Here is a 114,440-nt window from a genome sequence, read left to right as displayed (position 1 = left end):
GGGCTGCCGGTCGAAGTAGGGCAGCGGCAGCCGGTTGAGCTTCTCCTCCACCTCGGCGCGCAGCCGCAACACGGTGGCCTGCACCACCCCGTTGAGCAGCCAGCCCTGCCACCACATGAGCAGGCTGGCGGCCACGTACAGGCCGAGCGCGAACAGCAGCGCCCGGCTCAGGGCGTCGAAGTCGATGCCGACGCCGGGCACCACGTCCATCCGGGCCAACATGTCGGCGAAGTTGTCGTTGCCGGCGGCCCGCATCCCGGCCACCGCCTGGTCGACGGTGGTGCCGGGCGGAAGCTGCCGGCCGATCACCCCGGCGAAGATGATGTCGGTGGCGTGGCCGAGGATCTTCGGGCCGACCACGGTGGCCCCCACGCTCGTCAGCGCCAGGGCGATGATGCCGGTCAGCGGCGCCCGGTGCGGTCGCAGCCGGCCGAGCAGCCGGCGGGCCGACGGCCCGAAGTTCATCGACTTCTCCGCCGGCATGGCGGCGTTCATCCACGGCGGCCCACCACTGCGCCGCCCGGCCGCGGGCAGCCGCTCCGGCGTGGTCGCCTCCGGGGCCTTCTTCTGCTCGGGTACGGCGGTCATGCCGGCACCCCCGCCGTCTGCTGGGACGCCACGATCTCGGCGTACGTCGGACAGTCGTCGAGTAGTTCGTCGTGTCGGCCCATCCCGACCACGCCCCCGTCCTCCAACACGATGATCTGGTCGGCGTCGATGATCGTGGAGACCCGTTGGGCCACGATCACCACTGCGGCGTCGGCGGTGACCGGGCGCAGCGCGGCCCGCAACCGGGCGTCGGTGCCCAGGTCGAGTGCCGAGAACGAGTCGTCGAACAGGTAGATCTCCGGCTTGCGGACCAGCGCCCGCGCGATGGCCAGGCGCTGCCGCTGCCCGCCGGAGACGTTCGTCCCGCCCTGCGTGATCGGGGCGTCCAGGCCGCCGGACATCTGGACCACGAAGTCGCGGGCCTGGGCGATCTCCAACGCCGTCCACAGCTCGTCGTCGGTGGCGTCCGGGTTGCCGTACCGCAGGTTGCTCGCCACCGTGCCGGTGAACAGGTACGGCTTCTGCGGCACCAGGCCGATCCGTCGCCACAACTCCTCCGGGGCCAGCTCCCGGACGTCGACCCCGTCGACCAGCACCGCGCCCGCGGTCGCGTCGACCAGGCGGGGGATCAGGGTCAGCAGGGTCGTCTTGCCGGCGCCGGTGGACCCGATCACGGCGGTGGTGCGGCCGGGTGCGGCCCGGAACGAGATGTCGTGCAGCACCGGTGCGCTGGCCCCCGGGTACTGGAAGGAGACGCCACGTAGTTCCAGCTCGCCGTGCCCGTCGACGTGGGTCACCGGCGTGGCCGACGGGACCACCGAGGACTCGGTGTCCAGCACCTCGGTGACGCGTTCGGCGCAGACCGCCGCGCGGGGCACCAGCATCAGCATGAAGGTGGCCATCATGACGGCCATCAGGATCTGCATCAGGTACGCCAGGAAGGCGGTCAGCGCGCCGATCTGGATCTGCCCGGCGTCGATCCGCTGGGCGCCGAACCAGAGCACGGCGACGCTGGAGACGTTGAGCACCAGCATCACCAGCGGGAAGATCAGCGCCATCAGCCGGCCGACCCGCAGGGCGGTGGCGGTGAGGTCGGCGTTGGCCACCCCGAACCGCTGCGTCTCGTACGGTTCCCGGACGAACGCCCGGACCACCCGGATGCCGGTGATCTGTTCGCGGAGCACCCGGTTGACGGTGTCGATCCGGGTCTGCATGAGCCGGAAGCCGGGCACCATCCGGCGGATGACCAGCCCGAGCGCGACGGCGAGCACCGGCACGCTGACCAGCATCAGCCAGGACAGGCCGAGGTCCTCCCGCAGTGCCATCACCACCCCGCCGACGCTCATGATCGGCGCCGCGACCAGCATGGTGCAGCTCGTCAGGACGAGCATCTGCACCTGTTGCACGTCGTTGGTGTTGCGGGTGATCAACGAGGGTGCGCCGAAGTGGGCGACCTCGCGGGCGGAGAAGCGGTTGACCTGCCCGAAGATCGCCGAGCGGAGGTCCCGGCCGAAGGCCATCGCGGTGCGGGCGCCGAAGTAGACGGCGGCCACCGAGCAGGCGATCTGCACCAGGCTGACCAGCAGCATCCAGCCGCCGGTACGGATGATGTAGTCGGTGTCGCCGCGGGCCACGCCCTGGTCGATGATGTCGGCGTTGAGGCTCGGCAGGTAGAGCGAGGCCATCGTGCCGACGAACTGGAGCAGCACCACCAGGGCCAGTGGCCGGTGGTAGGGGCGCAGGTAGCGGCGCAGCAGGCTGATCAGCACGGACGGCTCCCGGGCCTCGGGTGGTCGGTCGATTTCTGGTGTTGTGTGCTCAACCTGTTGTCCTCCCCGTCGGACATGGTCGTGATGACTTCGATCAGGAAGTCCCGGATCACCGCGCGGTTCGCCGGGTCGGCGTCGACGGAGGTGAGCGGGGTGTCGGTGTGGATCCGGTCGAACAGGGCCCGGGTGTGCTCGCGTCCCTTGTCGGTCAGGGCGAGGCGTACGGTGCGCCGGTCGGCGTCGTCGCGGCGGCGTTCGACGAAGCCGTCCCGTTCGAGGGTGTCGACGATCCCGGTGAGGGTGGCGGGCCGGACGAAGCAGCGGTCGGCGACGTCCCGGTGGGTGGCGTCGTCGAGGTGGGTCAGGGTGAACAGCACCCGCATCCCGGCCGGGGTCAGGCCGTGGTGTTCGGCGAGATAGCGGCCCCAGTGCTGGTCGACGAGGTGGCCGGCGACCGACAGTAGCCGCCCGAGCGGCGCGCCGCGGAGCGCGTCGGGAAAGACGACCAGTGGTTCCATGGGCACGGTGCGTATGTTAGCCCCCAAACGGTCAGGTGCCAAACGAAATGGTCAGGGCCGCTCCGACGAACACGATCTGGAGCACCGTACGCGGGCCGAGCGGGGTGACCGGTCGGCCGGCCAGGGTCAGGCCGCGCCGGGCCGCCGAGACGTTCGCCGGGAACATCGCCACCATCAGTAGCGCCAGGCCGGCGGCGACCGGTCGGGCGGTGGCCGGGATCAGCAGCCCCACCGCGCCGGCCAGCTCCAGCACCCCGGTGGCGGTGACCAGCATGCCGGGGTGCGGCAGCCGTGGCGGGACCATGGCGATCAGGCCCTCCCGGCGGGGTGAGGTGAAGTGGGCGAACCCGGTCAGCGTGAACAGCAGTGCCAGCCCGACGCGGAGCGCGGGATGCCAGCCGTCCAGCGCGTCCACACCGGCCAACCCGACCAGACGCGCGACGGTGGCCCCGGCGATCAGGGCGATCAACGGAATCATGGGGACCTCCTCGGTGGCAAATCTTTATGCTGACAAGATTGCGTCGCCGATGGCGGTCTTGTCAATGCAAAGTTATGCTGACGTCGTGACCGTCACACGCGCATACCACCACGGTGACCTGCCCCGCGCCCTGCTCCAGGCGGCGGTGACGGCGATCGAGGAGTCCGGTCCGGCGGCGTTCAGCCTGCGTGACCTCGCCCGCCGCGCGGGCGTCTCACACGCCGCCCCGACCCATCACTTCGGCGACAAGGCCGGCCTGCTGACCGCGCTCGCCGTCGAGGGGTTCGACCTGCTGACCGCCACGCTGGACGCGGCCGGTGACGACCTGCTCGACGTGGGGGTGGCGTACGTGGACTTCGCCGTACGCCACCGGGCGCACTTCGAGGTGATGTTCCGACCCGACCTCTACCGGGCCGACGCCCCGCAGGTGCGGGCGGCCCGGGAGCGGGCGGGCGCGGCGCTGCACACCGGCGTGGCGGCCCTCCCGGCGGACCGGCCCGGCCCGGGTGACCTGCGGACGGATGCGCTGGCCGCCTGGTCGATCGTGCACGGCTTCGCCACGCTCTGGCTCTCCGGCGCCCTGCCCCCCGACATCGAAGCGGACCCCCGAACCGCCGCCCGCACCGTGATCCGCCACCTCCTCCCCCCACCCCCTGACCCCACCCCCACCCCCCAGCACTCTCCCGTTGATCAAGAGGTTTGCGTCATCCCGCCCGACGCTGATGACGCAAACCTCTTGATCACCTAACCCGAACGACGCGGCAGGGGGCTGAGCCATCGCGTTTGGTGGGGGTGGGCGGGGGAGGGGGTTACCAGCTGGTGGGGAGGGGCATGCCTTCGGTGTAGCCGGCGGTGCTCTGGAGGCCGATCAGGGCGCGCTCGTGGAACTCGTCCAGGCTGCGGGCGCCGGCGTAGGTGCAGGCGCTGCGTACCCCGGAGATGATCTCGTCGATCAGGTCCTCCACACCGGGTCGGGCCGGGTCCAGGTACATCCGCGCGGTGGAGATGCCCTCCTCGAAGATCGCCTTCCGGGCCCGGTCGAAGGCGCTGTCCTCGGCGGTCCGCGCACTGACTGCCCGGGACGAGGCCATCCCGAAGCTCTCCTTGTAGCGTCGGCCGTCCGGCTCGGTGAAGAGGTCACCCGGGGACTCGTAGGTACCGGCGAACCAGGAGCCCACCATCACGTTGGAGGCCCCGGCCGCCAGCGCCAGCGCCACGTCCCGGGGGTGTCGGACACCGCCGTCAGCCCAGACGTGCCGGCCCAGGGCGCGAGCCGCCGCGGCGCAGTCCAGCACCGCCGAGAACTGGGGTCGGCCGACCCCGGTCATCATCCGGGTGGTACACATCGCGCCCGGCCCGACCCCGACCTTGACGATGTCCGCGCCCGCCTCGACCAGGTCGCGTACCCCGTCGGCGGTGACCACGTTGCCGGCCGCCACCGGCACCGGCGGGTCCAGCTTGCGGACCGCCCGCAGCGCGGCGACCATCCGTGCCTGGTGCCCGTGCGCGGTGTCCACCACCAGGGTGTCCACCCCCGCCGCGAGCAGCGCCTCGGCCTTGCCGGTGACGTCACCGTTGATGCCCACCGCCGCCGCGATCCGCAGCCGCCCCCGGTCGTCGACCGCCGGCTTGTAGAGGGTGGCCCGCAGTGCGCCCTGCCGGGTGAGCACCCCGACCAGCCGACCGTCGGCGTCCACCACCGGGGCCAGCCGACGCCGGCCCGCGTTGAGCAGCTCGAAGCCGGTACGTGGGTCGGCGTCGGCCGGCACGGTGTGCAGTTCGGTCGACATCACGTGCTGGAGCTGGGCGAACCGGTCCACCTCGTGGGTGTCCGCCTCGGTGACCACGCCCATCGGCCGACCGGCCTCGTCGACCACCACCACCGCGCCGTGTGACTTCTTGGGCAGCAGGTGGATGGCGTCGCCGACGGTGTCGGTCGGGCCGAGGGTGATCGGGGTGTCGTGCACCAGGTGCCGCTGCTTGACCCAGTCGACCACGGTGGCCACCACCTCGATCGGGATGTCCTGCGGGATCACCGCGATCGCGCCCCGGCGGGCCACCGTCTCGGCCATCCTCCGACCGGCCACCGCAGTCATGTTCGCCACCACCAGCGGAATGGTGGTGCCGGTGCCGTCGCCGGTGGACAGGTCGACGTCGAGCCGCGAACCCACCTCGGATCGGGCCGGCGCCATGAAGACGTCGTTGTAGGTCAGGTCGTGCGCGGGGACCGCGCCATGAAGGAACCTCACCCGGCCATCATTCCCGCTCGATCACCCTCCTGCGCCCGGTGGTAGCGGAAAACACCCCTACCCGCCCACCCGCTCAGTACGAGGAAGGACGCCGTACCCGTACTCAGGCGATGGTGCAGATCGCCGCGCCGGCGGTGAGTACCGCCCCGACCTCGGCGGAGAGCCCGCCCACCGTGCCGGCCTTGTGGGCGTGCAGGGGCTGTTCCATCTTCATCGCCTCCAGGACGACGACCAGGTCCCCCTCGGCGACGGTGTCCCCGTTCGCGACGGCGATCTTGACGATGGTGCCCTGCATGGGGGAGGTGAGCGCGTCGCCGCTGACCGCCGCGCCGGCGTTGACACCGCCGCCCCGACGGGCCGGCTTCCGCGCGGCCGGCCCGGCGGTGGTCGTACCCCCGGCGAGGCCGGCGGGCAGGGTCACCTCCAGCCGCTTGCCGCCCACCTCGACCACGACGGTCTCGCGCTGCGCCGCCGAATCGGCGGGGCCGGCGGTGGCGGCGAACGCCGGGACGGTGTTGTCGAACTCGGTCTCGATCCACCGGGTGTGCACGGTGAACGGCTCGGCGGTGAACGCCGGATCCCGCACGACGAGACGGTGGAACGGCAGCGCGGTGGCCATCCCCTCGACGACCATCTCGTCGAGCACCCGGCGGGCCCGCTCGATCGCCTCGGCGCGGGTCTCGCCGGTGACGATCACCTTGGCCAGCAGGGAGTCGAAGTTGCCGCCGATCACGTCACCGGCGGAGACACCGGTGTCCACCCGTACGCCCGGCCCGGTGGGCAGTCGCAGCGCGGTGATGGTGCCCGGGGCGGGCAGGAAGTTGCGGCCCGGGTCCTCGCCGTTGATCCGGAACTCGATGGCGTGCCCGCGCGGGGTCGGGTCCTCGGTGAACCGCAGCTTCTCGCCGTCGGCGATCCGGAACTGCTCGCGGACCAGGTCGACGCCGGCGGTCTCCTCGGTGACCGGGTGCTCCACCTGGAGCCGGGTGTTCACCTCCAGGAACGAGATGGTCCCGTCGACGCCCACCAGGTACTCGACCGTGCCGGCACCGTGGTAGCCGGCCTCCCGGCAGATCGCCTTGGCGCTGTCGTGGATCTGGGTACGTTGGGCGGCGGTGAGGAACGGCGCGGGGGCCTCCTCGACCAGCTTCTGGTGCCGGCGCTGCAGTGAGCAGTCCCGGGTGCCGACCACGATCACGTTGCCGTGCCGGTCGGCCAGGACCTGCGCCTCGACGTGCCGGGGCTGGTCCAGGTAGCGCTCGACGAAGCACTCGCCCCGGCCGAACGCGGCGACCGCCTCCCGGGTGGCCGACTCGAACAGGTGCGGGATCTCCTCCAGGGTGCGGGCCACCTTGAGGCCGCGCCCGCCGCCGCCGAAGGCGGCCTTGATGGCGACCGGCAGGCCGTGCGCGACGGCGAAGGCGATCACCTCGTCGGCGTCGGCGACCGGGTCGGGGGTGCCCGGGACCAGGGGTGCGCCGGCCCGCTGGGCGATGTGCCGGGCGGTGACCTTGTCGCCGAGGTCGCGGATCGCCTGCGGGGTGGGGCCGATCCAGGTCAGCCGGGCGTCGATGACGGCCTGGGCGAAGTCGGCGTTCTCGGAGAGGAAGCCGTACCCGGGGTGCACGGCGTCCGCGCCGGCCCGGCGGGCCACGTCGATCAGCTTGTCGATGCGCAGGTAGCTGTCGGCGGCGGTCTCGCCGCCCAGGGCGTACGCCTCGTCGGCGAGGGTGGTGTGCAGGGCGTCCCGGTCGGAGTCCGCGTAGACGGCGACGCTGCCCAGACCGGCGTCGCGGCAGGCACGGATGACGCGGACGGCGATCTCGCCACGGTTGGCGATGAGTACCTTGCGCACCTGGTGCTCCTCCCGGGGGTGGTTGCCCCGGGAGTGTATCGGCCACCCAGAACCGCCCCTAACGATCGCTCAGTGTGGGATGCCGCACTGTCGGCCCGGAGCCTAGTCAAACTTGTCTATTACGCTTGTGCGGTGTCTGCGACTCGGATGATGATCCTGGGGCTGGTCCGGTGGATGCAGCCCGTGCACGGCTACGACGTGCGCCGTGAGCTGCTGAGCTGGAGCGCCGACAAGTGGGCGAACGTGCAGCCCGGCTCGATCTACCACGCGCTGCGCAAGCTGGCCGAGGAGGGGCTGTTGCGGGCGGTCGCCACCGAGCAGGTCGGGGCCCGGCCGGCGCGCACCACGTATGAGGTGACGCAGAAGGGGGACGACGAGTTCGAGACGCTGTTGCGGGCGCAGTGGTGGCAGCTGCACGAGGTGCCCGACCCGTTCGTGGCGGCCTTCTCGTTCCTGCCGGCGATGCCCCGGGAGGAGGCGGCGGCGGCGCTGCGCAACCGGGCGAACCTGCTGCGCGCCGGGGTCGAGTCGATGCGTGCCTCGTTGGACTCGGACTGGGTGCGCAACAGCAAGCCGGTGCACGTGAGCTGGATGTTCGAGCTGTGGCTGGCCCGAGCCGAGGCGGAGGTGGCGTGGTGCGGGCGGATCGCCGAGCTCATCGAGTCGGGAGTGTCGTACCTGCCTGCTGGGGTGGCCGAGGCGGAGGGTTGGTCGGGCTGGACCGACGGTGGCCCGCCACCCGGGCAGGAAGAAAAATAATCAACGTTGACCAAAAAAGTTATATCGCGTTAGCCTGCTTCCGGCCCGATGGTGGGGAGCGCGCCGGATGGCGTCCCGGGGGCAGACGGTGGCCGGCACGATCCGGCCCGGACGACCAGGAGCAGAGATGATCGAGACCAGGGGGCTGCGGAAGTCGTTCCGCTCCCGGCAGGGTCGGGAGACGAAAACGGTCGACGCCGTACGGGGGGTGAACCTCCAGGTTTCGGCCGGGGAGATCTTCGGCTTCCTCGGCCCCAACGGCGCGGGCAAGACCACCACCCTGCGGATGCTCGCCACGTTGATCGAGCCCGACGGTGGCGAGGCCACCATCGCCGGTGCCGACCTGCGCAAGGACCCGGCCGAGGTGCGTCGCCGGATCGGCTACGTCGCCCAGGGCGGCAGCACCTGGGACGAGTGCAGCGCCCGCGAGGAACTCGTCCTGCACGCCCGGATGTACGGCATCGGCAAGGCCGACGCGCACCGCCGCGCGGTCCGCGCCCTGGAGGCCTTCCAGCTCACCGAGTACGCCGACCGCAAGTGCAAGACCTACTCGGGGGGCCAGCGGCGGCGGGTGGAGATCGCCCTCGGCATCATCCACGAACCGAAGATCGTCTTCCTGGACGAGCCGACCACCGGCCTCGACCCGCAGAGCCGCGCGCACATGTGGGACGAGATCCGCCGGCTGCGTACCGAGGGGATGACCGTCTTCATCACCACCCACTACCTCGACGAGGCCGACGCGCTCTGCGACCGGATCGCGATCATGGACCACGGCGAGGTGGTCGCCGAGGGCACCCCGGCCGCGCTGAAGCGGGAGATCTCCGGCGACGTGGTGCTCGTCGGCCTGGACGTGGCGAGCACCCCGGAGGCCGCCCAACTCCTCGACGGCGCGGAGTACCTCAACAAGCTGGAGACCGCCGAGGAGGGTGGGCTGCGCCTCTACGTCGACGAGGGCACCACCGCCATCCCGCAGATCCTGCGCCGGCTCGACCACGCCGGGCTGGCGATGACCTCGATCGAGCTGCACCGACCCAGCCTCGACGACGTCTTCCTCACCAAGACCGGCCGCTCGCTGCGCGAGTCCTGAGAACCCGGAGACCACGCATGAAACTCGCCCGCGACACCTGGCTGATCTTCCAACGCCAACTCCAACTGCTGCTGCGCAACCCGGTCTGGGTCTTCGTCGGCGTCTTCCAGCCGGTGATGTACCTGCTGCTCTTCGCCCCCCTGCTCAAGCCGGCCCTGAACGCGCCCACCCAGGCCGCCGCCTACAAGATCTTCGTACCCGGTCTGCTGGTGCTGCTCGCCATCTTCGGCGGGCTGTTCCAGGGCTTCGGGCTGATCGCCGAACTGCGCGCCGGGGTCATCGAGCGGTCCCGGGTCACCCCGATCAGTCGGCTCGCCCTGCTGCTCGGCCGCTCCCTGCGCGACGTCGTCTCGCTGCTCGTGCAGGCGGTCATCATCACCCTGTTGGCGCTCCTGTTCGACCTACGGGTCTTCATCGGTGACCTGCTGCTGGCGTACCTGCTGCTGGCCCTGATCGCGCTGATGACCTCGTCCGTCTCGTACGGCGTCGCGCTCAAGGTCAAGAGCGAGGACGCGCTCGCCCCGTTGATGAACACGGTGGCCCAGCCGGTGCTGCTGCTCTCCGGCATCCTGCTGCCGCTGACCTTCGCCCCCGGTTGGCTTCAGGGCGTGGCCGAGTGGAACCCGTTCTCCTGGGCGGTCGACGGCACCCGGGCGCTGTTCGCCGGTGACCTCGGCAACGACAAGGTGTGGCAGGGGCTGGCCATCATCGCGGTGCTCGCCGCCGCCGGGGTCTTCTGGGCGGCCCGGCAGTTCGCCCGCAGCGTCCGCTGACGAGACCCACCTCTCACCTGGGGCGGGGCCCCGGTCGCACGCTTGTAGCGTAAGGCCGGTGCCCCGCCTCACCCGTGACAGCATCACCTGGCTGACCTACGCCCAACTGGGACTGTGGGGCTTCTTCCTCTACGGGTTCGGCCCGGTCGTACCGCTGCTCCGCGACGAACAGGGCACCAGTGCCGCCGTCGCCGGCCTGCACAGCACCGCCATCGCGGTCGGCGCGCTGCTCGGCGGTGCGGCCTTCGCGCCGCTCGCCCGCCGGGTGGGGCGGGGCACGGCCAGCTGGGTCGGGCTGGTCGGGGTAGCCGTCGGGGTCACCGCGTTCGGCACGCTCCGACCGCTGCCGGCCACCCTCGCCTCGGTCGTCGTGATCGCCACCGCCGGCATGCTGGTGATCAGCGGCGTCTCGGTGGTGCTCACCGCCCGGCACGGCGAGGCCGCGCCGGCCGCGCTCACCGAGGCCAACGCCGCCTGCGCCGGCATGGGCATCCTCGCCCCGCTGGTGATCGGCGCCAGCGTCGCGGCGGGGCTGGGCTGGCGTCCGGTGCTGGCCGTCGAGGTCGCCCTGATCGCGTCGGTCGCCCTCGCCGCCCGCCTCTTCCGGGTACGCCTCCCGCAGCTTCCTGTGACGCCGGGGCCCGCGGTGGCGGGTGCGGTGGCGTCCGGGCGGCTGCCTCGGGCGTACTGGATCGCCTGGGTGCTGATGGCCGTCACCGGGTCGATCGAGGTCTGTCTGTCGCTGTGGACCGCAGACGTGCTCCGCTCACATGCCGGCATGTCCTCCGGTGGGGCGTCCGGTGCCGTCGCCGCGATCGTGTGCGGCATGTTCCTCGGCCGACTGGCCGGTGGCCGGTTCGCGCTCCAGTGGCCGCCCGCATCGCTGCTGCTCGCCGCGCTGGCCGTGTCACTGGGCGGGTTCACCGTGTTCTGGCTGGCCCCGGTCGGTTGGCTCGCGGTGACCGGGCTGGTCGTACTGGGGCTGGGCAACGCGCTGCACTATCCGCTGGCGATCTCGATCGCCCTGGCCGTCGCCGGTCCCGCCGCTGCGGACAAGGCGGCGGGCTGGGCGTCGTACTCGATGGGGGTGGGCTTCGGGATCGCGCCGGTGGCGCTGGGCGCGGTGGCCGACGGGGTCGGACCTCACCTGGCCTTCCTGCTGCTGCCCGGCTTCATCGCGGCGGCGGCGTTGCTCACCGTACGGCTGGGCCGGGCGCTGCGCACGCCTACCTCCGCGCCTGCCCCCGCCTCCGCCCGGTGCGCTTGATCTTCAGATCATCTTGATCGACTCAAGATCGCCGGAACAGTGGTGTCGGAACGCATCGGAGACCGCTGCTTCGGCGCATCGGAGACCGCCGTTTCGGCGACCTGAGTCGATCTTGCGCCCACGGCGGGTAGACGTCGGTGCGCGGGTGGAGAACCGGCCCGCGCCCCGGACACGCCGGGTTGTTCCTGCCGCCCGCCGACCGGTCAGTGGACCCGGGCGAGGGTGACGCCGTCGGCGAGGGGCAGCATCACCGCGTCGACGCGGACATCGGCCAGCACCTCGTCGTTGAAGGCGGCGACTGCCCGGTCGGCAGCGTCACGCGGGGCGAGCACCCGGCCGCCACGCAGGGTGTTGTCGACCGCGATGACCGCGCCGGGCCGCATCCGGGGCACCAGCTCCGCCCAGTACACCGGATAGCTGATCTTGTCAGCGTCGATGAACGCGAAGTCCAGGTGACGCTCGTGGGGCAACTCCCGCAGGGTCTCGGCGGCCGGGCCGATGCGCAGCTCGATCCGGTCGGCCACCCCCGCGCGCTGCCAGTATGACCGGGCGATGCCGGTGAACTCCTCCGAGATGTCGAAGCAGGTCAGCCGGCCGTCCTCGGGCAGCCCACGGGCGATCGCCAGCGAGGACAGGCCGGTGAACGTTCCCACCTCGACGGCCTGCCGCGCCCCCAGCAACCGGGTCAGGAAGGTGAGGAAGGCGGCCTGCTCCGGCGCCACCTGCATCTCGGCGTGCGCAGGCAGTACGGCCAGGGTCTCCTTCGCCAGGTCACGGATGATCTCGTCGGGCGGCGAACCGTGGGCGACGAGGTAGGCGTGCAGTTCCGGTGTCAGCGGCAACGACTTCGAGGTCATGACCGGACGCTAGCCCAGATGCTCGACTTCCTGGGCTCCCGGCGCGACCTTGGTCCACAGGTCCGTGATGCTCAACTCAAGATCGCGCAGGAGCCGACGCAGCAGCGGCAACGACAACCCGACCACCGTTCCCGGGTCACCTTCGATCCCGGCGAGGAACGCCCCGCCCAGCCCGTCGATGGTGAACGCCCCGGCCACCGCCAACGGCTCACCCGTGGCGACGTACGCCGCGATCTCCTCGTCGGTGACGTCGGCGAAGTGCACGACGGTCGAGGCCACCGCCTCGGCGCGGGACTCGTGCACCAGGTCGACCAGACAGTGCCCGGTGTGCAACACCCCGCTGCGCCCGCGCATCCGCCCCCACCGCCGGGTCGCGTCGGCGGCGTCCGCCGGCTTGCCCAGGATCTCACCGTCGAACGCGAGCACCGAGTCGCAACCCAGTACCAGCGTCCGCTCGTCCGGAGTGGAGCGCAGCCGGTCAGACACCGCCTGCGCTTTCAACCGGGCCAAATCCAGGCACAGATCCTCGGCCCGTTCCGCGATCACCTGGGACTCGTCCACCCCGCTCACCAGCACATCAGGTTCGATTCCGGCGGCTTGGAGCAACTTGCGGCGGGCGGGACTCTGCGAGGCGAGCACGAGGCGGAGCGGCAAGGAGTTCGACACAGGGCCGACGCTACCGGCTGATCCTCGGTGGCGGGTCGTCGGCACGTCGGCGTCGACGCCACACCAGAAATCCGCACCCGGCCGCCACGATCACCCCCAACGTGGCCCACCCTCTCGCGGTGGCACCGCTGTCGCCGTCGCCACCGGCCGGCTGCGCGGCTGCGCTCGTCACGGCGGCACTCGGCGGGACGGCTGTCGCGCTTTCGAAGCCGAGGGGCGGGACGTCGGCGGTGAGCGCGGCTACCAGATCGATGACGCCATAGCCGTACTCGTCGTCACGGCCGGGAGGACCCTTGTCGACAGCGGTGGCCGTGAGCCGGTGTACGACTTCGGCAGCGGGGAGGTAGGGGTACTTGGAGCGGACCAGCGCAGCCGCCCCGGCAACAATGGCGGTGGCATCGGACGTACCGGTGCCCTTGCGGTACTTGCCATCGATACTGGTGCTGTAGATGTCAACCGCCGGAGCAACAACATCGATCTCGGGACCTGTCACGGAGATAGGCGCGCGCCTCCCCTGCCTGTCCACTCCACCTACAGCGACAACTCCGCCAACAGAGGCGGGGTAGCCCACTCTTGTATCGTCGGGGAAGTTGCCGGCGGCGGCTACAACTACAATATTTGAGGCAAGGGCGCGGGTGATCATCTGCTCCAGATAGGGGCTCTTTCCGCCAACACTAGAAATATTAATTATATTCGCATCGTGGGCGATTGCAAACTTGATTCCTTCCGCAAGGGCGTCTGGGTCTCCATCCCCCTCCGGCGGAGAATTAAAGACCGGCAGGATCTTTGCCTCTGGTGCGATCCCAAGTGCTCCCGTGTCGCTTCGTTGGCCATGTGCCGCGACTATTCCTGCCATCCCGGTACCGTGGCTATCGCGGTCACTGCGGCCATCCCCGGACCCTCCGGGGATGGTGTCGATTCCGGCAAGCAGGTTATTCCGCAGATCTGGATGGGGTGCGACGCCGGTATCTAGTACAGCGACTAGTGAGCCTTTTCCCTGGTTGATGCGATGCGCCTCGTTGGCTTTCAAGAATGCCAGGTGCCATTGGTCATCCCGGATCAGTTCTTGGTTCTTTGATGCGATGAACATGGGTGCTGCTGCTGTCAACAAGCCGATTATTTGCGTCATCGCCAGCAAGCGCAGGAAAGCGGTGAAGTTGCCGATATTCACCGGCTAAATCCGATGGCTGGACCTGGGTCGATGGGCCCTTCCTCTTCAGGTGGCTGAACTACCGGCGGTACGCCTTCATCGGTCGTCCAGGGATGGTCGGGGTCCCATCGGCGGGACGAATTTCTGTCTGTTTGATCTTGCTTTGTCGATGGATCGGGAAAGCCGCCCGTTCTGGGTCCTCCGGCGACAGGTGGGAATCCTCCCAGCCCGCCGAGTTGGCCCCCCCTTCCGCCTCCAGGTCTAGTTCCGGCGCCTCCAGTAGGGGCAAGCCCGGCGCCACCACCGCCGATGACACCGCCGACTGGATTAACGCGTCGTGGGGTGCCGTTACTAATTGGCTGGCCGGTTCCTATCCCGTGTGTCCCGCCAATTACGCCAGTGGGGGGCGTGGATCGCGGTAGATTGCTGGGGTGAGAGGTGGTGTCTTTGAAGGGGGTGCGTTGTCCCCGGAGGGGCCTATCCCCGTTGCTGGGCTCCGTCAGCCCTGACGCTGGCAATGCTGGCGGTATTCCGGGACCTGACTGGGGGTTGACCGTCCCTAATTGCGTTCCAGGGATTGTCCCCTGAGTGGGTGCCGGTAGAACTGAGTTGACGACGCCCCCGAGCGTTGGGCCGCCTTTCGGTACTTGTCCTGAGGGTGTCGGTTTTGCGATTTTTGACCGTTTGACTCCCGAGGTTTTTGTCGCCGGTAATGCAATCGGAACGGGAGTAACTGGAGGGATTATTGGTATTGATCCTGAACTACCATAGATATCCGCAGTTCCGGTGTCGCGAGGTGGGCGTACGGGCGGGGGTTTTTGGAGCATTACTTGGGCTTGTTGGAGTTCGCCGCTGAGACCGAACATGATCCCGCGCGCCTGCGCGTTGAGCTGCTCCAGGTCCGCATCGGTGACCGGCGGGTCCACCACCCGGCTGCCCGCCGCCGCCTTGGGGTCGGCGAGCGTCGCTTCGTACCCTCGTTTCTGTGCGAGCTTTCTGGCGTAGTCGTCGTACAGCCGCTTGAGTTCCGGTCTGGTGCTGTCGATGGCGCGGGCGGCAGCGGCGAGGGCGTCGTGGTTGGCGGCGGCTGTGTCGTGGGTGTGTTGCACCTTGCTGATCAGTTCGTCCAACTCGGCGAGGTACGTCCTGGCGGCGGCATTCGCCGCGGGCGGCCACGCCTCGGCGAGGCCGCTGCGGTACTGCTGGAGTCGCCGCAGGTGGGTCTGGGCGAGGTCGCAGACCTTGCGCCACCCGGCGACGTGCTTCCAGTGCCCCTGTGTCTCCTGGTCCTGAAGGCAGGCCCACATGCTGAGCACGTCCATCAGCTGCCAGTCGGTGAGGCCGGACGTACGGCCGCTGCCCCGTTCGATCATGGCAGCACCACCGGGCCCGGATTTTCCGGGCTGTTGGGCTCGGGGGCTGTCCACGAGGAGCGGCCGGCGAGGGTGGACGCGGTGACCTGCGGATTGTGCAGCGCGCGTTCGACATCTGTCACCCGGGCGTTGGCGAAGGCATCGGTGCCCTGGTAGTCGGCGGCGATCCGGTTGGCGGCGGCGGCGAGCCGGCCGGTGGCGCCGGCCAGGCCGTGTACCAGGTCGGAGGTGGCCTGCTGGGTCTCCCAGTGTGCTTGGAGGAAGTGCACCAACTCGATGAACGCATCGCACGGGTTGGGCACGGCGGCGGTCATGTCGTCGGCGATGTAGCGCAGGTGTGGTGTGTAGTTCCGGTCGACCTCGGTCTGGAGCTGGTCGGCGAACTCCCGCATCTGTCGGATGTCGGCCTCGATGCCGCTGTAGTCACCCAGCCAGGAAGCTGGGCGGCCCTCCTCAGGGATCACTGGTCCTCCCGACTGTCACGAAGCCGTCTCTCAGAGTGAGGTTAGTGGTTGTGCGGCGATCCCGGCAGTCCCGGCCGTCAGCGGGGCAGGCCGGAGGTGCGCCAGGCGCCGCGCCCGGTCACCAGGGCGGCGCCGGCCGGCCGGGTGCTGCGGGCCCACTCGGATCTGGCCTGCGGTGTGGGTGTGCCGGTCGGCCGGGAGCGGAGCGCGATCGCGCCCACCAACGCAGCCAGTTCCTCGGCGGTCGGGGTCCCCCGGACGACCCGGAACAGCGGCTCTTCGGCAGACATGACGCCAGGGTACGCGTCGACAAGTTGACCCATGTCGCACAGTGGCGTGCCGGCGGTGTGCGCATTGGCGCGGCCGGGTACCGTCTCACCGATGTCTGATGTGCCTTCCCAACTCGTCGCTGACCGATACCGGCTGCTCTCGCCGCTCGGTCAGGGTGGCATGGGCCGGGTCTGGAAGGCGCGCGACGAGGTCCTGCACCGGGACGTGGCCATCAAGGAACTCGTTCCGCCGCCCAGCCTGACCGACGACGAGCGCCGCGAGATGCGCGAGCGGTCGCTGCGCGAGGCCCGAGCGATCGCCCGGCTCAACCACGTCAACGTGGTCCGCATCTTCGACGTGCTGCGCACCGACGGCGACCCGTGGATCGTCATGGAGTACGTGGCGTCGAGGTCGTTGCAGGACACCCTCGCCGAGGACGGGCCGGTGCCACCGGCCCAGGCGGTGGAGATCGGCCTGGGCGTGCTGGGCGCGTTGAAGGCCGCCCACAAGGCCGGCGTCATGCACCGGGACATCAAGCCGGGCAACGTGCTGCTCGGCACCGACGGTCGGGTGGTGCTGACCGATTTCGGACTGGCCACCATCCCCGGCGACCCGAACGTCACCCGGACGGGCATGGTGCTCGGTTCGCCCGCGTACATCGCGCCGGAGCGGGCCAAGGACGGCACCGCCGGGCCGGAGGCGGACCTCTGGTCGCTGGGCGCGACGCTCTACGCCGCGGTGGAGGGCAAGTCCCCGTACGCCCGGCCGTCGGCGATCGGCACCCTGGCCGCGCTGGCGACCGAACCGTTGCCACCGGCCAAGAACGCCGGCCCGTTGAAGCCGGTCCTGAACGGCCTGCTCCGCAAGGACCCGGCCGAGCGGATCACCGCCGAGGTCGCGGAGCGCATGCTGCGTCGGGCCGCAGGCAGGCGCGCGAGGGGAATCTCACTGCTCGACGGCGTACGCCGGCCCGGACCGAACGGTCCGCGCGAGCCGCGCGTACCGGTGGTGCCGGCACCCCGACCAGCGGCGGGTGAGACCGGGGCGAAGACCTCGCCGTCCCGGGCAGCCGCGGCGGGAGCCAGTGCCGCCGCCGCGGCGGGAGCCAGCGCCGCCGCCGCGAAGGCCGCGGCGAGCGGTGCTGCCGCTACGGTCGGCACGGCGGCTGAGGCGACGGCCGTCACCGGGTCGTCGACGGCCGCGCCGACCGCAGGCGAGGACGCCACCGCGAAGGTGCCGGCCGGGGTGGACGCCGAGCCCACCACGAAGGTCACCCCGCCGACCGCTGCCGCTGCCGCGCCGACCAGCGCGGCCGGGTCGTCGGCCGATGCCGATGCCGCGCCGACCAGCAAGGTCGACTCGCCGGCCCGCGCCGGCCGGGTCGACCCGCCCCCGCCGGGCAACCCCACCGCCGTGCTGGCCGCGCCGGTGAGCCCGTCCGCCGGGTCCGCCGGGCGTGCGCCCGTTCCGGTGTACGACGGGACGAAGCCGGACCACAAGCGGCGCAACCTGCTGATCGGTGCGCTGGTCGTGGTGCTGCTGGTGGGGCTGGCCCTGATCGTGCCGTTGTTGACCAGCTCGGACGATCCGGAGGGCGGCGACACCCCGCAGGCCGGCCCGACGAGCGCCGCGGCCTCCGCCGCTCCGACATCGGCCCCGGCCGCGCCGCCGACCAGCGCCGCGCCGAGCCCGACCCCGTCGGCCACCCCGTCCACCGACCCGAACGCGCTGCCGGAGGGTTGGGAGATGTACAGCGGGCCGACCTTCAAGGTGCCGGTGCCGAAGGGCTGGCGACGCAGCGTCCGCTCCGACTCGGTGACCATCACCGAGCCGGGTGGGGTACGGGAACTGTTGATCCAGTGGACCCCCAGCCCGAAGAAGGACGCGGTCGCCGACTGGAGGGGGCAGGAGCCCAACCGGCGCAACTACGTCAACAACTACCAGTACCTCGACATCAAGGCGTGCGGCGGCTACCGCACCTGCGCCGACTGGGACTGGTTGGAGACCCGGGACAACACCCGGATCCACGTGCGCAACCGGGGTTTCGTCACCGCCACCAACCGGGGCTTCGCGATCCGCTGGGAGGTGGCGGCGAAGGACTGGGACGCCAACCTCGACAACTTCGCCCTCATCACCAGCCGGTTCGTGCCGGACCGGAGGAACTGATCCGGGGGATTCCCGCCCGGGGTGACATCAGTTCGCATGACCTTCCGTCGTACGGGGTATCTGTCCTGGGACGACGGAAGGAGGTAGCGAGATGGGTTACCGACGCAGGGACGCCCGGCCCCGACTGGCACTGTGGATGCTCGTCGCCCTCGGCGATGTCGTCCTGTTGCTGCTGAGCGCCGGCGTGGCCGCGCTGGTCACGCTGGTCGTCGTCGTGACGCTCGCGGCCGCCGGGGTCGCCGCCTGGCGGTTGAGCCGCCGGGCCGCGGTGACCGGCACGGACGCCGTGACCGTACCGCTGACCAGCCGTAGGAACGCCTGAACCGGCAGCACCACCATCGACACGACGGCGGCAGCCGGATCGGTCATCGACCGTACGGTGATGACCGATCCCGCTGCCGCCGACCGGTGTGCGGGTCCGATCAGGTGTTGTTGGCCAGCGCGATCAGCCGGGAGCGGTCGCCGTTCCAGTAGTTGCGGTCGACGTTGCCGCTGATCCCGGAGACGCTGCCGGTGCTGGTGTACTGCCAGAAGCTCCAGACCGACGCGCCGGCGGGCAGGGTGCCCGGCGCGCTCGCCCAGCGGGCCAGCCAGAGCGGGTGGTTGGCCCACGGGCCGGTCCAGCTGCCGGTGCACTGGTTCCACCAGCTGGTGGTGGTGTAGATGACCGCGTACCGGCCGGTGCGGGAGCGGTAGGTGTTGAGGAAGTCCTGGATCCAGTTGCGCATGCTGGTGGTGGACAGCCCGTAGCAGGTGCCGCCGCTGTACGGGTTGGCCTCGATGTCCAGCGCGGCGGGCAGGGTACGGCTGTCCGCCGACCAGGCTCCGCCGTTGCTGACGAGATAGCCGGCCTGGGTGGCGCCGGAGGAGGCGTTCGGCAGGGCGAAGTGGTACGCCCCGCGGATCACCCCGGCGTTGTAGGCGTTGACGTAGTTGCTGTTGAAGTTCGGGTCCTTGTAGGTCGTACCCTCGGTGGCCTTGATGAAGGCTAACTCGATACCGGCGTTGCGGACGCTGGTCCAGTTGATCGTGCCCTGGTAGCGGGAGACGTCGACGCCGGGGGTGGTGGCGGCGGCCGCGGGTCCGGCCGTGGCGACGAGGGCCGTGGCCGCGGTGGCGGCCACGGTGAGACCGGCGGCGAGCAGCCGGCGCAACGAGAATCTGGTACGGGTCATGGATTCCTCCAGGGACGCCAATCGATTGACGCCAATCCTTGGAGATTCCTGACCATGATCGCAAGAGGGCTCAAGGAAACTTTCATCGACGGCGGTCGACGTCCATCGCGATCTCATCCGAATCGGCCGGGACGGGCTGATCCGAACCGGCCAGAACGACCGGAGGTGGGGTCGGTCAGCGCAGCGTGGCGGGGTCGAGTTGCCAGCGGAACGGCTCGGCCAGCGTCAGCGCCTCGCCGGCCTTCGCCACCTGGTCCTCCACGTAGTGCGCGCCGTCGAGCCGGTACAGCCGCAGCGAGTGCGCGTCGCCGTCCTGCTCGACCAGCAGGTACCACGGGATGCGGGCGATCGCGTAGAGCTGCATCTTGACCAGGCGGTCGGCGGCGGCGTTGCCCGGCGAGACGATCTCGCAGACCAGGGCGACCTCGCCGGCCTCGACCACCGTGCCCTCGTCGTCGGTGTCGGCGACCACCACGTCGGGAATGACGATCCGATCCACCCCGAGCCGCACGTTCACCGCCTCGAACACCAGCAGGCCGAGGGGCCGTGCGGCGGGCCGCAGACTGTCGACGAGGCTCCACGACACCAACTGGTGCCGCTTGCTCGGGGCAGGGCTCACGATCAGGCTCCCGTCGAGCAGTTCGATCCGGTCCGGGGTGTCGCCCATGGCGAGATAGTCGGCCTCGGTCCAGAGGCCGACGTGGTGTTCCAGGGGCGCCGCGCTCACCGGCCCTCACCTCCCGCTCCGCTCACCGTCCGGTCAGTCTCACACGATACGGGGCGACGACCGTCGAGCGACACGATGCGGCCGGGTAGGCTCCCCGCCCATGGTGTCGATCGACGGGCTGGGCGACCTCTGGGACCGGCTGTTCAGCGCCCAACCCGACCCACCGCCCCTGCTCGTGCTGCTCACCGCCGTGGCCGCGCTGGTGGTCGTCTCGGTCCGGTCGTCGTGGCGGGTCGCCCGCAACGCGGTGACCATCGCCCACGAGGGCGGCCACGCCCTGGCGGCGCTGCTCACCGGGCGGCGGTTGCACGGCATCCGGCTGCACTCGGACACCTCCGGGCTCACCCTCAGCGCCGGCCGCCCCACCGGCCCCGGCATGATCCTCACCCTGCTCACCGGCTACGTCGCGCCGTCGCTGGTCGGCCTGGGCGGTGCCTGGCTGCTCGGCGGCAACCGGATCACCCTGCTGCTCTGGCTGGCGGTGGCCCTGCTGCTCGCCATGCTGCTGCTGGTCCGCAACGTCTTCGGGGTGCTCTCCCTGCTGGTCACCGGCGGCGTGGTGCTCGTCGTCTCCTGGTACGCCACCCCGCAGGTGCAGGCGGTGTTCGCCTGGACCTCGGTCTGGTTCCTGCTGCTCGGCGGCGTCCGGCCGGTCTTCGAACTGCAACGGCTGCGCAGCCGGGGCCGGATGCCCGAGTCCGACGCCGACCAGTTGGCCCGGCTGACGCCCTTCCCGGCCCTGTTCTGGGTGGCCGTCTTCGGGCTGGTCAACCTGCTCGCCCTCGCCGTCGGCGCGGCCCTGCTCGCCGGCCCGCTGCTCACCGGGGCCGGCATTCCCCGCTGAGCAGCCGGGGCGAGGGCCCCACCCGCGCGGCGACAGCGGCACCGGCGGAGGGCGGTGGGTCCGCACGGGGTCGCCGGCCCGACCGGGTGCGGGCAGAATCGGGCGGATGCGATACGTCATCATCGGAGCGGGCGCGGTCGGCGGCACCATCGGCGTGCTGCTGGCGGAGGCCGGCCGCGACGTGACGCTGGTGGCGCGCGGGGCGCACCTGGACGCGATCCGACGCCAGGGGCTCACCCTGCGCACCCCCGACCGGACGGTGAACTGGCGCGGCCCGGCCACCGACGGGCCGGGGGCGGAGCCGCTGCCGGCCGACACCGCCCTGGTGCTGACCGTCAAGTCGCAGCACACCTGGGCCGCCCTGGACGCCTGGGCGGACGCCCCGGTCGCCGGCGGCGGTACGGCCGGGCAGCGGCTGCCCCTGTTCACCGCGCAGAACGGGGTGGCGAACGAGCGGACCGCGCTGCGTCTCTTCGCCCATGTCCATCCGGTCTGCGTCTGGTTGCCGGCCACCCATCTCGACCCCGGCGTGGTCATCGCCAGCGGTCACCCGTACCCGGGGATGTTGCACCTCGGCCGCTACCCGGGCGGTGCCGACGAGGTCGACGCGGCGGTGTCGGCGGACCTGACCGCCGCCGGGTTCGTCGCCCCGGTCCGGGACGACGTGATGCGGTGGAAGTACGGCAAGCTGCTGGCCAACCTCGGCAACGGGGTGCAGGCCCTGCTCGGTGCCGACCTGCCCACCTGGCTGCTCGACCGGGTCCGGGCCGAGGGCGTCGCCGTGCTCGCCGCCGCGGGCATCGCGCACACCAGCCCCGACGAGGAGCGGGCCGAACGGGGCGACCGGGTCGGCACCCGGCCGGTCGACGGGCAGCCGCGCGGCGGCAGTTCGACCTGGCAGAGCCTGACCCGGGCGAGCGGCTCCACCGAGGCCGACCACCTCAACGGGGAGATCGTGCTGCTCGGCCGGCGACACGGGGTGCCCACGCCGGCCAACACCGCCGTGCAGGTCGCGGTCCGGCGGCTGGCGCGGGAACGACTTCCCGCGGGCGCTTTCCCGCTGGCCGAGCTGACCGAGCTGGTCGACGGACCAGAATGATCGGCTGAGCACGCAACCCACCGGGGTGCGGCGCGCGTGTCACCTGCGACCGCCACGGGGGAGGTAACGAGGGTGCCGGACGTCGACGGGTTCGACGATTTCTACCGGGGCAGCCGACAACGGCTGCTCGGCTTCGTCTACGCGCTCACCGGCAACCTGGCCGAGGCGCAGGACGCCGTGCAGGAGGCGTACATCCGGGCCTGGCAGCGCTGGTCGACGGTGAGCGGGTACGACGATCCGGAGGCCTGGGTGCGGGTGGTGGCCTCGAGGATCGCGGTGAGCCGCTGGCGCAGCCTGCGCAGCCGCGCCCGCGCCTACCTGCGGCACGGGGCGACCGAGAACGTGCCAGGCCCCGGCACCGACACGCTCGAGGTGGTCGCCGCCCTGCGCCAACTGCCCGAGGAGCAACGCACCGCGCTCGCCCTGTACTACCTGCTCGGCATGCCCGTCGCCGAGGTGGCCCGGGAGACCGCCGCCCCGGTGGGCACGGTGAAGGCCCGGCTCTCCCGGGGGCGTGCCGCGCTCGCCGGACTGCTTGCCGTCGCTGACCTGGAGGAGGTCTGATGGGTGAGGATCTGACCTTTGTCGACCGGTTGCACCGGGACCTGCGCGAGGTCCGCTGGCCCGAGCCGGTGGAGATCCGCGCCCGCGCCCGCCGCCGCAGCCGCCGTGCGGCGATGCTGTCGGCGGTGGTGGTGTTCGCCGTGGTGGCCGGCTCCGCCGTGGCGGTGACCGGGCGGCCCACGCTACCGCCGCCGACGCCCACCGCCCCGGTCGCGGTGTCGGCCTCGGCTCCGGTCGCGGTCGCGGCTCGGGCGGAGATTCCCGTCGAGGCCCTGCTGACCCCCGCCGACCTGCCCACCGGAGCCGGGGCACGGCTCGGCGGGACGGGGCTGGCCGAGACCGTCCGGGTCGACCCCCTGCTCGAATCGTGTGGGCGGGAGCGCGAGGTCGCCGCGCAACTGCCGGTGTCCCGGGCCTCCCGGTCGCAGACCCTGCTCCGCCCGGCGACCAGAGCCGACGTTCCGGCCTCGGCGGTGCTGAGCCAGGACGTGTACCGCGTCGACCTGACCCGGGGACGGTGGCTCTTCGGTGAGATCGACCGGCTGCTCAACGCCTGTGCGGAGTGGAGCCTCGGCGCGTCCACCCTGACGGCCGATCAGGAGCCGGTCCGCACGGAGCAGGAGCACCGCTGGGAACTGGAGGGGCGGGACTTCGCCGGTGACCAGTCGATGCTGCTGCGGCATGTGGCGTCGCCACCCCGCGCGCAGGCCGACGGGGAGCCGGCCGGCGCGGTGCCACCCGTCGAGACCACTCTGGTGGTCCGGGTCGGCGACCTGGTGACCGTGGTCGCCCCCGCCCCGGACACGGTCGCCGACCCGATCGACGGCAGCGGCCCGGGGCTGAACCGGGCCGACCTCACGGCGTTGGGGGGGACCGCCGCGAAGCGCCTCTGCCCGGCCGCCGACTCGCCCTGCTGACGGGCCGGCTACAGCGGGATGTTGCCGTGCTTCTTCGGCGGGAGGGTCTCCCGCTTGGTCCGCAGCACCCGCAGCCCCCGGACGATCTGGGCACGGGTCTCGTGCGGCGGGATCACCGCGTCGACGTACCCGCGCTCGGCGGCGATGTACGGGTTGGCCAGGGTGTCCTCGTACTCGGCGATCTTCTCGGCCCGGACGGCGGCCGGATCGGCGGCGTTGGCCAACTCCTGCCGGTAGAGGATGTTCACCGCACCCTGCGCGCCCATCACCGCGATCTGCGCCGTCGGCCAGGCGAAGTTCAGGTCCGCCCCGAGGTGCTTGGAGCCCATCACGTCGTACGCCCCGCCGTACGCCTTGCGGGTGATCACGGTGACCTTCGGGACGGTCGCCTCGGCGTACGCGTAGATGAGCTTCGCGCCCCGGCGGATGATGCCGTCCCACTCCTGGCCGGTGCCGGGCAGGAAGCCGGGGACGTCCACGAAGGTCAGCACCGGGATGTTGAACGCGTCGCAGGTACGCACGAACCGGGCCGCCTTCTCCGACGCGGCGATGTCCAGGGTGCCGGCGAAGTGCATCGGCTGGTTGGCGACCACGCCCACCGGGCGGCCCTCGACCCGTCCGTAGCCGACCACCAGGTTCTGCGCGTAGAGCGGCTGCACCTCCAGGAACTCGCCGTCGTCGAGGACGTGCGCGATCACCCGGTGCATGTCGTACGGCTGGTTGGCCGAGTCGGGGATCAGACTGTCCAGCTCCCGGTCCTCGTCGGTGACCGAGAGGTCGGCCGGAGCCTCGAAGACCACCGGCTCGTCGAGGTTGTTCGACGGCAGGTACGACAGCAACGCCTTGACGTAGTCGATCGCGTCGTCCTCGTCGGCGGCCAGGTAGTGGGCGTTGCCGCTGCGCGCGTTGTGCGTGCGTGCCCCACCCAGCTCCTCCATCGCCACGTCCTCGCCGGTGACGGTCTTGATGACGTCCGGGCCGGTGATGAACATGTGCGAGGTCTGGTCGACCATCACGGTGAAGTCGGTGACCGCCGGGGAGTAGACCGCACCACCCGCGCACGGGCCCATGATCAGGGAGATCTGCGGGATGACCCCGCTGGCCCGCACGTTGCGGAAGAAGATCTCACCGTAGAGGCCGAGCGAGGCGACGCCCTCCTGGATGCGCGCGCCGCCGGAGTCGTTGATCCCGACCACCGGACAGCCGATCTTCATGGCCAGGTCCATCACCTTGACGATCTTGGAGCCGAAGACCTCGCCGAGGGAACCACCGAAGACCGTGAAGTCCTGCGCGAAGACGCAGACCTGCCGGCCGTCGACGGTGCCGTAGCCGGTGATCACCCCGTCGCCGTACGGGCGGTTCCGGTCCAGCCCGAAGTTGGTGGACCGGTGCCGGGCGAACTCGTCCAGCTCGACGAAGGAGCCCTCGTCGAGCAGCAGCTCGATCCGCTCCCGAGCGGTCTTCTTGCCCCGCGCGTGCTGCTTCGCCACGCCGCGCGCCCCCGCGTGCACCGCCTCGTCGACCCGTCGCTCCAGGTCCGCCAGCTTGCCCGCGGTGCTGTGGATGTTGATCCCGGTCTCGGTAGTCACCCAGGGAATATAACGATGGTTCAGGCCCGTGCCGCTGTGCAGTACGCCTCAGTAGCTTGCGCCGGAACTGCCGTCGACCTGCCGGTGGTTGCCGGCCCGGGGGCGGCGGCCGTGGTCGGGGACCGGTCCGCCGGAGGCTGGCCGGGCGACCGCCGACCCGGCCCGTAGGCTTGCGGGATGCCGGGTTCGCCGTACACCGATCTGGACCGACCGCCGCTGTCGGCGGCGCGGCTGACCCGGGCGTTGACCGCGCCACTGGGTCCATGGCGTCGGCTGGACCTGCGGGCCGAGACCGGCTCGACCAACGCCGACGCGGCCGACGCGGCGCGGGCCGGCGAGCCGGCGGGCCTGGTGGTGGTCGCCGAGCGGCAGACCGCCGGCCGGGGCCGGCGCGGGCGTGTCTGGCAGTCGCCGCCCCGGGCCGGCATCGCGACCAGCGTGCTGCTCCGGCCCGGCGAGACCGTCACCGAGCGCGACTGGCCGCCGGCCCCCCCGACCGGGTACGGCTGGCTGCCGCTGCTCGCCGGCGTCGCCCTGGTCGAGGCGGTCTCCCGGCTGGCCGAGCTGGACGCCGGCCTGAAGTGGCCCAACGACCTGCTGCTCGGCGACGCCAAGTGCGCCGGCATCCTGGCCGAGGCGGTGCCGGCCGCCGTCGGAGCGGAGCCGCCCGCGATCGTGCTCGGCATCGGGCTGAACGTGACGCTGCGCGCCGACGAGCTGCCGGAGAATCCGACCGGGCTGCCGGCCACCTCGCTACAGCTCGCCGGTGCCACGGCCACCGACCGTGATCCGCTGTTGCGGGCCCTGCTGCGGGCCCTCGCCGACTGGTACGACCGGTGGCGGGTCGCGGGCGGTGACGCCGACGCGTGCGGCCTGCGCGAGGCGTACCTGGCCTCCTGCGCCACGGTGGGCCGGCAGGTACGGGTGCTGCTGCCCGACGGCTCCGCGCTGACCGGGCTCGCCACCGGTGTGGACACCGACGGGCAGCTGTTGGTCGACACCGCCGCCGGGGAACGCCGGTTGGCTGCCGGGGACGTCCTGCACCTGCGCTGAGTCGCGTTGCCTCCGGTCGGTTCGTGCGTGGGGTGCACGGCGGTCCGCCCGGCTGATCCGGTGGGTCGCGTCGACCGTTACGGTCAGCGCGTCCGGTTGTCGGCTAGGAGGTTCCCGTGGCGTTCCCCGAAGACGTGCTCACCGAGGACGAGCACGTCGTCCTGCACCTGCACCCGCACTGGAAGGCGCTGCTGCGGCCGATCCTGGTGCTGGTCCTCGGCGTCGCGGCGGTGGTGGCGGGCTGGCTCCTGCTGCCCGCCGGCGACGGCGGCACGATCGCGCTCTACGTCATCGCCGGGCTGTTCCTGATCGGGGCGCTCTGGCTGGGGCTGTGGCCGTTCCTGGTCTGGCGGACCACCCACTACCTGTTCACCAACGAGCGGGTGCTGCTCCAGGAGGGTGTCTTCTCCCGGCACCGGCGGGACCTGCCGCTGGCCCGGATCAACGACCATTCGATGACCCAGCGCTTCATCGAGCGGCTGCTCGGCTGCGGCACGCTCACCATCGAGTCGGCCGGCGAGCGCGGCCAGTCGGTGCTCGCCGACGTGCCCCGGGTCGACCGGGTGCAGACCACTCTCTACGAGCTGGTGGAGGCGCAGCACGACAAGCACACGCTGGGCGACGGCGAGATGCGCGAGATCCTGGCCGACATGCGTGACGGCAAGCCGCTGCGCGACGCCACCGGCTGATCCCCCGGGAACGCGTCACGGCCCCGGGACTCCCCGGGGCCGTGACGGTGGGGCTGGGGCCGGCGGGTCGGTCAGGAGCGCGGCGCGCGGCGGGTGCCGGCGTGCAGCTCGGCGGCCAGCTCCATGTCCAGGTCGCCGCCGGTGGCCGCCCGACCGAGGCCGGCGCTGCCGCCCTGGGCCTGCTTGAACACCGCTTCGGTGGCCGGGGCGGGCTTGAGCGTCGGTTCGGTGGCCGGGGCGGGACGCTGCTCCGGCTGGGCCTGGGCCTCTTCCAACTCGCTGACCGATTCGGCCAGCTCGGCCACCGGGTCCAGCTCGGCCATGGTGTCCCACTCGTCCCGTTTGATGGAGTGCCAGGTCTCCTCGGCGTGCTGGGGGACCGGCTGGAAGACGAACGTCCGGTAGGACCAGAACCGGAACAGGGTGGCGAGCAGCACGCCGCCGGTCTTCGCCACGTTGAGCGCGAGCAGGCTGTTGAACCCCAGGCCGTACTTGGCCGCGGCGAGGACGCCCAGTTCGATGATCAGGCCGGCACCGTTGAACAGGAAGAACAGGGCGTATTCCCGCTGTAGGGCCGCTTTGGGTCGATCCCGGTACGTCCAGTGACGATTCATCAGATATGACGTGATGGTCGCCACGATGGTGGCGATGACCGTCGCCTTCAGTTGACCGTCGACAAAGACCGTGAGTGCCAGGGCATTGAACACCGCGTAATTGATGACGGTGTTGACGCCCCCGACGACGCCGAATTTGAGCGCCTCGCGGATGAACTTCTGCCAGCGCTCGGGCAGCAGACGGACAAGACGCATGCGCAACACCTTAGGGCAGAGGACGATGCCGGAGTCTCCGGCTGGGCGGGTGGGCGACTGTCACGCCCCGGGCGACGGGTCGCTGGTCGCCTCCGGAACCGGGGGAGTTCCCGGTTCCACGAAGACGAACCGTCGGTACGACCAGAACCGGAACAGCGTGCCGAGCGCGGTGCCGACCAGGTAGCTGGCGATGTTGTCGGCCAGCGGGGTACGGAAGACGTCGGGCCAGATGCTGCCCAGCCCGTAGCGGCTGCCCGCCAGACAGGCCACCGCGATGCCCAGGCCGACCGCGTTGAAGAAGAAGAACAGCGCGTACTCGCGGGCCGGGTTGGAGCGGGCCCGGTGCCGCCAGGTCCAGAACCGGTTGCCGACGAAGGCGACGGTCGCCGCGATCACCGTGGAGATGACCCGGGCGGTCACCGGCTCCATGCCCCGGCCCAGCGTCAGGTAGTTGAAGAGCGCGAAGTCGACCAGGAAGGCCACGCCGCCCACGGTGGCGAACTTGCTCAGCTCGCGGATGAGGTGACCGAACCGGTCCAGTAACGAACGGACCAGACCCGGGCGGGTCTGCGGGGTTCCCGGCTGGTCCCCGGTCATCGTCGCGGCCACCTCGCGAGCGTACCGGTTACCGGCACCTCGGACGGGGTGCCACCGGCGACCCGCCGTCGTGCCCCGGAGCGATCCACCCGACCGGCCCGGTTCCTCCGTTTCTCGTCGTCCGTTCTCGCGGCCGTCGACAGTTCGCCGGAGGATTTGCGTGAAACTGCGCGCGAAAGCGGGTATCAGCTCGTGTTGCCGCAGCCGGTCCGTACCTTGTGCAGTTGTTCACAACCAGTCCCACTGACTCGCGGGTCCGCCCGGTTTACGCTGGGGTCAATCCCAGGTTTCCACGAAGGCGACGCGGCCCGCGTCCGCCGAGACTCGTGCATCCCATAAATCGGTCAGCGTCGACCACAAGGAGATGAGTCATGGTTGCTCCGGCTACTGTGCGGGGGATCGATCAGGCCCCCACGACCCACCCCGAGCTGCTCGCCTGGGTCCGGGAGATCGCGGAACTGACCACCCCCGACCGGGTGGTCTGGGTGGACGGAACCGATGAGGAGTGGCGGCGTCTCACCGACGAACTCGTCGACAACGGCACCCTGATCCGGCTGAACCCGGAAAAGAAGCCGAATTCCTTCTACGCCCGCACCGACCCCACGGACGTCGCCCGGGTCGAGGAGCGCACGTTCATCTGTTCTGTGGACGAGGCGGACGCCGGCCCCACCAACAACTGGATGGCGCCGGCCGAGATGAAGCGGACGATGACCGGCCTGTACCGCGGTGCGATGCGCGGCCGGACGATGTACGTCATTCCCTTCTGCATGGGGCCGGTCGAGGCCGAGAACCCGATGTTCGGCGTCGAGATCACCGACAGCCCGTATGTCGTCGCCTCGATGCGGATCATGACCCGGATGGGTGCCACCGTGCTCGACGCGATGGGCGACGACGCCGACTTCGTGCACGCGCTGCACTCCATCGGCGCCCCGCTCGCCCCCGGCCAGCAGGACATCTCCTGGCCGTGCAACGAGACGAAGTACATCTCGCACTTCCCGGAGACCCGGGAGATCTGGTCCTACGGCTCCGGCTACGGCGGCAACTCGCTGCTCGGCAAGAAGTGCTACTCGTTGCGGATCGCCAGCGTGATGGGGCGGGACGAGGGCTGGCTCGCCGAGCACATGCTGATCCTGAAGATCACCTCGCCGGAGGGGAAGGTCTACCACGTGGCGGGCGCGTTCCCGTCCGCCTGCGGCAAGACCAACCTGGCCATGCTGGAGCCGACCATCCCGGGCTGGAAGGTCGAGACCATCGGCGACGACATCGCCTGGATGCGGTTCGGCTCCGACGGACGCCTCTACGCGGTGAACCCGGAGTACGGCCTCTTCGGCGTCGCCCCGGGCACCGACTGGAAGACCAACGCCAACGCGATGCGGACGCTGGACCGGGGCAACTCCGTCTTCACCAACGTCGCCCTCACCGACGACGGCGACATCTGGTGGGAGGGCATGGGTGAGCCGCCGGCCCACCTGATCGACTGGAAGGGCAACGACTGGACGCCGGAGAGCGAGAACCTCTCCTCCCACGCGAACAGCCGGTTCTGCACCCCGATCACGCAGTGCCCGATCCTGGCCGACGACTACTTCGACCCGAACGGCGTGCCGATCGACGCGATCCTGTTCGGCGGTCGTCGCCGGGACACCATCCCGCTGGTCACCGAGGCCCGGGACTGGGTGCACGGGGTGTACCTGGGCGCGACGCTCTCCTCGGAGACCACCGCCGCCGCGTCCGGCGCGGTCGGCGTGGTCCGCCGCGACCCGATGGCCATGCTGCCGTTCATCGGATACCACGCCGGTGACTACTTCAACCACTGGATCGAGATGGGCAAGGGCGTCGACGGCGACGCCGCCAAGCTGCCCAAGATCTACTACGTGAACTGGTTCCGCAAGGACGCCGAGGGTAACTTCCTCTGGCCCGGCTTCGGCGAGAACTCGCGGGTGCTGAAGTGGGTCGTCGAGCGGATCGAGGGCACCGCCGACGCGGTCGAGACCCCGGTCGGCATGGTGCCGACCGCCGACGCGCTGGACGTCGAGGGGCTCGACATGACCCCGGAGGACGTCCGGATCGCCCTGAAGGTCGACCCGGAGGAGTGGCGCAACGAACTGCCGCTGGTCACCGAGTGGTTCGAGAAGTTCGGTGACAAGCTCCCCGCCGTCCTCTGGTCGGAGCTGGACGCGCTGCGTGCCCGGCTCGACGCGGAGCCGTCGCGGAAGTAGACAGGTGTGCCGGTCGCCCGTACCGGGCACCATCGGACCCATGAGGACGGCCGCCGTGACCCCGCAGGTCCGGCGGCCGTCCGCCGTCCGGGCACTCACCACCCTGCTCGCGCTGACCGCCGCGGCCACCGTCGTGGTCGAGCTGCTCAACTGGTGGTACGCCCCGGAGCAGGAGTTCGGGCTGGCGGTACGCACCGGCTGGGCGATGCTCCGCTCGCTGGGCTTCCTGGTGCTGATCGGGCACGTCGACCGGGGACGTACCGGGGCGAAGCCGTTCGGGCTGATCCTCGCCGTGACCACCGTCTTCGCGGTCGGCCGGCTGGTGGTGCCCCGGCAGGGTGTCCCACCGCTGCCCGGTCTGCTCGGCTTCGCCGTCCTCACCGCGCTCTGCGTGGCAGTGGTCTTGCTGCTCTACCGCTCCGAGGCGGTCGCCGGGCACCTGGTCCGGCACCGTAGGGGCCTGGTGGTCGAGGGCGGGACGATCACCTGGCGGGAGGTGGCCCCGAAACGCCCCCAGGTCACCGGCTGGCTGCTCACCAGCCGGGTGGCCGCCTTCACGTACAGCCCGTTGATGCTGGTGCCCGCCCTGGTGGCCGGCGGCGCGGTGCTGGACGGCCGACTCGCCGCCGTACCGGTGGTGCTGCTCTGGTTCGGCACCGGCATCGTGGTCAGCTATCTGGTGCTGTTCTGCACGGCGTTCCTGATGCGCGGCCGGCGATGGGCACGCCGGCTGCTGGTCGTGATCACCCTCGGCGTACTCGCGGTGGACCTACCCCTCTGCTGGTGGCTGCTCGGCGTGGACGGCCTGATCCGCGACGGCGCCCCCCTCCTGGCAGCGTCCCTCCTGACCCTCTACGCCCTCCACCGCGCCACCCCCGAGGGTTGAGCCACGGTGATCAAGAGGTTTCGGTCATCGCGCTGCCGGCGAACGACGTATTTCTCTTGATCACGGGGCAGGTGCGGCGTCCGAGGCACTGATGTTCGGGGTGGGTCGCTACGCTGCAAGGTGATGACTCTGCGGAAACTTCTCTACTCCGTCTACGAGCGCCGGCTGACGGCCAGGCTCGCGGGTCGGCCGGTGCCCCGGCACGTCGGCGTGATGTGCGACGGTAATCGCAGGTGGGCGCGGGAAATGGGCCTGGTCGACCCGAACGACGGGCACCGGATGGGTGCCGAGCGGATCAAGGAGTTGCTGCGCTGGTGCGACGCCGCCGGCGTCGGCCACGTCACGCTCTGGCTGCTCTCCACCGACAACCTGTCCCGGCCGGCGGAGGAACTGGATCCACTGCTCCAGATCATCGAGGATCTGACCACGGAGCTGGCCGAGGAGGGCAATCCCTGGCGGCTGCGGATGGTCGGTGCGCTCGACGTGCTGCCGACGCAGCACGCCCAGGCGCTCAAGGCCGCCGAGGAACGCACCCGGGAACGTACCGGCGGCGCGCAGGTCAACATCGCCGTCGGGTACGGCGGGCGGCGCGAGATCGCCGACGCGGTCCGTTCGCTGCTGGTGGAGCATGCCGCCAAGGGCGGCACCATCGAGGAACTGGCCGGTTCGCTGGACGTGGACCACATCTCCGAGCACCTCTACACCCGGGGGCTGCCCGACCCGGATCTGATCATCCGGACCAGCGGTGAGCAGCGCCTGTCCGGCTTCATGCTCTGGCAGTCGGCGCACTCGGAGTTCTACTTCTGCGAACTCAACTGGCCCGACTTCCGCCGGGTCGACTTCCTCCGCGCCCTGCGCTCCTACGGCACCCGCCAACGCCGCTACGGCGCCTGACCCGCGGCGCCGGGCGCAAACGCGCCGTGACGCCCCCGGGAGTGCCGGGGCGGGCGGTCAGGTGAGGTGGTGCAGGGCGCGGGTCAGGAAGTCACCCAGCGCGGCGGGCGAGTCGATGGTGAGGTCGGCGGCCTCGGCGACCTCGTGGCCGGTCTCCGGGTTGGCCACCGCCACGCAGACGCCGAGGAACGCCGGGTCGGCGGCGGACCGGGCGCGCAGCGCCGCGAACGCCTTGATGTCGGAGACGTCGTCGCCGAAGTACCAGGCGCCACCGGCGTCCCGGACCACCTCGCCGATGACCAGGCCCTTGTCCCGGTCGACGGGCGGCTTGAGCTCCAGCACCATCCGGCCGGCCTGCACCCTGAGCCCGAGCCGTTCGGCCTGCGCCCGGCCCCACTGTTCGACCGCCGGGCCGAGCTGCTGCGCGGTACGCCAGTGCAGCGCCACGCTCAGCCGCTTGAACTCCACCAGGGCCCCGGCGGGCAGTTCGGCGCGGGCCAGGTCGGCCAGGTCGGCCATGGTGGGCACCCAGGGCAGCGCGGCGGGCTCGGTGACGGTCGCGCCGCCCGAGTAGCTGTGCTCCAGGCCGTACAGGCCGTACAGGTCGATCCCGGTGAGGCCGCCGAGGTGGTCACGGAGGAAGTCGACGGGGCGGGCGGAGACGATCGCCACCCGCTGCATCACCGGGGCGAGGGCCTCCAGGGCGGCGAGCACCTTCGGTGCGGGGCGTACCGCGGTGGGGTCGTCGTCGACCGGCGCGAGCGTGCCATCGAAGTCGAAGAACAGGACGGTGTCGGCGGCCCGCTCGGCGGTGGTACGCCAGGCGTGCTCAGCATCCAGCGGGGTCTGTGGCTGCTGGTTCCCCAGATTCAACGGCGGCACGCGCGAAAGCGTACCCCGGGGTCGGTGGCTGATTCGTGGCTTCGGAATGGCTTCTTGACACCGCCGGGGTAGGTCGACCGTGAGTGGTCCTCAGCGTTCGGCGGCTCCCCGACCGCGCCGCCCCAGCGGCACCACCGTGGCCTCCCGACCCTGGTTGAGCAGGTAACCCTCGACGAAGCCGGTGTTCCGGTCGCCGGTGCGGGTCTCGATCTCGTCGAGCCGCGCCACCAGGAACTCGGTGAGCGCGCTGACCCGGTCGTCGAGTCGGGCGTGCAGTTCGGCGACCACCGCCAGGACGACGGCGGTGCCGGCGATGGTGAGGGCGAAGAGGTTGACGACCAGGGGAATCTGCTCGTCGGCCCGTCCGCCGACCACCAGGTTCGCGGTCACGCACGCGGTCAGGGACACCGCCGCGACCACGACTGCCCACCACTTCAGGGTCATGGACAGACCCCTCCTTCTGTCCCGCAGGGCTGAGTTCGGCCTTGTCCCGTCCCCCCGCCGACGACGAGCCCAAGCAGTACGAATACGGACGCTAGCGTGCCCGTTGCGCCCCCGGATCGAAACGATCGGGTCTGCTCAGGCGTTCTTTCGCCATCTGAGGAACTACCCGGCCTGCTCTCCTCCATTTCGGACATCCAACGGGAGAGTGGGGCGATATGCGAGGTAACGAATGGTTTCTCGGATGTGGAACTTCTCCGCATCCGAGACGGCCGGGTCGACCAGCCGACGCAGCAGCGCCTCGACGTCCGGGTCCATCGGGGGAGGGTTCGCGGCACCTCGGGGGGTGGCGGCCCGGTCCCAGCCGAGGGCGGCGAAGGCGGCGGCGGGGTTGAGGCCCAGACCTTCACAGAACGCCACCACCCGTTCCGCCTCCGGGTCACTGGCCCAGTCGCCACGGACCCAGCGATTGATTGTCTGTCGGGAGACGCCGGTGCGGCGGGAGACCTCGGTGCCGGTCCAGGCCCGCATCGCCCGGGCATCGTCGAGCGCCCGGCGAATGAAGGTGGCAAATGCGATCTTCCGGGCGGGGGCGGTCTCGGTCACCCCGTGACGGTACGACCGCAGCGCTCATCCGGGCTTCCCGGGGCGGATCTTTGTCACGCACATGAGACGCACTCACTGCGCTGTCCGTCAACGGTCGATGGGCCGCACTGGGGGTGCTCACCTGGGCATAATAGCCGCATCTGGGGTCGAAGGGAACCGGACAGAAAGCTGATACTGTCACGCTCATGGGACAATCTACGGTGTGTCACGTGCTTGAGACGATCAGTGCTCACATGCGTCACGCTTCCGGTGCGAGGGGGGTGTGGTGACCGAACTCGCGACCCGCGCCCAGGCCTTCGGACTGATCGCGGAGGGGGTTGCCGCGGGACTGAGCGCGCCCTGGCGGCTCTACCTCGCCCGGGGTTGCCGCTACCTGTCACTGAGCGTCGGCGACCGGGAGGAGTGGAACGCCTGGCGGACCCACCTCGGCTGCCCGGAGATGAGCGTCCGGGTCTACGACGCCGGCGGCGAGATCCGGCGTTCCTCGATGGCCGAGGTGGTGCTCGACGGCTGCCGGATCAGCGTCGAGCTGGTCGAGGAGGTCAGCACCGAGGACCTGGAGCGGTTGCTGGTCGTCGATCCGAGCCCGGCCGAGCCGGAGGACCGGTGACCCGGCCGACGCGGCGTGCCGGAGCCGCCCGATGAGCCCCTTCCTCGCGCTGTTCCTCGTGCTCGTCCTGGGCGCGACCAGCTATGCGGCCGGTCGGCTGCACGGCCAGCTCAGCTACCGGATCGGGTACCGGTTCGGCTACCGGCAGGGCTACTTCGACGGTGACCGGGGCGCCTGGAACCGGCGTCGACGCGACGCCCAGGCCGTGCTCGCCTCGGCGCTCGCCGCCCCGGCCGTGCCGTCCTCCGCCGGGACGACGGCCGGGGTGACCGCCGGGCCGACGGCCACCCGGGTCGGGGTGGCTGCCGCACCGGTCGGTGCGGGGTTGCCGCCCCACCGGCCCCAGCCGTCCCACCCGGCCGACGCCGCCGGACCTTCCGCGCCGACGTCCCGCCAGGGCACCACGTACACCGGCTCCTCGTTCGCCGCCACGCCGGGCCCGATCGCCGGTCGGCACCCGACCGGCACCCTGGTGCGCCGGCCGGGCTGAGCCGAGCGAGCCGACAATCGTCGGTACGTCGTCCGCGGCGGACGCGTACCGCCGGGGCCGCGTCGGACCGTTGACGCGGTTCCACCGGCCGGGATGCGCGCAGGGGGCATGCATCCCGGCCGGTCCGCCGCCCACCGTCGGTGACGTGCCCGGCGGGGGAGATCCCTGGCTACCCCCTAGCCGAGGCGGCCCGGCGCGGCTAGCGTCTAGGCATGGCACGGGGTTCTCCCGGGTCAGCCGGCCCGCCCGGATCTGCGACCTCGCGCACGGGGTTCCGCATCCGACCCCGTGTCCCCGGGCACCGGAGGAGGCGGAACGCGGATGGCGGATGCCCGTCCGTCGGAGCAGGCCTGTGACGACTCGCCGTACGCCCGCCGGTGTCGACCAGATCCCGGCCGCGACTGCCACGACCCGCCGATCCACCCGGAGCCGCCGTACGACGGCCGCTGCTCCGCCCGGCCCCGAGGAGCCCGGACCAGCCGGCCAGGTGTTCGTCCTGGACACGTCCGTACTGCTCTCCGACCCGGCGGCCTTCCACCGCTTCGCCGAGCACGAGGTGGTCCTGCCCCTCGTGGTGATCTCGGAGTTGGAGGGGAAGCGGCACCACCCGGAGCTGGGCTGGTTCGCCCGCCAGTCCCTGCGGATGCTCGACGAGCTGCGGGTCCGGCACGGTCGGCTGGACCATCCGGTGCCCGCCAACGAGTCCGGCGGCACGCTGAAGGTGGAGCTGAACCACTCGGACGACGGCGTCCTCCCACCGGGGTTCCGCAACGAGTCCAACGACGCCCGGATCCTGTCGGTGGCGCTGAACCTGGCCGCTGAGGGGCGGGAGGTGACCCTGGTCAGCAAGGACATGCCACTGCGGGTCAAGGCCGCCTCGGTGGGCCTGCGGGCCGACGAGTACCGGCACGGTCAGGCCAGCGATCCGACCTGGACGGGGATGGCCGAGCTGGAGTTGGGTGCGGAGGAGATCGGCCGGCTCTACGCCGGGGACAGCCTCGACCTGGACGCCGCCGCCGGTCTGTCCTGCCACACCGGCCTGGTGCTGCACTCCGCCAGCGGCTCGGCCCTGGGCCGGGTGCTGCCCGACAAGACGGTCCGGCTGGTCCGGGGCGACCGGGAGGCGTTCGGCGTGCACGGCCGGTCGGCCGAGCAGCGGATCGCGCTGGATCTGCTGCTGGACGAGTCGATCGGGATCGTGTCGCTGGGCGGCCGGGCCGGCACCGGGAAGTCCGCGCTGGCGCTCTGCGCCGGGCTGGAGGCGGTGATGGAACGTCGCCGGCACAAGAAGGTGGTGGTCTTCCGCCCGCTCTACGCCGTCGGCGGCCAGGAGCTGGGCTACCTGCCCGGCTCGGAGTCGGAGAAGATGTCGCCCTGGGCGCAGGCCGTCTTCGACACCCTCGGCGCGGTGGTGCACGAGAACGTGCTGGAGGAGGTCACCTCGCGGGGCATCCTGGAGGTCCTCCCGCTGACCCACATCCGGGGCCGGAGCCTGCACGACGCCTTCGTCATCGTCGACGAGGCGCAGTCGTTGGAGCGGGGCGTGCTGCTCACCGTGCTGTCCCGGATCGGGCAGGGCTCGCGGGTGGTGCTCACCCACGACGTCGCCCAGCGGGACAACCTGCGGGTGGGCCGGCACGACGGGGTGACGGCGGTGATCGAGGCGTTGAAGGGGCACCCACTCTTCGCGCACGTCACGTTGAACCGGTCCGAGCGCTCCCCGATCGCGGCCATGGTGACGGATCTGTTGGAGGACATCCCGATCTGATCTCTGCCCGGGGGAGTTCCGTCCCTCAGCGTCCACATTCACTTTGTGGCACAGGTCACAAATGAGGTGGTTGGTTTCCCATCCGCCTCACTGTGCGCAATGGTGTCCAACGAGCGCCCACGCCCCGGCGGGATCGTTGGTGATCGTTCGTCCCACCCCCGGACGGGCATCCCCGCTGGTGCGTCGGTGGCGACCGGCTGAGGTCGGGGCGCTTGCGGCACGACTGCGCCCGTTCGAGGCCGGTCCGCGCCGCGTCCTTGCCCCCGACGAAGGGACACTTCGTGAGTCGGCTGTGGAGCCGGTTCGGTGCCCGTACGGCCGCTGTCGCACTGCTCTCCGTGGGCGTTGCGGGCGGCTTCTATCTGGGCGAAGACCGCGAAATCCAGCAACAGGGCCTGACCGCGCAGGTCGGCCTCGAGGTCGACCAGGCCGAGTACGACTACCAGCGCGATCGGCAGGCCGACCACCGGCGGGAGTCCGCGAAGCATCGGGCCGCCGAGTACCAGGCGAAACTGCGGGCCGCCGCGGCGGCCAAGGAGGCCGCCCAGCGGGCCAAGGAGGCCGAGGCCGCGGCGGCGTCGCGCAAGAAGGGGCGTGAGGCGGAGGCCAAGGCCAAGGAGGCGGAGGCGAAGAGCAGCTCGTTCGCCGGCCCGATCCCCGCCTCGTGCGGCGAGTACAGCGGCAACCGGAAGATCGGCTGCGCGCTGCTGCTCCAGGAGGGCTTCAAGATCGACCAGATGCCCTGCCTGGACAAGCTCTGGACCAAGGAGAGCGGCTGGAACCCCAAGGCCAGCAACTCGTCGTCCGGGGCGTACGGCATTCCGCAGGCGGTGCCGGGCAACAAGATGAGTTCGGTCGCCAGTGACTGGAAGACCAACCCGGCCACCCAGATCAAGTGGGGCCTCGGCTACATCGAGGGCCGGTACGACAACCCGTGCGGCGCCTGGGCGAAGAGCCAGAGCGAGGGCTGGTACTGATCGACGGCCATGACGGCGGGGCGGGTGGGCGACCACCCGCCCCGCCGTCGTCGTACCGGGGCGCGGAGTGGAACCGAGGTAGCGGTTCTCGCCGAATGCTGATAGCCATGGTGGGGTGACCCTGCACCCGATGGGCGGCGACCCCGACCGGTTCGGCACCGAGGCGTTCTACGCGTCCCTCGGCCGGGCCTTCGTCGCCATGTGCGCGGTGGTGCCGTTCCTCTTCCTCATCGAGGCCCTCGACCAGGGGCTCGGCTTCGGGCTCGACCTGGCGGTCGGCATCATCCCGCACCGCATCCAGGGGCTCGACGGGGTGTTCTTCTCGCCGTTCCTGCACCACGGCTTCGAACACCTCTACAGCAACAGCATCCCGCTGATCCTGCTCGGCACCTTCGTGCTGGCCGCCGGGGTCCGCCGGTTCCTCTGGTCCACACTGGTCATCATCCTGATCAGTGGGCTCGGCGTCTGGTTCACCGGCTCGCCCAACTCGGTGGTCGTCGGGGCCAGCGGAGTCATCTTCGGCTACCTCGGCCTGCTGCTCACCCGGGGCATCGTCGAACGGAGCTGGTGGAACTTCGCGGTGGTGCTGCTGGTCGGCCTTCTCTACGGCTGGCAACTGCTCGGCATCCTCCCCACCGACGAGCGGATCTCCTGGCAGGGCCACCTGTTCGGGCTGCTCGGCGGGGTGGTCGCGGCGATCCTGTTCCGGCGTCGTCGACCGTACGACCCGTACGGGCCGTACCGGGTGGAGTCCACGCTGCCGTCCTGACGGGCGACCCGCCCGGCATGCGGCGGGGCTGGGACATGCTTGCCCGAGCGGGTCGGCACGCCTAACGTCGGCATCAGCACGCGTTGATCGCCAGCGGAAAGCGACGGTACGCCCATGCGCGAGGTCGATGTCGCCGTGATCGGAGCCGGCCCGGTGGGGCTGTTCGCCGCGTACTACGCGGGCTTCCGGGGCCTGTCGGTGGCGGTGGTCGACGCGCTGCCCGAGCCGGGCGGGCAGATCACCGCCATGTACCCGGAGAAGCTGATCCTCGACGTCGCCGGCTTCCCCGCCGTCAAGGGGCGGGACCTGGTGGCCAACCTGGTCGCCCAGGCCGCGCCCTACCATCCGGAGTACCTGCTCGGCACCCGGGCCGAGAAGCTCGCCCACACCGACGGTCGGCCGGTGCTGGGCCTCGAGGGTGGCGAGCAGGTGCGCTGCGGCGCGGTGGTGGTCACCGGCGGGCTGGGCAGCTTCGCCCCGCGTCCGCTGCCGGTCGCGGAGAGCTTCCTCGGCGGCGGGATCGTCTACTTCGTACCGGAGCCGGCCGTGCTGGCCGACCGGGACGTGCTGATCGTGGGTGGCGGTGACTCCGCGTTCGACTGGGCGGCGACACTCCAACCGTTGGCCCGCTCGGTGACCCTGGTGCACCGTCGGGAGCGCTTCCGGGCGCACGCCGGGACGGTGGCCCGGGTGCTGTCCCTGCCGGTGCGGGTCGTCGTCAACGCCGAGGTGACCCGACTGTACGGCGACGACACGGTGACCGCCGCCGAGATCACCGTACGGGGTGGGGCGGCGGAGACCCTGCCGGTCGACACGGTGGTCGCGGCGCTCGGCTTCACCGCCGACCTGGGGCCGTTGGCCGAGTGGGGCTTGCAGCTGGACCGGCGGCACATCGTGGTGGACAGCGCGATGGCGACCAACCTGCCCCGGGTCTTCGCCGCCGGTGACATCACCGAGTACCCGGGCAAGGTGCGGCTGATCGCCACCGGTTTCGGCGAGGCCGCCACCGCCGTCAACAACGCCGCCGTCGCCATCGACCCGGCAGCCCACCTCTTCCCCGGTCACTCCTCCGACGCCGGCTGACCCGCCGCGCGAGCTGGCTCAGGGCAGGCCGATGAGGTCGGCCATCAGGGCGATCTGGTGGTCGAAGTAGGCGTCCCGATGGGCCACCGCGTTGTTGAGGCGGCCGAAGAGTTCGAAGCTGATCAACCCGAACAGTTGGGTCCAGCCGGCCATGCCCCGGGCCAGCAGGGGCTCGGGCACGCCGGAGAAGAAGCCGGCGGCGAGGTCGGCGAGGTCGGCGCGGACCGGCTCGGGCAGGTTGTCGTCGGGCGGGCGGAGCCGGCCGTCGGCCAGTCCGTCGCGGAGGATGCCGATCAGGGTCAGTGGGGGGCGCTGCGCGGGCAGCACGGTGTCCTCGGGGGCGGCGTAGCCGGGCACCGGACTGCCGTAGAGCAGGGCGTACTCGGCGGGATGGGCGAGCGCCCAGACGCGGGCGGCCCGGCAGGCGGCGTGCCAGCGTCCGCGCAGGTCGGCCCGGTCGGCGGCGGCGTCGGCTTCCTCCACCGTGTCGCCGAGTGCGTGGTAGGCCTCCAGGATCAGCGCGGTGAGCAGGTCGTCGCGGCTCGGGAAGTAGCGGTAGATCGCGGACGAGACCATGCCCATGTCCCGGGCGACCGCTCGGAGCGAGAGGTTCGCGCCGTCGGTGGCGAGGTGGCGGCGGGCCACCGCCTTGATCTCGTCGATCATCTCGGCGCGAACCCGAGCGCGGATCGAGGAAGCCGGCATGGCTCCACTCTGCCACGAATCGGATCGGCAATCAAAAGCGAGAGCACTGCTCTTGACGGCGAGGTCGGTGATCGGTCATGCTGGGCGCAGCTTGATGAGAGCAGTGCTCTCTATTCGGTCCCCTGATTCGAAAGGTGTTCCCATGTCGCTGCACGTGATCGTCGGTGCCGGTCCGGTCGGCACCGCCACCGCCCGCCACCTCGCCGAACAGGGCGAACAGGTTCGGCTGGTCACCCGCCGGGGCACCGGCCCCACCGATCCGGCGGTGGAACTGGTCGCCACCGACGCCACAGACGCCGAGCGGTTGACCGCCCTCGCCGACGGGGCCGTCGCCCTCTACAACTGCGCCAACCCTGCGTACCACCGGTGGGCCACGGACTGGCCGCCGCTGTCCGCCGCGCTGCTCACCGCCGCCGAGCGCACCGGCGCGGTGCTCGCCACCGTCGGCTGCCTCTACGGCTACGGTCCGGTCGACGCGCCGATGACCGAGGACAACCCGCTCGCCGCCACCGGCACCAAGGGCCGGGTACGCAACCGGATGTGGACCGAGGCGCTCGCCGCCCACCGCGCCGGCCGGGCCCGGATCACCGAGGTGCGCGGCTCGGACTACCTCGGCGCCGGGGGCACCTCCCTGCCGATGCTGGTGCTGCCGAGGGTGCTCGCCGGGCAGCGGGTCTTCCTGCCGGTGAACTGGGACGCCCCGCACACCTGGACGTACATCGGGGACGTCGCTCGTACCCTGGTCGCCGCCGCAACCGACGAGCGGGCCTGGGGCCGGGCCTGGCACGTGCCCAGCAACCCGGCCGTCGGCATGCGCGAGCTGGCCGTCCGGGCGGCGGAGCTGGTCGGCGCCCCGACGCCGAGGCTGACCCGGATGCCCTACCCGCTGCTCTGGCTCGGTGGTCTGACCGACCCGTTCGCCCGCGAGCTGCGGGAGACCGCGCACCAGTTCGCCCGCCCGTACCTGATGGACTCGACCCGGGCCACCACGACCCTGGGCATCACGCCGACCCCACTGGACGAGGTGCTGGCCACGACCGTGGCGACGCTCGCCACGGCGGCCCGCACCCCGGTCACGTCGGGCGCAGGTGCCGACCGCTGACGGTCGGCCGCCGGCCCCGCCGGGACGGTCGCGGCCGGGCGGGTCGCGGGTCAGCGCCGGGGGGCCGGGCCGAGCGCCGCGATCAGCACCGCGACCAGGGTGAGCGTCGCGCCCGCCAGGGTGGCCGGTCCCGGGTGCGACGCCGCCGTCGGCAGCACCACGTCCAGTACGACGGCCCCGACGACCTGACCGGCGATGGTGGCGAGACCCAGCAGCAGCACCCCGGTGAAGCGGACGATCGCCGCCGCGACCGTGATGAACAGAATGCCGATCGGGCCACCCAGATAGAGCCACGGTTCGGTCGGCAGCGCGCCGCCGGGGACGCCCCGGACGGCCACCTCCACGACGAAGGCGACCAACAGGGCGGCCGTGCCGACGGCGAAGTTGACCAGGGTGGCGGTGAGCGCGCTACCCGACGCCGCACGGACCAGGCCGTTGACCGCCTGCTGCCAGGCGAGGCCCAACCCGGCCAGCAACGGCAGCAGGGCAAGCACCAGGGTGCCCGGGTCGCCGAGCCGGTCACCGACCGCCAACAGCACGGCCAGGACGGTCAGCACCGCGCCGGCCAGCCGGGGGAGGGTCACCGGCTGCGGCCCGCCCGGACCGATGCCGGCCCGGTCCACGACCAGGCTGCTGGCCGACTGCCCGGCGACCACGGCGACGGTGAAGACCGCCACGCCGAGCACGCCGATGGTGAGCCCCTGGGTGGCGACCAGGAACGCCCCGCACACCCCGCCCAACAACTGCCAGGGGCGCAGCGCGCCGGAGCGCAGCGCCGCGCGCAGGTCGGCCAGTCCGTGTCGCCCGCCGGGCAGGGCGGGGACCAGCACCAGCAGCACCAGCAGCCCGAGGCCGAAGGAGACCACCGCCGCAGCGATCCCGTCGGCCAGGCGTACGCCCAGCTCGCCGTTGATCCGGGACTGGACGGCCACCCCGAGGCCCCCGGCGGTCGCCAGCCCGATCCCGGCGATCCGCCGGTAGGTGGGAAGGACGGGTGGGGACGCCGTCGGAGTCCCGGTCACTCCTGCTCTGCCAGGGGCCTGCCGTCGAAGTCCACCGCCGAGTAGAGGGCCAGCTTCTCCAACCGGTGGTACGAGTCGATCACCCGGATCGTGCCGCTCTTGGACCGCATCACGATCGACTGGGTGTACGCCCCGCCGGCCCGGTACCGCACCCCCCGCAGCAGGTCGCCGGAGGTCACCCCGGTGGCCACGAAGAAGCAGTTGTCCCCGGTGACCAGGTCGTCGGTGCCGAGCACCCGGTCCAGGTCGTGCCCGGCGGCGAGCGCCTTCTCCCGCTCCTGCGCGTCGCGCGGCCAGAGCTTGGCCTGCATCGCCCCGCCCATGCACTTGAGCGCGCAGGCGGAGATGATCCCCTCGGGGGTGCCGCCGATGCCCATCAGCACGTCGACGCCCGACTCGCCCCGGGCGGCGGCGATGGAGCCGGCGATGTCCCCGTCGGAGATGAACCGGATGCCCGCCCCGGTTCGCCGGATCTGCCCGACCAGGTCGTCGTGCCGGGAACGGTCCAGCACACAGACGGTGACCTCGGCGACGTCGGTGCCTTTGACCTTGGCGATCCGCCGGATGTTCTCGGCCGGCCCGGCGTCGATGTCCACCACGTCGGCGTACGCCGGACCGACGGCGAGCTTCTCCATGTAGAAGACGGCACTCGGATCGAACATCGCGCCCCGCTCGGAGACGGCCAGCACCGCGAGCGCGTTGGGCATGCCCTTGCTCATCAGCGTGGTGCCGTCGACCGGGTCCACCGCCACGTCCACCTCGGGCCCGCTGCCGTCCCCCACCTCCTCGCCGTTGAACAGCATCGGCGCGTTGTCCTTCTCGCCCTCGCCGATCACCACGATGCCGCGCATCTGGATCGAGTTGATCAGCTTGCGCATGGCGTCGACGGCTGCCCCGTCGCCACCCTCCTTGTCACCCCGGCCGACCCACCGGCCGGCGGCCATCGCCGCGGCCTCGGTGACCCGGACCAGGTCGAGGGCGAGGTTGCGGTCGAGATCCTGCGGGATCCGCGTCCTGGTGTTCGTCATGCCGGCTTCCTCCTCGCGACGGTGCGGGGTGGACCGACAGGGGCTGCGGTCGCCACTGCCAGTTTTGTCGCTGATCCTCACACGATGCCAGGTCCGGCGGCGGGGCGGGGCGATGGTGGGCGGGATCGCCGTACCGGGCGGCTGCGAGAATGGGCCGGTGGAGCCCGCACAGCCTGCTGACCGCGTACCCGCCGATCCGACCCCGCCGGACGGCCAGCCGCCGGTGCCCCCCGCCGCCGGGCCGGCAGCCGATGCCGTGCCCGCCACCGACGCGGGCCGCCCGGCCGACGACGGCCCCGAGCCGGCGGTGGTCGAGCCGGCGGTGGTCGCGTCGGCGGGCGACCCGCCGGGTGGACGGGCGACGGCGGCCCGCGCCGGGCGGGCGGAGAAGCCCCGCTCCGAGCGTTCGCCGAAGGACATGGCCCTGTCGTTGCTGGTGCTGTTGGTCCCGATCGCCCTGCTGCTCGCCTTCTACCGGGGTTTCCTCGGCGGCGAGCAGCCGACCACCGTCGACGCCGCCCCCGCCTACGAGCAAGCCCGCGCCGCGAACGTCTTCCCGGTCACCGAGCCGTCCGGGCTCGGCTCCGGCTGGCGTACGGTGAGCGCCAGTTTCCGTACCGTCGACGACGGCGCGAACCTGCGGGTGGGCTATCTCACTCCGGAGGGGCGGGGCGCCCAACTGGTGCAGAGCAACGTGCCGCCGGAGCGGCTGCTCCCCGCCGAACTGACCGCCGAGGGGCAGCCGCAGGGGCCGGCCGAGCTGGGCGGGGCGAACTGGCAGCGGTACACCGGGCGGGGCAACGAGCAGGCCCTGGTGCTGCTCGAACCGAACCGTACGGTGATCGTCGTCGGGGACGCCCGGGACAACGAGCTGCGTGAGCTGGCCGGCGCACTGCGCTGACCAGGGGATGCGCGGTGGTTCCCGGCGGAGTGGATTGCGGAAGGCGACGTCCGGGAACAGAAGGGACGCGACCCCGCGTCCGGCATGATCGGCCCGGGGACCGCGCGCCGCGCGAACAGCGTCACGCCCGCGGCGCCACGCCCCCGGCACCCGCCGGGGCCCGGACGACCCGACTGGAGAGCCTGACGTGACCATTCGACGTTTCAGCGCGGCGGTCTTCGCCGCGACGCTGCTCACCCCCGGCCTGGCCGCCTGCAACAACTCCGGAAGCGGCGAGGCGGGGGCCTCCGCATCCCCCGGCAGCGTCGCCCCGGGCAGCGCCTCGCCCGGCACCTCCGAGGCCAAGCAGGCCCTGCTGAACTCCACCAACGAGATCCGCAACGGGAACTTCCGGTTCACCATGACCGGCGTCGGCTCTACCGCCGAGGGGCAGGTGCACGAGCCCAGCCAGAGCGCCCAGATCAAGGTGAGCATCGGTGACGCGTCCTCGGACCTGATGATGAACCTGGACGTGGTCCACGCCAAGCCGGACAGTTGGGTGAAGCTCGACCTCGGTGGTAGGTCCGCCAGCAGCATCCCCGGCGCGCAGAAGCTCAACCTCGGCAAGTACCAGCACCTCGACCAGACCCGGATCAAGGGCAACAAGTCGCTCGGCTTCGACTTCGACAAGGTCGACCCGGCCGGCAGCGCCGTGCTGACCCAGGGCATCATCGAGGTCCGGCAGACCGGCGAGGGCAGCTACGCCGGCACCCTGGACGTGTCGAAGGCCGCCGAGGCCGGTTCGGTCGACCCGACGGTGATCACCGCGCTGGGTGCCCAGGCACAGTCGGTGCCGTTCACCGCGAAGCTGGATGCTCAGGGTCGGCTCAGCGAGATGGTGGTCCAGATCCCGGCCGCCGGCCAGAGCGCCGCCCAGGACATCAAGATCACCTACTCCGACTACGGCAACGCCGCCGCCGCCCAGAAGCCCACTGCCGACCAGGTGGTCGAGGCACCGCAGGAGTTCTACAACCTGTTCAACTGAGCCGGTCGCCGGCGGCGGGGCGGCCTCGACCGCCCCGCCGCCGGCACGCCCGGGAGCCCGTCGCCATCGAGGACCTCGACGTGCGGACCGACGGTCGCCCCCACGTCGTCGCCATCGGGCAGGTCGGGCGGCTCCAGGCGGTCAAGGCGGAGAGCAAGGGCAAGCGAACCGTCGGGTACGCCCGGCTGAGTGCCCCGGCCACCCCCGCGTGCGGTCAGGCTTGCGCGGTGGGCCGGGCGGCGTCGATCCGGGCCCGCGCGCCGTCGAGTGCGCGTTGGCAGTCCGCGGCGAGCTTCTCGCCGCGCTCCCACAGCGCCAGCGACTCCTCCAACGACGTGCCGCCGGTCTCCAGCCGCTCCACCACCTGGGCCAGCTCGGCGCGGGCCTGCTCGTAGCTGAGCTGCTCGTCGGGTTTCCGGTCGCTCATCTCGTCCTCCTCGTTTCCGCCACGGCCGCGGTCAGCTCGCCCTCGGCGAGGCGTACCCGCAGTGGATCGCCCTCGGCCACCTCGCCGGCGGCCCGGACCACGTGCCCGTCGGCCCGCTGCACGATGGCGTAGCCCCGGTCCAGGGTGGCGGCGGGGGAGAGCGCACGCAGCCGGGCCAGGGTGTGCCGCAGGTCGTCGGTGGCCGCGCCGAGCCGGTGGGTCAGGCTGCGGCCCGCCCGGTCGCGCAGCGCGGTCACCTCGGCGGCCCGCTGGTCGACCATCACCTGCGGGCGGGCCAGCACCGGCCGGGACCGGAGCAGGGTCAGCCGGTGCGACTCCCGGTCGACCAGGTTGCGGACCGCCCGCTCCAGCCGGGACCGGGCCTGGCCGATCAGCCGGACCTCGTCGGCCAGGTCGGGGACGACCCGCTTGGCCGCGTCGGTCGGGGTGGACGCGCGGACGTCGGCGACGTAGTCGACCAGCGGGGCGTCCGTCTCGTGGCCGATCGCGCTGACCACCGGGGTACGGCAGGCGAAGACCGCCCGACACAGCGCCTCGTCGGAGAAGGGCAGCAGGTCCTCGATCCCGCCGCCGCCCCGGGCCAGGATGATCACGTCGATGCCGTCGTCGGCGTCGAGGACCCGCAGCGCGTCGACGATCTGCGACACCGCGCCCGGCCCCTGCACCGCCACGTTGACCGTGCGGAACTCCACCGCCGGCCAGCGCCGCCGGGCGTTGGTCAACACGTCCCGCTCGGCCGCCGACGCCCGACCGGTGATCAGGCCGATCCGCTGCGGCAGGAACGGCAGCCGACGCTTGCGGGCCCGGTCGAACAACCCCTCGGCGGCGAGCAGTTTCTTGAGTTTCTCCAGCCGGGCCAGCAGCTCACCGAGCCCGACCTGGCGGATCTCGTCGGCGCGCAGGCTCAGCGTGCCCCGGGCCGCGTAGAACTCCGGCTTGGCGTGCAGCACCACCCGGGCGCCCTCGCGCAACTCCGGCGCACCGGCGTCGAGGACGTCCCGGTTGGTGGTGACGGTGAGGCTGAGATCGGCCGACGGGTCGCGCAGGGTGAGGAACACCGTGCCCGCCCCCGGCCGGCGGCTGATCTGGGCCACCTGCCCGTCGACCCAGACCCAGCCGAGCTTGGCGATCCAGGCGCCGACCTTCTGGCTGACCACCCGGACCGGCCAGGGCTCCTCGGGGGTGCTGCGCGGGGCGTCGGTCACCCGTCCACCCTACGGTCCGGCCCCGACGACCTCGGGCAGCCCCGACGGCATGCGCCGCCGGCCCGGTCGCGTCCCCGTCCGACCGGCCTCCGTGCCCCCGCTGTGGTACGGGTCGCAGCCACTGCCGTCGGAGATGCCGGCACGTACGATGGGCGGGTGACCGAGGCTGAGGCGACCCCCAAGACCGGCAAGCGCGTGCTCCTGGCCAAGCCCCGCGGCTACTGCGCGGGGGTGGACCGGGCGGTGCAGACCGTCGAGGAGGCGCTCCGGCTCTACGGCGCTCCGATCTACGTCCGCAAGCAGATCGTGCACAACAAGCACGTGGTGCAGACCCTGGAGGGCCAGGGCGCGATCTTCGTGGAGGAGAACGAGGAGGTGCCCGAGGGCGCCACCGTCATCTTCTCCGCGCACGGCGTCGCCCCCGAGGTCTACGAGCAGGCGAAGGCGCGCTCGCTCAAGGCGATCGACGCGACCTGCCCGCTGGTGACCAAGGTGCACCAGGAGGCCAAGCGGTTCGCCGCCGAGGACTACGACATCCTGCTGATCGGCCACGAGGGGCACGAGGAGGTCATCGGCACCGCCGGTGAGGCTCCCGCCCATATCCAGCTGGTCGACGGCCCCGACGACGCCGACAAGATCACCGTGCGTGATCCGAGCAAGGTCGTCTGGCTCTCCCAGACCACCCTGTCGGTGGACGAGACGCTGGAGACGGTGGCCCGGCTCAAGACCCGGCTGCCACTGCTCCAGTCGCCCCCCAGCGACGACATCTGCTACGCCACCTCCAACCGGCAGCACGTGGTCAAGGAGATCGCCCCCGACTGCGACGTGGTGATCGTGGTCGGCTCCCGCAACTCCTCCAACTCGGTACGCCTGGTCGAGGTGGCCCTGGACGCCGGGGCCCGCGCCGGGCACCTGGTCGACTTCGCCCACGAGATCGACGACGCCTGGCTGGCCGGGGCCGGCACGGTCGGTCTGACCTCCGGCGCGAGCGTGCCGGACGAGTTGGTCCAGGAGGTGCTGGCGTACCTGGCCGAGCGGGGCTTCACCGACGTCGACGAGGTGGTCACCGCCAACGAGCGGCTGACCTTCTCGCTGCCCCAGGAACTCAAGCGCGACATGAAGGCCGCCGCCCGCGGCTGACCTGCCGCCGTGGCCGGCGCGTCGATGGGCACTCGTAGATCGATGCCGGCCGCACGGAACGGATCACGGGTGGGGGTGCGTCCCAGTGGTTATGAGAACTCCTCGGATGGCGTTCGTCGTGTTGGCCGCCGGTGTGGCGCTCGCCGGCTGTGGCGGCGGGGACGGTGCCGACGTCACCGGCCCCCCGGCCACGCCGACCAGCTCCCCGACGGCCTCGGCCACCCCACCGGCCACCGTGCCGTCGGCCACCGTGGCCCCGTCCGCGCCACCCGCCGGTTCGGTGCCGCCCAGCGGGCCGAAGCTGCCGGCCGGCGGGCCGAAGGTACCGCCCGGTGCGGGTGCGACCGAGTTGACCGGCACGGTCGAGTCGGGTGTCGAGCCGGGTTGCCTGCTGCTCGACGGTCACCAACTGGTCGGCGGCCCCAAGGACGTGCTCGTCGCGGGAGCCAGGGTCAGCGTCACCGGTCGGGCCCAGCCCGACCTGATGAGCACCTGCCAGCAGGGCGTCCCGTTCGTGGTGGAGTCCGCCCGTCGCTCCTGACCTGCCCGCCTCGCGCACCGACGTCCACGTCCGCGCGATCGACTCGATGTCGCCGACATGGCGGTATCCGGCCGCTCCGACACCGCCGTGGGGCGATATGGCGAGCCGGGCCCGGCCGACGAACGCGCGGGGCAGGTGGAGCGCGCGGCGGTGGGCTAGGGACGCTCGTCGCTGGGTAGCAGTTCGGGGGCCTGGGGTTGGCGGGGGGCCAGCTCGACCTGGGCGGGCGCGGTCAGCTCCTGGTCGGAGACGCCCAGCTCGGCCAGCTTGCGCGCACTGACCAGCACCCGCGCCTCCAACGAACCGACCGCCCGGTTGTACGCCGTCACCGCGCTGCCGAGCGAGGTGCCGAGCTTGCCGACGTGATCGCCCAGGGTGGACAGTCGGCCGTACAGCTCACGGGCCAGCGAGTGCACCGCCACCGCGTTGCGGGCCAGCGCCTCCTGCCGCCACGAGTACGCCACCGTACGCAGCAGCGCGACCAGGGTGGCCGGGGTGGCCAGCACCACGTTGCGGGCGAACGCGTGCTCCAGCAGCGTCGGGTCGCGCTGCAACGCCACGTCCAGGAACGGATCGGCCGGCACGAACAGCACCACGAAATCCGGGCTGTCGTCGAACGCCGCCCAGTAGGTCTTCGCGGCCAACGCGTCGACGTGCCCCCGCAGGTGCTTGGCGTGCAGGTCGAGGTTGCTGTTGCGGCCCCGCTCGTCGCGCGCCTCCATCGCCGTCAGGTAGGCGTCGAAGGGCGCTTTGGCGTCCACCACCACCGTCCGCCCGCCGTGCAGCCGGACCACCAGGTCGGGCCGGACCCCCTGGTGGTCGGTGGCGGCGGTGACCTGCTCATTGAAGTCGCAGTGCTCCAGCAGGCCGGCCGCCTCGACGATCCGGCGGAGCTGGTGCTCGCCCCAGCGCCCGCGTACCTGCGGGGCGCGTAGCGCGGCGACCAGCTGTTTGGTCTCGGTTCGCAGCTCACTGGAGACGGCACCCATCGAGCGGACCTGTTCGCGCAGCTCGGCGTAGGCGTCGACCCGGTCCCGTTCCAGCTCGCCCACCCGCACCTCGTACCGGCGCAGGGTGTCGTGCAGCGGGGCGACCGCGCGGGCCACCGCCTCCTGGGACTGGGCGGTCGCCTCGTAGCTCAGGGCGCGCATCGACTGCTCCAACCGGCCTTCGCCCTCCCGGGTGGCGGCCAGCGTGGCCTCCAACCGGGCGATCTCGGTGGCCGACCGGGACCGGGCGGTGTACCAACCCACCGCCCCGCCGGCGGCGAGGCAGACCACCACCACGGCCAGCGTCGAGAAGTCCATCACCAGAGCTTGCCAAACGGGTACGACTCGACGCCCCCGGGTACGTTCGTAGGATGGACTTTCTGCTCGTGGCGATCCTGGTCGCTCTGTTGGCCGGTGGGTTCGTCTGGTGGCGGCAGGAGAAGGCGGCCCGGGAGGCGCGCAGCCTCGCCGACGTCCGCGCCGACGCCCAACGCTGGTACGAACGCCTCGGCGGTCAGGTGATGAACCTGCACGGCGACGCGCCGGCGGTACGCCAGGCCCTGGTCGACGCCGGGGAGCGGTACAACGCGGCGGGCAGCCAGCTGGAGCAGGCCCGTACCGTCCACCAGTTCCGGCTGGCCCGGGAGACCGCCCTGGAGGGGCTCGCCTACGCGCGGGCCGCCCGGGTGGCGCTCGGCCTGGACCCGGGGCCGGAGCTGCCCCCGCTGGCCGCCGCGCAGGGCACCGGGGAGATCACCCGGGAACGCCAGGTGGACGTGCAGGGGCAGACCTTCAGGGCCGGTCCGCAGCCCGGTCGGGACACGCCGTACTACTACCCGGGCGGGCGCTACCAGGGGCGGCCGGTGCCGTCCGGTTGGTACTCGACGCCCTGGTGGAAGACCGCGCTGGGGGCCGGGGTCGGCGTGGTCGGCGGCATGCTGATCGCCGACGCGCTCTTCTCGCTGGCCTTCGCCGACCCCGGTTACGACGCCGGCTACCAGGAGGGCTTCGGCGACGGCACCGACTTCGGCGGCGACTTCGGTACTGCCGGTGACTTCGGCAGCGCGGGTGACTTCGGCAGCGCCGGCGATTTCGGTGCCGCCGGTGATTTCGGCGGCGGTGGCTTCGGTGGTGGCGACTTCGGCGGCGGGGACTTCTGACGTCGGGGCTGCCCCGTCGGGTGGTGAGCGGACGCGGAAGGGGCCCCTGCCGCGTACGGAACGCGTCGGCAGGGGCCCCTTCCGGGCAATCTCAGCCGGTGTTGCGCATCCCGGCGGCGATGCCGTTGACCGTGGTGAGCAGGGCGCGCTCCAGGGCCGTACCGTCGCTGGGAGCGCGCCGGCCACCCGGTGCGGTGGCCACCGCCCGGCCGGCGGCGCCGGAGTCGCGGTACTGCCGCAGCAACGCCACCTGGAGGTGGTGCAGCGGCTCCAGGTAGGTGTCCCGCACCGCGAGGGTGCGCTGCAGCACCGGCGAGTTCTCCAGCAGGGCCGGCGACGAGGTGACCGCCAGCACCTCCTGCTTGGTCAGCTCGTACTCCTGCTCGATCTTGTCGAAGATCGGGTGCAGCTGCTCCGGGACCAGCGTCTCCACGTACCGGCGGGCGATGCTGAGGTCGGTCTTGGTCAGCATCATCTCGACGTTCGACAGGAACGTGCGGAAGAAGTGCCAGTTGCGGTTCATCTCGGCCAGCACGTCCTCCAGACCGGCCGCACGGGCGGCGGCGAGGCCGGAGCCGACACCGAACCAGCCGGGCACGATCTGCCGGGTCTGCGTCCAGCCGAACACCCACGGGATGGCCCGCAGTCCGCCCAGGCCGGCCCCGGTGTTCGGCCGCTTCGCGGGCCGGGAGCCGATGTTCAGCGCGCCCAGCAGCTCGGTCGGCGTGGACGCCCAGAAGTACGCCGGCAGGTCCGGGTCCTCCACCAGCCCCCGGTACGAGCGGAAGGCCGACTCGGAGACCACGTCCATCGTCGCGTCCCAGCGTTCCAGCTGCTCGGCGGGCTGCCGGGGCGCGGTGTGCAGCAGCGTGGCCTGGAGCACCGCGGCCACGGTCAGCTCCAGGTTCTCCCGGGCCAGCGCGGGCAGGGTGTACTTGTCGGAGATGACCTCACCCTGCTCGGTCACCTTGATCGCACCGTCCAGGGTGCCGTACGGCTGGGCCAGGATGGCCTCGTGGGTGGGGCCGCCGCCGCGCCCGACCGTGCCGCCCCGGCCGTGGAACAGCCGCAGGTGCACACCGTGCCGGGCGGCCACGTCGCGCAGCGCCCGCTGGGCCCGGTGGATGGACCACTGGCTGGTGGTGATGCCGGCCTCCTTGTTGGAGTCGGAGTAGCCCAGCATCACCTCCTGCACGTCGCCCCGGGCCGCCACCAGCGCCCGGTAGGCCGGCAGGGACAGCAGCTCGTCGAGGAGTTCACCGCCGGAGTTCAGCTCGGCCGGGGTCTCCAGCAGCGGTACGAAGCCGATCCGGGCCCGCCCGGTGTGCACGTCGACCAGACCGGCCTCCCGGGCCAGCACCACCGCCGCGAGGACGTCGTCCACGCCGAGCGTCATCGAGATGATGTACGACTCGATGACCTCGCCACCGAACCGGTCCTGCGCCTCGCGGATGGTCCCGAAGACGTCGAACGTCTTGCGCGCCCCCTCGGTCAACGGGGTGTCCAGGGCGGACAGCGGCCGGCGGCCGGTCAACTCGTCGGCGAGCAGCTTGGTGCGCTCCAGGCGGGTCAGCGCCGGGTAGTCCGACACCTCGCCGACCGCCGCGTAGAGCTGGGTGAGCACCTCGTGGTGCTTCTCGGCGTGCTCCCGGACGTCCATGGTGGCCAGGTGCAGGCCGAACGCGGAGACGGTCCGGATGGTCGAGGCCAGCCGGCCGACGGCGGTGAGTTGCCCGGAGTTGCGGGCCAGTGAGGCGCGCAGCAGGTCCAGGTCGGCGACCAGCTCGGCGGAGCCCTGGTAGTCCCGGCCCGGCACGTGCGGGGTGCCGGCGCGCAGCCGCTCCCGGGTGTTGGCCAGCTTCGCCTTCACGCAGCGGGCCTTGAGCCGGTAGGGCTCCTCGGCGTTGACCCGACGGAACCGGGGGGCCACCTCGGGCAGCGCGTCCAGGTCGGCGGCGAGGCTGGCCGACAGGTCCAGCGACACGGCGCGCAGCCGGCGGGAGACGGAGACCTCGTTGACCAGGTGCTCCATCGCCGCCTCGGTGGCCGCGATGCCGTGTTCGTGCTGGATCCGCAGCACCTCCCGGGTGACGACGGGGGTGACGAACGGGTTGCCGTCCCGGTCGCCGCCGATCCAGGTGCCGAAGGTCAGCGGGCGGGACGTCGGCGAGGTCTCCACGCCGAGGGTGCGCAGCGTGTCGGCCAGGTCGTCGAGGACCTGCGGGGCGGCCTCGGCGTACAGGTCGCGCAGGTAGTAGATGGCGTTGCGGGCCTCGTCGGTCGGGTCGGGCCGGTCCAGGCGCAGCTCGTCGGTCTGCCACATCAGGTCGAGCAGTTCGGCGAGGCGGCGGTTGGCCGGGCCCTCGTCGCTCGCGCCGTAGAGGATGGCGTTGGCGGTCTCGGCGTCCAGCTCGTCGGCGATGGCGCGCAGCTTGGACAGGATCGACCGGCGGGCCGCCTCGGTGGGGTGGGCGGTGAAGACGGGGCGTACCGCGAGGCGGCGGGCGGCGGCGGCGATCTCCTCGGCCGGCACCCCGCGCTCGGCGATCATCTTGGCCGCCTGGTCCAGCCAGCCGCCCTGGATCGCCCGGCGGCGGCGCAGGTCCCGGGCCCGGTGCACCTGCTCGGTGATGTTGGCCAGGTGGAAGTAGGTGGAGAAGGCGCGGGCCAGCTTGGTGCCGGTGGTCACGTCGAGCCCACCGAGGCGCTGCGCGGCGGCCGGGGCGTCGGAGCGTACCTGGGCGCGGATCTCCTCGACCAGGTCGAGCAGCGGCCGACCCTCCTGGCGGGCCAGGGTCTGGCCGAGCAGGGTGCCGAGCCGGCGGATGTCGGCCCGCAGGGCGGCGTCGGGCCCGTCGTGATCATGCTGGTCGGTCACCGTGCGCTCCTTACCCGAGTACGAAGGACAGCGCTGTCCGACTCCCTGGATGGTATCCGCGCGGCCCGGTCCGAAAGGAAGGGGTTCGGTGTGTCACCTTCCCCACGCCCGGTATGCCACTCGCCACGCCCTGCCGGGTTCGGCCCTGCCGGGTGCGGCCCGCCGCCCCCGGACCAGGGCGGCGGTGAGCAGGCCGAGCACCCCGAGGGCAGCCCAGACCAGCAGCCCGGCCAGGGGCCAGCGGGCGGAACGCCAGTCGAAGTTATCCTTGCCGGCTAACCGGACCCCCTCTTGATCGTCTAGGCGTGGGCGACTCGACACGCCGTCAGCTCTGCCGCTGAGGCGTAGACGATCATGAGCGCCCGGTGGGTGCCGGTAGCGTCGAGGCATGCCGCCGAGCTACCCGCCCAAGCCGCGACCGGGCGACCGGGTCGCGGTGGTCTCCCCCTCCGCCGGCCTGCCGGGTCTCTTCCCGCACGTGTACGAGCTGGGCCTGCGCCGGCTCCGCGAGGAGTTCGGCCTGGAACCGGTGGAGTACCCGACCACCCGGCAGACCCGGGCCGACCCCCGGGACCGGGCGGGTGACCTGACCGCCGCCTTCGCCGACCCGACGATCACCGCCGTGCTCGCCACCGTCGGCGGGGACGACCTGATCACCGTCACCCCGTACCTGGACGACGCGGTGCTGCGGGCCAACCCGAAGCCGTACTTCGGTTATTCGGACAACACCAACATCCTCAATCACCTGTACCGGCTGGGGATGGTGGCCTACCACGGCGGCTCGGTGCTGGTGCACCTCGGCCGACCCGGCGCACCGCACCCGCTGACCTTCGACTCGCTGCGCGCCGCCCTGTTCACCTCTGACTGGTACGAGCTGACGCCCGCGCCGGAGTGGGGCGACGAACCGGGCGACTGGCGCGATCCCGCCGCGCTGGCCCGGGAACCGGTGATGTTCCCCGGCACCGGCTGGCGCTGGCAGGGCCCGTCGACCGTGGTGCGGGGGCGCACCTGGGGCGGCTGCCTGGAGATCCTGCACTGGCTGATGGCCACCGACCGGGTTCCGTCGGCCGCCGAACTGGCCGGCTCGGTGCTGGTCGTCGAGACCTCCAACGAACTCCCCGACGCCCGGGAGGTCTTCCGGATGATGCGCAACCTGGGGGAGCGGGGACTGCTCGGCGGGTTCCCGGCGATCGTGGTCGGCCGCCCGAAGGCGTGGGACTTCGCCCGCCCGCTGCCGGTGGCCGACCGGCTCGCCTGGGCTGCCGCCCAGCGGGCTGCCGTCACCCGGGCGCTGGCCGCCTACCACCCGAATCCGGTGGTGGTCTTCGACGTCGACCTGGGCCACACCGACCCACAGCTGATCGTGCCGCACGGCGGGGAGATCGTGGTCGACGCGATCGAACGCCGAATCATGGTGCGCTACTGACGGCCCCCGTCCCGGACGTAGACGCCCTCGCCCTGCTTTCCCTCGATCAGCCCTTCGGCCTTGAGGATGAGCAGGGCGGTTCGGACCGAGCCGTAGGAGACCCCGTACGTCTCGATGAGGCCCTTGGTCGTGGGTAACTGGTCACCCGGTCTCAGTTTTCCGGCGTGGATCTGATCGCGGATGGCTGATGCCACCTGTTCGTATTTGGGTGTGTTCATGGTGTCTCCCTGGCTCGCAGGGCCAAGTAGATCACCGCAAGTTGACAGCGTCTATAACGTCGACAGTGTCGACAATGTCGACGTTCGGCTATAGGCTGGGTTCGCTCACTTGGCTCGCAACCGGTTGAGCATCACCAACAGGGCGGCCCGGGGTGGAGCTGGCACTCCGCTCCCCGGGCCTTGACCAGGAAAGGACCCCGGCCCATGAGCAACCTACCGAACCCCGTTCATCCGCCCTGGTGTCTGCCCGGCCCCGCCTGCGCCGGGCCGAACGATCTGCACCTGTCCCGGCTCATCGGCACGGCCGTCCGGGGCGACGAGATCATCCAGGTCAGGATCGGCCTGTGGCGGATGGACGTCGGTCCGACCCCGCCGTCCGGCCTGTTGCTGGAACTCTCCGCCGGCTCCGACGTCGAACGCTGGCCGATCGACCTGGCGCAGTCACGTGCGCTGACCCACCTGTCCCAGCGGCTGGTGAACCGGCTCGGCCTCGGCTCGGCCCGAGCCGCCTGAGCACCCGCCCGACCTGCCCGAGGGGGTGTCGACCCGCCTGAACGCGCCCGCCGACCCGTCTGAGCGCCTGCCGAGCGGCCATGATCGACGCCGGATCGGCGAGCAGGCGGCTGTTCAGCCGTCGATCGTGGCGAAGGCGCGGACCGGGAAGGTGCCCATGCCGGCCACCCGGGGCGGGGCGGCGGTGAACCGGAAGCCGGCCGGCGGTAGCGCGTCCAGGCCGGTCAGGTGCTCCACGATCGGGATGCCGGCGGCGAGCAGGGCGCTGTGTGCGGGGCGCTCACCGGCGGCGGCCGGGGTCATGTCGTCGATGTTGATCGAGTCGATGCCGACCAGGGCGGCACCCGCCGCGACCAGCGCCTCGGCGCCCTCGCCGGTCAGATAGGGCGCGTCGGGCGTGGCGTACCGGTCGGTGCCGAAGTGGGCGTCCCAGCCGGTGTGCAGCAGCACCGCCCGCCCGGCGACCTCGTACGGGGCCAGCAGCAACGGGTCCACCGCGCGGGTGCCGGCCGGCACCCTGACCAGCACCCCGGGCAGGTCGGCGAGGCGGTCCACCGGGACGCCGGCCAGGTCGGCCCCGTCGGCCCAGCGGTGCGCGGGGGTGTCCAGGTAGGTGCCGGTGTTGGCGATCATGTCGATCCGGGCCACCTGGAATTCGACGCCGGGGGCGTAGTGCGCCCGGGACGCCTCCAGGGTCAGCCAGTCGGTGATCCGGGGGACCGGCCAACCGGGCAGCGTGGTCATCCCGTCGGTGATCAGGTGGCTCAACTCGACCAGCCGCCGCCGACCGGGGGCAGCGGCGGCCACGCCCCGGCCACCCTTGTGCGCCTCCTCGATGATCGTCTTTTCGCTGATCCGTACCCCGGCCACCATGAGCAGCCCGAGGTGCCGGACCAGGAGCGTGGCCAGGGCGTCATCCGTGATGTCCGGGGCCGGGACGTCCAGCCGGAAGCCCTCGGTCCGCAACCCGCCACCGTTGGCGAAGGTGATCTCCGCGTCGAACTGTGCCCGGTGCTGCCTCGTCATGACCTCACCGCACCACGCCCGGCGTACCCGGTCAAGATCCCGTCCGACGGCCCCGGCACGACCGAGAAGGGCGAAGGTGCCGTGCAGGGGGCTGCACGGCACCTTCGGGGTTGCCGCGAGGTGGGCCACCCGGGGCCCGGCAGGGGGTGTCGGGCCCCCCCGAACGGGCCCGCGTGCCCCCCCGTCCGGCCGCCTCTCCGGCGACCGTTCCGGGCTGACGCGATCAATCCTCGCCTTCGGGGTGGCATCCATTCTTGTAAAAATGTGCTCGGATTCGCGGTCAGTCGGCGGCCGGCTGGTTCGGGACGAGCAGCTTGCGCAGCCGGGCCGGCGGATGGCCGACCTGCTCCCGGACCACCCGGGTCAGGTGCGCCTGGTCGGTGAAGCCGTAGTCGCTGGCCACCCGGCCCAGCGGGGGACCGTCCGGCTCGGCGAGGGTGTCCAGCACCGCCCGGACCCGCAGTCGGTTCCGGTAGGCGGTGAGGCTGCTGCCGGTGACCCGCTGGAAGACCCGGCTGAGGTGGTGCGGCGAGGCACCCACCGCACGGGCGACCTCGGCGAGACCCAGGGTGAAGTCCGAGGTGGCCAGCACCTCGCGGGCCCGGTCGGTGAGGCGTCGGTGGGCGGCCATCGTCGCCGGTCGCCGCCGTACCGCGCGGTCGATCTCGGCCCCGGCGTCGTCCCCGGCCAGGGCGCTGTGCTGGAGCAACCGGCCGAGGAACCGGTGCAGCCGCTCGGCCATCTCGAACCGGTCCAGCCCACGCAGGGACTCCGCCACCAGCAACCGGTGCGCCAGGTCCAGGGAGGCGTCCGAGTGGCCGTCCCAGCCGGACCGGTCGAGCCAGCGGGCCCCGTCCGGCCGGTCCGCCAGCACCTCCCGGTCGATCTCCAGGCAGGTGTACGAGTCGCCGCAGCCGTACGGGTGCGCTGCCGCCTGCTCGTCACCGGGACGGGTGATCATTACCGAGGTGGGGTCGACGAGCACCGGACGGCCGTTGATCCGGTGGTGGGACGCGCCGGAGCGGCCCAGCACCACCTTGTACCTGTCGTCGGCGACGGTCTGCGTCCAGCCGTGGTTCTCGACGATGCACCGGACCTGGTAGACGAGGATCCCGTCCGGGTGGCCGAGCACCCGCCAGCGGGCGGGCGTGGTCTTGCGGCGCGGATCGCTGCCGGTTCCCTCGGGCATTCGGTTCTCCCAGGTGCTCGCCGACCAGCCTGGCGGCCGATCTTTCCCCCGAAGAGATAGTGTCGAATCCGTAGACCCCCCGTCCAGACCGGGCGAGGGGTGATCGTCGTGTGCCATCCGCGGGAAGAGATCACGCATGCTCACCGGACTGTTCACCGCCGCCCTGACCGATCCCGGGCTGGCCCGAGCCCGTGACCTGGCGCGCTCCGGTGCCGCCCAGGTCGACGGGCTCGACCTGACCGCCCCGGCCGCACTGCGCCCGTTCGCCGTCGCCGCCGTCGCGGTCGACGAGGCCGGCGGTGGTGCGGGGCGTCCGGTCCTCGCGGTGACCGCCACCAGCCGGGAGGCCGACGACCTCGCCTCCGCGCTGGGCAGCCTGCTCCCACCGGAGCAGGTCGCGGTCTTCCCGTCCTGGGAGACGCTGCCGCACGAGCGGCTCTCGCCCCGCTCCGACACGGTCGGCCGGCGGCTGGCCGTGCTGCGCCGGCTCGCGCATCCGGAGTCCTCCGACGCGCACGGCCGCACCGGCCCGCTGCGGGTCGTGGTGGCGCCCGTCCGGTCACTGCTCCAGCCGCAGCTCAAGGGGCTGGGCGACCTGGAGCCGGTACGGCTCGCCGCCGGGGAGGAGGCGGACCTGGAGGAGACCGCCCGGCAGCTCACCGACATGGCGTACGCCCGGGTGGACCTGGTCACCAAGCGCGGCGAGTTCGCCGTCCGCGGCGGCATCCTGGACGTCTTCCCGCCCACCGACGAGCACCCGTCGCGCGTCGAGTTCTGGGGCGACGAGGTGGAGGAGATCCGTACCTTCGCCGTCGCCGACCAGCGGACGATCGAGGGCGTGCCGATGCTCTGGGCACCGCCCTGCCGGGAGTTGCTGCTCACCCCGTCGGTGCGCGAGCGGGCCGCCGCCCTGGGACGGGAGCACCCGGAGCTGGCCGAGATCCTCGACAAGCTGGCCGAGGGCATCCCGGTCGAGGGGATGGAGTCGCTGGTGCCGGCGCTGCTCGGCAGCGAGAGCCTGGAACTGCTGGTGGACACCATGCCGGCCGGCACCCACGTACTGCTGTGCGACCCGGAGCGGATCCGCACCCGGGCGCACGACCTGGTCCGTACCTCGGAGGAGTTTCTCCAGGCCAGTTGGGCCGCAGCCGCCGTCGGCGGCCAGGCGCCGGTCGACCTCGGCGCCGCCGCCTTCAAAAGCCTCGCCGAGGTACGCGCCACCGCCCGCGCCCTGCGCTGCCCGTGGTGGACGCTGTCCCCGTTCGGGCTGGTGGAGACGGACGCGACCGCGCCGGCCCGGCAGCCGTGGGAGGACGCCCCGGCCGAGGTCGACGTGACCCCCGACGACGCGATCGCGGTGAGCCTGGCCGCCCAGCCCGCCCCGCTCTACCACGGCGAGACCGGCCGGGTGGTCGACGACCTGAAGCGCTGGACCGGCGAGGGCTGGTCGGTCGCGCTGGTCTTCGAGGGGCACGGTCCCGCTCAGCGGGCCGTCGAGGTGCTCCGCGACGCGGGCCTGGGCGCGCGGCTCACCGAGCAGGTGCCGGCCGCCCCGGCCCCCGGCGAGGTGCTGGTCTCCTGCGGCTGCCTGACCGCCGGCTTCGTCGACGAGGCGTCGAAGTTCGTGCTGCTCACCGGCAACGACGTCACCGGCGGTCGGGGCACCTCCACCCGGGACATGCGCAAGATGCCGAGCCGGCGACGCAACACCATCGACCCGCTGGAGCTGAAGGCCGGCGACTTCGTCGTGCACGAGCAGCACGGCATCGGCCGGTACGTCGAGCTGGTGCAGCGCACCGTCAACGGCGCGTCCCGCGAGTACCTCGTCATCGAGTACGCGGCGAGCAAGCGCGGCCAGCCCGGCGACCGGCTCTTCGTCCCCACCGACCAGCTCGACCAGCTCTCCCGCTACGTCGGCGGCGAGCAGCCCACCCTGCACAAGATGGGCGGCTCCGACTGGCAGAAGTCCAAGGCCCGCGCCCGCAAGGCGGTCAAGGAGATCGCCGCCCAGCTCATCCAGCTCTATGCGGCGCGCAAGGCGTCCAAGGGGCACTCGTTCGGCCCCGACACCCCGTGGCAGCGGGAGCTGGAGGACGCCTTCCCCTGGCAGGAGACGCCCGACCAGTTGGCCGCCATCGAGGAGGTCAAGCGGGACATGGAGCAGACCGTCCCGATGGACCGGCTGATCTGCGGGGACGTCGGGTACGGCAAGACCGAGATCGCCGTCCGCGCGGCGTTCAAGGCGGTGCAGGACGGCAAGCAGGTGGCGGTGCTGGTGCCGACGACGCTGCTGGTGCAGCAGCACTACAACACCTTCGCCGAGCGGATGGGCCAGTTCCCGGTGACCATCCGGCAGCTGTCCCGGTTCCAGACCCCGAAGGAGAGCGAGCGGACGCTGGAGATGGTCGCCGACGGCACCGTCGACATCGTCATCGGCACCCACCGGCTGCTCCAGACGGCCACCCGGTTCAAGTCTCTCGGCATGGTGGTCATCGACGAGGAGCAGCGGTTCGGCGTCGAGCACAAGGAGCACCTGAAGACGCTGCGCGCCTCGGTCGACGTGCTGAGCATGTCGGCCACCCCGATCCCGAGGACGCTGGAGATGGCGATCACCGGCATCCGGGAGATGTCGACCATCGCCACCCCACCGGAGGAACGGCACCCGGTGCTGACCTTCGTCGGGTCGTACGACGACCGGCAGGTGGCCGCGTCCATCCACCGCGAGCTGCTCCGCGACGGGCAGGTCTTCTACCTGCACAACCGGGTCGAGTCGATCGACCGGACGGCGCGGCGGCTGCGGGAGCTGGTGCCCGAGGCGCGGGTGGCGGTGGCGCACGGGCAGATGGGCGAGGACGCCCTGGAGAAGGTGATGGTCGGCTTCTGGGAGAAGGAGTTCGACGTCCTGGTCTGCACCACGATCGTGGAGTCCGGCATCGACATCCCGAACGCCAACACGTTGATCGTGGAGCGGGCCGACCTGCTCGGCCTGGCCCAGCTGCACCAGATCCGGGGCCGGGTCGGTCGGGGCCGGGAGCGGGCGTACGCGTACTTCCTCTACCCGCCGGAGAGGCCGCTCACCGAGCACGCGCACGAGCGGCTGGCGACCATCGCCCAGCACACCGAGCTGGGCGCGGGCATGTACGTGGCGATGAAGGACCTGGAGATCCGGGGCGCGGGCAACCTGCTCGGCGGCGAGCAGTCCGGGCACATCGAGGGCGTCGGCTTCGACCTGTACGTCCGGATGGTCGGCGAGGCGGTGTCGGCGTTCAAGGGCGAGAGCACCGAGTCCGAGACCGACGTCAAGATCGACCTCCCGATCGACGCCCACCTGCCGCACGACTACATCGGGGTGGAACGGCTGCGCCTGGAGATGTACCGCAAGCTGGCCGAGGCGCGGGACGACGAGCGGCTGCGCGAGGTGGTGGCCGAGATGACCGACCGCTACGGCGAGCCGCCCGCCCCGGTGCAGAACCTGGTCGCGGTGGCCCGGTTCCGGCTGCTGGCCCGCCGGTACGGCCTGACCGACGTCAGCATGCAGGGCAGGCACCTGCGGTTCGGGCCGCTGCCGCTGCCCGACTCGAAGCAGTTGCGGCTCAAGCGCTACCACCCGGACTCGGTCTACAAGCAGGCCACCGAACAGGTCAGCGTGCCCCGTCCGAGCACCCGCCGGATCGGCGGTGAGCCGCTGCGCGACCAGGCACTGCTGGAATGGTGCGGCCAACTGCTCTCCGACGTCCTCGGCGAGCCGGCGCCGCTCGCGGGGGCGCGGGCGTGAGCGGTACGCGCCCGCGCGGGGCAGCGCGGGCCGTGGGCGGCGTGGGCCGTGGGTGGCCCGGGTCGTCGGGTGGTGCGGGTCACGGTGTGGGTGGCCCGGGGTCATCGTGCGCGGGTCACGGTGTGGCGGCCCGGGTCATCGGCAGGGCGGCACGGTTCGTGGGGTGGCGTGTACCCGCGGTGGGCGGCGTCACAGCACCCGGGCAGGCATGAGAGAGTGACCGTCATGCGCGCACGCCGTCTCATCGCCGCCGCCAGTGTCGCGGCACTGGGTGTCCTCTCCCTCACCGCCTGCGGCAAGGCATCTCCGGATGTGGCCGCATACATCGGCGACAGTCGTTACTCGGTCGATCGGGTCGATGCGATCTACGCGGACGCGCAGACGCGGTACGCGGAGGCGGTACGCCAGGGCGCGGCCCAGGCCGGTCAGACCCCCGCCCCCGAGCAGCTACGTGCCGGGGTGACCCGGCAGGACGTGGTGAACCTGCTGGTCAGCATCGACCTGGGCAAGCGGGTCGTGGCCGAGAAGGGCCTCCAGGTCCCCGACCAGATCACCCCGGACCAGTTGGCCGAGCAGCTCCAGATGCCGGCGCAGGCCGAGTACGCGAAGCTCTGGGGCGAGTGGGCGGACCTGTTCGCCGTACTCAGCCAGCAGTTGCCGCCGGCCGACCTGAGCGACGAGTCGGTGATGGCGGTCTACCACGCGATCGAGAAGACCGGTGGTATCGAGGCGGGCCTGTCGGTGGCCGAGGTGCGGCAGCTCTTCGGTGACGGTGGTTTCGTCCGCAGCGCCTCGGCGCTGAGCGCCGCGCTGGAGGAGCAGGCCGACAAGGCCGACGTCGAGGTCAACCCCCGGTACCGGCCGCTGGGCGTCCCGGCCTGGGTCAACAAGGGCCAGGAGCTGGTCTTCTACGCGCTGCCGTACATCGACGCCAGCGGCCCGGTGACCGACGTGTCGACCCCCGAGCCGGTCACCAGCCCGACCGGGGCGCAGGGGCCGGTGGCCTCCTGAGCCCGTCCGACCGGATCGTCCTGCTGGTCACCTCGCCCCGGTTGCCGGCCGGTCTGCTGACCGCCGCCGCCTGGGACGTGCTCCGCTCCGCGCCGGTGCTGACCGGCGCGGAGAGCGCCCAGGCCACGGCGGTGCGCGCGGCGGGTGTCGAGGTCACCGTCGTGTCCGGCGGGGCCACCGGCGCGTTGCTGGACGCGGTGGCGGTCCACGGTACGGCGGTCTGGCTGGCCGGCCCGACCGGCGACGAGACCCTGGCCCGGGAGCTGGGCCTGCGGCTGGCCCGACAGCCGGGACTGGCCGAGTTGGAGCTGATGTACGGCTCGTGGGATCCACCCGGTGCCCGGCTGCTCGACGCGGTCGAGGTGATGGACCGGCTCGCCTCCCCGGGAGGCGACCCGTGGAAGCGGGCGCAGACCCACCGCAGCCTCGCCGGCTTCCTGATCGAGGAGTGCTACGAGGCGTACGACGCGATCAGCGCCGACGACACCGACGCGCTCCGCGAGGAGTTGGGCGACGTGCTGCTCCAGGTGCTACTGCACGCCCGCCTCGCGGAGGACCTGCCCGAGGACGAGCGGTGGAACGTCGACGACGTGGCCGGTGGCCTGGTGGACAAGATGGTCCGCCGCAACCCGCACGTCTTCGCGGGCGCCGAGACGGGCACGCTGGAGGAGATCGAGGCGAGCTGGGAGCAGATCAAGCGGGCCGAGAAGGCCCGCGCGTCGGTGCTCGACGGCATCGCCCTGAGCCAGCCCGCCCTGGCCCTGGCCGCCAAGATCCTGGACCGGGCCGGCCGGGTCGGCCTGACCGTCCCCCTCCCGTCCCCCGACACCCAGCCCGACCCCGAGTCACGCCTCGGCGCCGCCCTGCTCACCACCGTGGCGGACGCCCGTCGAGCCGGCCTCGACCCGGAAGCCGCCCTCCGCCGCACCACCCTCTCCCACGCCACCACCCTCCGCACCGCCGAAACCCCCCACCCCTGACCCCCCACCCCTGACCCCCCACCCCTGACCCCCCACCCCGAACCTCCAGCTCGTTGAGTTGATCAAGAGGTTTACGTCAGGCCCGCGCCGATCCTTGACGTAAACCTCTTGATCACCGGGGCGGGGCGGTGCGGGGCGGCGCGGGGCGGGGGTGGGGTGGGGTGGCGCAGGGGTGGGGTGGGGTGTGGGGGTGGGTAGGGTCGGGGGGTGTCCTTCTTTGTGGCGCTTGCCGAGCGGGTTGTCGACGCATTGTTGGAGAGCCGGCCGGGGCTTGCCACGTCGAGCGGTGACCACCGCTACGACGACCGGTTGCCGGACCTCTCCGTCGAGGCGGTCGGCGCGGACCGGGTGATGCTGAAGGAGGCGGCCGACGCCCTCGCCGAGGTCGACGCGGACTCACTCGACGTCGAGGAGCAGGTCGACCACGGGCTGCTCAGCGCTCTGGTCGACCGGGAACTGTTCGAGTCGAGCGAGATCCGGGCGTACGAGTGGGATCCGCTGCGACACAACCCCGGCCCGCTGCTGCATGCCCTGCTCGCCCGCCCGTACGCCCCGGTGGAGGAGCGGCTGACCCACCTGGTCGGCCGGTTGACCGCCGTACCCGATGCGCTGGCGACCGCGCGTGCGACGCTGCGCGACATGCCCCGGATCCACGCCGAGACGGCGGTCGGGCAGTTCGTCGGCGCCGCCGCGTTGATCCGTGACGAGGTGCCGCTGCTGCTCGCCCAAGCCCCCGCGCTGGACGGTGCGGTCGGGCCGGCGGCGACGGCGGCGATCGCCGCGCTGGACGAGTTCGTCGGCTGGCTGCGCGCCGGGCTGGCCGCCGACACCGGGGCGGGGCGGGATCCCCGGCTGGGGCGACGCCGCTGGGAGGCCCGGCTCTGGCACACCCTCGACACCGAGCTGGGCGCGGCCGAGGTGCAGCGCCGGGCCTGGGCCAACCTGGACCGGGTCACCGCCGAGATCCGCGCGGCGGCCGTCGAGCTGGTCGGTGGCCCGGCCGACGACGAGACGGTACGCCGGGCGCTGGACCTGCTCGCCGCCGAGCACCCCGACGACCTTTCCATCGTGGACCTCGCCTCGGTCAGCCTCGACGAGGCCAGCGACTTCGTCCGCGCCCACGACCTGGTCAGCCTGGTCGATGATCCGTGCGTGATCCAGGAGATGCCGGAGTTCGCCCGGGGCGTCGCGGTGGCGTACTGCGACTCGCCCGGCCCGTTGGAGACGGCCGACCTGCCCACCTTCTACTGCATCGCGCCGACCCCGGCGGACTGGCCGGCGCACCGGGTCGAGTCGTTCTACCGTGAGTACAACGACCACATGATCCGCAACCTGACCGTGCACGAGGCGATGCCGGGGCACTTCCTCCAGCTCGCCCACGCCCGCCGGTACACCGGCCCCACCCGGGTCCGGGCGCTCACCCAGTCGGGGGTGTTCATCGAGGGCTGGGCGGTCTACGCCGAGGAGCTGATGGCCGGCCTCGGCTTCGGCGGCCTGCCGGTACGGCTACAGCAGCTCAAGATGCAGCTTCGGATGACCATCAACGCGCTGCTCGACCAGTTGGTGCACTGCGAGGGGCTGCCCGAGGCGGACGCGTTGGCGCTGATGACCGGGCGCGGCTTCCAGGAGGAGGGCGAGGCGGCCGGCAAGTGGCGGCGGGCGCTGCTCACCTCGACCCAGCTCTCCACGTACTTCGTCGGCTACAGCGAGATGGCCGACATCGCCGCGTCCCGCCCGGTCGAGGTGCCGGTGCGGGAGTGGCACGACGCGATGCTCGCCCACGACTGCCCACCCCCGCGCCACCTCCGCACCCTGCTCGGCGTCTGAGCCGATCCCACCCACCCGGGCCGGAGCGGGCCGCCCGATCCCACCCGCCCGGCTTCGGAGCAGGCATGCCCGAGTTCCGAGCTGCCCGGCCGGGTGTGAGCGGGTCAGGCGCGGGCGGCGACGGCGTCGATCAGCCAGCGGGAGATCGAGTACGCCGGCGGCAGCTCCGCCGGCAACGCGTCCACCGGGAACCAGCGGGCCTGGACCAGTTCCCGCCCGTCCACCACCGGCTCGGCGGTGGGATCGGCGGCGGTGGCGGTGAAGCCGGCGAGCAGCACCCCCGGCCCGGAGATCGCCCAGGGCTGGCTGCCGAAGTAGGCGATCGTGCCGAGGTCGAGTCCGACCTCCTCGGTGACCTCCCGGCGGGCCGCTGCCTCCAGCGACTCGCCGGCCTCGACGAAACCGGCGACCAGCGCCCACAGCTCGGTCGGGCCGGACGCGTGGCGTACCAGCAGCAGCTCGGTGGGGCCACCGGTCGGGCCGGGACGGGTGATCGCGGTGAGCACCGCCGGGGAGAGCCGCAGCGGCACGTACAGGTCGCAGTCGGGGCAGCGCCGGGCCGTCTCGCCCGGCACCTCGGCCAACGCCGCCCGGCAGGCACCACACCAACGGTGGGTACGCCGCCAGGTGACCACCGCCAGCGCCCGCCCGGCGAGCGTGGCGAGCGGTTCGGGCAGCTCGGCGGCGAGCGCCCGCCAACTCCGCCACCGGCCGGGCAACCGTTCGCCCCCGGCTGCCTCCCGGCCCCCGGCTGCTCGGCCTGATCCGGCTGCTCGGCTCGGGTCGGCTGCTCGGGCGGGGTCGGCTGCTCGGGTCGGGTCGGCTGCTCGGGTCGGGTCGGCCGTCTCCGCCGCCCAGGCCGGCACGCCGTCCAGCGTGCCCAGCGGCACCCACTCGGTCACCGCCGGCAGCTCACCGACCCGGGGCAGGCCGCCATCGTGGGTGGTGAGGAGCCGGCGACCGGCCACCACCAGCGCCAGGTCGTCCGGGGCGGGCGCGACGGTGGCGTCCGCGCCGGGCCGGAACCCCGCGCCAGGTGGCTGGTGCGGCGGGGGGAGCGCAGTGCCGGGTGGCTCATGCGTCGGGGGCGATGGGTCGGCGAGGCCGTCGGTCGCGGTCGCGGGACCTCCGGGCGGTGGCGTGGTCACGACGACGCCGGGCGGCGGTCCGTCACCCCGGCGTTGGCCGGCAGGTCGAACGCCGTGGAGGCCACCGAGTCGGTGTAGCGGTCCAGGGCCAGTTCGACCGGTTGGCCGTCGAGGACACCGGTGAAGCTGCCGAGCACGCCCTCGCTGGTGACGCAGGCGTCGAAGTCCCCGGCGTCGCGTCGGACCTCGACGCAGGTGGCGTGGTGCCCGGTGATCGTGGTGTCGGTCTGCGTGACCTGGGCCCGCGGGTCCAGGGCGGCATCGGTGAGCAGCCCGATGACCGCGGGCGGGGTGACCAGCCCGAGCTTGCGGGCCTCGGTGAAGAGCGGGACGGCGGCCTTGCCGGACATCAGCACGGGCGGCACGACCGTGCAGGCGGTCCGCCCGGCGGTGGTCTCGCACCGGGTGATGGCCTGCTCGGAGACGGTGATCTTGCCGGCCGTCCAGGTGTACGCGGAGCGGGCCGGCTCCTTCTCCTGGGCGATGGTGATGGTCCGGCCGCCGGGGAGCCGGTACTCGGCGGTCCAGGTCCGGACCAGTGACTCGTCGAGCCGGGTGGCGAGATCGTTGACCAGATCGGCACGGCCGAGGGCGCGTTCGGCGTCGTCCAGGGTCTGACAGCCGGTGACGGTGAGCGACGTGATGACCGACACGGCGAGCACGCGGAGGGTGGTCGAGACGGCGGGCATGCCGACCAGCGTGGTCGATCGAGTCCACCGGGCGCAAACCGGTTGCCGGTTGAGGGGTGAGAATCCGGGAATGTCCGTCTCGGTGGCCTGATTAGGGGTCGGCTACGTGTGCCCGGACGCCGTGGGTCCGGGCATCGCCCGATACGCTGCGTTCAACACCTGCCTCAGCCGCACCGTCGCGGCCCATACCGGATTCGCACACACGAACGAGGAGCGACTCAGTGGCAACCATCGAGGGAATCGTCGCCCGGGAGATTCTCGACTCACGGGGTAACCCGACGGTCGAGGTCGAGGTAGGGCTGGACGACGGCACGATCGCCCGCGCCGCCGTACCCTCCGGCGCCTCCACCGGCGCTTTCGAAGCGGTCGAACTGCGCGACGGTGACAAGAGCCGCTACCTGGGCAAGGGCGTCGAGAACGCGGTCGCCAACATCGAGGACAAGATCGTCGACCAGCTGATCGGCTACGAGGCCAGCGAGCAGCGGCTGATCGACCAGAAGATGCTCGACCTCGACGGCTCCGACAACAAGGGCGAGCTGGGCGCGAACGCCATCCTCGGCGTCTCGCTGGCGGTGGCCAAGGCGGCGGCCGGCAGCGCCGAGCTGAGCCTGTTCCGCTACCTGGGCGGCCCGAACGCCCACCTGCTGCCGGTGCCGATGATGAACATCCTCAACGGTGGGGCACACGCCGACTCGAACGTCGACGTCCAGGAGTTCATGATCGCCCCGATCGGGGCCCCCAGCTTCCGGGAGGCGCTGCGCTCCGGTGCCGAGGTCTACCACGCGCTGAAGTCGGTGCTGAAGAAGAAGGGCCTCTCCACCGGCCTGGGTGACGAGGGCGGCTTCGCCCCCAACCTGCCCAGCAACGCCGCCGCGCTGGACCTGATCGCCGAGGCGGTCGAGAAGGCCGGCTACCGGCTGGGCACCGACATCGTCTTCGCCCTCGACGTGGCCGCGACCGAGTTCTTCGACAACGGCACCTACACCTTCGAGAGCACCGCGAAGAGCGCCGAGGAGATGAGCAACTACTACACCAAGCTCATCGGCGACTACCCGATCGTCTCCATCGAGGACCCGCTGGCCGAGGACGACTGGAGCGGCTGGGCGACCCTCACCGCCGCCGTCGGCGACCGGATCCAGATCGTCGGCGACGACCTGTTCGTGACGAACCCGCAGCGCATCGCCCGGGGCATCGCCGAGAAGTCCGCCAACGCCGTGCTCGTCAAGGTCAACCAGATCGGTTCGCTGACCGAGACCCTGGACGCCGTGGACCTGGCCCACCGGGCCGGCTTCAAGTGCATGATGAGCCACCGCTCCGGCGAGACCGAGGACACCACCATCGCCGACCTGGCGGTCGCCACCGGCTGCGGCCAGATCAAGACCGGTGCCCCGGCCCGTTCCGACCGGGTCGCCAAGTACAACCAGCTCCTGCGGATCGAGGAGGAGCTGGCCGACGCGGCGCGGTACGCCGGCATCGGCGCGTTCCCGCGCTACCGTTCGGCCTGACCCACCGCAACCTCGGGGGAGGGGTGTGACGATGCAGCAGCGCCGCACACCGGGTGGCCAACGCCCGGCCCGCCGACCGACCGGTCGGCCGGGCGGGGCCCGGGGCGCCCGGACGCCGCTGCGCGACGGTGGGGTCCGCGCCGATACGCGGGCCACCACGGCCCGGTCGCGGACCTCCGACGGGGTACGTTCGGCGAACCGCCCCGCGGCGGCTCGCCGGACGGCGGCCGGCGGCACCATCCGGCGGCTCACCGCACCCCACCCCCGACGGTTCACCGGGCGGGCCACCGTCCTCTTCGCGGTGCTGCTCGCGCTCGCCCTGGCGTACACCTATCCGGTCCGGGTCTACCTGGACCAGCAGGTCGACATCGAGCGGATGGAGGCCAGCCAGGCCGCCCAGCGCGAGCAGATCGCCAACCTCTCCGCCGAGGCGGCGAAGTGGCAGGACAAGGAATACATCAAGATCAAGGCGCGGGAACGGTTCTACATGGTGACGCCGGGCGAGACCCCGGTGATCGTGCTCAACGACGCGTCCGGCGCGGCCCGGGACGCCAACGGTGGCCGGCCGTCGACCCCACCCAGGACCGCGGCCCCCTGGTACGACACCCTGTGGTCGAGCGTCCAGGCGGCGAACGGCGATGCCTCGGACCAGTGAGCAGCACCCGCGTACCGAACGAGAGATGGGCACCGTGACTGTCGTACCACCGCAGGACCCGGCGGCGGACTCCGTACCCCTGCCGGAGCACCAGCCGGCCACCGAGGCCGACCTGGCCGCGGTGGCTGCGCAGCTCGGACGCCCGCCCCGGGGCACCCGGGCGGTGGCCCACCGCTGCCCGTGCGGCCTGCCCGACGTGGTGGAGACGACCCCCCGGCTGGCCGACGGCACCCCCTTCCCGACGCTGTTCTACCTGACCTGCCCCCGGGCGACGGCGGCGTGCAGCCGGCTGGAGTCGGCCGGGCTGATGAAGGAGATGGCCGAGCGACTCGCCGAGGACCCGGAGCTGGCCGACCGGTACCGGGCCGCGCACGAGGACTACTTGGCCCGCCGGGCGGCGATCGGCCAGGTGCCGGAGATCGCCGGCATCTCCGCCGGTGGGATGCCCGGCCGGGTGAAGTGCCTGCACGTGCACCTGGGCCACGCGCTCGGCGCCGGCCCGGGGGTCAACCCGTTCGGCGACGAGACGCTCGCCCTGGTGGAGAAGTGGTGGGCCGCCGGGCCGTGCGTGGACCTGCCGGCGGCGCAGTGAGATGACCGACGAGATCGTGGTCCGCCGGGCCCGCACCGGCGACGTACGCGGCATCCGGCGGCTGATCGACACCTACACCGACGACCGGCGGCTGCTCAGCAAGGCCACCGTCACCCTGTACGAGGACGTACAGGAGTTCCGGGTCGCGGTGGCCGGCGACGGCACGGTGGTCGGCTGCGGCGCGCTGCACGTGATGTGGGAGGACCTCGCCGAGATCCGTACCGTGGCGGTCGACCCGGCCTGCCGGGGGCGCAGGCTCGGCCACCGGATCGTCACCGAACTGATCGACGTCGCCCGGGAGTTGGGCATCGCCCGGATCTTCGTGCTCACCTTCGAGACGGCGTTCTTCGGCGCGTTCGGGTTCACCGAGATCGACGGTGCCCCGGTGCCGCAGCCCGTCTACGAGCAGTTGCTGCGCTCCTACGACGAGGGTGTCGCCGAGTTCCTCAACCTGGAACGGGTCAAGCCGAACACCCTGGGCAACACCCGGATGCTGTTGCGGCTGTAGGGCCGCCGACAACCGACAAGCCGGTCCGAGCCTGGCCGGTCCGAGCTGAGCCGGGCTGGGCCAGGGCCGGTGGCCGGTGGGCGGTGGGCGGTCCCGAGTGGACGGACCCGTTCCGCCCTTGACCCGTCCCGCCATCCTGGGCTGGTGACGATCGTGCGCCGGACAAGCGCGTTGCTCGCCGCCCTGGTCAGTCTCCTCGCCCTCGTCGGCGTGGCCCGGTTGATCGCCCCGGCGACCGGTGGCGTCTCCCGCCAGCCGCCCGGAGTGGACCGGCAGCTCAGCTATCTGCGCGCCGCGCTCGACGACGGTGCCGGCGAGGACGCCCAGGCGATGTTCCCGGAGGGCTGGTTCTTCGCCCACGCGCTGTACGGGCTGGCGTGGGTGGAGACCGGCCTGCGGCAACCGTCCGAGGAACGGGACGCGGCGCTGCGCGAGGCACGCTGGGCGCTGACCCGGCTGGAGTCACCGGCCGGGACGGCCCCGTTCAGCCCCGACCTGACCCCGGCGTACGGGGTCTTCCACGCCGGCTGGACGAACTGGCTGCGCGGCGGGGTGCTCGCCCTGCAACCGGCGCAGCACCGCGACCCGGCCGAGGTGCGCCGGTTCGCCGCCGCCTCAACCGCCCTGGCCGCCGCGTTCGACGCCTCGGCCTCGCCGTACCTGGTCGCCTACCCGGGGCAGGCGTGGCCGGTCGACTCCACCGTGGCGATGGCCTCGCTCCGGCTGCACGACCACCTGCTGCCGCCGCGTTTCGACCGGACTGCCCGGCGCTGGTTGGACGGGGTACGACAGCGGCTGGACCCGCGTACCGGCCTGCTGCCGCACCGGGCCGACCCGGTCACCGGCGAGCCGGCCGAGGTGGCCCGGGGCACCTCGCAGAGCGTCATCCAGCGGTTCCTGCCGGAGGTCGACCCGGCCTTCGCCCGCGACCAGTACCTGCGGTTCCGCACCGAATTCGTGGTGTTCCCGCTGAGGCTCGGCCCGGCCGTGCGGGAGTACCCGCGCGGTCTGGACGGCCCGGGGGACGTCGACTCGGGGCCGCTGCCGCTCGGGGTGAGCTTCTCCGCCACCGTGGTGACCCTCGGCGCGGCCCAGGTGCAGGGCGACGACGCGCTGGCCGGGGCGCTGGCCAACTACGGCGAGCTGGTCGGCTTTCCGCTGGACACCCCGCACACCCGACGGTACGCCTTCGGGCTGCTCCCGATCGGGGACGCCTTCCTGGCCTGGTCGAAGACCGCCCGCCCGTGGGTCTCCGCGCCGCCCGACGCGCCGCCGGTGACGGTGCCCCCGTGGTGGCGTACGCCGCTGGTGGTCCTGCTGCTCCTGCTCGGTGTGCTGCCCTGGTTGCTGCGGCGTCGGTTCCGGCGACGGCGGTCGTCGCCGCCCGGCCCGGTGGCGTCGACACCTGCCGTAGGGTTGCTGCCGTGACGACGCGTGTGGCCGCCATCGACTGCGGGACCAACTCCATCCGTCTGCTGGTCGCCGACCTGCCCGACCCGTCGGCCGGGCCGCAGGCGCCGCTGGTCGACCTGGCCCGCCGGATGGAGATCGTCCGGCTCGGCCAGGGCGTCGACCGGACCGGCCGGCTGGCCCCCGAGGCGATCGAGCGGACCCGGGTGGCGCTGGCCGGCTATGCCGCCGAGATCGAGAAGCAGGGCGTCGACCGGGTCCGGATGTGTGCCACCTCGGCGTCCCGGGACGCCTCCAACGCGGGTGACTTCCGGGCCATGGTCGAGCAGACCCTCGGCGTCGCGCCCGAGGTGGTCAGCGGCGACGAGGAGGCCCGGCTCTCCTTTACCGGGGCGGTCCGGGGGCTGCCCGCCGACGCGGAGCCGCCGTACCTGGTGGTGGACATCGGGGGCGGCTCGACCGAGTTCGTGGTGGGCACCCGCACCGGCGGCGTCCAGGCGGCGCTCTCGGTGGACATCGGCTGTGTCCGGATGACCGAACGGCACCTGCACGGCGACCCGCCGACCGCCGACGAGGTGGCCGCCGCGCAGGCCGACATCGCCGCCGCCGTCGACCGGGCGCTCGCCGTCGTCCCCGGCCGCGAGGCCGCCACCCTGGTCGGCCTCGCCGGCTCGGTCACCACCGTGGTCGCGATCGCCCAGGGCCTGCACGAGCACGACCCGGAGCGCATCCACCACGCCCGGGTGCCGTACGCCCGGGTGGCCGAGGTGACCGCCGACCTGCTGGCGAAGACCGCCGCCGAGCGGCTGGCGATCCCGGTGATGCACCCCGGCCGGGCGGACGTGATCGGGGCGGGCGCCCTGGTGCTCCGCGTCATCATGGAGCGCGCCGGAATGTCCTCGGTGGTCGCCTCCGAGCACGACATCCTCGACGGCATCGCCTGGAGCCTGCGGTAGCGGGTCCGGTCGGCGTCGAGGCTGATCCCTCGGGATCCACCGGCCGAACGGTACCGCCTCGCCTGCGTGGCGGGTGGCGTCTGCGGCGATGCCCCAGAACCCGATCCGCGCCCTGGCCACGGGCAGTATGTTCTCCATAATGGTTACCACGGTCGATCTCCCGGACGGACTCCACGAGCGGCTCAAGGAGCTGGCCGACGAGGAGCACAGGTCGATGAACGCCACTATCGTGGTGGCGGTCGAGGAGTATGTCGCCGCCCGGAGCCGGCGGGCCAGGGTGCGGGAGCTTGCCCGGGACGTCGCCGAGCGCGACGCCGAACTGCTCCGCCGGTTGGCGCAGTGATCAACTACCTCGACGTCGAGGATCTGATGGAGATCGCCTCGGTGGTCCTGGGCGACGTGCCCCAGGTTCGCGACCCCGGGTTGCTCTCTTCTGCGGCGTTCCGTCCGGGCACCGTGGCGTTCGGCCAGGAGGTCTATCCGGACCTGTGGGGCAAGGCGGCCGCCGATCTGTATGAACCACGCGCTGCTCGACGGGAACAAGCGTCTCGCCCGGGTGTTTCTCGCCCTCAACGACGAGGTGATCAGGGACGTCGACGTGGATCAGGCGGAGGCGTTGGTGATGTCGGTGGCGAGCGGCGTGCTGACTGAGGTCGCCGACGTCGCCCGCGAGCTTCGGAAGCTCTACGTCTGACAGGCTCGGCGCATCGTCGGCGCTGACGAGGTAGTGCGTTCTTGACGGTACTTCGCAATGCGCAGTAGTGTGTGATGCGTGGACACCACACAGTTGCTCAAGGGTGTGCTCGACCTGGCTGTTCTCGCCGTGCTGCGCGACTCCGACGGCTACGGCTACGACATCCTCCGCCGGCTCCGCGAGGCCGGCCTGGAGGAGGTCGGCGACGCCTCGGTCTACGGCACGCTGCGCCGACTCTTCGCCGCCGGCCTGCTCACCACGTACGTGGTGCCGAGCGAGTCCGGCCCGCACCGCAAGTACTACGCGCTCAACGCCGCCGGCCGTGACCAGCTCACCCGCTCCGGCAAGACCTGGCGCGCGTTCGCCACGACGATGGACCAGCTGCTCGACGATCGGGGGATGGCGGCATGACCGTCACTGGGCAGGAGATCACGGACTACGTCGAGCGGGTGCGGGCCGCACTGGCCGACCTGCCACCGCAGGCCCGCGACGAGCTGACCGAGGATCTGCCGGAGCACCTCACCGAGGTCGCCGCCGAGGCCGACGGCTCGCTGGTCGACCGGCTGGGCAGCCCCGAGGCGTACGCGGCAGAGCTGCGTGCCGCCGCCGGGGCGGGTGACCCGGCGGCCGGTCGGCGGGCCCTCGAACGGCGGATCGCCGCCGTCGTGGGTCGCACCCGGGCCCGGGTCGCCAGGATCGACGCCCGGGTCGGCCCACTGTTCGGGCACGCCACGGCCGGCGAGTTCCTGCGGCTGCTCCGCCCGGCCTGGTGGGTGACCCGCGCCTACCTGGCCGCGATGCTGGTCACCGGCATCAGCACCACCGGCCCGCTCGGCCTGCTGCCCCGGTTCGACGACAACGAGTTCGTCGGCCTGCTGATGTTCGTCGGCCTGCTGTTCGTCTCCATCTGGTTGGGCCGCCGCACCCCCGAGCTACGTTCCTGGCGGCGCTGGGCGGTGCACGCCGGTGCCGTGGGGCTGGCGCTGTTCGCGATCGGCGCGGTGGCGAACGTGGACGATCACGCCCGATCCGGCTACGGCTACGGCTACGGCTACGAGTCGACCTCCGTGCAGAACCCGTACGACGAGGTGCAGGACGTCTACGTCTACGACAGCGAGGGCCGGCTGGTGGAGAACGCCCGGCTCTTCGACCAGAACGGCACTCCGATCCGGCTGGGCTGGCCGGCCTGCGACGATCCCGCCCTGCCCGACGTCGACCCGGTGCAGCGCAGCTACCCGTACTGCCCGCAGCAGGCGCCGTTCCGGCCGCGTCCGCCGGCCGCCGCCCCGTTCCCACCCGGGTCGTCCGTCGCCACCGCCGTTCCGGGCGTCTCGCCGTCGCCGACCCGGACACCGACGGCCACCGTGCCGGGCGCTCCCGCCCCCACCGGGACGACCCCGGCGAATCCGTCCGCGACGCCGTCGGTGTCCGGGCCGGCGGGCGAGCCGCTGCCCACCGCCACCCGCTGACCGGCCGATCCTGGGAAATGGCTGAACGGACGATGGGGGCGGGGCAGCGCACGCTGATCTTCGTCGCTACGTTGTCGTCTGCTCATCTCGCCCCTCGGAAGGAATCCCCGTGTCAGAGCAGGCCGCACCGCCCCCCGCGCCACCGGCAGAGCAGGCAGGTCAGCCCGAGCCGGTCAGCACTGCGCCCGCCGCCGAGCCCCAGCAGCCGGAGCAGCCGGAGCAGCCGAAGGGCGGGGGCGCGAAGAAGGCGCTCGGCATCATGGGCGCGATCGTCGCCTTCCTGGTGATCGCCGCCCTGAAGTTCGGGGTCGCCAGCGCCATCGGCAACTTCCTCAACCCGGACGAGACGGCCGAGGCGAAGGCCGGCGACTGCATCGCCGAGCTGCCCGAGGTGACCGGCACCGAGGAGCAGTCGGTCAGCGACGCCAAGGTGGTCGAGTGCACCTCGACCGAGGCCGTCTACAACGTGGTCGGCCGGGTGGAGAACCAGACCGAGTCGCAGGCCAAGGCGGGCAAGGCGTGCGAGCAGTACCTCAAGGAAGGTGACGACGCCTACCTCTTCTACAACATCGCCCCGGGCGGCAAGGGCTACCTGCTCTGCCTGACCAAGAAGGCCTGACCAAGAAGGTCTGACCAGGGCCGGAACACCCAGGGCCGGACCGGGCCGGGAACACCCGCCAGGTCTGACCGGGCCACGACAGCAGCCTGCCGACGGCGGCGCGGGAACCTCCGCGCCGCCGCCGTGTGCTGCGCCGCCGGGCGGTGAATTCGAGGTGTATGCCACTGTTCCGGCATCTTCCCGGCACGCGTACGGCGTGACAGGCTACCGACACGTAGGAACGCCCTGCGACCAGCCGACGATGACTGACCGACAGGAGGACGGGCCGATGGGCGAGATGGTGAGTTACCACCGCAACGGCGGGACCGGCGAGGGATATCTCGCGATACCGTCCAGCGGGGCGGCCAGCCCGGCGGTCATCGTCATCCAGGACTGGTGGGGTCTCGTCCCGCACATCCGCTCGGTGGTGGACCGGTTCGCCGAGGCTGGCTTCGTCGCCCTGGCTCCCGACTTCCGGCACGGCCAGCCCGCCAGCAAGCCGAGTGAGCCCCGGCAGATGCTCAACAGCACCCAGATGGACGAGGCGGCGGCCGACATCGCCGTCGCGGCGGAATACCTGGCCGGTCGGGCCGAGGTGACCGGCAAGGTCGGCTGCGCGGGGTTCTGTGCCGGTGCCAGCCTGGCCCTCTGGGCGGCCACCCGGGCCGAGCGGATCGTGGCCACCGCCGCCTTCTACCCCCGGCTGCCGTGGGAGGGCATGCCCACCGAGTGGGTCGACTACGCGGGCAAGGCGGCGGTCGTGCACTGCTCCGAGGCCGACGGCCTCTCTGCCGCCGACGGCGTACAGACCGTCCGCCGGGCCGTGGAGAACGCCGGTGGCACCTGCCAGACGTACGACTATCCGGGCACCGCACACGCGTTCTTCAACGAGGACCGGCCGGAGAACTTCGACCAGCGGGCCGCCGCCACCGCCTGGGCCCGCACCCTGGAACTCTTCCGGGCCAAGCTTGGCTGAGTCGCGTACCCCCGGCGAGGTGGTCGCCCGCGCCGCGCGGGCGACCGACCTGGCCGACCTCGACGGCGCGATCAGCGACTGTTTCGCCTGCCCGCGGCTGGTCGACTGGCGGGAAGAGGTCGCCCGGACGAAACGGGCCGCCTTCCGCGATCAGGAGTACTGGGGTCGCCCGGTGCCCGGCTTCGGCGCCCCGGACAACCGCACCGGGCGGGGCGGATCGGGCCCGCCGGCCACCGCCCGCTCGTCAGACCCGGCCGCCGCCCGTTCGTCACGCCCGGCCACCGGCTCCTCGTCGCGCGCCGTCACCAGCGCGACGAGGGCGGCGGTGCCGGCGGCCAGCTTCGGGGCCACCGGCCCGACTCCGGCGGCTTGTCCGGCCCCGGTGCCGGCCCCGGCGTCGGACGTCCGGATCGGGATTCTCGGGCTGGCCCCGGCCGCGCACGGGGGCAACCGGACCGGGCGGGTCTTCACCGGGGACCGCTCCGGCGACGTGCTCTTCGCCGCCCTGCACCGCGCCGGGCTGGCCAACCAGCCGACAAGCGTGGCCGCCGACGACGGGCTCACCCTCACCGGCACCCGGATCTTCGCCGCCGTACGGTGCGCGCCGCCGGACAACAAGCCCACGCCGGCCGAGCGGGACACCTGCGCCCCCTGGCTGCACCGGGAGGTGGAGCTGATCCGGCCCACCCTGCGGGTGGTCGTCGCGCTGGGTGCCTTCGCCTGGGCCGCGTGGTGGCCGGTGCTGCGCCAGGTGTGGGGAATCCGGCCGCCCAGCCCGCGACCGGCCTTCGGCCATGGGGCACACTGGTCCGGGTCGGCCGCTCCCGATCTGCTCGGTTGCTACCACGTCAGCCAGCAGAACACCTTCACCGGGCGGTTGACCGCAGAGATGCTGGACGATGTGTTCACCCGGGCGAAGCAGCTCGCCGGGGTGGACTGAGCAGCGTGGGACGGTGGCGATGGACCTCGGCGTACTGCGCAGATGGTGGCCCGTCGCCATGGTGACCCTGCTGCTGCTCGCCGCAGCGCTCGCCGCCGGGCATTCGTCGATCGGCGCCAACCGCATCCCGCCGGCCGCCGACAACATCCCGTACGTGCCGGCGTATCCGTCCGCCGCGCCGGCCCGGTCGTTTCCGGTCGAGCCGCGCGCCGACGCCGAGCAGACCCGGCCGAGCGTCCCGCAGTGGATCACCACGGCGGCGATCGTCCTGCTCGGACTGGCCATCCTGGCCGCCCTCGGCTACCTGGCCTGGACGCTGCTGCGCGGCGCGCTGCGCCGGACCACCCGGGCGATCCCCGCCGCGCGGGCCCGGCGTGCCGCCGAGGGCACCGCCCGGGAGGTGGTGGCCGCGCTCGACGCCGGCCTGGAGGAGTTGGACGACGCCGACACCGACCCGCGTACCGCCGTCATCGCCTGCTGGGTACGGCTGGAGGAGGCCGCCACCGAGGCCGGCGTGCCGAGGCGTACCGGGGACACCCCCACCGACCTGGTCACCCGGCTGCTGCGTGGCGAGCCGGCGGCCGGCGTGCCCGCCATCGCCAGCGCCGACGTGCTGGACGGCTTCGCCCACGTCTACCGCGAGGCCCGCTACGCCACCCACACCGTCGACGCGCGGATGCGGGACCAGGCCCGGGGGGCGCTGCGGCGGCTGCGCGGCGAACTCACCACGTTGGCCGACGCGCAGGTGCCGGCGTGACCGCCCGGCACCGCGCACCCGGTGAGGTGCCGGGATGAGCGAGTCGACCGGTCTGGACGACCTGTTCCGCTTCGAGGACGAGCCGGCGGCCCGGCCGGGACGGGCCCGGGGCGGACGCGCCCGCTGGGTGTTCCGGCTGCTTCTCACCGCCGCCGGGGTGACCGCCGTGGTCCTGGTCGGCCTGCGGGCGGTCGGCCTGCAACTGTCGCTCGGGATCGTGGTGGCCGGGGTGCTGGCGGTGCTCGTCGTCCGCCGGGTCACCGCCGCGCTGGCCCCGCCGCCTCCGCCCCGTAGCGGTGGCCGGGCCCCCGTCGGTGAGGAACCCGGCGCCTACAACTGGGCCGCCCGGGACGCGCTGCGGGCCGCCATCAACGGCTGGGAGCGCCCGCTGGACTGGTCCTCGGAGAACCCGGAACGGTTCGCCGAGCGGATCCTGCCCCGCCTCGGCGAACTGGCCGACGAGCGGCTGCGTCAACGTCACGGCCTGACCCGGGAATCCGACCCCACCCGGGCCCGTGCCCTGCTCGGGGACCAGCTGTGGAGCTTCCTCGACGCCCCCTCCCGCCGTCCCCCGTCGCCGCGCGACCTCGCGGTGATCGTCGCCGAACTGGAGAAGATCTGATGAACGACGTGGACCGCAGCATCGCCGCCACGGAGGTCGGCCACCTGGCCCGAGCGGTGCTGGACGCGGTCGGCACGGTCGTGGTCGGCAAGCGGGAGTCCCTGGAACTTGTCCTCGCCGGTATCCTGGCCGGCGGGCACGTGCTGCTGGAGGACCTCCCCGGGTTGGGCAAGACGCTTACCGCGCGCTCCTTCGCCCAGGCCCTCGGGCTGGACTTCCGCCGCCTCCAGTTCACCCCCGACCTGCTCCCCGCCGACGTCACCGGCTCGTTCCTCTACGACCAGCGCAGCGGCGACTTCTCCTTCCGGGCCGGCCCGCTCTTCACCAACCTGCTGCTGGCCGACGAGATCAACCGGACGCCGCCGAAGACCCAGTCGGCGCTGCTGGAGGCGATGCAGGAGAAGCAGGTCTCCGTCGAGGGCGTCACCTACCGGTTGGACGAGCCGTTCCACGTCCTCGCCACCGCCAACCCGATCGAGTACGAGGGGACGTACCCGCTGCCCGAGGCGCAGCTCGACCGGTTCCTGCTGCGGGTGTCGTTCGGCTACCCGGAGCAGGACGAGGAGTGGGAGGTGCTGCGCCGGCGGATGAACCGTCGCCGCGAGGAGGCCCGGATCGAACCGGTGGTCGACGCCGCCACCCTGCGGGCCATGCAGGCCGCGCTGGAGGACGTGGTGGTGGAGGACTCCGTCGGCCGGTACATCGTGGACCTCACCGCGGCCACCCGGGAACACCCGTCGGTGCTGGTCGGGGCCTCCCCTCGTGGTTCGCTGGCGCTGCTGCTGCTGGCCCGGGTCCGGGCCGTCTTCGCCGGCCGCGACTACGTGGTGCCGGAGGACGTGAAGGAGGTGGCGGCCCCCGCCCTGGCACACCGGATCACGTTGCGCCCGGAGATGTGGCTGCGCCGGGTGGACCCGTCGTTCGTGGTCGGCGAGGTGCTGGAGCAGACCCCGGCCCCGGCCAGTGGGGCGCTGCCCAGCTACGCGGCCGGCCGGTCCGGGCGCTGATCGTCGTGCCTGACCGTCAGGAGCCGGCGGCGGGCTGGTCGCCCACCTGGGCGCTCGGCCGGGCGGTGCTGCTCACCGGGCTGCTGCTGATCGCCGCCGTGCTGCTCGGCCGGGTCGACCTGGTCGTGCTGGCCACGCCGTTCGCGCTCGGCACCGCCTACGCGTTGCGCCGCCGGCCCGTCGCCGCCCCGCAGTTGGAGATCACCGCCGGGGACGCCCAACTGGTCGAGGGCGGCGAGTTGGCCGGCGCCGTGGTGGTGGGCAACCCGGACACCGTGCCGTACGACGTGGTGGTGGTCCGGACCCGGATCTCGCCGTGGCTGCGGGTGCGGCGGGCCGGCTTCGGCGGGCTCGGGCTGGACGTCAGCCGCGCCGGCGGCGCGGACCGGCCCTTCGTCACCTCGCTTGCCACCGGCACCGCCGTCGACCTGGAGTTGTCCGGCACCGCGCTGCGCTGGGGCCGGCACCCGATCGGCCCGGCCGGCGCCCGCGCCGCCGCCGCCGACGGGCTGCTGGTCTCCCGGGCGGTGCTCACCGAGCCGGTGCGGATGCGGGTGTACCCGAAGACCGAGCCGTTCGACGCGGTGGAGGCGATGCCCCGGGCCGCCGGGCTGGTCGGCGCGCACCACTCGCGCCGCCCGGGGGAGGGCGGCGAGCTGGCCGGGGTGCGGGTCTTCGGGCCGGGGGACCGGCTGCGCCGGATCGACTGGCGGGTGTCGTTGCGGACCCGGCAGTTGCACGTGGCGTCGACCCTGTCCGACCGGGACGCCGAGGTGGTCGTCCTGCTCGACGTGCTGGCCGAGGCGGGCCGCTCCGGCGGGGTGGCCGGCGCGGCGTCCGTGTTGGACACCACGGTCCGGGCCGCCGCCGCGATCGCCGAGCACTACCTGCACCGGGGCGACCGGGTGGCGCTGCTGGAGTACGGTCCGGCGGCCCGCCGACTGCGCCCGGCCACCGGCCGCCGGCAGTACCTGACCGTCCTGGAGTGGCTGCTCGACGTGCGCGCCGAGTCCTCCCCGCACGAGCCGTACGACCAGGTCTTCGGCCCCCAGGTGCTCTCCGCCGACGCCCTGGTGGTGGTGCTCACCCCGTTGCTCGACGAACGGTCCGCGCAGATGTTGGCCCGGTTGGCCCGGGGCGGCCGGTTCGTGGTGGCGGTGGACACCCTGCCGACCGACCTCTCCCCGCCCGGTGACCGGGGCTGGGCGCCGGTGGCGTACCGGCTGTGGCGGTTGGACCGGGACACGATGATCACCCAGCTCCGGGAGCACGGTGTGCCGGTGGTGGGCTGGGCCGGTGCGGGCAGCCTGGACCAGGTGCTGCGGGACGTCGCCCGGCTGGCGACCGCACCCCGGGTGGGTGGCCGGTGAACGCGGTGGACGCGACCCGGGAGCGGGTCCGGGTGGTCCGTACGGCGGCGACCCGGGTCGCGCTGCTGCCGCTGCTGGTGCGCGGTGGCATCTTCCTGGTCGTGCTGGCCGGCCTGCTGCTGGCGTACCCGGTGCAGCTGTTCAACGCCCGGTCGTTGCTCGCGTTGACGGTGGTGGCGGTGCTGCCGGCGGCGGCCCCGCGTCGGGTGTGGCCGACTTTCGCCGCGCTGGTCACGGTGACCGGCTGGGTGTTCGCTTCGGCCGGTTACGACCGCCCGATCGCGTTGTGGCGGTTATTGGCGGTGGCGGCCCTGCTCTACCTCGGGCACACCCTCTGCGCGCTCGTGGCCGTGCTGCCGTACGACGGGGCGATCGACCCGAACGTCGTGCTGCGCTGGCTCGGCCGGGCCGGTGCGGTGGTGCTGGCGTCCGCCGTGATCGGCGTGCTGTTGACCCGGTCGGGGCAGCTCGGCCCGAATGACGGTTTCCAGGCCGTCACGGTGGCCGGGCTGCTGGTGGCGGTGGGTCTGAGCGGGTTGCTGGGCTGGCTGCTGCGCCGCAGATAGCGGCCTCCAGCGGGGACGTCGTGCAGGTCACAGGTGTTGTGCTCCGTCACAGATGGGGGTCTCGAGCGGGATTACCGGAGCCGCCCGGGGAAAGATAGATGACGTGAATCCGAAGCGGATCCTTGTCGTGGGTGCCGGGCACGTTGGCCTGTACGCCGCTCTGCGCCTGTCCAAGAAGCTGAGCTCCCGTGAGGCCGAGGTCGTCGTCGTCGACCCGCAGCCGCACATGACGTACCAGCCGTTCCTCCCCGAGGCGGCGGCCGGCAACATCTCGCCCCGGCACTCCGTGGTGCCGCTGCGGCGCGAGTTGCGCAGGTGCAAGGTCGTGGCGGGCGCGGTGACCCGGATCGACCACAGCCGCAAGACCGCGGTGGTGCAGCCGATCTCCGGACCGACCCGGGAGATTCCGTACGACCACGTGATCGTGGCCCCCGGCTCGGTGTCCCGCACCCTGCCGATCCCCGGACTGCACGAGCACGGGATCGGGTTCAAGACCATCGGCGAGGCCATCTACCTGCGCAACCACGTGCTGGACCGGCTCGACGTGGCCGCCGTCACGCCCGACGCCGACGTCCGCCGGTCCGCGCTGACCTTCACCTTCGTCGGCGGTGGCTACGCCGGCATCGAGGCGCTGGCCGAGATGGAGGACATGGCCCGGGACGCGCTGCGCTACTACCCGGAGCTGAAGCCGGAGGACATGCGCTGGGTGCTGGTCGAGGCGACCCAGCGGGTGCTGCCCGAGGTCGACCGGGACATGGGCGCGTACACCGTGCAGCAGCTGCTCAAGCGGAACATGGACATCCGGCTGGACACCCGGTTGGAGTCCTGCGTCGACGGTGTGGTGAAACTCTCCGACGGGGACAGCTTCCGTTCCGACACCATCGTCTGGACGGCCGGCGTCAAGCCGTCGCCGATGCTGGACAAGACGGACTTCCCCCGCGACGAGCGGCGGCGGGTCACCTGCCTGCCCACCCTCCAGGTCGTCGACGGCGACCGGGTGGTGGAGGGGGCGTGGAGCGCCGGCGACTGTGCCGCCGTACCGGACCTGACCAAGGAGCCGGGCAACTACTGCTCGCCCAGTGCCCAGCACGCGGTGCGGCAGGCATCCCGGATGGCCGACAACATCGCGCTGGTCGTCCGGGGGCAGGAGCCGGTCGACTACAAGCACAAGCACGCCGGCAGCGTGGCCAGCCTCGGCCTGCACAAGGGCGTGGCCCAGGTGTACGGCGTGAAGATGAAGGGCTGGCCGGCCTGGTTCATGCACCGGACGTACCACATGAGCCGGATTCCGTCGTTCAACCGCAAGGTCCGGGTCGTGGTCGACTGGTCGCTGGCCTTCTTCCTCAAGCGCGAGGTGGTCGCGCTCGGCCAGCTGCACGACCCGCGCGAGGAGTTCGCGGAGGCGTCGCAGCCGATCCCGATCACCAGCAAGGCGGCCTGACCGCCGCTGCGTGCCGTACGCCCCTTCCCGGTCGAGGGGAGGGGCGTACCTACGGCGTCGTCCGGCCGGAACTCGTCCGGTGGGCCTGCGGCGGGGCCACGGGGTACGTCGCCGCCGCCCAACGGGTTACCGTGACACTGCACCGTCGCGCATCGACGCGACGCCGCCCCCGCCCGGGTGGTGGAACGGCAGACACGGCCGCCTTAAAAGCGGCTGCCGCAAGGCGTGCGGGTTCGAGACCCGCCCCGGGCACCACACTCTCAGCTTTCCCACAGCGTCCCGGTCGTCGCGGGTGGGGCCCGGCCGTTTACCCTGGAAGTGCACGTTTGCGTGCGACGACCCCCTGAGGGAGGCCTGAGACAGTGAAGACCTCGAACCCGGTGCTCGCCCGGCTCGGCCAGGCGGCCGAGCGGGAGCGCTCCGCCGGGTACGCCCAGCCCGGGCCGTCCGGTTATGGACAGCCCGGTATTCCCCAGCAGTACCCGGGCCAGCCGGGCTACCCGGTCGCCCCGATGGTGTCCGGCACGATGACCCTCGACGACGTCGTCGTCAAGACCGTCACGCTCCTGGGCATCCTCGGCGTCTCCGCCGCGGCCGCCTGGATCCTGGTGCCGGATTCGGTGCTCGGCGTCGCCTGGATCGGGGCCGCGATGGTCGGCCTGGTCCTCGGCCTGATCATCTCGTTCTCCCGGGTCGCCAACCCGGCGCTGGTCGTCGCGTACGCGATCGTCGAGGGTGCCTTCGTCGGCCTGGTCAGCAAGGTCTACGAGACGGCCTACCAGGGCATCGTGCTCCAGGCCGTGATCGCCACCTTCGGCGTCTTCTTCGTGATGACCATGCTCTACAAGGCGCGGGTCATCCGGGCCACCCCCAAGTTCGTCAAGGGCATGATCGCCGTGATGGCGGGCCTCTTCGCCGTCATGCTGATCAACCTCGTGCTGGCCCTGTTCGGGGTCAACACCGGCCTGCGCGACGGCAGCCCGCTGGCCATCGGGTTCAGCCTGGTCTGCATCGTGGTCGCCTCGTTGAGCTTCGTGCTCAGCTTCAAGGAGGTCGAGGACGGCGTCCGGATGGGGCTGCCGGCCCGCTACTCCTGGACTGCCGCGTTCGGCATCGTGGTCAGCCTGGTCTGGCTCTACCTGGAGATGCTCCGCCTGATCAGCTACTTCCAGGGCGACGACTGACGGTTTCGCACCCGGCGCCCGCCACCGCGACCCTGCGGCGGCGGGCGCCGTCGTCTGTCCGGACGATCCGCACCGGCCCGCCCGGTGTGCCGTCGTCTGTCCGCCCGGCCCGCCCGGCCGGTGCGTAGACTCGCCGACGATGAGCGCAGCGGAGTTGGACCGGGCGGTGGCGCTGCTGGTCCGTCAGGTGGGCCACTGGCAGCAGCCGCGCTGGGCGGCGGTCGCCGAGGGCGGCAACGTGTCCCGGGCCGACCTGGTGCACAAGCTGGTGCAGGAGGTCGCCGACCTGGCCGCCGACGCGGAGGGCGAGCCGCGCCGGGACGTACCCCGGTTGGCGCATCCGATGGCCCTGCCCGACCAGCTCCGGGTGGTCGCGGCGGACCTGGTCGCCGCCGGGCCGCCGGAGGCGGTGCTGGCCGGGGCCACCGCCACGGTGACGGCGACCCGCAGCACGCTGTAGGGCTCAGCTCAGCCGTTCCAGCACCATCGCCATGCCCTGACCGCCTCCGACGCACATGGTCTCCAGGCCGATCGTCCGGTCGTGCCACTGCAGGGCGTTGAGCAGGGTGCTGGTGATCCGGGCGCCGGTCATGCCGAACGGGTGGCCGACGGCGATCGCCCCGCCCATCACGTTGACCTTCTCCTCCGGGATGCCGAGCTGCCGGTACGACGGGATCACCTGGGCGGCGAACGCCTCGTTGATCTCGACCAGGTCGACGTCGTCCACGGTCATCCCGGCCCGGCGGAGCGCCTGCCTCGACGCCTCGACCGGGCCGAGGCCCATGATCTCCGGCGACAGCGCGGTGACACCGGTGGAGACGATCCGGGCCAGCGGGGTGAGCCCCAGGTCCCTCGCCCGCTGGGCGCTCATCACCACCACGGCGGCCGCGCCGTCGTTCAGCGGGCAGCAGTTGCCGGCGGTGATCCGGCCGTCCGGGCGGAAGACCGGCTTCAGCCCGGCCACCGCCTCCATGGTGACCCCGGCGCGCGGGCCGTCGTCGGTGCTCACCACGGTGCCGTCCGGCGTGCTGACCGGGGTGATTTCGCGGGCCCAGAAGCCGTCGGCGATGGCCTTCTCGGCGAGGTTCTGGCTGCGGACGCCGAACGCGTCCATCTCCTCCCGGGTGATGTCGTGCACCTGGGCCAGGTTCTCCGCCGTCTGCCCCATGGCCAGGTAGATGTCGGGGAGCTGGCCGTCCTCGCGCGGGTCGGTCCACACGTCGGCACCACCCTGCGCGCGGGCCGTCGACCGCTGCCGGGCCTCGGCGAAGCGCGGGTTCTCCCAGCCGCCGCCGACCAGCGCCTGCGCCTCGGGCGGGAGGGTGTCGGAGTTGCCCCGGGCGTACCGGGAGACCATCTCGACACCGGCGGAGACGAAGACGTCGCCCTCGCCGGCCCGGATCGCGTGCATCGCCATCCGGGTGGTCTGCACCGACGACGCGCAGTAGCGGGTCAGCGTGGCACCGGGCAGGCCGTCCAGGCCCATCAGGGTGGCGACCACCCGGGCCAGGTTGAAGCCCTGCTCGCCGCCGGGCAGCCCGCACCCGAGATAGAGGTCGTCGATGGTGGTGGGGTCGAGCCCGGGGACCTTGTCCAGGGCGGCCTGGACGATGGTGGCGGCGAGGTCGTCCGGGCGGACCTCGCGCAGGGAGCCCTTGAAGGCGCGGCCGATGGGGGACCGGGCGGTGGCGACGATGACGGCGTCGCGGGACGACTCAATCGGCATGAACCAACGTTAACTTGCCGGTAACTTGGTGCGGAAGCGGACCGCCCGGCGGGAAATGTCACCCGGGCGGGTCAGTGCCGGGAGGCGACGTTGGCGGCGGCGGCGACCGCCGGCAGGAGGGCGTGCGCCCACACCCGGTAGCCGTCGGCCGACGGGTGGAAGCCGTCGTGGCACAGCGTCCCGGCGTCGGCCCGGAACACCGGCCCGGTCTCCGTACCCAGCTCGACGACCGTGCCCCCGGCATCGAGCACGGCGGCGGTCTGTGCCCGCGCGATCCGCCGACCCGACCAGCCGATCAGCTGCCGCAGCGGCGGGGCCACCGCCCGCACCGCACCCAGATCCGGGCAGGTGCCGACGACGACCTCGACCCGGGCCTCCCGCAGCCGGCGCACCGCCGCGGCGAGGTAGGCCGCCGCCTCGATCGGGCGGCGCATGGCCGTGGCGTCGTTCGCCCCGATCAGCACCACCGCGACGTCCGGCCGGTCGCCGAGCAACGCCCGTGCCACCTGGGTCGCCAGGTCGTCGGAGCGGGAACCGGAGACCCCCACGCTGGACAGGTGCACCCGACGGCCGGTCGGCCCCTCGGCCAGCAGGTGGGCGAGCTGCCCGCCGACGGTCTCGTCGAAGCGGGTCACCCCGACGCCGAGCGCCGAGGAGTCGCCGAGCAGCACCAGCCGCAGCGGCGCGGCGCCGACCCGGCCGACCGTGGCCCGTAGCGCCAGGCCCAGCTCGGGCTGGGCGTAGCTGCGGTTACGGGCCGCCACCGCCTGGCCGGCCAGCACCGCCGCGCCGCCGATCGTCCCGGCGAGCAGGGAGACCGCCGCGGCCCGGCCGAGCCGTACGGCGAGTTCGCCGCCGACCGAACGCCCGGTCACGGTGTCACCGTCCGGAGGCAGGTGTCGGCGGTGGCCGGCTCGGCGTGGCACCCGTGGCACCCGGTGGTTCGCTCGCTGTGCTCGCTCATGCCAGTCCCTCCAGTTGGGGTGAGTCGGCGGCGGGGCCGGGCTGCGGCACCGGGGCGACGCCGAAGAAGGCCCGCCGCCGTAGCTGCGCCCAGCGGCCGGCCGGGCCGTGGTCACGGCCCCGGACCTGGGTGCCACTGACCTCCGTGCCGGCGTGCCGGGCCGCCTCATGGGCGGCCTGGGGCAGCGACCGTACGCCCTCGCCGAGCGCCAGCAACGGCCGACGCTCCCCGCCCCCGAGCGCCGACAGCACGGTCGGCAGGAGCGCGGCGGCGGCCATCGCGTACCCCTCGGCGGAGGGGTGGAACCGGTCCCAGGCGAACATCCGCGTCGGCTCGGCGGCGAACCGGGGGCCGAGCAGGTCACCGAGGGAGACCGTCCAACCGCCCGCCTCGACCACCGCGACCGTCTGGGCGGTGGCGAGCTGTCGGCTCCACCGCCGGGCCAGCCAGCGCAGCGGAGGCTGGATCGGCTGGATCGCGCCCAGGTCGGGGCAGGTCCCGACGACCACCTCACAACCGGCGGCGCGCAGCGTGCGGACCGCGTCGACCAGGTAGCGGACCGCCACGGAGTACGGCGTGCGGTTGGTGACGTCGTTGCCACCGACCAGGATCACCGCGACGTCCGGTGCGCACTCCAACGCCGCCTCGACCTGCGGCCGGAGGCCGGCGGAGAGCGCGCCGACCACGGCGAAGCGGTGCACCCGCACGGCCCGGTGCAACCGCCGGGACAGCCCGGTGGCCAACAGCGAACCCAGGGTCTCCCGCCGCCGCAGCACCCCGTAGCTGGCGGCCGAGGAGTCGCCGAGGATCACCATGGTCAGCGGCGAGCCGGGGATCTTGGCGCCGTACACACCGTCACAGCGGGGCGGCGGGGCCTCCGCCATCGGGATGGTGCGCCGGGCCTGCCGGGCCTGACCGAGCAGCACCCCGCCGGTCGCGGCGACGGCAGCCGCGGTGGCACCCGTGCCGATCGCCGCCAGGCGGACGACCTGCCGGGCGCGGCGCCAGCGCGGATCAACCGGAACGACGGAACCAGCCACCCCCATACAGCGACATTATCGCGCCGGAACGACACCCCGCTTCCGGCAGGACGGCCGGTTCAGGGCTGGGCGACGACGGTTCTGGGTACCTGATCCGGTGGCGGGGTCCACGTGCGGTCGTCCCGCCGCAGGTGACGACGGCTTGCGCCGGGGAGTCACGCTGGTCGGTGGAGAGGGGCTGGATGAGATGGGTAGGACTTTGAAACGGACCGCGGCCTTCACGGCGCTGGCCCGGTCGTTGGCGGCGGGCGCCCGGGGTGGCCCGTCGCTGGGCACCCGTTTGGCGGCGCTGCCCCGGATGATCCGGGCCACCGCCCGGGGCGAGTACGACGGCGGCCTCCGGCTGGCCATGATGACGGCGGCGACGGTCTACGTCGTCTCGCCCATCGACGTGGTGCCGGAGCTGTTCCTGACGGTTTTCGGCCTGGTGGACGACGCCGTCATGGTCACCTGGCTGGCCGGCAGCGTGCTGTCGGAGACCGAGCGCTTCCTGGAGTGGGAGGCCCGTGGTGGCTCCGTCATCCCCGGTCATGTGGCGCTCTGACAGCCCGTACCCTGGGCGACGAAGGATCGTCTGCCAGGCCGCCGTCGCCGGCGCCGCAACGAAGGGCACAACGAGGTGCAGTACTACGACAACGTCGTCGACCTGATCGGCAACACCCCACTGGTACGGCTGCGCAACGTCACCGAGGGCATCCGGGCGACCGTGCTGGCGAAGGTGGAGTACCTCAACCCGGGCGGCTCGGTGAAGGACCGGATCGCGCTGCGGATGGTGGAGGACGCCGAGGCCGCCGGAATCCTCAAGCCCGGCGGCACGATCGTCGAGCCGACCAGCGGCAACACCGGTGTCGGGCTGGCCCTGGTGGCCCAGCTCAAGGGCTACCACTGCGTCTTCGTCTGCCCCGACAAGGTCAGCCAGGACAAGCAGGACGTGCTGCGCGCGTACGGGGCCGAGGTGGTGGTCTGCCCGACCGCCGTCGCCCCGGAGGACCCACGCTCCTACTACAACGTCTCCGACCGGCTGGCCCGGGAGATCCCCGGCGCGTGGAAGCCCGACCAGTACAGCAACCCGGCCAACCCGCGCTCGCACTACGAGACCACCGGCCCCGAGCTGTGGCAGCAGACCGAGGGCGGGCTCACCCACTTCGTCGCCGGGGTCGGCACCGGAGGCACCATCTCCGGCATCGGGCGCTACCTCAAGGAGGCGTCCGACGGTCGGGTGAAGGTTATCGGGGCGGACCCGGAGGGCTCGGTCTACTCCGGCGGCACCGGTCGGCCGTACCTGGTCGAGGGCGTCGGTGAGGACTTCTGGCCCCAGACGTACGACCGGGGGATCGCCGACGACATCATCGAGGTCTCCGACAAGGCGTCCTTCGAGATGACCCGGCGGTTGGCCCGCGAGGAGGGCCTGCTGGTCGGCGGCTCCTGCGGGATGGCCGTGGTGGCGGCGTTGGAGGTGGCCCGCGCCGCCGGCCCGGACGACGTGATCGTGGTGCTGCTGCCGGACAGCGGCAAGGGCTACCTGTCGAAGATCTTCAACGACCGGTGGATGGCCCGGTACGGCTTCCTGGACCACTCCGGCACCGAGCCGACCGTCGCCGACGCGCTGGCGAGCAAGCCGGGTGGGCTGCCCGAGCTGGTGCACGTCCACCCGACCGAGACCGTCCGCGACGCCATCGACTACATGCGCGAGTACGGCGTCTCCCAGCTCCCGGTGCTCAAGGCCGAGCCGCCGGTGGTGACCGGCGAGGTGGCCGGCTCGATCGCCGAGCGGGATCTGCTGGATGCCCTCTTCACCGGCCAGGCGCACCTGCACGACACCATCGAACGGCACATGGGCGACCCGCTACCGATGATCGGCGGTGGTCAGCCGGTGAGCGAGGCGGTGGGGCTGCTGGAGAAGTCCGACGCGGCGCTGGTGCTTGTCGACGGCAAGCCCAGGGGCGTACTGACCCGTCAGGACCTCCTCGCCCACCTCGGCGCGCACTGACCCGACGTACCACGGCGAGGGGCCCTTCCACCGGAGGGGCCCCTCGCCGCGTCCGGCGCGGTGACCCGGTGGTGGTCCGGGCGCGGGCCACCCGCCTAGAGGGGGCGGGTGTAGCGGAGCTGGGGCACGGGGGTGGTGCCGATGCGCTCGTCCCGGGTGCCGCCGGTCCAGGTCCAGCCGCCGTGCTCGTAGAAGCCCCGGGCACCGGTGTTGTGCTCCAGCACCCAGAGCACCGCCCGACGCCAGCCACGCGTCCGCATGGCGTCCAGCGCGTCGGCCATGAGCGCCCGGCCGGTGCCCCGGCCCCGCTCGGCCGGTTCGAGGTGGATGGCGTTGAGCAGGCCGGTCGCCGGGTCGCCCTCGTCGTCGGGGCCGAGGTAGCTGAAGCCGACCAACCGGCCGTCCCGCTCGGCCACGGTCATCAGGTGCTCGTCCCGCTCCCACGTCCACCGCTCGACCCAGTACGCCCCCATCGCCGCCGGCGTCGGTTCGGCCAACGCCCCGGCCGGCAGGAACGACGAGTACGCCGCCACCCGGGAGCGCTGGTGCAGGGCGCCGACCGACATCAGGTCGCCGGCGACGGCGGGACGGAGCGTGACGTTCACCCGGCCGAGGCTACCCGCCGGGGCGGGACCGGCACGGTGGTCAGGTCTTCGGCGATCACCAGCTCACCGGCGAAGTGCTCGCGGGCCTCGTCGTGGAAGCGGCGCGGGTCGGCGTACCGCTGGGAGAAGTGGGTGAGCACCAGCGTGCGTACCCCCGACTCGGTCGCGACCCGGGCGGCCTGGCCGGCGGTCAGGTGGCCGACCTCGGCGGCGAGCGCGGCCTCCGACGCCAGGAACGTCGACTCGATGACCAGCAGGTCGGCGTGCTCGGCGAGGGCGTACACCCCGTCGCAGAGGCCGGTGTCCATCACGAAGGCGAACCGCTGCCCCGGCCGGACCACACTCACCTCGTCGCGGGTGACGCGGCGTCCGCCGACGTCCAGGTGCCCGACGCGCAACAGCTCGCCGACGGCCGGCCCACCGATACCGTACGCGGACAGCCGCTCCGGCAGCATCCGGCAACCGTCCGGCTCGACCAGCCGGTAACCGTACGTCTCGATCGGGTGCCGCAGCCGGCGGGCCTCCAGCGTGCCGACGCCCAGGGTGATCCGCTGCCCGTCGGTGGTGATCGGCTCGACGGCCAGCTCGGCGGTCTCGTGGAAGGAGCTGGCGTGCCGCAGCCGGGCGAAGTAGTCGGCACCACCGGCCGGGAAGTGCACCGCCACCGGGTGCGGAACCCGGTCCAGGGAGAGCCGCTGGATGGTGCCGGGCAGGCCGAGACAGTGGTCGCCGTGGAAGTGGGTGACGCAGATCCGGGTCAGGTCGGTGGCGGTCACCCCGGTGTGCAGGAGCTGCCGCTGGCTGCCCTCGCCCGGGTCGAAGAGGATGATCTCGTCGTCCCAGCGCAGCACGTAGCCGTTGTGGTTGCGCAGCCGGGTGGGTGTCTGGCTGGCCGTCCCGAGCACCACCAGCTCACGCATGGACAAGGCGGCCTCCCCGGGCTGAGCTGACCGACCCGACGGTGCCGTGCTGAGCTGGGCCCGGTGGTGCCGGGCTGAGCTGGCGGGCCCGATGGCGCCGGGAATGGGCGACCCCCGGGGCTTCCGCGCTGGTGCGCGGGCCGACTGGACTGGGTCGGCACCCCGGGGGTCGGGTGGCTGCCGTGGATTCGCCGCACCGCTGCCACACGGTCTCGACGATCATGCTGGTGTTTCACTGTCGAGGACAGCGGCTAGCGGACAGCCACCTCACGAGTCCGATTGTTATACAAGTCTGGACCACCTCCTTTCCCGTGTACCGCCACGCTAACCACTTCGCGGGGCACCGGCAACGGATTTCGATCACAGACCCGGGAACCCCCGGGCGCTCAGTCGACGAGGCCGATCGGGCCCTCGCGTGGGCCCTCCTCGCTGGCCGGCTGCACCGCCAGGGACGGGAAGTCGGCCAGGTCGCCCTCCGGTTCGGCGTCCCACTCGGGGAAGACCAGGTCGCTCTGGAGGTAGAGGCAGAGCAGTTGGGTCAGGTGGCGCAGCCCGTCCAGGTGGGTGCGCTCGTGGCCGTGGGTGGCGTCCACCCCGAAGCCGAGCAGCGCCACCCGGGCGTGCGCGCCCGCCTCGACCGCCGCCGCGACGTCCGAGCGGTAGTAGTCGAAGACGTCGCGGACCAGGTCCACCCCGTGGTCCTTGGCGATGGCGGCGAGGTTGCGGGTCAGGTGGTAGTCGAACGGGCCGACCCCGTCGCCCATCGCCAGGGTGGCCGCGTTCTCCCGGGACTGCTGGCCCGGGGCGACCACCGCCGCGTCCACCGAGACGATCTCGGCGACGTCCGGGTCCAGGCCGTGGCTGGCCCCGTGCCCGATCTCCTCGGTGACGGTGACCAGCAGGTGGGCGGTGACCGTCGGGGTGATGCCGGCGTCCACCACCGCCTTGAACGCGGTCAACACCGCCGCCACGCCGGCCTTGTCGTCCAGGTGCCGGGACTTCACGTACCCGGAGGGGCTGATCATCGGGTTCGGCAGGAACGCCACGAAGTCGCCCGCGTCGATGCCGAGCGCCCGCAGGCCGGCGATGTCCTCGACCGGCTCGTCGACCCGTACCTCGACATGCTCCCAGCCGACGCCCTGGAGGTCGACGTCGTCGTTGTAGCGGTGCCCGCTGGCCTTCAACGGCAGCACCTGGCCGGTGATCACCCGGTCCAGGTCGTCGGTGAAGATCCGTACGTGCGCGCCCTCGGCGAACCGGGCGGAGTGCGTGCCGATGGTCTTCAGCTCGAGCCGGCCGTTCTCCTTGAGCCGCTTCACCATCCCGCCGATGGTGTCGGTGTGCACCACGATGGCCCGGTCGGCACCGGTCTGCCGGGGGCCGGGCAGGCAGGCGCTGAGCGCACCCCGCCGGGTCAGCGTGGACGGGATGCCGAGCGCGGAGAGGCGTTCCCCCACGTACTGCTGCACGTGGTCGGTACGCCCCGACGGGCTCGGGATGTCCAGCAGCTCCACCAGCACCTGGCGCAGGTACTCCAGGTCGATCTCCAGGGGCTTGAGGCTCACGCGCCCCCTCCGGGACCGGCCGGGCTCCAGAGCCGCTGCGGTGCGCGGGTGCCGGGGAAGAGCAGGTCCACGAAGCGCTCGGCGGTGGGCTGGGGCTCGTGGTTGGCCAGGCCCGGCCGCTCGTTCGCCTCGATGAAGACGTGCTCGGGCTGGTCGGGGGCGGGGACCAACAGGTCCAGCCCGGTCACCGGGATGTCCAGGGCCCGACTCGCCGCCACGCAGGCGGTGGCGATCGTCGGGTGCAGTTCGGCCGTCACGTCGTGGATTGTGCCACCGGTGTGGAGGTTCGCCGTCCGGCGCACCGCCAACATCCGCCCCTCGGGCAGTACGTCGTGCATCCGGTGCCCGGCCCCGGCCACCACCTCGCGGGTCATCTCGTCGACCGGGATGCGGGACTCACCACCGGTGGCGGCGGCCCGCCGCCGACTCTGCCGCTCGATCAGCTCGGTGATGTCGTGCACCCCGTCGCCGGTGATCTGCGCCGGTCGGCGTACCGCCGCAGCCACCACCTCGTGGTCGATGACGATCACCCGCAGGTCCTCGCCGGCCCGCAGCTCCTCGATCAGCACGTCGGGGCAGAACCGGCGGGCCAGCTCGACGGCGGCGGCCAGCGCCTCGGCGGTACGCACCCCGACGGTGATGCCGTTGCCCTGTTCGCCCCGGGCCGGCTTGACCACCACCGGGCCGATGTCGGTGAGGAAGGCCAGGTCGTCGGGATCGCCGGTGGCGGTCCGGCCGCGCGGCACCGACAGGCCGGCCTCGGTGAGGATGCGCCGGGTGACCCGCTTGTCGTCGCAGCGGCTCATCGCCACCGCCGAGGTCAGCTCGGACAGCGACTCGCGGGTGACGATCGTCCGGCCGCCGTTGGTCAACCGCAGCTCACCCCAGTGGGCGTCGGTGACCTCCACCCGGATGCCGCGCCGCATCGCCTCGTCGGCGACGATCTTCGCGTACGGGTTCAGCTCGTCGTAGCCCGCCGGGGTGGCCGGCAGGAAGAGCCGCTCGTTGATCGGGTTCTTCCGCTTCACGCAGAGCGTGCCGGTGCGGTGGAAGCCCAGCCGCTCGTAGAGCCGGATCGCGCCTGAGTTCTCGGCGAGCACCGACAGGTCGACGAAGGCGCGGCCCCGCTCGTCCAGCCGGTCGGCCAGCTCGGTGAGCAGGGCCTGGCCGGTGCCGGGCGGCGCGGTGTTGAAGTCCACGGTCAGGCACCAGAGGCTGGCGCCGTTCTCCCGGTCGCCGAAGACCGCCACGTGGTCGACGCCGGTGATGGTGCCGACGATCTCCCCGGTGCTCGCCTCGGCCACCAGGTGCAGGAACCGGTCGGTGCCGGCGTTGTCGACCAGCACCTCCACCGGCGCGGTGACCATGCCGTTGCGGGCGTAGATCCGGTTCACCGCGTCCGCGTCGTCGGCGTCCCGCAGCGGCCGGATGACCAGCCCCGGGATCTCCGCCCCCCGGTCGGTGGCGGCCGGCCGGCGGTCGCCCAGCGGTAACCGGTAGGTCAGCGACGGGTCGATGAACAACTCGTCGGGGAGCCGGGACACCAGCACGTGCGGGTCGCGCAGGTAGATGCAGATGTCCCGGGCGCCGGCCGCCTCGGAGCGCAGCACGTGTGCCACGGCGACCTGCTCGTGGAAGGTCTGGCCGAAGACCAGCCGTCCCCAGCCGCAGTCGAGGACCACATCGGATGGCCCGGACGGCTCCCGGCGCGGTTCCGGGACGCCCGGCGCGACCGGATCGCCGCCGGGGCCGATCCGTTCCCGACGGCGGCCGAGCACCCGCTCCCGGTCGGTACGGGCCGTACCGGTCGCGAGGGTCTCGTTCGCGGTCAGTCGATTCCGTGGCTCTGGAGCCACATTTCCAGAAGTCCCAGTTGCCACAGTTTGTTTCCGTTCAACGGGGTCAGTTCGGCGTTCGGGTCGGCGAGCAGCGCGTCGACGTAGTCGGCGCGGAACAGGTCGCGGCGGCGGGCCTCCGGCGCGTTGAGCGCGTCGCGTACCCGGTCGAGGAGCTTGCCCTCCAGGTGGGTCAGGCCCGGCACCGGGAAGTAGCCCTTGGGACGGTCGATCACCTCGTGCGGCAGGACCCGGCGGCCGATCTCCTTGAGCACACCCTTGCCGCCCTGGGCCAGCTTCAGCTCGGGCGGGCAGCTCGCCGCCAGCTCCACGAACTCGTGGTCGAGAAACGGCACCCGGGCCTCCAGGCCGTGCGCCATGGTCATGTTGTCGACCCGCTTCACCGGGTCGTCGGTGAGCATGATCTGGGTGTCGATCCGCAGGCCGGCGTCGACGGCGGTCTGCGCCCCCGCCCGACCCAGGTGGGCGGCCACGAACTCCCGCGCCGGGTCGCCGTCGGCCAGCCAGGCCGGGTTGAGCACCCGGGCCAGCCCGGCCGCGTCGCGGTCGAAGAACGCCTTCGCGTACGAGTCGAGCGCCTGCTCCCGGTCGATGTCGGCCAGCGGCGGGTACCAGTGGTAGCCGCCGAGGATCTCGTCCGCGCCCTGGCCGGACTGGACCACCTTGACGTGCTTGGACACCTCCTGGCTGAGCAGGTAGAAGGCGACGCAGTCGTGGCTGACCATCGGCTCGCTCATCGCGGCCACGGCCGCCTCCAGTGGCGGCACCAGGTCGCCGGCGGCCACCTTGAGCTGGTGGTGGTCGGTGCCGAACGTCTTGGCCACCAGGTCGGAGTAGACGAACTCGTCGCCCTCCCGGCCGCCGACGGCGTCGAAGCCGATGGAGAAGGTGGACAGTCCGGAGCGGGTCTGCCCCTCGCCGGCCAGCAGCGCCACCACCAGGCTGGAGTCCAGCCCTCCGGAGAGCAACACGCCCACCGGCACGTCGGCGACCATCCGCCGGCGTACCGCGGTGGTCAGCGACTCCAGCAGGGCGTCCTGCCAGTCCCGCTCCGACCAGTCGGCCCGTTCGGCGGCCCGGGTGAAGGACGGATCCCAGTAGACCCGCTCGTGGGTACGGCCGTCCGGCTCGTAGACCCGGACGGTGGCCGGGGGGAGCTTGGCGACGCCGCGCAGGATGGTGCGCGGTGGCGGCACGATGCTGTGGAAGCTCAGGTAGTGGGCCAGCGCCACCGGGTCGATGGTGGTGTCGATCCCGCCACCGGCCAGCAGCGCGGGCAGGGTGCTGGCGAAGCGGACCACGCCCGGCGTCTCGGCCAGGTAGAGCGGTTTGATGCCGAGCCGGTCCCGGGCCAGCACGAGGCGGCCGGTGTCCCGCTCGCTGATCGCGACGGCGAACATGCCGATCAGGTGGTCGACGAAGTCGAGCCCCCACTCGGCGTACGCCTTGACGACCACCTCGCTGTCGCCGGAGGAGAAGAAGCGGTGCCCCTTGGCCTGTAGCTCCTGGCGTAGTTCGCGGTAGTTGTAGATGCAGCCGTTGAACACGCCGGTGAGCCCGGCGGCCGGGTCGACGAGGGGTTGTCCGCTGGCGGCGGAGAGGTCGATGATCTTCAAGCGGCGGTGCCCGAGGGCGGTCGCCCCCTGGGACCAGACCCCACTGTCGTCGGGCCCCCGGTCACTCATCGTGGCCGCCATGCGCTCCACCGCCGACACATCGGCACGGGAACCGTCACGGCGGAACTCTCCCGCAAGTCCGCACATGCCAGCCAATGCTGCCAGAGGTTGTTGCACTTCGCCTGTTGAGCTGATGTCGGCCGTGTTACGGGATTGCTAGAATGTGCGCCACTCACCGTGACGGTGCCGTGTGGGCCGACCTTCCGGCCCGGAGTCCGGCCGGTGCCCGAATCGGGCCGGGCCCGCGATGTGACAAACACCGCAGGCCCGGGAAACGATCGTCGGACGGGTGCGCGCCGGCCGTCGACCGGCCGGGTGTCGGTCAGCCGGCGGTACGGGCCACCCCGACCGGGCAGCTCAGCCCGTTCGGGCCGTGGTTGCAGTAGCCGTTCGGGTTCTTCGTCGGGGCCAGGTACTGCTGGTGGTAGTCCTCGGCGAAGAAGTAGTCGCCCAGGGGCGCGATCTCCGTGGTGATCTCACCCTTGCCGGCCCGCGCCACGATCGGCGCGAACGCGTCCCGGGACGCCTGTGCGGTGGCCAACTGCTCGTCCGTGGTGGTGTAGATCGTCGAGCGGTACTGGCTGCCGACGTCGTTGCCCTGGCGCAGGCCCTGGGTCGGGTCGTGGTTCTCCCAGAACACCTTGAGCAGGTCCTCGTAGCCGATCACAGCGGGGTCGTAGACCACCTGGACCACCTCGGCGTGCCCGGTCATCCCCGAACACACCTCCTCGTACGTCGGGTTGGCGGTGTAGCCGCCCGCGTAACCGGCCGACGTGGTGAGCACGCCCGGCAGGGTCCAGAACAGCCGCTCGGCCCCCCAGAAACAACCCATGCCGAAGACGGCGACCTGGGCCCCCTCCGGGAACGGGCCCTTCAGCGACGACGGCAGGATCTCGTGCCGGTCACCGATCGGCATCGCGATCGGGCGGCCGGGCAGGGCCTGGTCGGGGCTGATCATCTCGGCCTTCATGCGGCGAAGGAACACGGTGGAACTCCTCTCGTACCTCTCCCCGCATGCAACATCGGCGGGCCCGGCTTCCTTACCCGCTCAGCTGCGCCTCTCGCCCGCTCCGGCAGCCGAATCCCGGCCGGACCCGGGGCGGTCAGGAGGGAGGGCGGTGGTGATGCGGGTGGCGTAGGAGTCGGCCTCGGCATCGTCGGCGTAGCGGGTGCGCGGCCAGAAGAAGCCGCGCAGGCCGTCGCCCTTGGTTCTCGGCACCACGTGGGCGTGCAGGTGGGCGACCGACTGGGACACCTTGTTGTTCATCGCCACGAACGTCCCACCGGCCCCCAGGCCGGACTCCACGGCCACCGCCAGGCGCTGCACCAGCCCGAAGTAGCCGGGCAGGGCCGCCGCCGGCAGGTCGGTCAGGGTGACCAGATGGTCCCGGGGCACCACCAGGACGTGCCCCTTGAAGACCGGTCGGGTGTCGAGGAACGCCACCCCGTCCGGCTCGTCGGCCACCCGGAACGCCGGCACCTCCCCGCCCACGATCCCGCAGAACACGCACCCGCCCATCGGCGCAGCCTACTGCCGCCCCCGCGCCTGCGGTCAGCCCTCACGTCGCCCCGCCCCGCCTCCCTGATCGTCTACGGCCGGTGCGGGTTCTGTCCGGCCGGCCCGTGCGGCCGACTAACGTCTGCGGGATGAGTCACGGCTTCGAGACGCTCGCCATCCACGCCGGCCAGGACCCGGAGACCCGGACCGGCGCGGTGATCCCACCGATCTACCAGACCAGCACGTACGCCCAGGAGGCCGTCGGTGCGCCCCGGCAGGGCTACGAGTACAGCCGCTCCGGCAACCCCACCCGGGACGCGCTCCAGGAGTGCCTGGCCGCGCTGGAGGGTGGGCGGGTCGGTCTCGCCTTCGCCAGCGGTCTGGCCGCCGAGGACGCCCTGCTGCGTGCCGTCTGCCGACCCGGTGACCACGTGGTGATCCCGGACGACGCGTACGGCGGCACCTACCGGCTCTTCGCCCGGGTCGCGGAGCGCTGGGGGCTGGAGTACAGCCCGGCGAAGGTCTCCGACGTCGACGCGGTCCGGGCCGCGATCCGCCCCAACACGAAGATCGTCTGGATCGAGACGCCGACCAACCCGCTGCTCGGGATCGCCGACATCGCCACCCTGGCCGGGGTCGCGCACGACGCCGGGGCGCTGCTGGTGGTCGACAACACCTTCGCCTCGCCGTACCTTCAGCAGCCGCTCGCGCACGGCGCGGACGTGGTGGTGCACTCCACCACCAAGTACGTCGGCGGGCACTCCGACGTGGTCGGCGGCGCGCTGGTGGTGGCCGACACCGCGCTCGGCGACGAACTGCGCTACCACCAGAACGCCATGGGCGCGATCAACGGACCGTTCGATGCCTGGCTCACCCTGCGCGGCCTCAAGACCCTCGGGGTACGGATGGACCGGCACTGCGACAACGCCGAGCGGATCGCGGCCTTCCTGGACGGCAACGCGAAGATCGCCCAGGTCATCTACCCGGGCCTGCCGTCACACCCCGGGCACGAGGTGGCGGCCAAGCAGATGCGTCGGTTCGGCGGCATGATCTCCTTCCGTGCCGCCGGTGGCGAGGAGCACGCCGTCGAGATCTGCAACCGGGCGCGGCTGTTCGTCCTCGCCGAGTCGCTCGGCGGGGTGGAGTCCCTGATCGAGCACCCGGGCCGGATGACACACGCAAGTGCTGCCGGCTCGCCGCTTGAAGTTCCCGGCGATCTCGTGCGACTGTCTGTCGGCATCGAGACGGTCGACGACCTACTCGCCGATCTGGAGCAGGCGCTGGGCTGACCGCGGGCTGGGGAGAGGTGGCCGTGCAGGACATCATGCCGACCTGGGTGGGGGCGACCGCCAAGCAGATCGCCCGGGGCGTACGCCGGGGCGACGTCTCCGCCACCCAGGTCGTCGCCGACCACCTGGACCACATCGGCCGGGTCGACGCCGACCTCGCCGCGTTCCGTGCGGTACGCGGCGGGGAGGCGATCACCGAGGCGGAGAAGGTCGACGAGCAGGAGGAACTGGCGAACCTTCCGCTCGCCGGGGTGCCGGTCGCGGTCAAGGAGAACACCCCGGTCGCCGGGCTCCCCACCTGGAACGGCTCGGCCGCCGCGCGTACCCCGGTGGCGGAGGCCGACCACGAGGTGGTGCGCCGGTTGCGCGGCGCGGGCGCGGTGATCCTCGGGGTGAGCCGGATGCCGGAACTGGGGCTCTGGGCGATCACCGACGACGCGTCCGCCGTCACCCGCAACCCGTGGGACGTCCGGCGTACCCCCGGGGGGTCGTCCGGTGGGGCCGCCGCCGCGGTCGCGGCCGGCCTGGTGCCGATCGCGCACGGCAACGACGGGCTCGGTTCGATCCGTATCCCGGCGGCCTGCTGCGGCCTGGTCGGGCTCAAGCCGGGCCGGGGCGTGGTCCCGTGCCAGCTCGGCGCGGAGGACTGGTTCGGGCTGACCGAGCACGGCATGCTCACCACCACGGTCGCCGACGCCGCCGTCGGGTTCCAGGTGCTCGCCGGGCGTCGCCCCGACAAGCTGGTCCCGCCGCAGCGACTGCGGGTCGGCGTGTCGCTCCGCTCGCCGGTGCGCGGCGTGTCGCCGGACGCGCCCAACCGGGACGCGGTGGCCGCCGCCGCCCGGTTGCTGGCCGCCGCCGGGCACGACACCGTGCCCGCCGACCCGGTCTACCCGACCGCGCTCGGCCTCCAGGGCATCGCCACCTGGTTCGCCGCCGCCGCGGCCGACGTGCGGGCCGCCGGCATCGACCGGCGCAGCCTGCAACGGCGTAGCCGCCGGCACGTCGCGCTGGGCGAGTGGGCGCAGCGCCGGGGATACGTGCGGGAGGCCGACCGGGCCGCCTGGCGGGAGCGGTCCATCGGCTTCTTCACCGACCACGCGGTCGACCTGCTGCTCACCCCGGCGCTGGCCGGGCCGCCGCCGGAGGCCACCGCCTGGTCCGGCCGTTCCTGGCTGGCGAACATGAAGACCAACATCCGGTACGCCCCGTACGCCGCGCCGTGGAACGTCGCCGGCCTGCCGTCGATCGTGGTGCCGGTGGGCCGCCGCCCGGACGGTCTACCGGTCGCCGCGCAGCTGATCGGTCCGCCCGGCTCGGAGCTGCTGCTGCTCGGTGTCGCCGGGCAGTTCGAGCTGCAGGCCCCGTGGGCCCGGCACGCCCCCGGCTATCCACGGGTCGGCACGGGCTCGCCGGCCGTCGCCTGACACCCGCCCGCCTCATCGGTCCTGCCGGGACGGGGGCACGGCCGATTCCAGCGGTCGGTGAGCGGGTCGTCGCCACAGGTGGCGGGCGACGTCGCCGCTGGTGGGGCCACGGTCGGGTGGCACGATCGGGGCATGACGGAACTGGTCGACCTCGCCGACGTACGGGCCGCGCGGGAGTTGCTCGCCGGGGTCACCCGGACGACCCCGCTGGAGCCCTCCCGGCCGTTGAGCGCGGCGCTGGCCGGGCCGGTGTGGCTCAAGTGCGAGAACCTGCAGCGCGCCGGTTCGTACAAGGTGCGTGGCGCGTACGTGCGGATCTCCCGGTTGTCGGCGCGGGAGCGGGCCCTGGGCGTGGTCGCGGCCAGCGCCGGCAACCACGCCCAGGGGGTCGCGCTCGCCGCCGGTCTGGTCGGCACCCACGCCACCGTCTTCATGCCGGTGAACGCGCCTCTGCCGAAGGTGGCCGCCACCAAGGGGTACGGCGCGCGGATCGAGCTGATCGGCAACACCGTCGACGAGTCGTTGGTGGCCGCGCAGACCTTCGCCGAGCGCACCGGCGCGGTGTTCATCCACCCGTTCGACCATCCGGACGTCATCGCCGGCCAGGGCACCGTCGCGCTGGAGATCCTCGAACAGTGCCCCGAGGTGGAGACGATCATCACGGGGGTCGGTGGTGGCGGCCTGATCTCCGGGATGGCGGTGGTCGCGAAGGCGCTGCGGCCCGACGTCCGGATCATCGGCGTCCAGGCGGCCAGCGCCGCCGCGTTCCCGCCCTCGCTGGCCGCCGGTGAACCGGTCCGGCTGCCGACGTTCGCCACGATCGCCGACGGCATCGCGGTCGGCCGGCCGGGGGATATCACCTTCACCCATGTCCGCAAGCTGGTCGACGAGATGGTCACCGTCGCCGAGGAGGACATCTCCCGGGCCTTGCTGATGTTGCTGGAGCGGGGCAAGCAGGTGGTCGAGCCGGCCGGTGCGGTCGGGGTGGCCGCGCTGCTCGCCGGTGCCGTGCAGGTGCGGACCCCGACGGTGGCGGTGCTTTCCGGCGGCAACATCGACCCGCTGCTGATGATGCGGGTGATCGAGCACGGCCTCGCCGCCGCCGGCCGCTATCTGCGGGTCACCGTGCGCTGCTCGGACCGGCCCGGTCAGCTCGCCTCGCTGCTCACCGAGATCGCCGAGCACCGGGCGAACGTGGTCGACGTGGAGCATCAGCGGGCCAACCCGCACCTGCGTCTCGGCGAGGTGGAGGTGGCGTTGTCGGTGGAGACCCGGGGCGTCGAGCATTCCGACACCCTGATCAGTGCCCTGCGGGCCAGCGGTTACCAGGTGGCCATCACGGCCGAGGGGTGACACCCGCCCCGGCTGCCACGCTCGGCGCGTACGCGAGGGTCGTGCGACGGTCCGGGTGTTCTCCCACCTCGGCGCGTACGCGAGGGTCGCCGCCGGGTCACGTGGACCCGGCGGCGACGCGGCTCAGCCGGAGAAAGGCTCGATGTTGACGATCGTCACCTGGATGTTCGCGCCGCTGGGGGCGGTGTAGGTGCAGGCCTGGCCTGGCCGGCCGCCCAGGATGGCCTTGCCGAGCGCGGACTCCGGGCTGTAGACCGTCAGGTCGGTGGTGGCGGCGATCTCCCGCGACCCGAGCAGGAACGTCTCGGTGTCGTCCTTGTCGTCGTCGAAGTAGATCGTCACGACCATGCCCGGCGCCACCGCGTCGGCGGTCGGCGCCTCACCGACCTGGGCGGTACGCAGCAGCTCCTTGAGGTAGAGGATCCGGCCCTCGGCCTTGCCCTGCTCCTCGCGGGCGGCGTGGTAGCCACCGTTCTCCCGCAGGTCGCCCTCTTCCCGCCGGGCGTTGATCTCGGCGGCGATGACCGGCCGGTTGGCGATCAGCTCGTCGAGCTCGGCCTGGAGGCGGTCGTGCGCGTCCTGGGACAGCCAGGTGGCGGGCGCCTTGTTGTCATTGATGGACACAGGCGTACTCCTCGGATGTGCGGACTGGCTGACAGGTGACTTACCAACCTACCAGTGGCGCGCCCGTGGGGAAGCCGTCGATCACTCGGTCGGGGGACGACGACGGCTACCGCTCCGCCCGCCGCTCCAGCCGTCCGACCGGGCCGGCGGCAGCCCGGCCTGGAGGGCGGCATCGGCTCAAGCTGCCGGGCGGTTCCGGCCCAGCCTGGAGAACGGTGGGCGGCCCCGTCGGGCGGTATCGGATCAGCCTGCGGGACGGCAGCGGACGACCTCACCGATGAACGGGCGCTCGGTGGTGGTGACCCGGTGCCGGGTGGTGACGTGCCGCTGGCCGGGGGCCGCGGTCACCGTGACCTCCTCGTGGCCCACCTCGGCACCGTCGTGCGAGCGGGCCCGGACCAGACACACCGCCGAGCCGCCCTCGGGCACGGTCACCCGGAAGTCGACCTGTACGCCGGTGTCGCTGATCCCGGTGTAGGTGATCACCTCGGGCTTGTACTCCGGGTCGCCGTAGCGCTGGTAGAGCTGCATCGCGACCAGGACCAACCCGGCGAGCAGGGCGGCCACCAGCAGCCAGCGGAGCAGCGGTCGGCGGCGTTCGGGCTCCCGCCGGCGTCCGTACCGGCCGGGCGGGAACACCGGCGCGGCCGAGGGGATTGTGGCGTGCGTCTCGGTCACCGGCGGGTATCTCCTGGCGTTGTTGTCGGCGGCATCGGCAAGAATGACAGGGTCCATCTTCCCAGCTCGGGGCCGAGCCCGGAATGGCAGGTCGGCAGCCGCGCCGATCGGCCACCGCGGCAGGTCAGGCGAGCGGCCCGGACCGGGCCGCCGGCGGGCACAGACGAGGAGCGCCCACGTTGGCAGAGAAGCTGCGTCTCATGGCCGTGCACGCACACCCGGACGACGAGTCCAGCAAGGGCGCCGCCACCATGGCGAAGTACGTCGCCGAGGGGGTGGACGTGCTGGTCGTGACGTGCACCGGGGGTGAACGGGGCAGCGTGCTCAACCCCAAGCTGGACCGCCCCGACGTGTGGGCCAACATCGGGGAGATCCGGCGGGCCGAGATGGACGCCGCGCGGGCGATCCTCGGTGTCGAGCAGGCCTGGCTGGGCTTCGTCGACTCGGGCCTGCCCGAGGGCGACCCGCTGCCGCCGCTGCCCGAGGGGTGCTTCGCCCTCCAGGACCTCGACGTGGCGGCCGGGCCGTTGGTGAAGCTGATGCGGGAGTTCCGCCCGCACGTGGTCACCACCTACGACGAGGAGGGCGGCTACCCGCACCCCGACCACATCATGTGCCACAAGGTCAGCGTGGCCGCGTTCGAGGCGGCGGGCGACCCGACCCGCTACCCGGAGCTGGGTGCCCCCTGGCAGCCGCTGAAGCTCTACTACGACATCGGCTTCTCGAAGGGCAAGTTCCTGGCGCTGCACGAGGGCATGCTGGCGGCTGGCCTCGAATCGCCGTACGAGGAGTGGCTCAAGCGTTGGGACGAGCGGCCGGACAAGGGCCCGCGGATCACCACCCGGGTGGAGTGCGCGGAGTACTTCCCGGTCCGCGACGACGCGCTACGCGCCCACGCCACCCAGGTCGACCCGGACGGCTTCTGGTTCCACGTGCCGATGGAGCTGCAGCAGCGCGTCTGGCCGACGGAGGATTTCCAGCTCGCCCGCTCGACGGTCGACTCCCCGCTGCCGGAATCCGACCTGTTCGCCGGGGTACGGGAAGCCGCCCCTGCCAGGTGACCTGCCGCCGGAGCTACGCTGAGACTCCACCGCACATCGGAGAAATACCATGCTGAACGCTGTCCAGGTGCTCGCGGAGAACAACTTCGGGGACACCCGCACGGGCGGCCTGGCCGGGCCGATGGGCCTCTTCCTCATCGTGCTCCTCGGCACCGCCACCGTCCTGCTGATCCGCAACATGAACTCCCGGCTGCGCCGGCTGCCCGAGCGGTTTCCCCAGCAGGGCGGTCCGGCCGACGATCGGACCGATTCGTCGGCCACCGGTCCGTCGGACGGGACACCCGGGCAGGAATCACGTACGAACCTGCCCAGCGGCCACCAGCAGCCTTGAATGGGTAGCCGGCGCGTGAATCACGCCGATCCGGGTCGTCGCCCCCTGTTGCGGTCACCCGGATTGGCTTAGCCTTCCGCCGGGGGACGAATGTCCCTGAGCCGTGCGCGGGAGGAGGTGCCATGACCGTCGCAGCCGCGTCCGTCCGTCGCGCCACCGACGGGCCCGCGGACGGAGCCGAGCGGTGACCTCCGGCAGGGCTGGCGCGTCCGACGGCGGGCCGAAGCCTCCGGACACTCCGCTGGGGGTACGCCTCCTCACCGCCGCCGTGACGTTGACCGCGTTGGTCGCGGTGGTGATCGGCCTGCGCCTACCGACCGCACTACCGCCCGACGACCCGCTCCCGGCGGTGGCCCGGTTCGGTATCGCCGTCGCCGTGTTCGCCCTGGCCCAACTCGCCCGGCTGAGGTTCCGCACCGCCACCGGCATGGTGAGCATCACCTGGGGCGAGGCCGCTCTGATCGTCTGCCTCTATCTGGCCCCGGCCGGCTGGTTACCGGCCGCCGCGCTGCTCGGCACCGGCGCGGCCTGGACGACCATGTCGCTGGCCGCCGACCGCCGTACCCCGGTGGAGCTGTTGCGGATCGCCACCTCGCTGACGGCGGCCACCGCGCTCGCCGTCGCCGTCGCCACCGTGCTCGGTGAGCCGCTGCTGGCCGGCCCCACCCCGGCGCTCGCCCCCGCCCTCGTCGTCGGCGCGGTCACCTACCTGCTCGTCTCCGCCGGGCTGGGCGGGGTCACCCTGGCCCTGCGGCACGGTGTGGCGGTCGGCCCGCCGCTGCTCGTCGCGTTGCGCGGCAAGTTGTTGATGTTCGTCGGCAACGTGGCGGTCGGCCTGGTGGTGGTGGCGTTGCTGGAGATCGACCCCCGCTGGTTGCTGCTGCTCCCCCCGCTGCTCTGGCTGCTCCAGCAGACCTATCGGCACCGGCTCCGCGCCGATCAGGAACAGCGCACCTGGCGTGCGTTCGCCGAGGCGACCGCCGCCCTCAACCAGCTCGACGAGCGTGGGGTGGCCACGGCTGCGGTGACCGGCGCGTTGACCCTGTTCGGCGCCGAGCTGGTGGAGGTCGACGTGGCCCGGGGCGACGGCCGGTGGCGGCGCTACCGGGGGGACGCCTCGGGCCAGGTGCGGGACCGGGAGGCCGGGCCACCCGGTGGGGCTGCCCCGGACGCCCACGAACTGGCCCGGCCGCTCGTCGTCGGCGACGTCCAGGTCGGACAGTTGCGGGTCCGGTTCCCCTCCTCCGGGCCGCCGAACGACCGGGAGCGGGACGCGCTGGCGGCCTACTCCGACGCGCTGGCCGCCGCCCTGCACGACGCGGCGACGCATCGGGAGTTGCGGCTGGTCAGCGCCCGCTCGTCGTACGACGCGGTGCACGACGCGCTGACCGGGCTGGTCAACCGGACGGCCATGCTGAGCAAGGGCGACCAGGCGTTGCGGCAGCTCGCCCACGACCGTCCGGTGGCCCTGCTGCTGCTCGACATCGACCAGTTCAAGGAGGTCAACGACACCCTCGGGCACGCCGCCGGCGACCAGCTGCTGCGGCTCACCGGCAACCGGCTGGGCACCCTGGCCCGCCCCGGTGACCTGCTCGCCCGGCTCGGCGGCGACGAGTTCGCCCTGCTGCTGACGTCGGTCCCGGTGATCGGCGACCGGGCCGCCCCGATGGCGTACGCGCTGCGGCAGGCGCGGGAGATCGCCGAGCGGCTGGCCGCACCGACCGAGGTGGCCGGGGTACGGATGTCGGTCGAGGTCTCGGTGGGCGTGGTGGTGGCCGGTGCGGGAACCGCGGACCTGACCGAGCTGCTGCGCCGGGCCGACATCGCGATGTACCAGGCGAAGGAGGGCGGCGGCAGCGTCGCCGCGTACGACAGCACCCGGGACGCCGCCAGCACCGACCAGTTGGCGCTGCTGGCCGAGTTGCGGGAGGCGTTGCAGGCCGACGACCAGCTGGTGCTGGCCCTGCAACCGGCGGTCGACCTGGCCACCGGCGCGCCGACCGGGGTGGAGGCGTTGATCCGCTGGCGGCATCCCCGACGGGGCTGGCTCGGCCCGGCCGACTTCATCCGCCCGGTGGAGAACAGCGAGCAGCTCGGCACCTTCACCCGGTACGTGCTGGACAAGGCGCTCTCGGTGGCCGCCGGATGGGCGCGGGACGGGCTGGACGTGCCGATCTCGGTGAACCTGTCGGCACGCAGCCTGCTCGACCCCCGGCTGCCGGCGGAGATCGCCGACGCGCTGCGCCGACACCAGGTACCGGCCCACCGGCTGGTCCTGGAGATCACCGAGACGGTGGTGATGAGCGAGCTGGAGGTGATCGACGAGGTGCTGGCCACCCTGCGGGGGATGGGTGTGCAGCTCGCGGTCGACGACTTCGGCACCGGGTTCTCGTCGCTGGCGTTCGTGACCCGGATCGCGGTGGACGAGTTGAAGGTGGACCGGTCCTTCGTGATCCGGATGGCCGACTCGCCGGAGGCGGCGGCGATCGTCCGGGCGACGGTCGGTCTCGCCCACGAGTTGGGGTTGCGGGTGGTCGCCGAGGGCGTCGAGACGGCCGAGCAGCGGACCGCGTTGGCCGAGCTGGGCTGCACCGCCGCCCAGGGCTACCACTTCTTCAAGCCGATGCCCGCCGACAAGATCGGCGCGGTCCTCGGCTCCCTCCGCGACTCCGCCGAATCAAACGTCTTCCCCCTCCGCGCCGACGGCGCCTCCTGACTCGGAAGTAGACCTACTTCCTCCCGATCAGGGCCGCTCCGCTACGCGAAGCGGCCACAACCAACCCCACCACAAGACGAGCCCGCCCCCCGCCCCGCCCCACCGCCCACCGCCCCCCCCGCCCCGCCGCCCCCCGCCCCACCCGCCCGTGCGGTGCCCCGCCGCCCCTCTCCGTCGATCATGGAGTTGTGGTGCCCCGGAAATGCCCCGAAACGACATAAAGCGACCACCATAACTCCAAGATCGACGGTGGGGTGGGTGGGTGGGTGGGTGGGAGGGGAAGAGGAGGGAGGGGAAGAGGAGGGGTGGGGTGTTAGGCGAGTGCGCGGGGCTGGACGGCTTCCACGCTGGACGGGTCAGCCCCGGGGGAGGACCTCGCCGACGACCGACGGCATCGCGGCCCAGTCGGCGGACGCCACGCTGGCGTGCGCGGCGGCGAGCTGGGCGAGGCGGGCGCGGGCGGCCACCGGGTCGGTGTCGCCGACCGGCGGGGAGACGTTCTGCGCGTCGGTCATCACCAGCAGGTAGTGGTTGGTGTCGTACCAGGAGGTGTCGATTCCGCCGGTGACGTACGCGTTCGCGTCGCCGTCGAAGAGGACGAACCAGGGGCGCAGGGTGGTGTCGGCGTACCGGCTGCGCGGGTCACCGGCCTGGGCCCGGTGCACCGCCGGGAACGCCTGCGCCTGGCCGAGGGTGCCGGCCGCCGCCAGGCCGACGAGGTGCTGGGCGTACTCGATGTCGGTCCACAGGGTGTCGGTGGGGTTGCCCTCCTCGACGGTGCCGGGGATCAGCTCCACGATCACCTTCCCGGCGAGCTGCCCCCGGGTCGGCCAGGCGTTCGCGCGGGCGGCGGCGTCCAGGGTGGCGTAGCCGCCGCGCAGGTCGGCCGGGCGGAACACCCGACTGCCGAGCCGGGCGGCGAGCACGGCGTCGAGCTCGACCGGTCCCTGCCCGGTACGGCTGCTGAAGCCGGTCTTCAGCTCCAGTTTGAGCTGGAGCGGCGCGGCGTCGGGGTGGGCGTCGAACCAGAGCCGGATGTTGTCGAGGCAGTTGTCCAGGTTCTTGTTCCGGGTACCGGTGTAGAGCTGCGCGGGGGTGGTGGCGGCGACGCAGTTGTTGTCGTTGCCCAGCGGGTTGGAGTGGCTGACCCGCCACTGCTTGGTGATGATGTCCGGCCAGACGTCCAGCTCGATCAGGCCGGGCCGGGCGTCGAGCGCCTGCGCCAGATAGGTGTACGTCCCGCGTTCGTACGTGTTGTGCGTGCCGACCACGGTGGTCGCCGAGACCCGGGTGCCGGGGTCCACCGCGGCCGACGCGGGCGCGGCGGTGCTGAACACCGCCGCGACCACCGCGACCGACGTGAGCGCTGACAGGAGACGGGAACCGCGCATGGGGGACCTCCTCGCCGGGCCGGTGCCGATCACCGACCCCGAACAGATCAAAGTCGATGAATGTGAACGGGGGAAGACCCGGTTTCGGCGGGACGGTTGCCCCGACGGGTGCGCACGGGGCTGGATAGGGTCGTCGGGTGAACCGACTCGCCCAGGCCACCTCGCCGTACCTGCTTCAGCACGCCGACAACCCGGTCGACTGGTGGCCGTGGTGCGACGAGGCGTTCGCCGAGGCGAAACGGCGGGACGTGCCGGTGCTCATCTCGGTCGGCTACGCCGCCTGCCACTGGTGCCACGTGATGGCCCACGAGTCGTTCGAGGACGCGCAGGTCGGCGCGCTGGTCAACGCCGGCTTCGTGGCGATCAAGGTGGACCGCGAGGAGCGGCCCGACGTCGACGCCGTCTACATGACCGCCACCCAGGCGATGACCGGCCAGGGCGGCTGGCCGATGACGGTCTTCGCCACCCCCGACGGCACCCCGTTCTTCTGCGGCACCTACTTCCCGAAGCCCAACTTCGTCCGGTTGCTGGAATCGGTCGGCACCGCGTGGCGGGAGCAGCGGGAGGCCGTACTGCGGCAGGGTGCCGCGGTGGTCGAGGCGATCGGCGGCGCCCAGGCCGTCGGCGGCCCGACCGCCCCGCTCACCGCCGCACTGCTCGACGCCGCCGCCGCCCAACTCGCCACCGAGTACGACGAGACGAACGGCGGCTTCGGCGGCGCACCGAAGTTCCCGCCGCACATGAACCTGCTCTTCCTGCTCCGGCACCACCAACGGACCGGTTCGGCGGAGAGCCTGGAGATCGTCCGGCACACCGCCGAGGCGATGGCCCGGGGCGGCCTCCACGACCAGCTCGCCGGCGGGTTCGCCCGCTACTCGGTGGACGCCCACTGGACGGTGCCGCACTTCGAGAAGATGCTCTACGACAACGCCCTGCTGCTGCGGGTCTACACCCAGCTCTGGCGGCTCACCGGCGACCGGCTGGCCCGCCGGGTGGCCCGGGACACCGCCCGGTTCCTCGCCGACGAGCTGCACCGGCCCGGGGACGGCTTCGCCTCCGCGCTCGACGCCGACACCGACGGGGTGGAGGGTCTCACCTACGCCTGGACCCCGGCCCAACTCGTCGAGGCGCTCGGCGAGGAGGACGGCCGGTGGGCCGCCGACCTGTTCGACGTCACCGAGACCGGAACTTTTGAGTCCGGCACGAGCGTGCTGCGGCTGGCCCGGGACGTCGACGACGCCGACCCGGAGATCCGGGCCCGCTGGCGGGGTGTGGTGGGCCGGCTGCTGGCCGCCCGGGACACCCGCCCCCAGCCGGCCCGCGACGACAAGGTGGTGGCCGCCTGGAACGGCCTGGCGATCACCGCGCTCGTCGAGTTCCTCCAGGTCGCCGCGTGGTACGCGAACCCCGACGACGAGGACGCCAACCTGATGGACGGCGTCGCCATCGTCGCCGACGGGGCGTTGCGGGACGCCGCCGAACACCTGGCCACCGTGCACCTGGTCGACGGTCGGCTGCGGCGGGCCTCCCGGGACAGGGTGGTCGGCGAGCCGGCCGGGGTGCTGGAGGACTACGGCTGCGTGGCCGAGGCGTTCTGTGCGTTGCACCAACTCACCGGCGAGGGCCGTTGGCTGGAGCTGGCCGGCGGCCTGCTGGACGTCGCGCTGGCCCGGTTCGCCGCCCCGGACGGCGGTTTCTACGACACCGCCGACGACGCGGAACGGCTGATCGCCCGGCCGGCCGACCCGACCGACAACGCCACCCCGTCCGGCCGGTCGGCGATCGTGGCGGCGCTGACCGCGTACGCGGCGCTGACCGGTGAGACCCGCTACCGGGAGGTGGCCGAGGCGGCCCTGTCGACCGTCGCGCCGATCGTCGGCCGGCACGCCCGGTTCACCGGGTACGCGGCCGGCACCGGCGAGGCGCTGCTCTCCGGGCCGTACGAGATCGCGGTGGTCACCGACGACCCGGCCGGAGACCCGCTGGTCGCCGCCGCCCACCGGCACGCCCCACCCGGCGCGGTGGTGGTGGCCGGCCGCCCGGACCAGCCCGGCGTGCCGCTGCTGGCCGCCCGGCCGTGGGTCGACGGGCGGCCCACCGCGTACGTCTGCCGGGGTTTCGTCTGCCAGCGGCCGGTGACCTCGGTCGAGGAGCTGGTCGCCCAGCTCCGCTGAGTCGGCCCGGGGTGGCCGGCTGCCGGTCCGGGTGGCTGCCAGCCCGGGCGGGTGGCCCTCGGGCCGGGCGGGTGGCCCTCGGGCCGGGCGGCGAACGGCCCCGGATAGGCTGGCGGCGCTATGGACTCCCGTACCGGTCTGCCCGTCGTCGGCATGGTGGGTGGCGGCCAACTGGCCCGGATGACCCACCAGGCCGCTATCGCCCTCGGCCAGTCACTGCGCGTGCTGGCGCTCGCCCCCGACGACGGCGCCGCGCTCGTCGCCGCCGACGTACAGTACGGCGACCACACCGACGTCGCCGCGCTGCGGACCTTCGCCAAAGGCTGCGACGTGGTCACCTTCGACCACGAGCACGTCCCGACGGAGCACATCCGCACCCTCGCCGCCGAGGGGGTGAAGCTCTTCCCGCCCGCCGACGCGCTGCTGCACGCCCAGGACAAGCGGGTCATGCGCGAGCGGCTCGGCGCGCTGGGCGCTCCCAACCCCGCGTGGCGGCCGGTGAGCATCCCGGCGGACCTGCTCGCCTTCGGCGCGGAGCAGGGCTGGCCGGTGGTGCTCAAGGCGGCCCGGGGCGGCTACGACGGGCGCGGCGTGTGGCTGGTCGACGATGCCGGGCAGGCCGCCGAGCTGGCCGCCACCCTGCTCGCCGGCGGCACCTCGCTGATCGTCGAGGAGCGGGTCGCGTTGCGCCGGGAGCTGGCCGTACAGGTGGCCCGCTCGCCGTTCGGGCAGGTCGCCGCGTACCCGGTGGTGGAGACGGTGCAACGGGACGGGATCTGCGTCGAGGTCCTCGCCCCCGCGCCCGACCTGCCGGAGGAGTTGGCCGTCGCCGCCCAGCAACTCGCCATCGACCTGGCCACCGCGCTGGACGTGGTCGGCCTGCTGGCGGTGGAGCTGTTCCAGACCGACGCCGGTCTGGTCGTCAACGAGCTGGCGATGCGTCCGCACAACTCCGGGCACTGGACCATCGAGGGGGCCCGTACCTCCCAGTTCGAGCAGCACCTGCGGGCGGTGCTCGACTACCCGATGGGGGACACCTCGCTCACCGCCCCGGTCGTGGTGATGGCGAACGTGCTCGGTGGTGAGCCGGGCGGGATCTCCATCGACGAGCGGCTGCACCACCTGTTCGCCGCCGAGCCGGGCGCGAAGGTCCACCTGTACGGCAAGCAGGTGCGACCCGGCCGCAAGATCGGGCACGTCACGGTGCTTGGCGACGACCTGGACGACGTACGGGCGCGCGCCGCGCGGGCCGCCCGCTGGCTGCGGGAGGGGCACGAGTGAGCACCGTCGGGCTGATCATGGGCAGCGACTCGGACTGGCCGGTGATGAAGGCCGCCGCCGAGACGCTCGACGAGTTCGAGGTGCCGTACGAGGTGGCGGTGATCTCCGCGCACCGCACCCCGGTCAAGATGATCGAGTACGGCCGCGACGCCGTCGACCGGGGGCTCAAGGTGATCATCGCCGGGGCGGGTGGCGCTGCCGCGCTGCCGGGCATGGTCGCCTCGGTCACCCCGCTGCCGGTGATCGGCGTACCGGTCCCGCTGAAGCACCTGGACGGAATGGACTCGCTGCTGTCCATCGTGCAGATGCCGGCCGGGATTCCGGTGGCCACCGTGTCGATCGGCAACGCCCGCAACGCCGGCCTGCTCGCGGTGCGCATCCTGGCCGCCGCCGATCCGGCGCTGCTCAAGCGGATGACCACCTTCCAGGCCGCCCTGGAAGACCTGGTCGCCGAGAAGGACGCCGCTCTCCGCGCCTCCCTGACCTGATCCGTCCCACTCCGCCCCGCCGTTTCGCGCCTCCCTGCCCAGCTGCCCTCCCGGCCGGCGACGGGATGCCCGGCGCAGACGCTGTCGGTCGTCGGCATGGCGGCTGGCCCCCCTCGGGGCCCGACGCCTGAGCGTGGCCCTTCCGCACGCCTGAGCGTGGCCCTTCCGCACGCCTGAGCGTGGCCCTTCCGCACGCCTGAGCGTGGGTCCCGCACGCCTGAGCGGGCGATCCCGCATCCGTCACTGACGGTGATCAAGCAGGGCTGTCACCCTGCGTCACCACGCCGGCGGGCACCGCATCCCCCGTTCGTTCGCTTTGCTCTGCTGCCCTAGCGGCGACAGCTCGCTGAGCAGGGAATGGGCGATGAGTGTTGATCGCCTCAGCTTGAAGAGTGATCACCTGGGGTAACTGTCGCCGATAAGGCGGCAGAGCAAAGCGGGCGGGAGTGGTAGTTACTGCTTCGCCAAGGGGTTGCGGAAGGTAACGATCAACGTGCGGCTGGCACCGAGTGCGATCCGACCCGCCGGGCCGCAGATGGGAGGACCGGCCCGCCCGGCTCGCGCCCGCCCGGCTCGCGCCCGCCCGGCTCGCGCCCGCCCGGCTCGCGCCCGCCCGGCTCGCGCCCGCCCGGCTCGCGCCCGCCCGGCTCGCGCCCG

108 protein-coding genes, 1 tRNA gene and 2 pseudogenes (1 of these 111 only partly in view) are annotated in these 114,440 nt (G+C 72.4%); 67 read left to right on the top strand and 44 right to left on the bottom strand.

Translation table 11 applies throughout. The features are described from left to right. The 4 genes in view from ACIG87_RS18155 to ACIG87_RS18140 are tightly spaced (at most 31 nt apart) and all read right to left on the bottom strand, a layout consistent with a single transcriptional unit that may run on beyond the window. On the bottom strand, positions 1-588 hold the beginning of the coding sequence (locus ACIG87_RS18155; protein WP_396851677.1) for an ABC transporter ATP-binding protein. Its footprint begins 1,431 nt before the window's first position; only the first 588 of its 2,019 coding nucleotides appear in the window; it begins with the start codon at positions 586-588; its stop codon lies beyond the left edge, outside the window. Beyond that, positions 585-2,318 carry an ABC transporter ATP-binding protein gene (locus tag ACIG87_RS18150; RefSeq protein ID WP_396851676.1) on the bottom strand — a complete coding sequence of 578 codons (1,734 nt, stop codon included), beginning with the start codon at positions 2,316-2,318 and terminating at the stop codon, positions 585-587. Before ACIG87_RS18150 ends, ACIG87_RS18155 begins: the two co-directional genes overlap by 4 nt. Then, the gene (locus tag ACIG87_RS18145; RefSeq protein ID WP_396851829.1) at positions 2,312-2,836 is read right to left on the bottom strand and encodes a MarR family winged helix-turn-helix transcriptional regulator; all 525 of its coding nucleotides are present in this window, start codon (positions 2,834-2,836) and stop codon (positions 2,312-2,314) included. The genes ACIG87_RS18150 and ACIG87_RS18145 overlap by 7 nt, the downstream gene beginning before the upstream one ends. Positions 2,837-2,867: 31 nt before the next feature. Then, positions 2,868-3,314, bottom strand: coding sequence for a DoxX family protein (locus tag ACIG87_RS18140; RefSeq protein WP_396851674.1), 447 nt, complete (start codon positions 3,312-3,314; stop codon positions 2,868-2,870). A gap of 85 nt (positions 3,315-3,399) precedes the next feature. On the opposite strand from ACIG87_RS18140, the gene ACIG87_RS18135 reads away from it, so the two are divergent. Then, positions 3,400-4,062, top strand: a complete 663-nt coding sequence (locus tag ACIG87_RS18135; protein WP_396851673.1) for a TetR/AcrR family transcriptional regulator — start codon at positions 3,400-3,402, stop codon at positions 4,060-4,062. A gap of 61 nt (positions 4,063-4,123) precedes the next feature. On the opposite strand, the gene ACIG87_RS18130 is transcribed toward ACIG87_RS18135, so the two are convergent. Both ACIG87_RS18130 and ACIG87_RS18125 read right to left on the bottom strand, forming a co-directional pair. After that, positions 4,124-5,563, bottom strand: coding sequence for a GuaB1 family IMP dehydrogenase-related protein (locus ACIG87_RS18130; RefSeq protein ID WP_396851672.1), 1,440 nt, complete (start codon positions 5,561-5,563; stop codon positions 4,124-4,126). A gap of 103 nt (positions 5,564-5,666) precedes the next feature. Continuing rightward, positions 5,667-7,418, bottom strand: coding sequence for an acetyl/propionyl/methylcrotonyl-CoA carboxylase subunit alpha (locus ACIG87_RS18125; RefSeq protein ID WP_396851670.1), 1,752 nt, complete (start codon positions 7,416-7,418; stop codon positions 5,667-5,669). 147 nt (positions 7,419-7,565) lie between these two features. Here ACIG87_RS18125 and ACIG87_RS18120 point away from each other — a divergent pair, with 147 nt between their 5' ends. From ACIG87_RS18120 to ACIG87_RS18105, 4 genes are all read left to right on the top strand, one after another. Beyond that, positions 7,566-8,177, top strand: a complete 612-nt coding sequence (locus ACIG87_RS18120) for a PadR family transcriptional regulator (RefSeq protein WP_396851827.1) — start codon at positions 7,566-7,568, stop codon at positions 8,175-8,177. Positions 8,178-8,304: 127 nt separating this feature from the next. Beyond that, positions 8,305-9,264, top strand: a complete 960-nt coding sequence (locus ACIG87_RS18115; protein ID WP_396851669.1) for an ATP-binding cassette domain-containing protein — start codon at positions 8,305-8,307, stop codon at positions 9,262-9,264. Positions 9,265-9,281: 17 nt separating this feature from the next. After that, entirely contained in the window at positions 9,282-10,037 is a 756-nt protein-coding gene (locus tag ACIG87_RS18110) for an ABC transporter permease (RefSeq protein ID WP_396851667.1), read from the top strand. A gap of 58 nt (positions 10,038-10,095) precedes the next feature. After that, positions 10,096-11,304, top strand: coding sequence for an MFS transporter (locus ACIG87_RS18105; protein WP_396851665.1), 1,209 nt, complete (start codon positions 10,096-10,098; stop codon positions 11,302-11,304). A gap of 203 nt (positions 11,305-11,507) precedes the next feature. Here the strand turns inward: ACIG87_RS18105 and ACIG87_RS18100 are convergent, their stop codons facing one another. From ACIG87_RS18100 to ACIG87_RS18080, 5 genes are all read right to left on the bottom strand, one after another. Further along, entirely contained in the window at positions 11,508-12,161 is a 654-nt protein-coding gene (locus tag ACIG87_RS18100; RefSeq protein WP_396851663.1) for an O-methyltransferase, read from the bottom strand. Between the two features lie 9 nt (positions 12,162-12,170). Further along, positions 12,171-12,827, bottom strand: a complete 657-nt coding sequence (locus tag ACIG87_RS18095; protein WP_396851661.1) for a Maf family protein — start codon at positions 12,825-12,827, stop codon at positions 12,171-12,173. Positions 12,828-12,837: 10 nt separating this feature from the next. Beyond that, the gene (mycP, locus tag ACIG87_RS18090; RefSeq protein WP_396851825.1) at positions 12,838-13,956 is read right to left on the bottom strand and encodes a type VII secretion-associated serine protease mycosin; all 1,119 of its coding nucleotides are present in this window, start codon (positions 13,954-13,956) and stop codon (positions 12,838-12,840) included. A gap of 1,390 nt (positions 13,957-15,346) precedes the next feature. After that, positions 15,347-15,814 (bottom strand): hypothetical protein, encoded by a 468-nt coding sequence (locus ACIG87_RS18085; RefSeq protein ID WP_396851659.1) that lies wholly within the window; start codon positions 15,812-15,814, stop codon positions 15,347-15,349. A 77-nt stretch (positions 15,815-15,891) separates the two neighbouring features. Further along, positions 15,892-16,104, bottom strand: a complete 213-nt coding sequence (locus ACIG87_RS18080; protein WP_396851657.1) for an acyl-CoA carboxylase subunit epsilon — start codon at positions 16,102-16,104, stop codon at positions 15,892-15,894. A gap of 91 nt (positions 16,105-16,195) precedes the next feature. On the opposite strand from ACIG87_RS18080, the gene ACIG87_RS18075 reads away from it, so the two are divergent. After that, complete coding sequence (locus tag ACIG87_RS18075) at positions 16,196-18,250, top strand: serine/threonine-protein kinase (RefSeq protein WP_396851656.1); 2,055 nt, start codon at positions 16,196-16,198, stop codon at positions 18,248-18,250. A gap of 91 nt (positions 18,251-18,341) precedes the next feature. After that, positions 18,342-18,572: a hypothetical protein gene (locus ACIG87_RS18070; protein ID WP_396851655.1), complete on the top strand. Its 231-nt coding sequence runs from the start codon at positions 18,342-18,344 to the stop codon at positions 18,570-18,572. A gap of 100 nt (positions 18,573-18,672) precedes the next feature. Here ACIG87_RS18070 and ACIG87_RS18065 read toward each other — a convergent pair whose 3' ends face one another. Both ACIG87_RS18065 and ACIG87_RS18060 read right to left on the bottom strand, forming a co-directional pair. Then, a complete protein-coding gene (locus ACIG87_RS18065) occupies positions 18,673-19,425 on the bottom strand; it encodes a GH25 family lysozyme (protein WP_396851653.1) in 753 nt (250 codons plus the stop codon). A gap of 175 nt (positions 19,426-19,600) precedes the next feature. Next, the gene (locus tag ACIG87_RS18060) at positions 19,601-20,152 is read right to left on the bottom strand and encodes a Uma2 family endonuclease (protein WP_396851652.1); all 552 of its coding nucleotides are present in this window, start codon (positions 20,150-20,152) and stop codon (positions 19,601-19,603) included. 100 nt (positions 20,153-20,252) lie between these two features. Here ACIG87_RS18060 and ACIG87_RS18055 point away from each other — a divergent pair, with 100 nt between their 5' ends. From ACIG87_RS18055 to ACIG87_RS18040, 4 genes are all read left to right on the top strand, one after another. Next, complete coding sequence (locus ACIG87_RS18055) at positions 20,253-20,996, top strand: M50 family metallopeptidase (RefSeq protein WP_396851650.1); 744 nt, start codon at positions 20,253-20,255, stop codon at positions 20,994-20,996. Between the two features lie 106 nt (positions 20,997-21,102). Next, positions 21,103-22,095, top strand: a complete 993-nt coding sequence (locus tag ACIG87_RS18050) for a ketopantoate reductase family protein (RefSeq protein WP_396851649.1) — start codon at positions 21,103-21,105, stop codon at positions 22,093-22,095. Positions 22,096-22,167: 72 nt separating this feature from the next. Next, complete coding sequence (locus tag ACIG87_RS18045) at positions 22,168-22,659, top strand: SigE family RNA polymerase sigma factor (RefSeq protein WP_396851648.1); 492 nt, start codon at positions 22,168-22,170, stop codon at positions 22,657-22,659. Continuing rightward, a complete protein-coding gene (locus ACIG87_RS18040; protein WP_396851646.1) occupies positions 22,659-23,576 on the top strand; it encodes a hypothetical protein in 918 nt (305 codons plus the stop codon). The genes ACIG87_RS18045 and ACIG87_RS18040 overlap by 1 nt, the downstream gene beginning before the upstream one ends. A gap of 8 nt (positions 23,577-23,584) precedes the next feature. Here the strand turns inward: ACIG87_RS18040 and ACIG87_RS18035 are convergent, their stop codons facing one another. After that, on the bottom strand, positions 23,585-25,165 hold the full coding sequence (locus tag ACIG87_RS18035; RefSeq protein ID WP_396851645.1) for an acyl-CoA carboxylase subunit beta: 1,581 nt from the start codon (positions 25,163-25,165) through the stop codon (positions 23,585-23,587). A gap of 177 nt (positions 25,166-25,342) precedes the next feature. Here ACIG87_RS18035 and ACIG87_RS18030 point away from each other — a divergent pair, with 177 nt between their 5' ends. Then, positions 25,343-26,218, top strand: coding sequence for a biotin--[acetyl-CoA-carboxylase] ligase (locus ACIG87_RS18030; RefSeq protein WP_396851643.1), 876 nt, complete (start codon positions 25,343-25,345; stop codon positions 26,216-26,218). A 116-nt stretch (positions 26,219-26,334) separates the two neighbouring features. After that, positions 26,335-26,907, top strand: coding sequence for a PH domain-containing protein (locus ACIG87_RS18025; protein WP_396851641.1), 573 nt, complete (start codon positions 26,335-26,337; stop codon positions 26,905-26,907). A 71-nt stretch (positions 26,908-26,978) separates the two neighbouring features. Here ACIG87_RS18025 and ACIG87_RS18020 read toward each other — a convergent pair whose 3' ends face one another. Beyond that, positions 26,979-27,716: a GtrA family protein gene (locus ACIG87_RS18020; RefSeq protein ID WP_396851640.1), complete on the bottom strand. Its 738-nt coding sequence runs from the start codon at positions 27,714-27,716 to the stop codon at positions 26,979-26,981. Between the two features lie 60 nt (positions 27,717-27,776). Then, positions 27,777-28,517: pseudogene (locus tag ACIG87_RS18015) on the bottom strand (GtrA family protein); the annotation flags it as partial. Positions 28,518-28,684: 167 nt separating this feature from the next. Here ACIG87_RS18015 and ACIG87_RS18010 point away from each other — a divergent pair. The 3 genes from ACIG87_RS18010 to ACIG87_RS18000 all read left to right on the top strand — a co-directional run bounded on the left by ACIG87_RS18010 (position 28,685) and on the right by ACIG87_RS18000 (position 32,309). Next, entirely contained in the window at positions 28,685-30,529 is a 1,845-nt protein-coding gene (locus ACIG87_RS18010; protein ID WP_396851638.1) for a phosphoenolpyruvate carboxykinase (GTP), read from the top strand. Positions 30,530-30,569: 40 nt separating this feature from the next. Beyond that, positions 30,570-31,415: a hypothetical protein gene (locus ACIG87_RS18005; protein ID WP_396851636.1), complete on the top strand. Its 846-nt coding sequence runs from the start codon at positions 30,570-30,572 to the stop codon at positions 31,413-31,415. Between the two features lie 123 nt (positions 31,416-31,538). Beyond that, entirely contained in the window at positions 31,539-32,309 is a 771-nt protein-coding gene (locus tag ACIG87_RS18000) for an isoprenyl transferase (protein ID WP_067302864.1), read from the top strand. Positions 32,310-32,366: 57 nt separating this feature from the next. Here ACIG87_RS18000 and otsB read toward each other — a convergent pair whose 3' ends face one another. From otsB to ACIG87_RS17985, 3 genes are all read right to left on the bottom strand, one after another. Then, on the bottom strand, positions 32,367-33,191 hold the full coding sequence (otsB, locus tag ACIG87_RS17995) for a trehalose-phosphatase (protein ID WP_396851635.1): 825 nt from the start codon (positions 33,189-33,191) through the stop codon (positions 32,367-32,369). Positions 33,192-33,281: 90 nt separating this feature from the next. Beyond that, the gene (locus tag ACIG87_RS17990) at positions 33,282-33,635 is read right to left on the bottom strand and encodes a hypothetical protein (protein ID WP_396851634.1); all 354 of its coding nucleotides are present in this window, start codon (positions 33,633-33,635) and stop codon (positions 33,282-33,284) included. 162 nt (positions 33,636-33,797) lie between these two features. Continuing rightward, complete coding sequence (locus tag ACIG87_RS17985) at positions 33,798-34,238, bottom strand: XRE family transcriptional regulator (RefSeq protein ID WP_396851632.1); 441 nt, start codon at positions 34,236-34,238, stop codon at positions 33,798-33,800. A gap of 265 nt (positions 34,239-34,503) precedes the next feature. Here ACIG87_RS17985 and ACIG87_RS17980 point away from each other — a divergent pair, with 265 nt between their 5' ends. From ACIG87_RS17980 to ACIG87_RS17955, 6 genes are all read left to right on the top strand, one after another. Then, positions 34,504-34,848, top strand: coding sequence for a hypothetical protein (locus ACIG87_RS17980; protein WP_396851631.1), 345 nt, complete (start codon positions 34,504-34,506; stop codon positions 34,846-34,848). Between the two features lie 31 nt (positions 34,849-34,879). Continuing rightward, a complete protein-coding gene (locus tag ACIG87_RS17975) occupies positions 34,880-35,338 on the top strand; it encodes a hypothetical protein (RefSeq protein WP_396851629.1) in 459 nt (152 codons plus the stop codon). A 352-nt stretch (positions 35,339-35,690) separates the two neighbouring features. After that, positions 35,691-37,106: a PhoH family protein gene (locus tag ACIG87_RS17970; protein WP_396851628.1), complete on the top strand. Its 1,416-nt coding sequence runs from the start codon at positions 35,691-35,693 to the stop codon at positions 37,104-37,106. A 281-nt stretch (positions 37,107-37,387) separates the two neighbouring features. Then, positions 37,388-38,083: a transglycosylase SLT domain-containing protein gene (locus ACIG87_RS17965; protein ID WP_396851626.1), complete on the top strand. Its 696-nt coding sequence runs from the start codon at positions 37,388-37,390 to the stop codon at positions 38,081-38,083. Positions 38,084-38,198: 115 nt separating this feature from the next. After that, a complete protein-coding gene (locus ACIG87_RS17960; protein ID WP_396851625.1) occupies positions 38,199-38,852 on the top strand; it encodes a rhomboid family intramembrane serine protease in 654 nt (217 codons plus the stop codon). 114 nt (positions 38,853-38,966) lie between these two features. Continuing rightward, positions 38,967-39,935 carry an NAD(P)/FAD-dependent oxidoreductase gene (locus ACIG87_RS17955; RefSeq protein WP_396851624.1) on the top strand — a complete coding sequence of 323 codons (969 nt, stop codon included), beginning with the start codon at positions 38,967-38,969 and terminating at the stop codon, positions 39,933-39,935. Between the two features lie 18 nt (positions 39,936-39,953). Here the strand turns inward: ACIG87_RS17955 and ACIG87_RS17950 are convergent, their stop codons facing one another. Next, a complete protein-coding gene (locus ACIG87_RS17950; RefSeq protein WP_396851623.1) occupies positions 39,954-40,640 on the bottom strand; it encodes a TetR/AcrR family transcriptional regulator in 687 nt (228 codons plus the stop codon). A 142-nt stretch (positions 40,641-40,782) separates the two neighbouring features. Here ACIG87_RS17950 and ACIG87_RS17945 point away from each other — a divergent pair, with 142 nt between their 5' ends. Then, positions 40,783-41,742 carry an NAD-dependent epimerase/dehydratase family protein gene (locus ACIG87_RS17945; RefSeq protein WP_396851622.1) on the top strand — a complete coding sequence of 320 codons (960 nt, stop codon included), beginning with the start codon at positions 40,783-40,785 and terminating at the stop codon, positions 41,740-41,742. Positions 41,743-41,792: 50 nt separating this feature from the next. Here the strand turns inward: ACIG87_RS17945 and ACIG87_RS17940 are convergent, their stop codons facing one another. Together ACIG87_RS17940 and glpX are read right to left on the bottom strand one after the other, a co-directional pair. Beyond that, positions 41,793-42,764 (bottom strand): DMT family transporter, encoded by a 972-nt coding sequence (locus ACIG87_RS17940; RefSeq protein ID WP_396851621.1) that lies wholly within the window; start codon positions 42,762-42,764, stop codon positions 41,793-41,795. Next, positions 42,761-43,792: a class II fructose-bisphosphatase gene (gene glpX, locus ACIG87_RS17935; RefSeq protein ID WP_396851620.1), complete on the bottom strand. Its 1,032-nt coding sequence runs from the start codon at positions 43,790-43,792 to the stop codon at positions 42,761-42,763. Before glpX ends, ACIG87_RS17940 begins: the two co-directional genes overlap by 4 nt. A gap of 157 nt (positions 43,793-43,949) precedes the next feature. Here glpX and ACIG87_RS17930 point away from each other — a divergent pair, with 157 nt between their 5' ends. Further along, the gene (locus tag ACIG87_RS17930; RefSeq protein WP_396851618.1) at positions 43,950-44,693 is read left to right on the top strand and encodes a DUF4245 domain-containing protein; all 744 of its coding nucleotides are present in this window, start codon (positions 43,950-43,952) and stop codon (positions 44,691-44,693) included. Positions 44,694-44,880: 187 nt separating this feature from the next. Beyond that, complete coding sequence (locus tag ACIG87_RS17925) at positions 44,881-45,717, top strand: hypothetical protein (protein ID WP_396851617.1); 837 nt, start codon at positions 44,881-44,883, stop codon at positions 45,715-45,717. A 214-nt stretch (positions 45,718-45,931) separates the two neighbouring features. Here ACIG87_RS17925 and ACIG87_RS17920 read toward each other — a convergent pair whose 3' ends face one another. Together ACIG87_RS17920 and xseA are read right to left on the bottom strand one after the other, a co-directional pair. Further along, on the bottom strand, positions 45,932-46,144 hold the full coding sequence (locus tag ACIG87_RS17920; protein WP_396851616.1) for an exodeoxyribonuclease VII small subunit: 213 nt from the start codon (positions 46,142-46,144) through the stop codon (positions 45,932-45,934). Continuing rightward, positions 46,141-47,370 carry an exodeoxyribonuclease VII large subunit gene (gene xseA / locus ACIG87_RS17915; protein ID WP_396851615.1) on the bottom strand — a complete coding sequence of 410 codons (1,230 nt, stop codon included), beginning with the start codon at positions 47,368-47,370 and terminating at the stop codon, positions 46,141-46,143. Before xseA ends, ACIG87_RS17920 begins: the two co-directional genes overlap by 4 nt. A 156-nt stretch (positions 47,371-47,526) precedes the next feature. Between xseA and ACIG87_RS17910 the strand changes: the two genes are divergently transcribed. Both ACIG87_RS17910 and ACIG87_RS17905 read left to right on the top strand, forming a co-directional pair. After that, the gene (locus tag ACIG87_RS17910) at positions 47,527-48,510 is read left to right on the top strand and encodes a 4-hydroxy-3-methylbut-2-enyl diphosphate reductase (RefSeq protein ID WP_396851614.1); all 984 of its coding nucleotides are present in this window, start codon (positions 47,527-47,529) and stop codon (positions 48,508-48,510) included. A gap of 91 nt (positions 48,511-48,601) precedes the next feature. Further along, positions 48,602-49,051, top strand: a complete 450-nt coding sequence (locus ACIG87_RS17905; RefSeq protein ID WP_396851613.1) for a hypothetical protein — start codon at positions 48,602-48,604, stop codon at positions 49,049-49,051. Between the two features lie 155 nt (positions 49,052-49,206). Here the strand turns inward: ACIG87_RS17905 and ACIG87_RS17900 are convergent, their stop codons facing one another. Beyond that, positions 49,207-50,358 (bottom strand): DNA recombination protein RmuC, encoded by a 1,152-nt coding sequence (locus tag ACIG87_RS17900; RefSeq protein ID WP_396851612.1) that lies wholly within the window; start codon positions 50,356-50,358, stop codon positions 49,207-49,209. 53 nt (positions 50,359-50,411) lie between these two features. On the opposite strand from ACIG87_RS17900, the gene ACIG87_RS17895 reads away from it, so the two are divergent. Then, positions 50,412-51,200 carry a hypothetical protein gene (locus ACIG87_RS17895; RefSeq protein ID WP_396851611.1) on the top strand — a complete coding sequence of 263 codons (789 nt, stop codon included), beginning with the start codon at positions 50,412-50,414 and terminating at the stop codon, positions 51,198-51,200. Between the two features lie 91 nt (positions 51,201-51,291). On the opposite strand, the gene ppc is transcribed toward ACIG87_RS17895, so the two are convergent. Further along, positions 51,292-54,078 carry a phosphoenolpyruvate carboxylase gene (gene ppc / locus ACIG87_RS17890; protein ID WP_396851610.1) on the bottom strand — a complete coding sequence of 929 codons (2,787 nt, stop codon included), beginning with the start codon at positions 54,076-54,078 and terminating at the stop codon, positions 51,292-51,294. 388 nt (positions 54,079-54,466) lie between these two features. Between ppc and ACIG87_RS17885 the strand changes: the two genes are divergently transcribed. Next, a complete protein-coding gene (locus tag ACIG87_RS17885) occupies positions 54,467-55,504 on the top strand; it encodes a S66 peptidase family protein (RefSeq protein ID WP_396851609.1) in 1,038 nt (345 codons plus the stop codon). Here the strand turns inward: ACIG87_RS17885 and ACIG87_RS17880 are convergent. Beyond that, positions 55,498-55,722: a winged helix-turn-helix domain-containing protein gene (locus ACIG87_RS17880; protein WP_396851608.1), complete on the bottom strand. Its 225-nt coding sequence runs from the start codon at positions 55,720-55,722 to the stop codon at positions 55,498-55,500. The genes ACIG87_RS17885 and ACIG87_RS17880 overlap by 7 nt on opposite strands. A gap of 204 nt (positions 55,723-55,926) precedes the next feature. Here ACIG87_RS17880 and ACIG87_RS17875 point away from each other — a divergent pair, with 204 nt between their 5' ends. Further along, positions 55,927-56,235: a hypothetical protein gene (locus ACIG87_RS17875; RefSeq protein WP_396851607.1), complete on the top strand. Its 309-nt coding sequence runs from the start codon at positions 55,927-55,929 to the stop codon at positions 56,233-56,235. Between the two features lie 114 nt (positions 56,236-56,349). On the opposite strand, the gene ACIG87_RS17870 is transcribed toward ACIG87_RS17875, so the two are convergent. Both ACIG87_RS17870 and ACIG87_RS17865 read right to left on the bottom strand, forming a co-directional pair. Beyond that, positions 56,350-57,261, bottom strand: a complete 912-nt coding sequence (locus ACIG87_RS17870) for a cyclase family protein (protein WP_396851606.1) — start codon at positions 57,259-57,261, stop codon at positions 56,350-56,352. Positions 57,262-57,541: 280 nt separating this feature from the next. Continuing rightward, positions 57,542-58,450 carry a helix-turn-helix domain-containing protein gene (locus tag ACIG87_RS17865; protein WP_396851605.1) on the bottom strand — a complete coding sequence of 303 codons (909 nt, stop codon included), beginning with the start codon at positions 58,448-58,450 and terminating at the stop codon, positions 57,542-57,544. A gap of 136 nt (positions 58,451-58,586) precedes the next feature. Here ACIG87_RS17865 and mfd point away from each other — a divergent pair, with 136 nt between their 5' ends. The 4 genes from mfd to ACIG87_RS17845 all read left to right on the top strand — a co-directional run bounded on the left by mfd (position 58,587) and on the right by ACIG87_RS17845 (position 66,043). After that, positions 58,587-62,225: a transcription-repair coupling factor gene (gene mfd, locus ACIG87_RS17860; RefSeq protein ID WP_396851604.1), complete on the top strand. Its 3,639-nt coding sequence runs from the start codon at positions 58,587-58,589 to the stop codon at positions 62,223-62,225. A gap of 225 nt (positions 62,226-62,450) precedes the next feature. Further along, positions 62,451-63,236, top strand: coding sequence for a hypothetical protein (locus ACIG87_RS17855; protein WP_396851603.1), 786 nt, complete (start codon positions 62,451-62,453; stop codon positions 63,234-63,236). After that, the gene (locus ACIG87_RS17850) at positions 63,233-64,216 is read left to right on the top strand and encodes a nucleoside triphosphate pyrophosphohydrolase (RefSeq protein ID WP_396851823.1); all 984 of its coding nucleotides are present in this window, start codon (positions 63,233-63,235) and stop codon (positions 64,214-64,216) included. The genes ACIG87_RS17855 and ACIG87_RS17850 overlap by 4 nt, the downstream gene beginning before the upstream one ends. 207 nt (positions 64,217-64,423) lie before the next feature. Further along, complete coding sequence (locus tag ACIG87_RS17845) at positions 64,424-66,043, top strand: DUF885 domain-containing protein (protein WP_396851602.1); 1,620 nt, start codon at positions 64,424-64,426, stop codon at positions 66,041-66,043. Between the two features lie 104 nt (positions 66,044-66,147). Here the strand turns inward: ACIG87_RS17845 and ACIG87_RS17840 are convergent, their stop codons facing one another. Next, positions 66,148-67,191: an NAD(+) diphosphatase gene (locus ACIG87_RS17840; RefSeq protein ID WP_396851601.1), complete on the bottom strand. Its 1,044-nt coding sequence runs from the start codon at positions 67,189-67,191 to the stop codon at positions 66,148-66,150. Next, positions 67,188-67,880, bottom strand: a complete 693-nt coding sequence (locus ACIG87_RS17835) for a hypothetical protein (protein ID WP_396851600.1) — start codon at positions 67,878-67,880, stop codon at positions 67,188-67,190. The genes ACIG87_RS17840 and ACIG87_RS17835 overlap by 4 nt, the downstream gene beginning before the upstream one ends. Before the next feature lie 221 nt (positions 67,881-68,101). On the opposite strand from ACIG87_RS17835, the gene eno reads away from it, so the two are divergent. From eno to ACIG87_RS17725, 22 genes and pseudogenes are all read left to right on the top strand, one after another. Then, positions 68,102-69,385: a phosphopyruvate hydratase gene (gene eno / locus ACIG87_RS17830; RefSeq protein WP_396851599.1), complete on the top strand. Its 1,284-nt coding sequence runs from the start codon at positions 68,102-68,104 to the stop codon at positions 69,383-69,385. A gap of 31 nt (positions 69,386-69,416) precedes the next feature. Then, a complete protein-coding gene (locus tag ACIG87_RS17825; protein ID WP_396851598.1) occupies positions 69,417-70,040 on the top strand; it encodes a septum formation initiator family protein in 624 nt (207 codons plus the stop codon). Positions 70,041-70,074: 34 nt separating this feature from the next. Next, positions 70,075-70,632, top strand: coding sequence for a DUF501 domain-containing protein (locus ACIG87_RS17820; protein WP_396851822.1), 558 nt, complete (start codon positions 70,075-70,077; stop codon positions 70,630-70,632). A 1-nt stretch (position 70,633) separates the two neighbouring features. Beyond that, the gene (locus ACIG87_RS17815; protein ID WP_396851597.1) at positions 70,634-71,140 is read left to right on the top strand and encodes an amino-acid N-acetyltransferase; all 507 of its coding nucleotides are present in this window, start codon (positions 70,634-70,636) and stop codon (positions 71,138-71,140) included. A 144-nt stretch (positions 71,141-71,284) separates the two neighbouring features. Next, positions 71,285-72,568: a hypothetical protein gene (locus tag ACIG87_RS17810; RefSeq protein ID WP_396851596.1), complete on the top strand. Its 1,284-nt coding sequence runs from the start codon at positions 71,285-71,287 to the stop codon at positions 72,566-72,568. An 8-nt stretch (positions 72,569-72,576) separates the two neighbouring features. Next, positions 72,577-73,506 carry an exopolyphosphatase gene (locus ACIG87_RS17805; protein ID WP_396851821.1) on the top strand — a complete coding sequence of 310 codons (930 nt, stop codon included), beginning with the start codon at positions 72,577-72,579 and terminating at the stop codon, positions 73,504-73,506. A 139-nt stretch (positions 73,507-73,645) separates the two neighbouring features. Then, positions 73,646-73,849, top strand: coding sequence for an Arc family DNA-binding protein (locus ACIG87_RS17800; protein ID WP_396851595.1), 204 nt, complete (start codon positions 73,646-73,648; stop codon positions 73,847-73,849). 171 nt (positions 73,850-74,020) lie between these two features. Then, entirely contained in the window at positions 74,021-74,200 is a 180-nt protein-coding gene (locus ACIG87_RS17795; protein ID WP_396851594.1) for a hypothetical protein, read from the top strand. A gap of 78 nt (positions 74,201-74,278) precedes the next feature. Then, complete coding sequence (locus ACIG87_RS17790) at positions 74,279-74,611, top strand: PadR family transcriptional regulator (protein ID WP_067307540.1); 333 nt, start codon at positions 74,279-74,281, stop codon at positions 74,609-74,611. Further along, positions 74,608-75,669: an HAAS signaling domain-containing protein gene (locus ACIG87_RS17785; protein WP_396851593.1), complete on the top strand. Its 1,062-nt coding sequence runs from the start codon at positions 74,608-74,610 to the stop codon at positions 75,667-75,669. Before ACIG87_RS17790 ends, ACIG87_RS17785 begins: the two co-directional genes overlap by 4 nt. Positions 75,670-75,778: 109 nt before the next feature. Next, positions 75,779-76,288 (top strand): hypothetical protein, encoded by a 510-nt coding sequence (locus ACIG87_RS17780; protein WP_396851592.1) that lies wholly within the window; start codon positions 75,779-75,781, stop codon positions 76,286-76,288. A 268-nt stretch (positions 76,289-76,556) separates the two neighbouring features. Further along, positions 76,557-77,243, top strand: coding sequence for a dienelactone hydrolase family protein (locus ACIG87_RS17775; RefSeq protein WP_396851819.1), 687 nt, complete (start codon positions 76,557-76,559; stop codon positions 77,241-77,243). A gap of 403 nt (positions 77,244-77,646) precedes the next feature. Next, a pseudogene (locus ACIG87_RS17770) lies at positions 77,647-78,183 on the top strand (uracil-DNA glycosylase); the annotation flags it as partial. Between the two features lie 19 nt (positions 78,184-78,202). Further along, complete coding sequence (locus tag ACIG87_RS17765; protein WP_396851818.1) at positions 78,203-78,940, top strand: DUF4129 domain-containing protein; 738 nt, start codon at positions 78,203-78,205, stop codon at positions 78,938-78,940. A gap of 34 nt (positions 78,941-78,974) precedes the next feature. Beyond that, on the top strand, positions 78,975-79,562 hold the full coding sequence (locus tag ACIG87_RS17760; protein WP_396851591.1) for a hypothetical protein: 588 nt from the start codon (positions 78,975-78,977) through the stop codon (positions 79,560-79,562). Then, positions 79,562-80,569, top strand: a complete 1,008-nt coding sequence (locus ACIG87_RS17755) for an AAA family ATPase (RefSeq protein ID WP_396851590.1) — start codon at positions 79,562-79,564, stop codon at positions 80,567-80,569. The genes ACIG87_RS17760 and ACIG87_RS17755 overlap by 1 nt, the downstream gene beginning before the upstream one ends. 5 nt (positions 80,570-80,574) lie before the next feature. Next, positions 80,575-81,939: a DUF58 domain-containing protein gene (locus tag ACIG87_RS17750; RefSeq protein ID WP_396851589.1), complete on the top strand. Its 1,365-nt coding sequence runs from the start codon at positions 80,575-80,577 to the stop codon at positions 81,937-81,939. 5 nt (positions 81,940-81,944) lie between these two features. Beyond that, positions 81,945-82,505 carry a hypothetical protein gene (locus tag ACIG87_RS17745; RefSeq protein ID WP_396851816.1) on the top strand — a complete coding sequence of 187 codons (561 nt, stop codon included), beginning with the start codon at positions 81,945-81,947 and terminating at the stop codon, positions 82,503-82,505. Between the two features lie 103 nt (positions 82,506-82,608). Continuing rightward, on the top strand, positions 82,609-83,946 hold the full coding sequence (locus ACIG87_RS17740) for an NAD(P)/FAD-dependent oxidoreductase (protein ID WP_396851588.1): 1,338 nt from the start codon (positions 82,609-82,611) through the stop codon (positions 83,944-83,946). Between the two features lie 171 nt (positions 83,947-84,117). Continuing rightward, positions 84,118-84,201, top strand: a tRNA-Leu gene (locus ACIG87_RS17735). A gap of 107 nt (positions 84,202-84,308) precedes the next feature. Next, complete coding sequence (locus ACIG87_RS17730) at positions 84,309-85,130, top strand: Bax inhibitor-1/YccA family protein (protein WP_396851587.1); 822 nt, start codon at positions 84,309-84,311, stop codon at positions 85,128-85,130. A gap of 139 nt (positions 85,131-85,269) precedes the next feature. Beyond that, positions 85,270-85,590 carry a hypothetical protein gene (locus ACIG87_RS17725; RefSeq protein ID WP_396851586.1) on the top strand — a complete coding sequence of 107 codons (321 nt, stop codon included), beginning with the start codon at positions 85,270-85,272 and terminating at the stop codon, positions 85,588-85,590. 3 nt (positions 85,591-85,593) lie between these two features. Here the strand turns inward: ACIG87_RS17725 and ACIG87_RS17720 are convergent, their stop codons facing one another. The 3 genes from ACIG87_RS17720 to ACIG87_RS17710 form a co-directional block, all read right to left on the bottom strand. After that, entirely contained in the window at positions 85,594-86,856 is a 1,263-nt protein-coding gene (locus ACIG87_RS17720) for an acetyl-CoA C-acetyltransferase (protein WP_396851585.1), read from the bottom strand. 71 nt (positions 86,857-86,927) lie between these two features. Beyond that, positions 86,928-87,731: an SGNH/GDSL hydrolase family protein gene (locus ACIG87_RS17715; RefSeq protein WP_396851584.1), complete on the bottom strand. Its 804-nt coding sequence runs from the start codon at positions 87,729-87,731 to the stop codon at positions 86,928-86,930. Positions 87,732-87,816: 85 nt separating this feature from the next. Further along, complete coding sequence (locus ACIG87_RS17710) at positions 87,817-88,866, bottom strand: SGNH/GDSL hydrolase family protein (RefSeq protein ID WP_396851583.1); 1,050 nt, start codon at positions 88,864-88,866, stop codon at positions 87,817-87,819. Between the two features lie 181 nt (positions 88,867-89,047). Here ACIG87_RS17710 and ACIG87_RS17705 point away from each other — a divergent pair, with 181 nt between their 5' ends. Together ACIG87_RS17705 and ACIG87_RS17700 are read left to right on the top strand one after the other, a co-directional pair. Further along, positions 89,048-89,404 (top strand): YkvA family protein, encoded by a 357-nt coding sequence (locus ACIG87_RS17705; RefSeq protein ID WP_396851582.1) that lies wholly within the window; start codon positions 89,048-89,050, stop codon positions 89,402-89,404. Positions 89,405-89,479: 75 nt separating this feature from the next. Beyond that, positions 89,480-90,850 (top strand): cystathionine beta-synthase, encoded by a 1,371-nt coding sequence (locus ACIG87_RS17700; RefSeq protein WP_396851581.1) that lies wholly within the window; start codon positions 89,480-89,482, stop codon positions 90,848-90,850. Positions 90,851-90,945: 95 nt separating this feature from the next. Here the strand turns inward: ACIG87_RS17700 and ACIG87_RS17695 are convergent, their stop codons facing one another. The 7 genes from ACIG87_RS17695 to ACIG87_RS17665 form a co-directional block, all read right to left on the bottom strand. After that, a complete protein-coding gene (locus tag ACIG87_RS17695; RefSeq protein ID WP_396851580.1) occupies positions 90,946-91,455 on the bottom strand; it encodes a GNAT family N-acetyltransferase in 510 nt (169 codons plus the stop codon). Continuing rightward, positions 91,452-92,381 carry a ribonuclease Z gene (locus ACIG87_RS17690; protein WP_396851579.1) on the bottom strand — a complete coding sequence of 310 codons (930 nt, stop codon included), beginning with the start codon at positions 92,379-92,381 and terminating at the stop codon, positions 91,452-91,454. Before ACIG87_RS17690 ends, ACIG87_RS17695 begins: the two co-directional genes overlap by 4 nt. 380 nt (positions 92,382-92,761) lie before the next feature. Continuing rightward, on the bottom strand, positions 92,762-93,940 hold the full coding sequence (locus ACIG87_RS17685) for an osmoprotectant NAGGN system M42 family peptidase (protein ID WP_396851578.1): 1,179 nt from the start codon (positions 93,938-93,940) through the stop codon (positions 92,762-92,764). After that, positions 93,937-95,772 carry an N-acetylglutaminylglutamine synthetase gene (gene ngg / locus ACIG87_RS17680; protein WP_396851815.1) on the bottom strand — a complete coding sequence of 612 codons (1,836 nt, stop codon included), beginning with the start codon at positions 95,770-95,772 and terminating at the stop codon, positions 93,937-93,939. The genes ACIG87_RS17685 and ngg overlap by 4 nt, the downstream gene beginning before the upstream one ends. After that, the gene (locus ACIG87_RS17675; protein WP_396851577.1) at positions 95,769-97,559 is read right to left on the bottom strand and encodes an N-acetylglutaminylglutamine amidotransferase; all 1,791 of its coding nucleotides are present in this window, start codon (positions 97,557-97,559) and stop codon (positions 95,769-95,771) included. Before ACIG87_RS17675 ends, ngg begins: the two co-directional genes overlap by 4 nt. A gap of 235 nt (positions 97,560-97,794) precedes the next feature. Beyond that, positions 97,795-98,457 carry a peptide-methionine (S)-S-oxide reductase MsrA gene (gene msrA / locus ACIG87_RS17670; RefSeq protein ID WP_396851576.1) on the bottom strand — a complete coding sequence of 221 codons (663 nt, stop codon included), beginning with the start codon at positions 98,455-98,457 and terminating at the stop codon, positions 97,795-97,797. 63 nt (positions 98,458-98,520) lie between these two features. Next, a complete protein-coding gene (locus ACIG87_RS17665; protein ID WP_396851575.1) occupies positions 98,521-98,991 on the bottom strand; it encodes an HIT family protein in 471 nt (156 codons plus the stop codon). A 128-nt stretch (positions 98,992-99,119) separates the two neighbouring features. Here ACIG87_RS17665 and ACIG87_RS17660 point away from each other — a divergent pair, with 128 nt between their 5' ends. From ACIG87_RS17660 to ilvA, 3 genes are all read left to right on the top strand, one after another. Next, positions 99,120-100,259: a cystathionine gamma-synthase gene (locus ACIG87_RS17660; RefSeq protein ID WP_396851574.1), complete on the top strand. Its 1,140-nt coding sequence runs from the start codon at positions 99,120-99,122 to the stop codon at positions 100,257-100,259. Between the two features lie 17 nt (positions 100,260-100,276). Further along, positions 100,277-101,686, top strand: a complete 1,410-nt coding sequence (locus tag ACIG87_RS17655) for an amidase (RefSeq protein ID WP_396851573.1) — start codon at positions 100,277-100,279, stop codon at positions 101,684-101,686. Positions 101,687-101,818: 132 nt separating this feature from the next. Then, entirely contained in the window at positions 101,819-103,039 is a 1,221-nt protein-coding gene (gene ilvA, locus ACIG87_RS17650; RefSeq protein ID WP_396851572.1) for a threonine ammonia-lyase, read from the top strand. A 123-nt stretch (positions 103,040-103,162) separates the two neighbouring features. Here the strand turns inward: ilvA and greA are convergent, their stop codons facing one another. Continuing rightward, complete coding sequence (gene greA, locus ACIG87_RS17645; protein ID WP_396851571.1) at positions 103,163-103,663, bottom strand: transcription elongation factor GreA; 501 nt, start codon at positions 103,661-103,663, stop codon at positions 103,163-103,165. Between the two features lie 243 nt (positions 103,664-103,906). Further along, positions 103,907-104,341: a DUF4307 domain-containing protein gene (locus tag ACIG87_RS17640; RefSeq protein WP_396851813.1), complete on the bottom strand. Its 435-nt coding sequence runs from the start codon at positions 104,339-104,341 to the stop codon at positions 103,907-103,909. A 179-nt stretch (positions 104,342-104,520) separates the two neighbouring features. Here ACIG87_RS17640 and mca point away from each other — a divergent pair, with 179 nt between their 5' ends. The 3 genes from mca to ACIG87_RS17625 all read left to right on the top strand — a co-directional run bounded on the left by mca (position 104,521) and on the right by ACIG87_RS17625 (position 108,449). Continuing rightward, entirely contained in the window at positions 104,521-105,402 is an 882-nt protein-coding gene (mca, locus tag ACIG87_RS17635) for a mycothiol conjugate amidase Mca (RefSeq protein ID WP_396851570.1), read from the top strand. A gap of 49 nt (positions 105,403-105,451) precedes the next feature. Further along, the gene (locus ACIG87_RS17630; RefSeq protein ID WP_396851569.1) at positions 105,452-105,733 is read left to right on the top strand and encodes a hypothetical protein; all 282 of its coding nucleotides are present in this window, start codon (positions 105,452-105,454) and stop codon (positions 105,731-105,733) included. Positions 105,734-105,917: 184 nt separating this feature from the next. Next, positions 105,918-108,449, top strand: coding sequence for a putative bifunctional diguanylate cyclase/phosphodiesterase (locus ACIG87_RS17625; RefSeq protein WP_396851568.1), 2,532 nt, complete (start codon positions 105,918-105,920; stop codon positions 108,447-108,449). 356 nt (positions 108,450-108,805) lie between these two features. Here the strand turns inward: ACIG87_RS17625 and ACIG87_RS17620 are convergent, their stop codons facing one another. Continuing rightward, the gene (locus tag ACIG87_RS17620) at positions 108,806-109,840 is read right to left on the bottom strand and encodes a phosphatidylinositol-specific phospholipase C domain-containing protein (protein ID WP_396851567.1); all 1,035 of its coding nucleotides are present in this window, start codon (positions 109,838-109,840) and stop codon (positions 108,806-108,808) included. Between the two features lie 137 nt (positions 109,841-109,977). Between ACIG87_RS17620 and ACIG87_RS17615 the strand changes: the two genes are divergently transcribed. From ACIG87_RS17615 to purE, 3 genes are all read left to right on the top strand, one after another. Continuing rightward, positions 109,978-112,014 carry a thioredoxin domain-containing protein gene (locus ACIG87_RS17615; protein ID WP_396851566.1) on the top strand — a complete coding sequence of 679 codons (2,037 nt, stop codon included), beginning with the start codon at positions 109,978-109,980 and terminating at the stop codon, positions 112,012-112,014. Positions 112,015-112,134: 120 nt separating this feature from the next. Further along, a complete protein-coding gene (locus ACIG87_RS17610; RefSeq protein WP_396851565.1) occupies positions 112,135-113,295 on the top strand; it encodes a 5-(carboxyamino)imidazole ribonucleotide synthase in 1,161 nt (386 codons plus the stop codon). Next, positions 113,292-113,783 (top strand): 5-(carboxyamino)imidazole ribonucleotide mutase, encoded by a 492-nt coding sequence (gene purE, locus ACIG87_RS17605; protein WP_396851564.1) that lies wholly within the window; start codon positions 113,292-113,294, stop codon positions 113,781-113,783. The genes ACIG87_RS17610 and purE overlap by 4 nt, the downstream gene beginning before the upstream one ends. Positions 113,784-114,440 lie beyond the last annotated feature (657 nt).

It is taken from the genome of Micromonospora sp. NPDC051925 (assembly GCF_044548625.1).
In the GTDB taxonomy this organism is placed as follows: Bacteria; Actinomycetota; Actinomycetes; order Mycobacteriales; family Micromonosporaceae; genus Micromonospora.
Note: the sequence above shows the minus strand (reverse complement) of the source record. Positions and strands in the feature narration are given on the sequence as shown.

Coding starts and splice junctions, on each gene's coding strand:
- ACIG87_RS17800 (WP_396851595.1), top strand. CDS start 73,646: ATGGTTACCACGGTCGATCTCCCGGACGGACTCCACGAGCGGCTCAAG.
- ACIG87_RS17675 (WP_396851577.1), bottom strand. CDS start 97,559: ATGTGCGGACTTGCGGGAGAGTTCCGCCGTGACGGTTCCCGTGCCGAT.
- ACIG87_RS17765 (WP_396851818.1), top strand. CDS start 78,203: ATGGACCTCGGCGTACTGCGCAGATGGTGGCCCGTCGCCATGGTGACC.
- ACIG87_RS17955 (WP_396851624.1), top strand. CDS start 38,967: ATGCGCGAGGTCGATGTCGCCGTGATCGGAGCCGGCCCGGTGGGGCTG.
- ACIG87_RS17665 (WP_396851575.1), bottom strand. CDS start 98,991: ATGGGCGGGTGCGTGTTCTGCGGGATCGTGGGCGGGGAGGTGCCGGCG.
- ACIG87_RS17660 (WP_396851574.1), top strand. CDS start 99,120: ATGAGTCACGGCTTCGAGACGCTCGCCATCCACGCCGGCCAGGACCCG.
- ACIG87_RS17720 (WP_396851585.1), bottom strand. CDS start 86,856: ATGCCGATTGAGTCGTCCCGCGACGCCGTCATCGTCGCCACCGCCCGG.
- ACIG87_RS17825 (WP_396851598.1), top strand. CDS start 69,417: ATGCAGCAGCGCCGCACACCGGGTGGCCAACGCCCGGCCCGCCGACCG.
- ACIG87_RS18040 (WP_396851646.1), top strand. CDS start 22,659: ATGGGTGAGGATCTGACCTTTGTCGACCGGTTGCACCGGGACCTGCGC.
- ACIG87_RS17630 (WP_396851569.1), top strand. CDS start 105,452: ATGCTGAACGCTGTCCAGGTGCTCGCGGAGAACAACTTCGGGGACACC.
- ACIG87_RS18145 (WP_396851829.1), bottom strand. CDS start 2,836: ATGGAACCACTGGTCGTCTTTCCCGACGCGCTCCGCGGCGCGCCGCTC.
- ACIG87_RS18050 (WP_396851649.1), top strand. CDS start 21,103: ATGCGATACGTCATCATCGGAGCGGGCGCGGTCGGCGGCACCATCGGC.
- ACIG87_RS18140 (WP_396851674.1), bottom strand. CDS start 3,314: ATGATTCCGTTGATCGCCCTGATCGCCGGGGCCACCGTCGCGCGTCTG.
- ACIG87_RS17870 (WP_396851606.1), bottom strand. CDS start 57,261: ATGACGAGGCAGCACCGGGCACAGTTCGACGCGGAGATCACCTTCGCC.
- ACIG87_RS17785 (WP_396851593.1), top strand. CDS start 74,608: ATGACCGTCACTGGGCAGGAGATCACGGACTACGTCGAGCGGGTGCGG.
- ACIG87_RS17620 (WP_396851567.1), bottom strand. CDS start 109,840: ATGCGCGGTTCCCGTCTCCTGTCAGCGCTCACGTCGGTCGCGGTGGTC.
- ACIG87_RS17775 (WP_396851819.1), top strand. CDS start 76,557: ATGGGCGAGATGGTGAGTTACCACCGCAACGGCGGGACCGGCGAGGGA.
- ACIG87_RS18010 (WP_396851638.1), top strand. CDS start 28,685: ATGGTTGCTCCGGCTACTGTGCGGGGGATCGATCAGGCCCCCACGACC.
- ACIG87_RS18065 (WP_396851653.1), bottom strand. CDS start 19,425: ATGACCCGTACCAGATTCTCGTTGCGCCGGCTGCTCGCCGCCGGTCTC.
- glpX (WP_396851620.1), bottom strand. CDS start 43,792: ATGACGAACACCAGGACGCGGATCCCGCAGGATCTCGACCGCAACCTC.
- ACIG87_RS17905 (WP_396851613.1), top strand. CDS start 48,602: ATGAGAACTCCTCGGATGGCGTTCGTCGTGTTGGCCGCCGGTGTGGCG.
- ACIG87_RS17795 (WP_396851594.1), top strand. CDS start 74,021: ATGAACCACGCGCTGCTCGACGGGAACAAGCGTCTCGCCCGGGTGTTT.
- ACIG87_RS17975 (WP_396851629.1), top strand. CDS start 34,880: ATGAGCCCCTTCCTCGCGCTGTTCCTCGTGCTCGTCCTGGGCGCGACC.
- ACIG87_RS17705 (WP_396851582.1), top strand. CDS start 89,048: ATGGGTAGGACTTTGAAACGGACCGCGGCCTTCACGGCGCTGGCCCGG.
- ACIG87_RS18055 (WP_396851650.1), top strand. CDS start 20,253: ATGGTGTCGATCGACGGGCTGGGCGACCTCTGGGACCGGCTGTTCAGC.
- ACIG87_RS18075 (WP_396851656.1), top strand. CDS start 16,196: ATGTCTGATGTGCCTTCCCAACTCGTCGCTGACCGATACCGGCTGCTC.
- ACIG87_RS17990 (WP_396851634.1), bottom strand. CDS start 33,635: ATGACCCTGAAGTGGTGGGCAGTCGTGGTCGCGGCGGTGTCCCTGACC.
- ACIG87_RS17885 (WP_396851609.1), top strand. CDS start 54,467: ATGCCGCCGAGCTACCCGCCCAAGCCGCGACCGGGCGACCGGGTCGCG.
- ACIG87_RS18070 (WP_396851655.1), top strand. CDS start 18,342: ATGGGTTACCGACGCAGGGACGCCCGGCCCCGACTGGCACTGTGGATG.
- ACIG87_RS18020 (WP_396851640.1), bottom strand. CDS start 27,716: ATGCGTCTTGTCCGTCTGCTGCCCGAGCGCTGGCAGAAGTTCATCCGC.
- ACIG87_RS18005 (WP_396851636.1), top strand. CDS start 30,570: ATGAGGACGGCCGCCGTGACCCCGCAGGTCCGGCGGCCGTCCGCCGTC.
- ACIG87_RS17710 (WP_396851583.1), bottom strand. CDS start 88,866: ATGGGGGTGGCTGGTTCCGTCGTTCCGGTTGATCCGCGCTGGCGCCGC.
- ACIG87_RS17920 (WP_396851616.1), bottom strand. CDS start 46,144: ATGAGCGACCGGAAACCCGACGAGCAGCTCAGCTACGAGCAGGCCCGC.
- mycP (WP_396851825.1), bottom strand. CDS start 13,956: ATGACGCAAATAATCGGCTTGTTGACAGCAGCAGCACCCATGTTCATC.
- ACIG87_RS17865 (WP_396851605.1), bottom strand. CDS start 58,450: ATGCCCGAGGGAACCGGCAGCGATCCGCGCCGCAAGACCACGCCCGCC.
- ACIG87_RS17900 (WP_396851612.1), bottom strand. CDS start 50,358: ATGGACTTCTCGACGCTGGCCGTGGTGGTGGTCTGCCTCGCCGCCGGC.
- ACIG87_RS17950 (WP_396851623.1), bottom strand. CDS start 40,640: ATGCCGGCTTCCTCGATCCGCGCTCGGGTTCGCGCCGAGATGATCGAC.
- ACIG87_RS17945 (WP_396851622.1), top strand. CDS start 40,783: ATGTCGCTGCACGTGATCGTCGGTGCCGGTCCGGTCGGCACCGCCACC.
- ilvA (WP_396851572.1), top strand. CDS start 101,819: ATGACGGAACTGGTCGACCTCGCCGACGTACGGGCCGCGCGGGAGTTG.
- ACIG87_RS17815 (WP_396851597.1), top strand. CDS start 70,634: ATGACCGACGAGATCGTGGTCCGCCGGGCCCGCACCGGCGACGTACGC.
- mfd (WP_396851604.1), top strand. CDS start 58,587: ATGCTCACCGGACTGTTCACCGCCGCCCTGACCGATCCCGGGCTGGCC.
- ACIG87_RS17855 (WP_396851603.1), top strand. CDS start 62,451: ATGCGCGCACGCCGTCTCATCGCCGCCGCCAGTGTCGCGGCACTGGGT.
- ACIG87_RS17610 (WP_396851565.1), top strand. CDS start 112,135: ATGGACTCCCGTACCGGTCTGCCCGTCGTCGGCATGGTGGGTGGCGGC.
- ACIG87_RS18110 (WP_396851667.1), top strand. CDS start 9,282: ATGAAACTCGCCCGCGACACCTGGCTGATCTTCCAACGCCAACTCCAA.
- ACIG87_RS17880 (WP_396851608.1), bottom strand. CDS start 55,722: ATGAACACACCCAAATACGAACAGGTGGCATCAGCCATCCGCGATCAG.
- ACIG87_RS18115 (WP_396851669.1), top strand. CDS start 8,305: ATGATCGAGACCAGGGGGCTGCGGAAGTCGTTCCGCTCCCGGCAGGGT.
- ACIG87_RS17755 (WP_396851590.1), top strand. CDS start 79,562: ATGAACGACGTGGACCGCAGCATCGCCGCCACGGAGGTCGGCCACCTG.
- ACIG87_RS18030 (WP_396851643.1), top strand. CDS start 25,343: ATGCCGGGTTCGCCGTACACCGATCTGGACCGACCGCCGCTGTCGGCG.
- ACIG87_RS18120 (WP_396851827.1), top strand. CDS start 7,566: ATGATGATCCTGGGGCTGGTCCGGTGGATGCAGCCCGTGCACGGCTAC.
- ACIG87_RS17760 (WP_396851591.1), top strand. CDS start 78,975: ATGAGCGAGTCGACCGGTCTGGACGACCTGTTCCGCTTCGAGGACGAG.
- ACIG87_RS17875 (WP_396851607.1), top strand. CDS start 55,927: ATGAGCAACCTACCGAACCCCGTTCATCCGCCCTGGTGTCTGCCCGGC.
- ACIG87_RS17895 (WP_396851611.1), top strand. CDS start 50,412: ATGGACTTTCTGCTCGTGGCGATCCTGGTCGCTCTGTTGGCCGGTGGG.
- ACIG87_RS18100 (WP_396851663.1), bottom strand. CDS start 12,161: ATGACCTCGAAGTCGTTGCCGCTGACACCGGAACTGCACGCCTACCTC.
- ACIG87_RS17835 (WP_396851600.1), bottom strand. CDS start 67,880: ATGCCCGCCGTCTCGACCACCCTCCGCGTGCTCGCCGTGTCGGTCATC.
- ACIG87_RS17725 (WP_396851586.1), top strand. CDS start 85,270: ATGAGCGCAGCGGAGTTGGACCGGGCGGTGGCGCTGCTGGTCCGTCAG.
- ACIG87_RS18080 (WP_396851657.1), bottom strand. CDS start 16,104: ATGTCTGCCGAAGAGCCGCTGTTCCGGGTCGTCCGGGGGACCCCGACC.
- ACIG87_RS18000 (WP_067302864.1), top strand. CDS start 31,539: ATGACTCTGCGGAAACTTCTCTACTCCGTCTACGAGCGCCGGCTGACG.